Origin of the sequence: Falsiroseomonas sp. HW251 (genome assembly GCF_050563545.1) — a bacterium.
Classification (GTDB): Bacteria; Pseudomonadota; Alphaproteobacteria; order Acetobacterales; family Acetobacteraceae; genus Falsiroseomonas.
Genome location: NZ_JBNXUM010000027.1, coordinates 1 through 91,647 on the forward strand (window position 1 = coordinate 1; position 91,647 = coordinate 91,647).

Below are 91,647 nucleotides of genomic sequence, written 5' to 3' on the forward strand. Positions count from 1 at the left end.
AATCGGAATGCCACCGTCCGCAGACCTTGCTGATCACCTTGGCGGTCGTCCGTTCCAGCACAGGCCGTGCCGACGCCCATCAGCGCTACCTGCCGGTTCTCGCTCATGGCACGCGACAGCCGAGTTCGCGGGGTTGGCATCGCACGGCGTCGGCGCCACGCTCAGCGACGCTGCGTGGCGCCATGCATAGTCGCGTCTGCGTTGCCTCAGGCTCCTCGACATTCGGAAGGAGCATGCAGGGCAGGGCCAGGGGCTTGCGCCAACGCATCATTGCCGCCTCCACCTCAGCGTTGTGGTCTGTAACCAAGATCGTTTATTAATGCTGTCAGCAGGCCCGGCCTTGCCGCAGATCAAGGCGGGGATCATCGGCCCGTTGGATCCTGGTGACATGCGCGCGATGGTCCTGTGTCAGGCGCCTGGGCGTCTCGCTTGCATGGTCGTGCCAGACCCCCGGCCCGGCCCCGGCGAGGTGCTGCTTCGCGTCGCGGCCTGCGCGGTATGCCGTACCGACCTCCATGTCGTGGATGGCGAGTTGCCGGACGCCAAGCCGGACCTAGTCCCTGGGCACGAGATTGTCGGGCACGTGGTGCAGGTCGGCGTCGGGGTGGAGCGCTTCCGGCCCGGCGAGCGGGTCGGCGTCCCCTGGCTCGGCTCGACCTGCGGCGCCTGCCGCTTCTGCCTGGCAGGGCGCGAGAACCTGTGCCCCGCGGCGCGCTTTACCGGCTACGGGCGCGACGGTGGCTATGCCGAGCTCGCCGTGGCGGATGCGCGCTTCTGCTTTCCCATCCCTGCGGCGTTTTCCGACGTGGAAGCCGCTCCGCTGCTTTGCGCCGGGCTGATCGGGCACCGCGCCTTGCGCATGGCGGGCGATGCGCGCCGCATCGGCCTCTACGGCTTCGGCGCGGCGGCGCACATCGTCGCGCAGGTCGCCCGGTACGAGGGGCGGACGGTCTTCGCCTTCACGCGGCCGGGCGACAAGACCGCGCAGGACTTCGCGCGGGCGCTCGGTGCCGCCTGGTCCGGAGGATCGGACGAAGCCCCGCCCGAGCCGCTTGACGCCGCCATCCTCTTTGCCCCCATCGGCGCCCTGGTGCCCGCCGCGCTTCGCGCGGTGGAGCCCGGCGGCACGGTGGTCTGCGCCGGCATCCACATGAGCGACATTCCGGCGTTTCCGTACGCGCTCCTCTGGAGCGAGCGGGTAGTCCGCTCCGTCGCCAACCTCACGCGCGCCGATGGCGACGCCTTCCTGTCGCTGGCCCCGCGCATCCCTGTGCGGACGGAGGTGCATCCGATGCCGCTCGACCGGGCGAACGAGGCGCTCGACCGCTTGCGGGCCGGCGAGGTGACCGGCGCTGTCGTGCTCGTGCCATGACCGGCGGCCGGACGCACCGCGGCGCCCGGCCGCGCGGACACTGACGCCGCGGCGAGGGAGGGCAGGATCATGCCGACCGGTATGGAGTGGGCGCTGGTCGCCGATGCGGGACGCGCCCGGGTCTTCGAACGCCGCCTTCCCGCAGGCCCGTGGCGGGAGCGCACGGAGGACGCGCTGGAGGCTGCCCACCCACCGTCGCGGGACCTCGGCACCGACCGGCCTGGGCGCGTGCGGGAGAGCGCCACCACGGCGCGCCATGCCGTGGAGCCGCGCACCGACCCGCACCGGGCCGCGAAGGCGGCGTTCGCCGCGCGCCTCGCAGGGAGGCTCGAGGATGCGTCGGTGTCGTACGAACGGCTGCTCCTGGCAGCGCCCCCAGCTTTTCTCGGCGACCTGCGCGAGGCCCTCGGAGAGGCTGCGCGCAGGAAGCTGCACGGAACGCTCGCAAAGGACCTGACCCACGTGCCGCTAGCGGAACTGGCCATGCACCTCGACGCGGCCAAAACGGGATCGGGCATCGGCGCATGACCGCATCGTTGCCACACAACCCTCCCTCGCGCGGGCCGCCCGCTCCCTCACACCCGCCGCCTCGCCCCGATCCAGCTGGACGGCAATCCCTCTCGGGTGCGGCGCGGTTCACGCCGCGCCTGAGTTGGCTGTTGGCGGCGGTGGCCCTGGCGGTGCTGCTGCCCGCTCTCGGCTTCGGCGTCCTGGCCACCCTCCGCGCGGCGGACGGGCAGCGCGCGGCTGCCGAGGAACGGCTGCGCGACACCGCGCGCGCCCTGGCCCTCGCCGTGGAGCGCGAGATCGGTCGGACGACGAGTGCTCTGCAGGCCTTCGCCACCTCGCCGGTGTTCAAGGCGGCGCCGGCCCTCGCCGACCGCGAAGCGGCGCTCGCACAGGCGCAGGCGCTCGTGGGACTGGTCGGCAACGTCAGTATCGCCGCCCCGGACGGCACGGTCGAGGTCACGACGATCGAGCCCCTGACGACGCCGCAGACCCTCCGCCTGCGATCCCTGGACCTCGTCGCGCACGTCGTCGCAACCGGCGAACCCGGCGTGGGGAACGTCGTGCGGGGTGCCGTGACCGCCCGCTGGATCATCCCGATCATCGTTCCGGTCCGGGCCGAAGGCGGCTCGGCCGGCCTTGTTATCGCCGGGGCGCTCAATACGGAGCATGTCCGGCAACTGCTCGCGGCCTGGGATCTGGACGTCGCCAATTTCGCCGCCCTGACCGACGCGCGGAACGTCGTCGTCGCGCGTTCGGACGCAGCCCACGGCCAAGTTGTCTGACGGTCCGTTGCCCCCGAGAACGCGCGCTACTTCGTCGGCCAGGTTGAGGGTCTCTACAGGGCGACGACACTCGATGGGGTCCCGCGCGTGATCGGCTTCCACGCCGTGCCCTCGCTGTCGGGCTGGACCGTGATCGTCGCGCAGGACGCGGCCGCGCTCGACGCCGTCTGGCACGGACCGCTCCTGACGCTGCTCCTCGGCGGCGTCCTCGCCCTCCTGATCGGTGCGTCCCTCGCGGCCGCCGCGGCAGGGGCCGTCCTCCGCCCGGCTCGTGCCCTAGCCGAGCAGGCGCATCGTCTGGCCGAAGGGGCGGCTATGCCGCCTTTCCCCGCGCTGCCACCATCGCGTATCGCCGAGTTCGCGGAACTCGAACGCGGGCTGGCCGAGGCGGTCGCGGCGGCGGCTGCCCAGCGGCGCGCCGAGGCCAAGACGGCGGACTTGGCCCTCAGCCTCGGCGAGCGCACGCGCGCTCTCGCCGATGCAGGCGCCGCATTGCAGAGCGAGACCGAGCAGCGCCGGGAGGCGCAGGGCCACCTCACCCAGCTGCAGAAGCTGGAAGCGCTCGGCCAGATGACCAGCAGCGTGGCACACGACTTCAACAACGTCCTCGCCGCGATCACCGCCTGCTTCCGGCTGATCGAACGTCGTGCCGGCCCTAACGAGGCCGTGCGGGATGTGGTGCGGCAAGGCGACCGGGCGGCAGGGCGTGCCGCCGCGCTGGTGCGGCAGCTGCTGGCCTTTGCCCGCCAGGAGGGGCTTCGCCCCGAGGTGGTGGACCTCGGGGCGCTGCTGCCGGAGGCCGGCGAGATGATCCGCCACACGGCAGGGCGGCGGCTGACCGTCTCGGTGGAGGTCCCGGCCGGCCTCTGGCCCGTGCTGACGGACCCGCACCAGCTCGAGGTCGCCCTGCTGAACCTCGCGGTGAACGCGCGCGATGCGATGCCGCAGGGCGGGGAGCTGCATGTCTCCGCGCACAACCTCGACCCGGCCCGGCGCCGGGCGGAGCTGCGCCCGGGCGATTATGTGGCCGTTGCGGTCCGGGACCAGGGCACCGGCATGCCGCCGGAGGTCCTCGCGCGCGCTCCGGAGCCCTTCTTCACCACCAAGCCGCGCGGCCAGGGCACCGGCCTGGGGCTGCCCATGGTGCAGCGCTTCGCGGCGCAATCGAATGGCGCCCTGCTGATCCAGAGCATCCCCGGCCAGGGAACGACGGTCGAGATCTTCCTGCCACGGGCCGCCGTGACGGACCTGCGCGTCGAGGCTACCGCCGGCCACGGCGAGGTGGACCCGCTCGCGCATGGCGACGGGCCATCCTGCTAGTGGAGGAGGACGAGCAGGTGCGCCTGCTCACGGCGGCCTTCCTGCGCGACCTGGGCTACACGGTCGTGGAGGCCGCGAGCGCCGAGACCGCGGAAGCTCTCGTGGCCGGCTTGGGCGAGCGCCTGGATCTCCTGCTCTGCGGCGTCGAACTGCCAGGCGCCGATGGCGCGACGCTCGCCGCGCGCCTCCGCGCGGAGCGCCCCGACCTTCGGGTTGTCTTCGTCGCCGGCGCCCCCGTCGGCCCGGCCCTGACCGGGGAGATCGTGCTCCGCAAGCCCGTCGCCGGCGCGGACCTCGCGGCGGCGGTTCTGGCCGCGCTGGACCGGCGTCGCCCACTCCATCTCACGCCCGCCGCCCGGCTGATGAACCAGCTTCGCACGCCGGCCCTGCGAGCGGCCTACCTCGCCTGGCACGCGGCGCGGCTGTCGGGCGAAAACCTGCCGCGCATCGAGGCCTTCGGGCTGGATGCACTTGGCTTCGAGGATCAGGGGGTTCTCGTGTCGGTCGAGAGAGGCGAGGACAACGAGCCGAGCTTTCGCTTCCTGAGGCTCGGGGCCGCCCTCCAGGGGCGGCTTGGCCGCGCGCTGGAAGCGGAGCGGACCTTATCGGTCGCGGCAGACGAGGAGGCCGTGGGCACGATGGCCGGCGCCTACCGCCGGTGCGCGCGAACCGCCGCGCCGGTCTACGACGCGGCGCGTTTCGATTTTGGCGACGGACACCCACAGACCTGCGAGCGGCTGCTGCTGCCGCTGTCGGCGAATGGCTCATCTGTTACGCACGAAGTCGGTGTGGTGATGTTCGGCGACGGCGTGGCTGCCAGCGCGGCGACGCCAGCGTCTCGCCGCGGAAAGGCCGCGCGCATCTGCGCCGCGAAGTAACGATGGACTCCGCAGCCTGAGCCCCGCGGACGCGCTCGGAAGCCTTGATAGCGGTCCCGTTGGCTTTCCCTGACCGAGGCGGCACGAAGGTCGCCTTGACGAGCGTTCGCGATGACCGCCCGGGGATGGAGTAGCGGCAAGCCGCTCACAGTCGCGCGCTTCAACGCCCTATGTCGACGCAGGTTGATCCAGCGCAAGGGGATGAGCCCTCCGCGGAGCGATGTTGCGCTGCCCTCACGGCTCCAGCTCAGCACCAGCGGGCCGTCCTTCGCCGCCATCGCTGTCAGGCCTGGCTTCGCCCCGGCTTCCTGCACGCCGGCGGTGATCCTGCCGATCGTGATCCTCGCCTCCGTGCCCTTCGCGCTCCACTACACGGCGGCCACACAGGGGAGCGCCACGATCACTCGGGGTAGACCGCAGGCTCCTTCGGTTCCGGCCGGTTGAATAGGATGAAGGCCAGGGGGTTGCCGGGCTCGGACATGGCGTCGCTGCGAAGCCCCGTTATCTCCCCGGCCACGCCGCTCGCATATTCCGCGACCACCTCGCCAAAGCTGTTCCGCTGGATCGCGACCTTCTGCCCGACCTCGACCCGCTCGTTGAGCTTGACGAGGAACTCCACGAGCCCGCCGGCGGTCGCCAGGATCGGGAAGGCGGAATTGCCGATATAGACGCGCACGTCCTTGGCCGTGCGTCCCATCGGTCCGGCCAGGATGCCATGGTGCTTGAGGACGTTCATGGTGCCTTCCACGAACAGCGCGATCATCTCCGGATCGAGGACGCGCGCAGCGCCGATCTCCGGCGTGAAGGACGGGATGCCCGCCTCCATGAGCGCGTTGTGCAGCACACCCGTGTAGACCGGATTATCGTAGACTTGGCCGACGGGATACAGCTCCAGCATTTCCCGGACTGCCGGCACGCCCATCTCCCCGATGTTGAACGCCGTGACCTGGAAGCCGGTCGTCCCCGTATGAAAGTCGATCGCGTAGTCGGCGTTGGGTCGTAGCAGGCGGTTGAACAACAGCCCTGCGTGCCGGCTGGCCGCCGTGAGGCCGTTCTCGTTGCCGGGCCATTCGCGGTTCATGTCGATCAGATCGATGCCGCGGCCTGAGCTGGGCCAGCGGCGCTGCATGCTCTCCAGCGCCGGCCGGGATACATCCGTGACCGCCATCACCGTGCCGGACATCGCGGCCGGGTCGAGCTGGTTCATCACGGTCTGGACGGCATGGACCGAACTCATCTCGTCGCCATGCACGCCGCTGACCAGAATGACGCGCTTGCCTGGCCTGGCACCGCGAGCGACCGTCACGGACACATGCCAGTGCTGCCCGGCGGGCGTTGCCACGCCGCGGAAATACAGGAGGTGCTTCCGACCAGGCTCGAGGTCGTTCACGTCGAGCGCAGTGACGACCCGCTTCCCGTCGATCACATCGCCGGTGTAGGCGGTTCCTGCGGAGGAGGCCGGCAATGGCGTTGCGCCGCCTTGCGCGCTGGCAGGGCTGGCGCCGAGGGCCAGGTCTGCGGAAGTGCCGACCGCCGTCGCCGATGCGATCATGAGATCTCGCCGTGCGACACCGTCCATTTCGAGGTCCTCGTGACGTCCTAGGGCATGCTGCCTCCGCTTATCGCGTTCTGCCACCACCACGCGACGCTCACGGCGAACTCGCTGCGGCAGAGCAGCGTGCAGCACGACATCGATTTGGATACGTGGACTACTGAAGGACCTTGGTATCGGACTGCCCGCCCGGCTTAAGCCGATGATGCGAACACGGCGCTTGAGCTCTATGCCGGATCAGAAAGGCATCCGAAGCGGGATCCAGAATTAGCTTGCCTTCTCACCAGAATACAAAGATACTGACGGGAATCTCCGTTGGCCAGCGGCCAGGGCCTCGCGTCTGCTCGTCATCGACGCTGGCTTTGCAAGGTGGTGCTCGGCCGCAATCATCGGAGTGACACTTGCTGGAAGGCCTCAGAATGCCCAGCGGCACGCAGAAGATGCAGAAAGCAGCGGTCGACCTGGACGCAGTCGTGGTCGGCGCGGGATTTGCGGGCCTGTATATGCTCTACCGGCTCCGGCAGCTCGGACTGTCCGCCGTCGTCTTCGAAACTGGCGATGGCGTCGGGGGAACCTGGTACTGGAATGCCTACCCGGGCGCGCGCTGCGATGTGGAAAGCCTGCAGTACTCCTTCAGCTTCTCGGAGGATCTGCAGCAGGAATGGGAGTGGACGGAGCGTTACGCCAGCCAACCCGAGATCCAGCGCTACCTCGATCATGTCGCTGACCGCTTCGATCTGAGGAAGGACATACGGCTCTCCACGACGGTGACGGCTGCCCGTTACGACGAGAAAGAGAAGCGCTGGATCGTCGAGACGGATCGCGGCGACCGCGTGCGCAGCCGCTTCTGCATCATGGCGACGGGGTGCCTTTCGGCGGCACGCATCCCTGACCTGGAAGGGCTGGAGTCCTTCGCCGGGCGCGTGTTCCACACGGGGCGCTGGCCACGCGGGAAGGTGTCCTTCAGCGGCAGAAGGGTCGGCGTGATCGGCACGGGATCCTCAGGCATCCAGGCGATCGCGGCGATCGCGCCGGAGGCGGCGGCGCTGACGGTGTTCCAGCGCACGCCGAACTTCAGCATCCCGGCCTGGAACGCACGGCTTCCACCCGACAGGCAGGCGGCGTTCAAGGCCGCCTACGGCTCCAACCGCGAGACGGCACGCAACACGCGCTCGGGCATCCTCTACGACTATGCCCAGCGCGGCACCTTCGAGGTGTCGGAGGAGGAGCGCCAAAAGGAATACGAGGCACGCTGGGCGAAGGGCGGCGCCAACTTCACGCATTGCTTCAATGACGTCTTCTTCGACCAGGCCGCCAATGACCTCGCTGCCGACTTCGTGCGCGCCAAGATCGCCGCGATCGTACGCGATCCCGAGATCGCGCGCACGCTGATGCCCACGGACCACGCGATCGGCACCAAGCGCATCTGCGTGGACACCGACTACTACGCCACCTTCAACCGCCCGAATGTGCGGTTGGTGGACCTGCGGACGTCGCCGATCAAGCGGGTCGACGCGACGGGCATCCGGACGTCCGCCGCGCATCACGACCTTGACGACATCGTCTTCGCCACGGGCTACGACGCCGTGACCGGGGCGCTTGCCCGCATCGACATCCGCGGGCGCGGCGGCGAGCGCCTGACCGAGAAGTGGCATGGCGGCCCGCGCGCCTATCTCGGGCTGATGATGGCGGGCTTCCCGAACCTCTTCGTCATCACCGGACCGGGCAGCCCGTCGATCCTGACGAACGTCGTGGTCTCGATCGAGCAGCATGTGGAGTGGATCGGCCGCTGCGTCGAGGAACTTGGCCGGCGCGGCGCGACCGAAATCGAGCCGCTGCCCGACGCCGAGGAAGGCTGGGTCGCCCATGTGGCGGAGGTCGCCGGCCGCACGCTCTTCGTGCAGACCAATTCCTGGTACATGGGCGCGAACATCCCGGGCAAGCCGCGCGTGTTCCTGCCCTATGTCGGCGGCTTCCAGAACTACACCCGCATCTGCGAGGAGGTGGTCGAGCGGGGCTACGAAGGCTTCGCGATTGCCTGACGGCGTCCGCGCCCGGCCGGATCAGCTCATCCAGAGGCCGCCGGTGACGTTGATCGCCTGGCCCGTCATGTAGGCGGCCGCATCCGAGGCGAGGAACAGCACGACGCCGGCGATGTCGTCGGGATAGCCCGGACGCTGCAGCGGAATGCCGCGGACCCGCGTGGCCACGTCGGGAAGGCCCTGCGCCTCGTTCAGCTGCTCCGCCTCCTCCCGCATGCGCGTGTCCACGATGATGCCGGGGCAGACCGCGTTCACGCGGATGCCGTGGGCCGCCATCTCGCCGGCCAGGGCCTGGGTCAGCCCGATCAGGGCGAATTTGCTGGCGCTGTAGGCGGCGTGGTTGGGCACGCCCTTCTTGCCGGTCCAGGAGGCGATGTTCACGACGCAGCCTGCGCCGCCTGCCACCATCTGCGGCAGCACCGCCTGCGAGACATGGAAGGCGCCATCCAGGTTGACCGAGAGAACCTGGCGCCAGACCTGCGGGCTCGTTTCCAGGAACGGCGCGGTCCGGAGGATGCCCGCATTGTTGACGAGAAGGCCAACCGGACCGAGCCGATCCAGCGCCGTGGGCACGACGGCCTTGACGCTGTCCGCGTCGCTCACGTCGCAGCGCGCCGCCACCGCGCCGCGACCCTCGGCGCGCACTGCCGCGGCCGTGCCCTCGGCCGCCGCGGCGTCGATGTCGAGCACGCCGACATCGTAGCCGGCGCGGGCCAGGGCAAGCGCGATCGCACGGCCGATCCCGGCGCCCGCCCCGGTGACGAGCGCCGTCCGCGGGGCCACCGTCATGCCGCGGACTCGCGCAGAAGGGCACGCTCGACTGGTGCGGGGCGTGTGTGCTGCACGCCGTTGCGGTCGTAGTCCTTGGCGAGCAGCTTGCGGTAGCGCACGGGATCGAGTTCCAGCGCGTAGCGCGGTGTGCCGGGGAACATGCTCTCCTGGAAAGCCTTGTCGGCCATGATCGCCTGCTCCATTTCGGCTGGCCCGGGCACCTTGATGGCGCCGGAGACGACCGCTGCGATGTATTCGGCCTGGTCGTCCATCATGCGGATGTTGCTGCCGCCGGTCACGTCGAAGAAGCCGATGAAGTAGACGTTGGGCAGCTTCGGACTGACCACGCGGTTGTAGAGATGCAGGTAGCTGTCCCGCACGGGCGAGGTGCCCTCGGGCAGGAACGGCAGGGCGGTGAGGTAGCCCGTGCAGGCGATGATCGTGTCGATCTCCTCGGAGCTGCCATCGACGAAGTAAACGACTCGGCCATCCACCCGGTCGATGCCGGGCTTCGCGCGCACCCGGTCCCAGGCAAGCATCGAGATCAGCGTGGGATGGCTGATCGGATGCGTGCGGCCCTTCGGCGTCCGGAAGCCCCACTGCTCCATAGGGCCGTGGAAGATGCGGGTGAGTAGCGTGCGGATCCAGACGCGCACGCTCCAGGGCAGGAAGGGACGTTCCAGCTTCACCAGGATGCGCGATTGCGGCACGCCGAACATCAGCCGCGGCATGATGAGCACGGGCGATCGCGCGGAGAGGTAGGTCTGCGCCGTGACCGAACAGACATCGGCCGCGATGTCCACGCCGCTGTTGCCGGGCCCGATCACCAGCACGCGCTGACCGGTGAAGGGCTCCGGCTCGCGATAGGCATGCGCGTGCATGTAGGTGCCGGCGAAGCCCTGCACCTGGGGCGGGTGGCGCGGCACGCTCTGGTGGCCTGACGCCACGACGACGCCGTCGAAGCGATGCGCCGAGCCATCCTCGATCTCGACGCGGTAGCCCGAACCGTCCGGCACGATGGCCGTGACGCGGCTGTTGAAGCGGATGCGGGAGGTCAGCCGGAAATGCTCGGCGTAGTCGCGGAAGTAGCGTTCCATCCGGGCGGCATTGGGATAGAGCGGCGTGCCCGGCTCGAACGGGAAGTCGATGAAGGAGCTGACCTTGGCTTCCGAGTTGATGTGCAGCGAGCGGTAGGCGGGGCTCAGCCCGCTGTCGTTGTTATAGACCCAGAGCCCGCCGATCCGGGTCCCGACCTCGAAGATCGTGACCTCGATCCCGCGCGCGAGCAGGTTCTTGGCGGCGCAGAGCCCGCCCGCGCCTGCCCCGATGACTGCGAAATGGCGTGTCGTCATGGTCGGCCTCGATGGTTCGGGCGGCGTCGGCGCCGCTTTGTCAGACATGTGCCTTCAGCCAGTCGCAGGCGGCCTGCAGCGCCTCGTCCGAGCGGTCGATCAGACCGACCCAGGACATGAAGCCGTGGTTCGCGTCGGCGTAGCGCCGGTGCAGCACGACGTTGCCGGCGGCCTGCAGACGATCGGCGAAGACCTTCCCCTCGTCGCGCAGCGGGTCGTATTCGGCGGTGATGACGTAGGATGACGGCAGCCGCGACAGGTCCTCCGCCCGGTTCGGCGAGGCATGCGGATGCGCGCCGTCGGCCGCGTCCTGGAGGTAGTGATTCCAGAACCACTCCATCCCTTCGCGCGTCAGTCCGCAGCCCGCGCCGCGCTCAGTGTAGGAGGGCATGCCCGCAGAGGGATGGTCCGTCACGGGATACATCAGCAGCATGGCGCGCGGCGCGGGCTCGCCTGCGTCGCGGAGCCTTATCGCCGTCACCGCGGACATGGTGCCGCCGACGCTGTCGCCGGCAAGGACGATGCGCGCGGGATCGCCGCCGAAGTCGCGCGCGTGGGCGAAGACCCAGCGCGTTGCGGCCAGGCAATCCTCGGGCGCGGCGGGGAACTTGTTCTCCGGCGCCAGCGCGTAGTCCACCGAGACGACGATCATCCGGGATCGCCGGCAGAGCTGCCTTACCAGGCCATCATGCGTCTCGACGCTGCAGATGACGAAGCCGCTGCCGTGGAAGAACACGATGACGGGCCGGCCCGGCTCCAGGTCGGGGCGGTAGACGCGGACGGGAATGGGTCCGCGCGGGCCGGGGATCGCACGATCCTCGACATGCGCGACCTCGGGTCGCGGCACCGCCTTGTAGCGCGCGGCGGCACCGGCGCGGACGGCATCCACGGGCAGCGTCTGCATCGCCGGCAGCGCGGCGGCCGCGTCCACCATGGCCTGCAGGGCGGGGTGCAGCGTCATGGCATGAGGATCCTCGCCGTGCCCGTCGGCGTTCCTGATGCCGCCGACAAGCAGCGCCCGCGGCGCTCAGAGGTCACCGATGCGGCACTCGCTGCTGGCCTGGGTGCCGTACAGGTCGTTCAGCCCCTCTGGGCTGGTCGGCGCCTGCTTGACGATCTCCAGCGCATCCCAGGGGTCGGTCACCTGATTGCGGACGCGCACGACGAGGAAACGGCGCATCAGCTGGTGATCCCACTCGCGGAAGTACAGCGGGAAGTCGCCGTCCTGCAGGCGCACGGCCTCCAGCCCGCGCACGATCGCCTCCGGGCTGGTCGCGCCCGCCTGCTGGATCGCCGCTAGCAGCAGCCGCATGGAGAAGGCGGCGAGCAGCGCGTTGGAATGGGGCGGCACGCCGTGCTTGCGGCGATACGCCTCGGTGAAGGCACGGTCCTCCGCCGAGTTGTTGGGGTCGGCATGGTGCCAGACCTTGCCGTAAAGGCCGGATGCCTGGGGGCCGGCGGCAACGATGTCGGTGTCGGTGATGATCGGGCTGACGACCGGTGCGCCGTTGCGCATACCGAACTCGGCATACTGCTTCAGGAAGGTCGGCAGTTCGTTGCCTGACAGCGCGGTGGCAACCACGTCCGGACGCGCCTGCCTGATCTTCAGGATGAATGCGCTGAAGTCGGTCGTGCCCAGCGGCATGCGATCGTAGCCCACCTGCGTGCCGCCTGCCGCGTCCAGCCCCGCCTTGAAGGCGTTGTAGACGTCATGTCCATACGCATAGTCGGTAATGAGGAAGTACCATCGCTTGCCGCGCTCCAGCATCGCCGGCGTGATCGCGCTGACCGCAACCGGGGCCGGCGCATTGGAGCGGAATGTGTAGCGGTTGCAGTCCTTGCCGGTCAGCACCGCGGCCCCGCTGATGGTGATCAGCGGCATCTTCGCCCGGCGGGCGAGGGCCGAGAGCGCGAGCGCCGTGGCGCCGCTCGCGCCGCCGAGCACGGCCGTGACCTTCTCCTCGTCGATCAGCTTCTGCATGTTCTGTTGTGCGGATTGCGGGTTCGGTTCGTCGAGCCAGATCGTCTGCGCCGGCCGCCCGAGGATTCGACCGCCCGCCATGTCCAGCGTCAGCACCGCCGCGTTCGCGGCGCCCTCCCCGAGCTGGGCGAAGGTGCCCGTCTTCGGGAAGACGATGCCGACCTTGATCGGGTCCCCCGACTGCGCCAGCACCGGCCGCGCGAGCCCGGCCGCGGCGGCGGAAGCGAACAGCAGTCCCCGTCGCGTGCTCCCCGCAGGGCGGCTGCCTGTAACGTCCGCGATGGTCATCTCGGTTCCTCCTCGCTTCGCGTGGTGCATCAGGCGGACGCGACGTCCGCTTCCATCATCCCGAGCAGCCGCGCCTGCAGCGCGTGGTCTGCCGCAAGCGCCGCGCTGTTGCCGGCGAAGGCGACGCGGCCATTGACCAGCACGTAGGCGCGGTCCACGAGCGGCAGCAGCTTCTCGGCCTGGTGCTCGACCAGGATCAGCGCGCGTTCGCCACGCAGACGCATGATCGCGGCCGAGAGTTCGGCGACGATGGCCGGGGACAGGCCCTCGAAGGGCTCGTCGAGCAGCACGAGCCGGCTCGGCTGCACCAGGGCGCGCGCCGCTGCGCACATCTGCCGCTCTCCGCCGGAGAGGTTCTCGGCCCGCGACCGCGCGCGCTCCGCCAAACGCGGGAACAGTTCGCAGGCCTGCTCGATCGACATGCCGCCCGGACGCGCCGCGATGCGAAGGTTCTCCAATACCGTGAGGTTCGGGAACAGCCGCCGGCCTTCCGGCACGAGCGAGATGCCGCGCCTGTTGATCGCGAAGGGCGGCAGTCCCGCGAGAGTCGCGCCCTCGAAGGTCACCTCGCCGGCGGTGATCGGCACGCTTCCGGTCAATGCGCGGAGCAGCGTCGTCTTGCCCACGCCGTTGCGGCCGAGCACCGCGACGGCCTCGCCGGGGCGGACCTGAAGGTCGATGCCGTCCAGCACCTTGCTGCCGCCATAGCCGGCGACCAGGCCGCGTACATCGAGCAGGATGACCGGCCCGGCGGACAGGGCCGGCGCGGCGAGCAGCTGCACCGCCGGCGCGCCATGCGCGCCGAGGTAAGCCGCGACCACCGCGGGGTCGCGCACCACCTCGGCGGGTGCACCATCGGCAATCAGCCGGCCCTGGTGCAGCACCGTGATCCGGTCGGAGATGGACACCACGCGGTCCAGGTCGTGCTCGATCAGCAGCACCGCATGGCTGTCGGCCAGACGCCGGATCAGCCGCGCGACGATGACGCGGTCCGCCTCCGCCAGGCCGGCCAGCGGCTCGTCCAGCAGCAGCAGCTCCGCATCGGTCGCGAGCGTCACCGCGATGTCGAGCAAGCGCCTCTCGCCATGCGCAAGGCTCGCGCAGCCGGCCTCCGCACGGTCCTGCAGCCCGACCGCCGCCAGCAGCGACCAGGTCCGCGCATTCACCGCCTCGAGCCGATAGGCATCCCGCCAGGCCGCATGCCGCGCCTCGCTCCGGGCCTGCACGCCGAGGCGCACATTCTCGAACACCGAGAGGTGGGGGAACACGCTGACGATCTGGAAGGAGCGCCCGAGCCCGAGCCGTGCGCGCCGATGCACCGGCAGGTCGGTGATGTCGCCGCCGCAGAACAGGATCGCGCCGGAATCGGGCCGCAACACGCCACTGAGCATGTTGAACAGCGTGGTCTTCCCGGCACCGTTCGGTCCGATGATGCTGTGCAGGCGCCGCGGCATCACCTCGAAGGCAAGGTCCTGTGCGACGGTCAGGGAGCCGAAGGATTTCGTCAGTCCGCGCACGGTCAGCACGGGCGCCTCGTCGCCCTTCGCGCCGCCCTCCGTCGCGAAGGGCGCGATCGTCGCCGGGCGGGGCGGGATGCCGGCGCGTACCAGCGTCCAGCCCGTGTGCCCGGTCAGGCGGCGAAACAGCCCGTGCAGCCCCTCCGGCGCCGCCAGCGCGAACACCATGATCGCCGGCGCGAAGACCAGCCACCAGTTCTCCAGCTTCGCGCTGAGGACGTCTTCCAGCAGGATGAACGTCACGGCGCCCCAGAGCACGCCGAGCACGTGATGCACGCCGCCCAGCACCACCATCAGCAGGGCGTCGGCCGCATGCTGCCAGCTCAGGTTGTTGGCGTAGGCGCCCTGCAGCAGCAGCGCCAGCAGCCCGCCGGCGAGGCCCACGATGGTGCCGGACAGCGCGAAGGCGCCGAGCTTCAGCCGCCAGGTGTCGTAGCCGAGGCTCGCCATCCGCGCCTCGTTGTCGCGAATGCCCTGCAGCGCGCGGCCGAACGGCGCATGCACGAAGCGCCAGATGACGAACACCGACCCCAGCAGCACCGCCAGCGTGAAGAGATGCAGCGACAGCGCATCCGGGAACAGCGGCCGCGGCACGTTCTGCAGGCCGTTCTCGCCGCCGGTGAAGGAGGTCCAGCGGAAAACCACCTCGAAGGCGATCTGGGATGCGGCGAGCGTCAGGAGCGAGAAGTAGAGTCCGCGCCGCCGCAGGACGATGACGCCGAGCACGAGTCCCGCCGCCGCCGACCAGACCAGCGTGAAGACGAGCCCGACCAGTTCGTTGCCGGAGACATGGAGCATGAAAAGCGCCGCGGCATAGGTGCCCGTGCCGAAGAAGACCGAGGCGCCGAACGGCACCAGCCCGGTGTAGGCGATCAGCAGATTCACGCCCGCGCCGTACAGCACGTAGATCGCGATCTGCGTCACGCGGCCGACCGGCGCGCCGGTGGCGAGCATGGCGGCCGTGATCGCCGCCAGCGCGATGCCCATCCAGAGGACGGGGCTGCGCAGCGCCCCGCTCATTCGAAGCGCTCCCAGCGCTCGCCGAGCAGCCCGCGCGGGCGCAGCAGGAGCACCAGCACCATGAGCAGGTACATGGCCGCCGAGGAGGCTTCCGGCCAGAACTGCGCGGAGAGGCCGGTCACCACGCCGACCAGCAGCCCCGCGACGATCGCCCCGGCATAGGAGCCGAGGCCGCCGATGGTGACGATGACGAAGGCCGGCATGATCGCGCCCGCCGCCATGGAAGGCGTCACGCTCCAGAGCGGCGCGGCCAGCACGCCCGCGGCGCCGGCCAGCAGGCAGCCCAGCCCGAAGGCCCAGGTGAGCACGCGGGGAAAGTTGATGCCGAGCAGGCCGACCATCTCCGGGTCGCGGCTGCCGGCGCGCAGGATGCGGCCATAGGGGGTGTAGCGCAGGAAGGCGCCGAGCAGCAGCAGCAGCGCCGTCGTCACGACGACGACGCCCGCGCGGTACTGCGTGACCAGCACGGGGCCGAATTCCAGGATGCCGCGCAGGAAGGGCGGCGCCGAGAAGGGGTGGCTCCCGTTGCCCCAGACCAGGCGGATCGTCGCCTCGATGAAGAGCGCGAGCGCGAAGGTCAGCACGATGACCGTTAGCGGCTCCTTCCCATAGAGCCGGCGGATCAGCGTCACCTCGACCAGCGCGCCGACGAGGCCGACGCCGATCGGCGCCAGCACCACGGCAGGCCAGCCGAATTGCTGATGCAGCGTGACGGCGAAATAGGCGCCTAGGGCGAAGAAGGCGCCATGGGCGAAGTTCACGATGCCAAGCAGGCCGAAGATGACGGACAGGCCGATGGCGATCAGCACGAAGATGAAGCCGAGGACGAGCCCGTTGGCCGCCTGCGCGATGACCAGGTCGATCATGGCCACGCCCCGCCTGGCCGGCCTGGCGCCGCGGCTCGCGGAGCGGCAGTGCGGTGCTGCGGCAAGCGGCTGCCTCCTCCCCGTCGCGCGCGGCATCCAATCGGAAGCGCGTCGTACCGAAGAGTATCGTTAACTTCCGTCTGGCATGTCAAGCATCCTTTGTGGCCGGCTCCGCCTGCGTGCCCACCGGCCGAAAGCGGGGCAGCGTCGCCGTCTCCGTCACGTCGTCGAACACAACCTCGACCGGCAGCCCGACCTTCAGCGCCTCGTTCGGCACGCCGACGACGTTCCCCGTCAGCCGCACGCCCTCGTCGAGTTCGACCTGCACTGCGTTGTAGGGCAGGTCGTTCCTGAAGGCCGGCAGCCATTCCTTGTGGACGACGACCCAGGAGGAGATCCGGCCCCGCCCCGAGGCCCGGCGCCAGCCGACCGGTGATCCGAAGCAGAAGGGGCAGACCGGGCCCGGCGGCCAGTGCGGGCGGTCGCAGGCGGCGCACCAGGGCAGCACCAGCTCGTGCCGCCGGCACGCCTCCCAGAACGGCGTGTTGTCGGGCGTGAGCCGCGGCAGCGGCTTCGAGGTCAGGCTGTTCGGGTCCATCATGGCGGTCGGCTCAGCGCTGCAGGATGACGGAATCGCCCCAGCACGTGCCCCATTGCAGGCAGCGTGCGTCGGGGATCTGGCGCGGCCCGGCCTCGCCGCGGAGCTGGCGGACCATCTCCGCGATCGAGTTCCAGCCGCAGACATGCGCCTCGGAGAGCAGGCCGCCCGAGGTGTTCACCGGCAGTTCGCCGCCGGGCCCGATGCGGCCGCCCTGCACCCAGCCCGCGGCCTCGCCGGGCCCGCAGAAGCCGAAGCGTTCCAGCGCGAAGAGCACGAGGGGCGAGAAGGCGTCGTAGGTGTAGAAGCCCTGGATCGCGCCGCGCTCCAGCCCGGCCATGCGGTAGGCCGCGAGGTCGCGCTCGCGCGGGGTGACGCGGGCCGTGGGCTGCTGGTTGATGCCGAGGTTGGGCGGCGCGAAGATGAACTCGTCCCGGCCGGATCGGATGCCCTGCATCCCGGTGATGCGGATGGGCTTCTGCCGCAGGTCGCGGGCACGGTCCGCGCCGGCGAGCAGCACGACGACCGCGCCATCGGTGACGAGCGAGCAGTCGAACAGGCGCAGCGGGTCCACGATCATGCGCGCGGCCTGATGGTCCTCGGTCGTGAGGGGTTTCTTCATCAGCGCCTGGGGGTTCAACTGCGCGTGCCGGCGGAGCGCGACCGGCACCGCCGCAAGCTCCGCGCTGGTCGCGTCGTAAAGCGCCATGTAGCGCTGCATCGCGAAGGCCGCGCCGGCGGCCGGCGAGGTCAGGCCGAAAACCGGGTTCTCCCCATGCGTCGCACCCTGCTCCCGCATGCCTTCCTGGTCGCCAGGCCCGCCGAGGATGTGGCGTTCGCGGGTGAAGCAGATCGCGGTGATGCAGGCCACCACCGACGCCATGCCCGTCGCGATCGCCATCGCGGCGTGCTGCAGCGCGCTGGTGACGAAGCGCCCATGCGTCCAGGCCTGGTTCACGTAGTCGACCTCGAGGCCGTAGACCTCCGCCATGCGGTCGTAGTCGGCGCCGAGCGGCCAGCCCATGTGCAGCGAGAGCCCGTCGATGTCCGACCGCTGCAGCCCGGCATCGTCCAGCGCCGCGCGCAGTGCCTGCGCGCCAAGGCCGAGCTGGCTGTCGGGCAGGAACCGACCGAAGGCGCTCTGCCCGATCCCGACGATCGCGACCTTCCCGCTGATGCTCCCCGACATGGCCACTGCCGCTCCCGCTCAGCCTTCCGGACCCTGCACAGCGCAAGCGCGCCGCGCGTGGCGGAAAGCCTTGCATTGGTACGCGATCCCGGCTTTACTGGCCAGTAGAAGAATATGCCAGATGGCATCCCGCGAGGAAACCCAGCTTGATCCCCCGCACGCTCTTCAGCCTCGAGCACGACATCTTCCGCGATTCGGTCCGCCGCTTCATCGCGGACGAGATCACGCCGCAGCATGCAGAGTGGGAGAAGGCCGGCATCGTCCCGCGCGACCTGTGGCGGAAGGCCGGCGCCGCCGGCTTCCTTTGCACCGAGGTGCCGGAGGAGTATGGCGGCGCCGGCGGCGACTTCCTGTTCGGCGCGATCATGGTGGAGGAGATGGCGCGTGCTGGCGCCACCGGCCCGACCTTCTACCTCCATTCCGAGATCATTTCCCCCTACCTCGTGCACTACGGCACCGAGGCGCAGAAGCAGCGCTGGCTTCCCGCCATGGCGCGTGGCGAGGTGATCACCGCGCTCGGCATGAGCGAGCCTTCGGGCGGCAGCGACCTCGCCGCCATCAAGACTACCGCGATCCGCGATGGCGACGAATACGTCGTGAACGGCCAGAAGGTGTTCATCACCTCGGGCCACAACGCGGACCTGCTGGTGCTGGCCTGCAAGACCGATCCGAAGGCGGGCGCGCGCGGCATCAGCCTGCTGCTGGTCGAGACCGACCGGCCCGGCTTCACCCGCGGCCGCAAACTCGAGAAGATCGGCTGCAAGGCGCAGGACACCTCGGAGCTGTTCTTCCAGGACATGCGTGTCCCGGCCGCCAACCTACTGGGACAGGAAGGCCGCGGCTTCCACCAGCTCATGCAAGAGCTCGCGCAGGAAAGGCTCGTGCAGGGGATCCGCGCGATCGCCTCGGCGGAAGCCGCGATTGAATGGACGCTCGACTATGCGACGCAGCGCCGCATGTTCGGCCAGACGCTCGCCGACTTCCAGAACACCCGCTTCAGGCTCGCAGAGATGCGGGCCGAGACCCAGGCGCAGCGCGTCTTCCTCGACCGCTGCATCGAGCTGCACCTGGCTCGCCAGCTCTCAGCGACCGACGCGGCGATGCTCAAGCTCACCACGACGGAGCTGCAGGGGCGCGTGATGGATGGATGCCTGCAGCTCTTCGGCGGCTGGGGCTACATGTGGGAGTTCCCGATCGCCCGCGCCTTCGTGGACGCCAGGCTCGGGCGGATCGGTGGCGGCGCCGTGGAGGTGATGAAGGAGATCATCGCCCGCGAGATGCTGCCCGCGAACCGGCGGTCCGAGCGATGACGTCGCACGCCGCGCTTTCCCGCGCCTTCCCCTGGAACAGACGCTCAATCTCTGGTATGAGGTACGACTCCGTACCCTCCGGAATCAAGGCAGACCCGTTTCACGATGTCTACGACAACAACGGCTCCGACGCTGGGCATCCGGGACGAGGTGGCAGCGCTGAAGCGCGAGCGGACCATCACCGCCGCCGTCGAGCTCTTCTACGACCGCGGCTACGAGAACACGACGCTCGATGCGGTTGCCGAGCGGCTCGGCGTCACCAAACCCTTCATCTACGCCCATTTCAGCTCGAAGACCGAACTGCTGGCGGAGATCTGCTCGCGCGGCATCGCCTCGGCGCTGGAGGCCATGGACAGCGTGCTCGCGCTCGACCGGCCGCCGACTGGCAAGCTGGCGGAGCTCGGGCGTCGCTTCGTGACGGCGGTGCTCCGCAGCCAGAAGCACATCGCGATCTTTGCGCGGGAGGAGAAGAACCTCCTGCCCGCGGACTTCGCCCGGATCAGCAAGATGCGGCGCGACTTCGACCACAAGCTCTCGGCCCTGCTGGAGGAAGGCGTGGCGGCCGGGGAGTTCCGGATCGCCGATCCGCGCCTGGCGGCGCTCGCCATCGGCGGCATGGTGAGCTGGGCCTATGTCTGGTACCGCCCGAACGGACGCCTGGCCCTGCCCGACCTGGCGGAGGAGATGTCGCGCCTGCTGCTCGCCATGGCGCAGGCCGAGGCGCCGGCGCCGCGGGCGGCACGCGCTGCCCAGCCGCGCCCGCGTGCCGTCGCGGCGAAACGCCCGACTCGCCGCCGCTAGCCCGCCATCGCGCTGACCGTGATCAGCGCGAGAGCGTCCCGGCTGCTGTTTGCTCCCGCGGTTCACGCCCTGGCGTGCCTACTTTCAGTGCGCGCACTCAGGGCGATCGCGGGCTAGCGGCTCGTCACGGACGGGCGCCATGACCGGCGCCCTGGACGGGATCCGCGTCCTCGACCTCTCTTCCGTTGTCCTAGGCCCGATGACGGCGCAGATGCTCGGCGACCTCGGCGCCGATGTGATCAAGGTGGAGGCGCCGGAAGGCGACATCACGCGCTCCATCGGCCCACGCCGCCACGAGGGCATGGGCGCGCTGTTCATGGCCAACAACCGCAACAAGCGCAGCATCGTGCTGGACCTCAAGCAGCCGGAGGGCCAGGCTCGGCTGTGCGCCCTGGCGGCGCGGAGCGACGTGCTGCTGCATTCGATCCGTACGCCCGCGGCCGAGCGGCTCGGCCTGTCATGGGCGGCGCTGTCGGCGCCCAATCCACGCCTCGTGCTCTGCCACGCCACCGGCTTCGCGGAAGGCGGCCCCTATGCCGGCCGCCCCGCCTATGACGACATCGTGCAGGCCCTGTCGGGCCTGGCGATGCTGCAGCAGGTCGCGGCCGGGGAGCCGCGCTACGTGCCCTCGATCATCGGCGACAAGGTGGCCGCAGTGCATGCCGCGCTCGGCATCGCGGTGGCGCTGTTCCATCGGGAACGCAGCGGGCTCGGGCAGCAGGTGAAGGTGCCGATGCTGGAGACGCTCGTCGCCTTCAACGCCGCCGAGCACCTCGGAGGCTGCATCTTCGAGCCGCCGGCCGGCGAGATGGGCTACACGCCGGTGCGCAAGGCCCTCCGCCGGCCCTTCCGCACCGCGGACGGATGGATCTGCCTGCTGCCCTACACCGATGCGCATTGGAAGCGCTTCCTGGAGATCGCGGGGCGCAGCGAGCTCGCGGCCGATCCGGCCTGGGCGACGCTGGCCGGCCGGCAGTCGCATCTAGACGAGGTCTGGGCGACCGTCGCCGCGCTGCTGATGGAGCGCGGCAATGCAGCCTGGCTCGAGGCGCTGCTCGCGGCCGACATTCCGGTCGCCGCCGTGCAGGACCTCGAGCAGCTGCTGGATGATCCGCACCTTGTCGCGACCGGCTTCTGGGAGATGCACCGCCACCCCACCGAGGGAATGCTGCGCCTGCCCGCAAGCCCGCTCGGCCTGGTGGCGACTCCGCCATCCATCCGCCGCCTGCCGCCGCGCCTCGGCGAGCACACGGAGGAAGTGCTGCGGGAGTTCGGGCTGGAGCCGCACTAGGCGCCGGCCCGTGGCCGGGCGGCGGAGCGGGAGGATTTTCCCGCTTGCGTTCGTTCGGGACATTAGGCTACTGTTCAGTATGTTCAGGAACGCATCAGATACCGCGCTCCTGCCAGAACAGGACCGGAGGGAGGACGCAATGCGAAGCAGGGCCCGGCACGCGCCACCCCCCTGTCCGGCCCGCTGATCGCGCATGCGCCCGCCGCTCGCCCGCACCCTGCACGACCTGCTGGAGGAGCAGGCGGCCGCACGGCCCGACGCGCCGGCTGTGGTCGCCGCCGGACAGTCGGTGACCTACGCCGCCCTTGCCGCGCGTGCCCGAGCCGTTGCCGCCGCGCTGCGCGCGCGCGGCTTTGCCCATGGCGAGCGCGTCGGCCTGCTGATGAACAACCGCGTGGAGTTCCTGGAGGCGCTGTTCGGCGCCTCCGCCACCGGCGCGGTGATCGTGCCCTTCAGCACCTGGTCAACCAGGCAGGAGCTCGACTTCCTGCTGGCCGATTCCGGGGTGCGCACGCTGTTCGCGCTGCCGCACTTCGGCAAGGAGGATTTTTCAGAATCCCTCGGCGCGCTGGTCCCTGAAACAGCGGCGGGCGAGGGCTGGCGCTCCACACGCTTCCCCTCCCTGCGCGAGCTCGTGATGGTCGGCGGCGACGCGCCGCGCGGCTGGCTGGACTACGAGGCGCTGCTGGCCACGCCGCCCGCGATGGCACCGCTCCCTCCGGGCGAGGCGGCAGGCGCGGGCGACGACGGCATCGTGCTCTACACCTCGGGCTCGACCAGCAAGCCGAAGGCGGTACGGCTGATCCAGCACGGCATCGTCGAGAACGGCTTCAACATCGGCGAACGCCAGGGCCTGCTGCCGGAGGACCGCGTCCTCGCCGCGATCCCGCTGTTCTGGGCCTATGGCGCGGTCAACGCGCTGCCCGCCACCTTCGGCCACGGCGCGACGCTGGTCCTGCAGTCCCGCTTCGAGCCTGGCGAGGCGCTTGACCTGATCGAGCGGCACCGCTGCACCTCGATCTACACGCTGCCCGCAATGACGGCGGCACTGATCCGCCACCCCGACTTCCGGCCGGAGCGCACGCGGAGCCTGCAGAAGGGTCTGACGATCGGCGCGCCGCAGGACGTGGTCGCCGCGGCGCAGCATCTCGGCGCCTCGCAGATCAGCAACATCTATGGCGCGAGCGAGACCTACGGGAATTGCTGCGTCACCCCGCATGACTGGCCGCTGGAGCTGCGCAGCACCTGCCAGGGGCCGCCGCTGCCCGGCGTGCGCCTGCGCATCGTGGACCCCGAGACCGGCGAGGAGCTCGGCCGTGGCCGGCCGGGCCTGATCGAAGTGTCGGGCTACCTCATGCGGGGCTATGGCGGCGCGAGCGCCGACTACAACGCTGCCGTCTTCACCGGGGACGGCTGGTTCCGCAGCGGCGACATCGGTCAGCTCGACGCCGAGGGCCGCGTGCAGTTCCTCGGCCGCAGCGGCGAGATGATCAAGCGCTCCGGCATCAACGTCTCTCCGGCCGAGGTCGAGGATGCGCTGATGCAGCATCCCGCGGTCTCGCAGGCCGGCGTGGTCGGCGTGCCGGATGCGGAGAAGGGCGAGCTGATCGTCGCCTTCGTCGTGCCCAAGCCCGATGCGCCGCTCGGCGAGCAGGAGCTGGTCGCGCATTGCCGCGCCATCGCCTCTGCCTACAAGGTGCCGGACCGCATCGAGATCCGCGCCGCGCTGCCGACCACCGTGACGGGCAAGCTGCTGCGGAGGTCCCTGAAGGATGAGGCGGCCGCCCTGCGGCCCGCGAAGGGCTGAGCGGATGGCGCGCGAGGCCTGGGGACGCTGGGGAGAACAGGACGAGGCCGGCGCGCCGAACCTCGCGGGCGCCGCGCAGGTGCGGCGCGCGGCCGGGCTGGTGCGCAGCGGCCGCGTCGTCCCGCTCGCGCAGCCCCTGCATGCGGCGACGCCGATCCCGCATCACCGCGCGCCGATGATGCACTTCATGGGCCGTGACGGCGGCGACTACGCCGCCGGTGCGAAGCGACCGGGCGGCTTCCAGTTCGCCGAGGACACGGTCGTGCTGCCGCTGCATCTGGGTACGCATGTGGACGCGCTGTGCCATGCCTGGTGCGACGACCTTCTCTACAACGGCTTTCCCGGCAATACGCTGCGCAGCACGACGGGTGCGCAGCGCCTGGGCGTCGAGAAGCTGCCGCCGCTGGTCACGCGGGGCATCCTGCTCGACCTCGCGGTGGACGGGCCGCTGCCGGACGGCACGCCGGTCGGGCGCACCGCCTTGCAGGAAGCCGCCGCACGCGCCGGCGTCATGCCCGAGGAGGGCGACGCTGTCCTGCTGCGCACCGGCTGGCTCGAGGCGCAGGACGGGAAGCCGAACCGGCTGATCTCCTTCGACACCGAACCCGGCCTGGACGTGGAAGGAGCGCTCTGGCTGGCGGAGCACGGCATCGCCCTGGTCGGCGCGGACAACTTCGCCATCGAGGTCCTGCCCTTTCCCGCCGGCCAGGTCTTCCCGGTGCACCAGCGCCTGCTGCGCGACCACGGGATCCCGCTGCTCGAAGGCATGCGGCTCAAGGCGCTGGCCGAGGCGGGCGCGACCGCCTTCCTGTTCATGGCCGCAGCGCTGCCGCTCACCGGCGCGACCGGCAGCCCGCTGACCCCCGTGGCCGTGCTGTGAAGGCCGTCGTCGTCCGTGCCACCGGCCCTGCCGAGACCGCGCTCGGGATCGAGACGCTGCCCGATCCGGCGCCCGGGCCCGGCCAGGTCGTGCTACGCGTCGAGGCCTGCGGCGTCTGCTTCCATGACATCGTCACGCGCAACGGCACGCTGAAGACCGGCGTCGAGCTGCCTTTCATCCCGGGCCACGAGATCTGCGGGACGATCGTCGCGGCCGGCCGGGACGTGCGCGACGCGCGCATCGGCCAGCGGGTGGCGACCACGCAGCGCGGCCATGTCTGCGGCATCTGCCGCCACTGCACGCAAGCGCGCGAGCCGCTCTGCGCGGAAGCCGTGTTCCTCGGCGATGCCGGCCTGAACGGCGGCTATGCGGACTACGTCGTGCTCGATGCCGGCATGGTTGTGCCTGTGCCGGAAGGCGTGGCGCCCGAGGCCGCCGCCATCGCCGCCTGCGCGATCGGCACGATGTTCCATGCAACGCGCGAGGTGGGCCGCGTCGCGCCTGGCGATACGGTGCTCGTCACCGGCGCCGGCGGCGGGCTCGGCATGCACGGCGTGCAGCTCGCGCGGCTGGCCGGCGCCCGCGTGCTGGCCCAGACGACGTCGCCCTCCAAGGTCGCGCCGCTGCGCGATGCCGGCGCCGACGACGTTGTGCTGCATGCCCGCGGCGAGGATTTCTCGGGCGCCGTAAGGGATCTGACGGCGGGGGAGGGGGCGGACGTCGTCCTCGACACCGTAGGCACGCCGCTCTTCCAGCCGACCCGGCGCAGCCTCGCCAAGGCTGGGCGTTGGGTGCTGATCGGCCAGCTCAACGGCGACTTCGTGCCCTTCAATCCCGCCCAGCTCTTTCTGCGCGGGATCTCTCTGCTCAGTGCGACCAGCACCACGCGCGCCGAGCTTCGTCAGGTCCTCTCCCTGCTGGCACGTGGCGCGATCCGCGCCGTGCTCGACCGCGCGCTGCCGCTCGCTGCAGCGGCGGAGGCCCACCTGATTGTCGAGGCGGGCAGCGCCGTTGGCCGCGTGACGCTGAGGCCGGCCGCATGAACGCCGCCGCCTTCATGGAGCAGGCCGCCCAGGCGCTGACCGCAGGCATCATGGTCGGCTGCGTCTACGGGCTGCTCTGCGTCGGGCTCGCCTTCATCTTCGGGATCATGCGCGTCATCAACTTCGCGCAGGGCGACTTCATGATGGTCGGGATGTACCTGGCCTTCTTCCTGGCGACGAACGTGCTCGGCACGACGCTGCTCGGCGAGGCCACGCCCTTCGTCGCGGCGGCGCTGACGGTCCCCATCCTCTTCGTCCTAGGCGCGGCGCTGCACCGGCTGCTGATCGCGCGCACTACAGGGCTGCGTGCCGTCGGGCTCTCGGCGGAAGGTCACCAGGCGCAGCTCATCCTGACGCTCGGCATCGCGCTGGTCCTGCAGAACGGCGCACTGATCTTGCTCGGCACCTCGCCCCACACCGTGCTGACGCCGCTCTCCTCCTCCGCCTGGGAAGTGCCGCTGCTCTACGACGATTTCAGCGCCGTCTTCATCAACCAGGCGCGCGCCATCGCCGCGCTGCTTTCCCTCGTCGTCGCCTTCGCCCTGTTCCGCCTGGTGTCGAGTACGCGGCTCGGCAAGTCGCTCCGCGCCGCGGCCGACAACCCGGAAGCCGCGACCTACATGGGCATCGACGTGGACCGCGCGCACCGCACGGCCTTCGCGATCGGCACCGCGGTGGCGGGACTCGCCGGCGGGCTCATCGTTGCCTACTACCCCGTGCAGCCCTTCGTCGGCGTGGACTTCATCATCATCATGTATGCCGGCGTGGTGCTCGGCGGCATGGGCAGCATCAGCGGCGCCTTCTGGGGCGGCATGGTGATCGGCCTGGTGCAGCAGCTTTCCACCCTGGTCATGCCGCTGCAGCTGCAGAACGCCGCGATCTTCGCGGCCTTCGTGCTGATCCTGCTGTTCCGACCGCAGGGGCTGTTCGGCCGCAACGTGGAGCGCGCCTGAGATGGCGCGCCTGCTGCCGCCCCGCACCCTCCTGCTGATCGCGGCCTTCTGCGCCGCCTGGCTCGCGCTCGGCTGGGTCGTGCCGAACCGCTACTACCAGCTGCTGCTGACGCTGGTGCCGATCTGGGCGGTGCTCGGCGTGTCCTGGAACCTGTTCAGCGGCTACAGCGGACTCGTCTCCTTCGGCCATGCGGCGTTCTTCGGCCTCGGCGCCTATGCCGTCACGCTGATGCTGGTGAAGTTTGGCCTGACGCCGTGGTTCGGGATCCCGGTCGCGGCGGGGCTCGGCGCGGTGGCGGGCCTTGCGATCGGCGTGCCGACCTTCCGGCTGCGCGGCATCTACTTCGCGCTCGCCATGCTCGCCTACCCGCTGGTGCTGACCTACCTCTTCGACTGGATGGGGCTGCAGGAGGTTTCCATCCCGCTGAAGCGCGAGCACGCGGCCTGGTTCATGCAGTTTCAGGACCCGCGCGCCTACCTCGCCATCGCGCTGGGCCTGCTGGCGGTCTCCCTCGCGATCTGCTCCGCGGTCGAGAATTCGCGCTTCGGCCTCTCGCTGCTCGCGATCAAGCAGAACGAGCTGGCGGCCGAGGCGGCCGGCGTGGACACCCGCGCCTGGAAGCTGCGCGCCATCGCGCTCAGCGGCGCGATCGCGGCCGCCGCCGGCGGCCTCTACGCGATGGTGCTGCTGGTGGTGACGCCGGGCTCCGTCTTCGGTCTCGTCGTCTCGGCGGAGGCGGTGATCCTGCCGATGTTCGGCGGCGCCGGGACGCTGTGGGGGCCGGTAATCGGCGCCGCCATCCTCGTCCCGCTCGCCGAGACGCTACGCGCGGAGTTCGGCGGGTTCCTGCCCGGCATCCACGGCGTGCTCTATGGCCTGGCGATCATCCTGGTGATCCTGCTGGCGCCCGAGGGCCTCTACTGGAAGATCCGCGACCTGCGCGCGCCGCGCCAGGCGCGGGCGGTGGCCGCGCCGGCCCAGGCACCCCGCCCCGACCCCGCGCCGCGCCCACCGGTCGGCGACGGTGCGCTGCTCGAGGTGCGCGGCCTCGGCCGCAACTTCGGCGGCGTCGCGGCGGTGCAGGACGTCTCCTTCACCGTGCCGCAGGGCGAGATCCTCGGCATCATCGGCCCGAACGGCGCGGGCAAGACGACGCTGTTCAACATGCTGAACGGCATCGTCGTGCCGAGCGCGGGAGAGCTGCGCTTCGAAGGGCGGAGCCTCGTCGGGCTGCGCCCGAACGCGATCTGCCGGCTCGGCGTCGGCCGGACCTTCCAGGTCGCCCGCGCCTTCGCCCGCATGACCATCCTGGAGAACGTGCTGGTCGGCGCCTTCGTCGCCCATGCCACGGATGCCGCGGCGCGGCAGGCGGCGCGCCGCGCCCTCGCCCAGGTCGGGCTCGAGGACAAGGCGGAGGCGATCGCCGGCGACCTCACGACCCGAGACCTCCGCCTGATGGAGCTCGCCCGCGCGCTGGCCGGCGGACCGCGCCTGCTGCTGCTGGACGAGCCGCTCGCTGGCCTTGGCGCCGCGGAGACCGACGAGCTGATCGCCGTCGTCCGCCGCCTGCCCGCCGCCGGCGTCACCGTCGTCATCATCGAGCACACGATGCACGCCATGGTCGGCCTGGTGGACCGCTTCGTCGTGCTCGACCAGGGAAGGCTGCTCGCCGAGGGGCCACCGGCGCAGGTCACCCGCCAGCCGGAAGTCATCGAGGCCTATCTCGGCCGTAAATGGGCGCTGTCTCATGCTGCGGGTTGAGGATCTCTCGGTGGCCTATGGCGGCCTTGCCGCGCTGCGCGATGTCTCCCTCGAGGTGCGCGCCGGGGAGTTCATCGCCGTCGTCGGCCCGAACGGGGCGGGCAAGACGACGCTGTTCAAGGCGATCTCCGGCACCGTCCCGGCGCGCGCCGGCCGCATCCTGCTCGAGGGCCAGGACCTGCTCGCCGGCCCGGCGGCGGAACGCGCGCATCTCGGCATCGCGCATGTGCCGGAGGGCCGGCGAGTCTTCGCCTCGCTCAGCGTGCTCGAGAACCTGGAGATGGGCGCCTGGCCCGCGGCCGGGCGCGCGGTCTTCGCGCAGTCGCTGGAGCGGATCTACGCGCTGTTCCCCATCCTGGCGGAGCGCCGCGCGCAGTATGCGGGGACGCTCTCCGGCGGGCAGCAGCAGATGCTGGCGATCGGCCGCGCGCTGGCGTCGCGGCCGCGCCTGCTGATGCTCGACGAGCCGTCCATGGGCCTCTCGCCCGTCATGGCGGACACGATCTTTGACGCGATCCGCGAACTGCACCGGACCGACGGCATGACCATCCTGCTCGTCGAGCAGCGCGTCGCGGAGGCGCTGGACGCCTGCGACCGCGGCTACGTGCTGGAAACCGGGCGAATCGTGCTGGACGGGCCGGTTGGCGAACTGTCCGCCGACCGGCTGCGCCAGGCCTATCTCGGCGTCTGACCTCAGGAGGAGAACGGCAATGACGCTTTCACGCAGGCAGTTCGGTTCGCTCACCGCCGCGGCGACGCTCGGCCTTGCCGCGCCCGCGGTCCGCGCCCAGGCGCGCGAGGTGGTCTTCGCAATGGCGTCGCCGCTCAGCGGACCCTGGGCGCGCCTCGGCGAGCTGTCGGTGCTTGGCGCCCGCTTCGCGGTGGACGAGATCAACAACGCCGGCGGCATCCGTGCCCTCGGCGGCGCGCGCGTGCGGCTCGCCACGGTGGATGTCGGCGACAGCCCGGAGAAGGCGAAGACCGCGGCCGAGCGCCTGCTCGCGCAGGAGCCGCAGCTCGTCGGCGGGGCCGGCGCCTATGTCTCCTCCTTCACGCTGGCGGTCACCGAGGTGACGGAGCGCGCGGGCGTGCCGTGGCTGACGCTCTCCTATTCCGACCTGATCACCAGCCGCGGCTTCCGCCACGTCTATCAGACCTCGCCGACCGCCGACGACCAGGCGGCGAATGCGCTGCCCACCATCATCGAGCTGGCGAAGGCCGCGACCGGCCGCGCGCCGCAGACCATGGGCATCGTGATGGACAACACGGCCTCGCCGGTTTCCTTCACCCGCGGCCTGCGCGCCGGCGGGGCGGAGCGGCTCGGCGTGCGCATCGTGGTGGACGAGACCTTCACGCCGCCGCTCTCCGATGCCGGCCCGGTGATGCAGCGCGTGCGCGCGGCGCGGCCGGACATCCTGCTGCTGCTGCCCACCGCGATCCCCGACATCAAGCTGACGCTCGAGAAGCTCAACGAGATCGGCCTTGGCCGCGGCCGCCTGCCCATCATCAACAATGGCGGCCCGATGGGCTCGCCCGACCTGCTGCGCCTGCTCGGCCCCAACCTGCTGGAAGGCGCGATGTTCATCACCGCGACCTGGGGCATGAAGGGCCAGGAGGATCTGATCGCCCGGTTCCGCGAGAAGACCGGCGAGCCCTGGATCACGCAGGACAGCCTGTCGAACTACGGCCACATGATGATCCTGCGGGAGGCGGTGGAGCGCGCCGGCACGACCGAGCGCGAGAAGGTCAATGACGCGATCCGCGCGCTCGACCTGACCGAAGGCCCCGCCGCGGGTGCCTACCCCGGCCATCGCGTGAGGTTCGACGAGCGCGGCCGCCGTGTCGGCGCGCCGCTGGTGATCGCGCAATGGCAGAACGGCGTGCCCGTCACCGTCTATCCGAACGACGCCGCCATGGCGCAGCCGATCTGGCCGAGGCGCTGACCGTGATGGACGGCGGGCACCCGGTATCGCGTCTCGGCCGCTTCGCCCAGGGCCTGCGGGTGCTCGACCTCTCCTGGTTCCTGCCGGGGCCGCTGGCCAGCCTGCTGCTGGCCGACATGGGCGCCGAGGTGCTGAAGATCGAGCCGCCATCGGGCGACCCGATGCGCGATCTCGGGCCTCGCGACGCCGCCGGCACGCCCGTCTTCCATGCCGCGGTGAACGCCGGCAAGACCTTGCTGCGCATGGACCTCAAGCGCCCGGACGGCCATGCCGCCTTCCTCGACCTGGTGCGCGGCGCGGACGTGCTGATCGAAGGGTTCCGGCCCGGCGTCATGGCGCGCCTCGGCGCGGACTGGGCGACGCTGCGCGCGGTCAATCCGCGGCTGATCTACTGCTCGGTGAGCGGCTACGGCACCGGGAGTCCGCTGGCGCAGGCGGCGGGGCACGACAACAACTACCTCGCCACCGCCGGCGTGATGCACCGCAACGGGGAGGGCACGCCCGCCTTCCTCGATCCGCCGGTCGCCGACGGCACCGGCGCGCTGTTCGCCGCCCTCGCCATCCTCGGCGCGCTGCTCGCGCGCGGAAGGGACGGGCAGGGCTGCCACATCGACCTCGGGCTGGCCGACGCCCCCATGCCGCTGCAGATCTTCCAGGTTGCCGGCCACGGCGCCACCGGAGAGGTGCCGCAGCCCGCGGAGACCTACCTCAACGGCGGCGCCGCCTATTACCGCACCTATCGCTGCGCCGATGGGCGGCACGTCACGCTAGGCGCCATCGAGCCGAAATTCTGGCGCGCCTTCTGCCTCGCCGCGCAGCGCCCGGACTGGATCGCCCGCCAGGCCGATCCGCTCCCGCAGGCCGCACTGATGGCCGAGGTTCAGGCGGTGATCGGGCGCTTCACGCGCGACGAGGCCGTCGCCCGCTTCGGCCCGGCCGATTGCTGCTTCAGTGCGGTGCTCGATCTCGGCGAGGCCGTCGCCTCGCCGCACCACGAGGCGCGCCGCCTTGTGCGTCGCAGCGCCGATGGCGCGCTGCAGACATTGTTCCCGGCCTGGGTGGATGGCGTGCCGCCTTCCGCCCGCCCGCTGATGCGCGAGACGGATGCGCGACCGGCGGTCCCCCACGCCGGCGCCGCGGACTGAACGAGGGAGAGAGGAACAGATGGCAGCAGGACCAAGGGTCGGGGTGGTGGGCGTGACCATACGCCCCAGCATCCCCGACGACGGACACCACTCCCTGGAGGAGCATCTGCACGACGCCATGAAGGCGACGCTGGCGGATGCCGGGCTGACGACCGACGACCTGGAAGGGATCGCGGTCGGCGCGAACGACCAGTATGACGGCCGTGCGATCACCGTCATGATGGCCTCCGCGCCGCTCGGCGGCGTGGACCGCGACATCCTCTCGACGCCCTCTTCGGGCGAGCATGCCTTCATCCTCGGCGCGCTCCGCATCGCCTCCGGCCAGTTCCGGACGCAGCTCGTCGTCGCATGGAGCCCGACCGAGGCGTCCTCGATCCCCGAGGCGCAGCGGCTGGCGAATGACCCGCTGTTCCATCGGCGCCTACCGCTGGACGAGCTTGCCGCCGCCGCGCTGCAGGCGAACGTGCTGGAGCACGCCGACCCCGGCACTGGCCGTGTCGCCGAGGGTGTGCTCGCCGCGGGCCGGCGCAACGGCGCGCGCGCCTTCCCCGAGTTGGTGAAGGCCAACCCGCCGAAGGGCCGCCCGACCCGCTGGCCGCTGCGGGAGGACACCGTCCCGCAGCCGGCCACCGGCATCGTCGCGCTGATGCTCGCCTCGGAGGATTTCATCCGGGAACGCAGCCTTGGCTCCGTCGCCTGGATCTCCGGCATGGGCTGGGCGACCGAGCCCGCCTTCCTCGGCGACCGCGACCTCGCGAAGGCGCCGGCGCTGGAGGCTGCCGCGAAGCAGGCCTATGGCGAGGCTGGCGTGACGAATGCGGCGACCGCCTTCGACCTCGCCGAGGTCACCGACGTCACGCCGTACCAGGCGCTGATCGCGCTGGACGCGCTCGGCCTCGCGCCGCGGGGGCAATGGCAGGAAAAGCCGCCGGCGTTCGGGCCAGACGAGAAGATGCCGGTGAACCTTTCAGGCGGTGTCGCCTCCCTCAATCCGGTCTTCTGCACCGGCCTGATCCGCATCGCCGAAGTGGCGAACCAGCTCCGCGGTCGAGCCGGCGCGCATCAGAAGCCCGGGGCCAAGCGAGGCCTTGCGCATGCCGCGAGCGGACCCGCCATGCAGTACCAGACAGTCATTGTCCTCGACGCCGGGAGGAACGCGGCATGAGCGGGCGCGTCGGCATCATCGGCATCGGCCAGTCGAACTTCCAGCCGCGGCGCAACGACGCCAGCTATCCCGACCTGGTGCGCGAAGCCGTCGTCATCGCCATGCGCGATGCCGGTCTCGACTTCGACGAAATAGAGGCGGTGGTCTATTCGCTGTCGCCCGACGCCATGGTCGGCATTGGCAATGCCGAGCGGCTCGGCGTGGATGCGGTAGGCGCGCGCAACAAGCGCTTCCTGCGCATCAACACCGGCGGCGCCACCGGGATCTCCTCCGTCGCCACAGCCTGGACGCACGTCGCGTCGGGTGCCTGCGACGTCGTGCTGACCGCGGGCGCCGACAAGGTCGGCGAGTGCGGCGACAGCCAGACCGTGCTGAACAAGATCTGGGACCCGATCTACGAACGCAGCCTGCCGCTCGGCACGATCAACATGCTCGCGATGTCCGCGATCCGCTACGCCCACAAATACGGCATGACGCAGGAGGACATGGCGCGCGTCGTGGTGAAGAACCGGCGGCACGCGTCGAAGAACCCGCACGCGCATCTTCGCACCGAGACCACCATCGAGGAGGTGATGGCCTCCCGTATGATCTCCTGGCCGGTCAAGCTGTTCGACTGCTGCCCGCAATCCTCGGGCGGCTGCGCGATGGTGCTTGCTTCGGAACGCTGGATCAAGGAGCGCGGGCTGGACGCGGTGTGGATCACCGGCCTCGCCCACAGCTCCGAGACCTACTACCTCGGCGACCGCATGGGCCGTGGCTACACGGCCGACCATGCCGACGCACATGCGCTGAAGGCGTCGTTCAAGAAGTCCTATGCGATGGCCGGCATCAAGGACCCGCGCAAGCAGGTGCACGCGGCCGAGCTCTACGCCCCCTTCAGCAACACCGAGTTCCACTCGATCGAGGCCGCTGACCTCGCCGATCTCGGCACGTCGCCGGCGATGCTGAGCGAAGGCGCCTTCGCGCTTGGTGGCAATGCCGGCGCGGTGGTGAACCCTTCGGGTGGTGTGCTCTGCACCAATGCCATCGCGGTCACGGCGATGGTGCGCGTGGCGGAAGCCGCGCTGCAGGTCTGGGGCCGCGCGGGCGAGCGCCAGATCAAGGGCGCGCGCGTCGGCATCGCGAGCGGCAATGGCGGTGACCATCAGTTCTTCGGAACGATGGTCGTGGAAGCTTGAAAGGGATGACGGACATGGAACTGCTGAAGCGCCAGGAAGACTGGAAGATCACCTACACTCATGCTCTCGGCGAGACCGCGAGCTGGTTCTACGTGCAGATCCGCGATCACGCGAAGATCTACGGCAAGCGGGACGCCAAGTCCGGCCGCGTTCTCGTCCCGCCGCGCGCCTTCTCCGACCAGACCCTGGAACCGACGACGGATTGGGTGGAGGTCGGCCCCGGCGGCGTGATCGAGGCCTTCACCATCGTCTACGACAAGTTTAACAACCTGCCCGATCCGCCCTACGCCTTCGGCTACGTCATGCTGGACGGCGCCGACACCGCACTCGGCGGCTTCTTTAAGGGCGTGGAGCTGACGAACGGCGAGGAAGCCGCGAAGCGCCTGGCCATCGGCACGCGCGTCGTCACGCGCTTTGCCGAGAAGCGCATCGGCGACGTGCTCGACTTCTGGTTCGAGCCGGTCTCCTCGTGACAACGTCGCGTCGCGCGACGCTCGGCCGGGTGCTGCTCGGCGCGTTGGGCATGGCCCTGTCGGGCCTGCCCACCCGGGCGCAGGGCGACTTCCCGACGCGCCCCGTCCGTCTCGTCTCGGGATTCGCGCCGGGCGGCGGCACGGACATCCTGGGCCGTCTGGTCGCGCAGCGGTTCGGCGAGATCTGGCGCGGCAGCATGATCGTGGAGAACCGCAGCGGCGCCTCCGGCGTGGTCGGCGCCACCTTCGTCGCGCGTGCACCGACGGATGGCTATACGCTGCTGCTCATGCCGAACTCGCAGACCATCACGCAGCATGTCCAGCGCAACAGCGGCTTCGACGTGCAGCGCGACCTGGCGCCGGTCGGGATGATCGCGACCTCGCCGCTCGTGCTGTCCGTCCATGCCAGCCTGCCGATCCGCAGCGTGGCGGAGCTCGTCGCCTACGACCGCGCCAATCCGGGCAGGCTGCATCACGGCAGCGCCGGGACGGCCACCGCGCCGCATCTAGCGGGCGAGCTGTTCAACATCACGGCGGGCACCGGGATGGAGCATGTGCCTTATCGCGGCTCCGGCCCGGCCGTCACGGCGCATGTCGCCAACGAGGTCGGCGTCGCCTTCGGCCCGCTGAACTCCATCGAAGGATTCGTCAGGGATGGCCAGCTCCGCATCCTCGCCGTGCTCGGCGCGAGCCGCTACGAGGGGCTGCCGGACGTGCCGACCATGGCCGAGAGCGGATACCCCGGCTACGAGGTGGACCTCTGGTACGCGCTGCTCGCGCCGTCGGGCACGCCCGTCCCCATTATACAGCGGCTGAACGCCGACCTGAATCGCGTGCTCACCGATCCGACGATGCGGGCCGCGATGGTCCAGCGCGGCTTCATCCCCGCGCCCGGGACGCCGGAGGCGCTCGGCGCCGTCATCGCCGCCGACCTTGCTCGCTGGAAGACGGTGACCGACCGCGTCGAGATCCGGCTGGACTGACGGCATGGGGACCGAGATCGGGCTTCACGGCATTGGCTTCGTGGGCGAAGGACTTGCCCGCCCGGAATGCGTGCTGGCGACGCGGCGCGGCGACCTCTTTGTCTCCGACAGGCGCGGCGGCGTCACGCATATCGAGCCTGACGGCGCGCAGCGGTTGATCGGTGGCGGCAGCCTGGTGCCGAACGGCATTGCGCTGCTGCGCGACGGCAGCTTCGCGATCGCGAACCTCTCCGACGATGGCGGCGTCTGGCGCCTGTACCGGGACGGACGGATCGAACCCGAGGTGACGGAGATCGCCGGCCGGCGGCTCGGCAGCGTAAACTTCGTGCGCACGGACAGCCAGGGACGCCTCTGGATCTGCGTGAGCACTGTCCGTCCTGGCGAGAACCAGTACCGCACGGATGTTCCTGACGGCTTCATCGCGCTGAAGGATGAGGCCGGGCTGCGCGTCGTCGCCACCGATCTCGTCTGGACGAACGAATGCTTCCCCGACGAGGCGCGAGGCCATCTCTATGTGAACGAGACCTTCGGCCGGCGGCTGACGCGCTTCGACATGGCGCCCGATGGCAGCCTCTCCAACCGCATCACCATCGCCACCTTCGGGCACGGCGACTATCCGGATGGCCTGTCCATGGATGAGGCCGGCGGCGTCTGGGTCGTCAGCGTCGCCAGCAACCGCGTCATCCGCATCGCCCCCGATGGCACGCGCGAGGTGCTGGTCGAGGACAGCGACGAGAGCCATCTCGATGCGCTCGAAGCCGCGCTGCACGCGCGGAAACTGACGCGGCCGATGATCCACGAGGCACGCAGCCGCCTGCTGCGCAACAGCAGCAGCATCGCCTTCGGCGGCGCCGACCGGCGCACTGCCCATCTCGGCTGCCTGGCCGGGGAGCGGCTGGCCACCTTCCGCGCGCCTTTCGCCGGCGTGGCGCCGGTCCACTGGGACGCGAATAGGGACTGAGAGAGGGAACGGCAGGATGATCCATCGCCGCACGTTGCTGGCCGCGACACTCGCCGCACCCGCCGCCCTCGCCCAGGGCCGCGGCCCGGTGAGGCTGGTCGTCGGCTTCCCGCCTGGCGGCTCGGGCGACCTCTTCGCGCGCCTCATCGCGGAGCCCCTGCGCGACGAGCTGGGGCGGCCCGTGATCGTGGAGAACCGCCCCGGCGCAGGCGGCGTCACCGCCGTGGAGTACTTCCTCCGCCAGCCCGCGGACGGCTCCGTGCTGATGATGCACACCGGGTCTTCCGCCGTGGCCGGACCGATCTCGCGGCGCAACCCCCCCTACAATCCGATGACCGATTTCGCCTGGGTCGCGCTGCTCTCCAATGCGCCCTTCGCCGTAGCGCTGAACCCGCGGGTACCGGCCGAGGACCTGCGGGGCTTCGTCGCCTATGCCAAGGCGCAGAACGGCGCGCTGTCCTACAGCAGCGCAGGTATCGGCACGACCGTGCACCTCGCGGCGGAGGCGCTGAATGCCGCGACCGGCATCCAGGTGCAGCACGTGCCCTATCCCGGCAGCGCACCGGCGATCACCGATGCGATCAACGGCACCGTCGCCTACAACATCGAGACCTACGGCACGCTGCTGCCGCACCACCGCGCCGGCGCGCTTCGCATCGTCGCCACGCTGGCCGAGGAGCGCGCCGCCATCGCGCCGGATATCCCGACTGCGAAAGAGCAGGGCTGGGAAGTCTCCGCCGGCACCTACAACCTGCTCGCAGCGCCGGTCGGCACGCCGCGCGACGCCATGGAGCAGGTCTCGGCCGCGATCGGCCGCGTGATGGCGAAGCAGGAGATGCAGGACCGTCTGGCGGCCCTCGGCATCACCGGTTTCGCCCGGTCGAACCCGGACGAGGCGAAGGCATTCGTCGCGGCGGAGATCGCGCGCTGGACGCCCATCGTCCAGCGCCTTGGCATCGCGTTGTAGCGGATGGGCAGTCCGGCACCTCTCGACCTGCTGCGACCGCGCTCCATTGCGGTGCTCGGCGCGTCCGATCGCTCGCGCTGGTCGGAGGCCGTCTTCGCGAACCTCGCCGCGGCGGGCTTCGCGGGCGCGGTGCACGCCATCAACCCGCGCGGCGGCACGGCGCATGGCCGTCCCGCCGCGGCAAGCTGCGCGGCGCTGGGCGAGGCCGTGGACCTCGGCGTGCTGATCGTGCCGGCCCAGGCCGCGGCCGACGCGCTGCGCGACCTCGCGGCATCGGGCGCCAGGCATGCCGCGATCCTGAGCTCGGGCTTCGCCGAGACCGGCGAGGCCGGCGCCGCCGCACAGCGGGACCTCGCGGCGCTGGCGCGTGATCTCGGCATCCGCCTGCTCGGGCCGAACAGTCTCGGCTTCATCAACTTCGTGAACGGGGCCCATGTCTGGACCACGCCCGTCCGGTCGCCCAGCCGGCGCGAGGGCGTGGCGATCGTCTCGCAGAGCGGTGCGACCGCCTACTTCCTCTCGACGCTTGCCGCGCAATGGGATGTCGGGCTGTCCCACGTCGTTGCTACCGGCAACGAGGCCGACCTCGACCTCGCGGCCTTCGGCCAGGCCCTGCTGGAGGATCCCGCGGTCCGGTCCCTCGCGCTGTTCGTCGAGACGGTGCGCGATCCCGCCGGCTTCGTCGCGCTGGCCGAGGCGGCGCTGCATGAGCGCAAGCCGGTCATAGTGCTGAAGGTCGGCGCCAGCGAGGTGACGGCGAAGGCGGCGCTGGCGCATACCGGCGCGCTGGTCGGGGACGACCGCGTCTTCGACGGCGCCTGCCGGCAATACGGCGTCATCCGGGCGCATGCGATCGAGGAGCTGCTGGCCGCCGCCGAGATCGCCGGCCGCACCGGCGTTCTGCGGAAGGGCGGGCTCGGCATCGTCTCCAATTCGGGTGGCATCTGCGAGATCGCGGCCGACACCGCCGCGGCGCGCGGCATCGAACTGCCCGCGCTGACGCCCGACGCCGCGGCGGCGCTGCGCGAGACGATCCCGGGCTTCGCGACGCCGCACAACCCGCTCGACCTGACCGGCGCCATCACGCCTGAGCAGTGCGGCCGCGTCGTCGAGATCGTCGGCAGCCAGCCCGACATCGCCGCGCTGCTCTGCCCCTACTACGAGGTGCCGACGAGCTCCGATGACGTGAACGACCGGCTCTCCGCGCTGCATGCCGCGCTCGCGCGCAGCCTGAATGCCGCGGGGGTGCCGGGCTTTGTCGTCAGCTATACCGCGACGCACCAGTCCCCGCTGTCGCGCGACATCGTGGCCGGCATCGGCCTGCCCTACCTCGCCTGCGGTCTCGACCGTGCCATCGCGGGCGTGGCGGGGGCCATGGCCTGGTCGGCACGGCTGCGCGAGGGCGCGACCCTGCCCGCCGCAGCCGCATTGCCGATCGCCGAACGCCCGCGGTCCGAGCACGCGGCGCTCCGCTGCCTCGCATCGGCCGGCGTGCCCGTCGTGCCGATGACCCTCGCGGCCAACGAGGACGAAGCGGCCCAAGCGGCGCGCCGCATCGGCGGGCGTCTGGTCGTCAAGATCGCCTCGCCCGACATCGCGCACAAGACCGACATCGGCGGCGTCGCCTTGAATGTCGAGGGCGAAGCCGCGGTGCGCGAGGCGTACCGCGCCGTCATGGCCGCTGCGTCGCGCCACGCACCGTCCGCCGGCATCGAAGGCGTGATCGTCGCGCCGATGCGGCCGCGCGGGATCGAGCTGCTCGTCGGCATCTCGCGCGACCCGCAATGGGGGCTGGTGATGGCGCTTGGCCTCGGCGGCGTTTGGGTGGAGGCGCTGAAGGACGTCGCGCTCCGCCTCCTGCCGCTGGACGCGGCCGAGGTGAAGCGGGCCCTGGCAGGTCTCCGCGGCGCGACGCTGCTGCGTGGCGGCCGCGGCGTACCCGCCGCCGACACCGACGCGGTCGCCGAGGCCGTCATGAGCATAGGCCAGGCTGCGCTCGCCTTCGGCCCTGGCCTCGCCACGTTGGAGGTGAACCCGCTCTGGGTCCACGGCGACAGGGTCGAGGCGCTCGATGCGCTCTGCGTTTGGAACGAGGGGAACTGAAAATGTCCCTGCGCGACAAGGTCGCCGTCACCGGAATCGGCGAGACGATCTACCGCCGTGGCGCGACGCGCAGCTCGACGGAGCTGCAGCTGGAAGCCGCGCTTCTCGCCATCGCCGATGCGTGCCTCGCGCCGAGGCAGATCGACGGGATCATTCCCATCGGCATCACCGGCGCGCCGGCCGAGGAGATCGCGACCAATCTCGGCGTCGCGGAGCTGCGCTATTCCGCGCTGACGCCGATGGGCGGGGCGAGCTCCATCGCCGCGATCCAGACGGCGGCGGCAGCCATCACCGCGGGGCTGTGCGAGCATGTCCTGATCGCTGCCGGCCGGAACGTGACCTCCGGCGCGCGGGCGGGCGTGCGCATCCATCAGATGCCGCAGTTCCACCTGGTCACGGAGTTCGAGCTGCCGCTCGGCGCCATCGCACCGGCGCAGCTCTATGCCCCGATGGCCCGGCGGCACATGGAGCTGTTCGGCACGACGTCGGAGCAGCTCGGCGAAATCGCCGTGACGGTCCGGGAACACGCGCTGCTCAACGACAACGCGCTGATGAAGAAGCCGATCACGCTGGGCGACCACCAGGCCAGCCGGATGATCGCCGATCCCTTCCGTCTGCTCGACTGCAGCCTGGAGAGTGACGGCGGCGCGGCCTTCGTGATCTCCGCCGCGGATCGCGCGCGCGACATGCGACAGCCCCGCGTGCTGGTCTCCGGCATCGCGGAGGGCCATCCCGACAGCCCGAGCGCCATCACGCAGCGGCCGGACATGACGCGCCTCGGCATCGCGAAGGCCGCACCGCGGGCCTTCGCCATGGCGGGCGCCACGCCGGCCGACATCCAGGTCGCGGAGATCTACGACTGCTTCACGTGGGTCGTGCTCTGCCAGATCGAGGACATGGGCTTCTGCGCGAAGGGCGAGGGCGGCGCCTTCGTGCAGGGCGGCGCGCTGAAGCTCGGCGGCAGGCTGCCCGTCAACACGCACGGCGGACTGCTGAGCCAGGCGCATATGCTTGGGCTGAACCACGTCGTGGAACTCGTGCGGCAGCTGCGCCATCAGGCGGACAGGCGCCAGGTGCCGGGCGTGCAGCTCGGCCTGGCCACGGGGTATGGCGATCTCGGCGACGGTGCCATCACCATCATGCGGCGGGGGTGAGAGAGATGAGCGAGACGAAGCCGGCCCCGCATCCTTCGCCGCTGACGCAGCCCTACTGGGACGGCACGGCAGTGGGCAAGCTGCGCATCCAGCACTGCGCGTCCTGCGGCAAGCCGCGGCACTATCCCCGCTATATTTGTGACGCCTGCCATTCCTTCGACGTGACCTGGAAGCCCGCCGGCGGCCGCGGCACCGTGCACAGCTGGACCATCGCCCACCACGCCTTCCATCCCGGCTTCAGGGACGAGCTGCCCTATGCGCTCGTCGTCGTGGACCTGCCGGAAGGCGTGCGCGCCCTGGGTCGGTTCAGCGAGGCCACGGGCAAGGGGCTCAGGATCGGCCTGCCCGTGCGGCTGTCCTTCACGAAGGGCGGGGCGGGCTACGCTCTCCCGGTCTTTTCGCCGGAGGGCTGAGCCTTGCGCACCGCAATCGCCCGTCGCCTCGGCTGCGAGATCCCGATCTTCGCCTTTTCCCACTGCCGCGACGTCGTCGTGGAGGTGACGAAGGCCGGCGGCTTCGGCGTGCTCGGCGCGTCGACCTTCTCGCCCGAGCATCTCGAGCAGGAGCTGCGGTGGATCGACGATCATGTCGGGGGCCGGCCCTATGGCGTGGACATCATCATTCCGACCACCTACGACCGCGAGGCCGAGGCGCAGGACGACCCGGAGAAGCTGATCCCGCGCCAGCACCGCGCGTTCATGGAGGATATCCTCGCCAGGGAAGGCGTGCCGGAGCTTCCGCCGGAGGAGCGCGAGCGCGTTCACCGGGAGATCGTCACGGGCCGCGGCGCGATGACGCCGCATGGCGCGCGCCGCCTGCTCGACGTCACGCTGAACCATCCGCAGGTGACGCTCGTCGTCAGCGCGCTCGGCGCCCCGCCGCCGGACGTGGTGGACCGGCTGAAGGCGCGGGGCGTGATGATCGGCGCCCTCTGCGGCAAGGCCGCGCATGCGCTGCGCCAGAAGGCAGCCGGCGTGGAGCTGATCGTGGCCCAGGGCACCGAGGCTGGCGGCCACACCGGCGACATCGCGACGCTCGTCCTGGTCCCGCAGGTGGTCGAGGCCTGCCCGGACATCCCCGTGCTTGCCGCCGGCGGCATCAGCCGCGGCAGCCAGATCGCCGCAGCACTCGCCCTCGGCGCGGAAGGCGTCTGGACCGGCACGATCTGGCTCGGCACGCGGGAGAGCGAGCTGACCCCGTTCGAGAAGGACGCCGTCTTCGCCGCCCGCGCGGAGGACGCGGTGCGCCGCAAGGCGCGCACCGGCAAGACGGTGCGCATGATCCGCAGCAAGCTTTCGGAAGCATGGGAACAGCCGGGCGCGCCGCCCTACCTGCCGACGCCGCTGCAGGGCATCCTCTACAACGAGATGCATGCCCGCGTGGTGCGCGCGCAGCGCCGCGACCTCTATTCCTTCCCGGTCGGGCAGTCCGTGACCTCGGTGGACGAGGAAACGTCCGTGCGGGAGGTCATGCTGCGGCTTCAGAACGAGTACCTGGCGGCGGTGGAACGCTTCATGACGATCGCGGAGGCCGAATGACGGAGGAGGTCCTGGTCCGTCAGGAAGGCGGCATCCAGATCATCACGATCAACCGGCCGGAGCAGCGCAACGCCGTCAACCGCGCCGTCTCCTACGGTGTCTGCGCCGCGGTCGACGAGATGGATGCGCGCGGTGACCTTCACGTCGGCATCCTGACCGGCGCCGGCGGCACATTCTGCGCGGGCATGGACCTCAAGGCTTTCCTGCGCGGCGAGGTCACGCGCGTCGAAGGGCGCGGCATCCTCGGCATCGCCATGACCCCGCCCAGGAAGCCGCTGATCGCGGCGGTGGAAGGCTATGCGCTCGCCGGCGGGTTCGAGGCGGTGCTGGCCTGCGACCTGCTGGTCGCCGCGCGCGATGCGAAGTTCGGACTGCCGGAAGCGAAGCGCGGCCTGGCCGCGGCGGCCGGCGGCCTGATGCGCCTGCCGCGCCTGATCCCGCCTCGGATCGCGATGGAGATCGCGCTGACCGGCGACATGGTCTCCGCCGAGCGGCTGGAGCGCTTTGGCCTGGTGAACGAGCTCGTCGCGCCCGGCCAAGCGCTCGAGGCCGCGATCCGGCTCGCACGCCGCATCGTCGGCAACGCGCCGATGTCCATTGCCGCGAGCAAGCGCGTGATCGTTGAAAGCCGCGACTGGCCGATCGGTGAGATGTTCGCGCGTCAGCAGCCCATCACCGGGCCTGTGCTGGCCTCCGCCGACGCGAAGGAAGGTGCCGCGGCCTTCGCGGAGCGGCGCGCGCCGCGCTGGACGGGACGGTAGCGCTACTCCACCCGGATCGCCGCCGCCCGCACCACCTCGCCCCAGCGCTGGCGCTCCGCCGCGACGAAGCGCGCCGTCTCCTCGGGCGTCGAACTGACGGCGCGGCCGCCCGCGGCCAGGAAGCGCCGCTGCACGGCGGGGTCGGCCGCGATGATCTTCACCTCGCCCGCCAGCTTCGCCACGATCGGCGCCGGCGTGCCGGTCGGGAAGGCGAAGGCGCCCCAGCTTGGCACGACGAAATCGGCCAGGCCGGCTTCCGCCATGGTCGGCACCTCCGGCAGGGTCGGCCAGCGCTCGGCGGACGCGACGGCGATCGCCCGCAGCTTCCCCTCGCGGAGCAGCGCCGTATAGGTCGCGACGTTGTCCACCGAGAAGTCCAGCGCGCCGCTGACAAGGTCGAGCACGCGCTGCGAGCCCTCGCGGTACGGGACGTGCTGTGCCGGGATGCCGATACGTGCCTTGAACATCTCGCCCGCGAGATGCGGGGTGGTGCCGGCCCCGGCGGAGCTGAATGTCAGCTCCCGCCGCTGCGCCCGCGCCCAGGCGATGAACTCCGGCAGCGTGCGCGCCGGGTTCTTCTCGGCCGAGACGAACAGGCAGTTGGCACCTTCCCAGATCAGCGTCGAAGGCACGAAGTCCCGGCCCGGGTCATAGGGAAGGCGCGCATAGAGATGCTCGTTGATCGTCAGCGTGCCGATGGTCGCGGCGTAGATGGAGTAGCCGTCGGGCGCGGACCGCGCCGCCACCTCCGACCCGATGCTGCCGCCCGCGCCCGTGCGGTTCTCCGACACGAAGGGCTGGCCGAGGCGCTGCTGCAGCTGTTCGCCGAGGATGCGCACCAGCACGTCATGCGAGGCGCCGGGTGCGAAGGGGTTGATGATCCGCACCGGGCGCGAGGGCCAGCCCGCATCCTGCGCCGCTGCGTCGTTCCGCAAGCCGGTGACGCCAAGCGCAACCCCGGCGCCAAGCAGGCCGCGTCTGCCGATCATGGCGGAGTCCTTCCCCTTTGCATGCGCCGCTTGCACACCGCTTCTGAGTGGAGCATACCAGCAAGTAGCTTCCTAAGCGAGCCGGAATCTCACATGGCCTACACCGTCGGCGACCTGGTGGCGGAGTTCCTGGCTGCGGCGGGCGTCAACACCGCCTTCGGCATCGTCTCCATCCACAACATCCCGATCCTGGATGCGATCGGGCGGCGCAACGCGATCCGCTTCGTCCCCGCGCGCGGCGAGATGGGCGGCGGCCACATGGCCGATGCCTATGCCCGTGTCTCCGGCGGCCTCGGCGTGCTGGTCACGAGCACCGGGCCGGGCGCCGCCAATGCCGTGCCGGCGCTGGTGGAGGCGCGCTTCGCCGGCGCCCCGCTGCTGCACATCACCGGCCAGACCGCGACGCGCTTCCTCGGCCGCGACACCGGCGCGGTGCACGACATCCCGACGCAGGGCGAGATGCTCGCCGCGGCGTGCAAGTCCGTCCACCGTATCCGCGTGGCGGAGGAAGCCTTTGGCGCGCTGCTCGCCGCCGCGGCCGATGCCCTCTCGGCGCCCACCGGCCCAGTGACGGTCGAGATCCCGACCGATCTCCAGCGCGCCGCCGTCGCGCGGCCCGCGGCGCTCGACCGCCTGGTGCTGCCGCTCCGCCCGGCGCCCGCGCCGGCGGAAGCCGAGCTGGATGCGGCGGCGGAGCTGCTCGCCGGCGCGAAGCGCCCGATGCTCTGGCTGGGCAATGGCGCCAAGGGCGCGGGGCGGGAAGCGCTGGCGCTGCTCGACCTCGGCTTCGGCGCCGTCACGTCCTGGAACGGCCGCGGCACGGTGCCGGAGGACCATCCGCGCAGCTTCGGCGCGCTGCATGGCAACGATGCGCCCGCCATCCAGGCCTTCTACGAGACGGTGGACGCGATGCTCGTCGTCGGCTCCCGGCTGCGCGGGCATGAGACGCTGGACGGTACGCTCAAGCTGCCGCGCACGCTGCTGCAGGTGGACGTTGATCCGCGTGCCAGCGGGCGTACCTATCCTTCCGCGCACTTCATCGCGGGCGATGCTGCCGCGGTGCTCGGTAGCCTGGCGCGGCGGCTCCGCGGCCGCATCGCGGTCGAGGACGGCTTCGGCGCCGACCTTGCCCGCACGCGCGCCGAGGCGGCCGAAGCGTATCGCCGCACCCTCGGGCCCTATGCCGATTTCCCCGCCCAGCTGCGCCGCGCCATGCCGCGCGACGCCGTCTGGGTGCGCGACGCGACCGTCGCCGGCGCGACCTGGGCGCACCGGCTGATGCCGGTGTACGGCCCCCGCGCTTCCGTCCATCCCGTTGGCGCCGGGATCGGCCCGGGCCTGCCCTTCGGCATCGGCGCGGCGCTGGCCGCCGGGCCGCAGAGCCACAAGACCGTGATGCTCGCCGGCGATGGCGGCTTCGCGATGAACATGACGGAGCTCTGGACCGCGGCGCAGGAACGTGCCGAGGTCTGCGTCATCGTGATGAACGACGGCATCTACGCCGCCATCGGCCACATCCAGGACGCGTTCCAGGACGGCCGCCGCTACTTCGGTGAATTGCGCCACCCGGACCTGCTCGGCCTTGCCGCGCTGGCCGGCATGCCCGCCTGGCGCGTGGATCGCGCCGACGCCTTCGGCGAGACCGTCGCGCGCGCGCTCGCCACCGCCGGGCCGACGCTGGTCGAGGTGGACATGCGCGCGATCGGCCCGGTGCCGGCCTACGGCCCCTACGCGAAGAGGCAGGCGACATGAGCTCTGATCCCGCCGCCGAAGGATGGCAGCACTTCGACGATCCCGCGCTGCCGAAGGTCATGCTCGGCCACTGGCACCGCCGGGAAGGCGACGGCTTCGCCTACGGCTTCGAGACCGGCGAGGGCCAGGCCAATGGGAACGGGATGATCCATGGTGGCATCCTCGCGACCTACATGGACCACACCATCGGCCGCGTCGCGCGCGAAGCCGCCGGCGGCCGCGTCGCGACGATCCAGCTCGACCTGCACTACCTCGCGGCCGGACGGCCCGGCCAGTTCATCGAGGCGCGCGCCTTCGTCGTGCGGCGGACACGGTCGGTCATCTTCCTGCGCGGCGAGCTGACGGCGGAAGGCAAGCCGATCCTCTCCGCCAGCGGCATCTGGAAGATCCTCGGCCAGCCCTGAGCGGCCTACAGGCCCAGCGCATGCTCCCGCGCCGGCCGCAATTCTCCCGCCTCGATCCGGCGCATGATGGCGTCCACCCTCGCATGCAGCGAGGCGTCGACGCCGACCTCCGCCCCGCGCCGCGCGACAAGCCCATTGATCGCCTCGGTCTCGGTGCGCCGTCCCTTGCGGATGTCCTGCCCCATCGAGGGGCGTGCGGCGTCGCTGCGCGTCGTATTCACCGCGATGATCTGCGCCTCCACCTCCTTCAGCGCCGCGGGGTCGTCCTCCGCGCGCGCCAGCAGCCCGACGTCGAGCCCGCTCATCGGCTCCAGGGCGAGACCCATGGCCTGCCCCACGCGCACGGCCTGGCTGCCGAGCCGGATGGACAGCCGGCGCACGGGCTCGTCGCGGTCGCGTTCCTTGCTCGACAGGCCGGTCATCGCACAGGTGGCGTTGCGCATCGCGTTGATCACCAGCTTCGACCACTTGTCGCCCCAGAGATTCGTGGTCACCGCCGCGCTGTCGCAGAGCGCCAGCATCGCCGCCACCGCCTGCGCGCGGGGTGTCACGCGGCCATGCGGCTCGCCGACCTTCATGCCGATCCGCGTCGCATCGCCGCGCGCGGAGTTGCGCTGCACCTGGCCTGGCGCCACGAGTTCCGCGGAGTGCAAGCCCACCGAGCAGCCGAGCACGCGCGGCCAGCCCGCCAGCGCGGCGATGCGATCCTCGCAGATGCTGTTCTGCGCCGAGACGAGGCAGCCCTGCGGCGCGAGGTAGGGCAGGATCAGCGCCGTCGCCCATTCCGTGTCGTAGGCCTTCACCGAGATGAAGGCCACGTCGAACGGCTTCTCCCACGCAAGCTGCGGCACGTCGCAGGGATGCAGCGCGCGAGCCGGCACGGTGAAGCAGCCATCGCGCTCCATGGTGGCGATCCCCAGCCCGTCGCGGCGCATCGTCTCCACATGCTCGGGCCAGCCATCCACCAGGACCACGTCCTGCCCCGCGCGCGCCAGATGCGCGCCGATGTAGCCGCCGACCGCGCCGGCGCCGACCACGGCGATGCGCATCGCGTCCTTCCTGCCGGGCTGCGTCAGGTGAGGTCCACCTGCAGCCCCTCGCGTCGGATGACCTCGCCCCATTTCGCGATCTCCTGGCGCAGGAAGGCGCCGAACTCCTCCGGCCTGCCATAGGCAGGCTGCCCGCCGAGTGCGAGGAAGCGCTGCGCCGTATCCGGGGCGGTAAGCAGCTCCTTCATCTCGAGATTGAACGTCCGGATCGCCGCCTCCGGCGTGCCGCGCGGCGCGAGAAGGCCAATCCAGCTGCCGGTCGTGAAGCCCGCGAATTCGGGCATTGTCGTGCGCATCGCCGGCAGCTCCGGCATGAGCGGGCTGCGGTCGGCGCCGGTCACCGCCAGGGCGCGGACGCGGCCGGCGCGGATCGCCTCGACATGGTTGGCGATCAGGTCGAAAACGAAGTGGATGGTGCCGGCATAGAGGTCGGTATTGGCCGGCGCCGTGCCGCGGTAGTGCACGGCGACGCTGCTCGTCCCGGCGAGCTGGTTGAACCACACCGCCGCGAGATGCGGCGACTGCCCGATGCCCGGCGTGCCGTAGCTGTACTTGTCGGGGTTGGCGCGCAGCAGGGCGACGAACTCCGGGACGGTGGTCGCAGGCACCGAGGGATGCACCACCAGCACATGCGGCGTGATGAACATGTTGGTCACCGGCAGCAGATCGTCCGGCGAGTACGGCATATTGCGCGCAAGTGAATAGGCTATGCTCTGCGCACCGATGTTCCCCATCAGCACCGTGTGCCCGTCGGGCGGCGAGCGCACCACGTCCACCGTGCCGATCGTGCCGCCCGCGCCGGCCTTGTTGTCCACCACCACGGGCTGGCCAAGGCGCGATGCGAGGTGCTGCGCGGCGATGCGAGCCATGACGTCATTGGCCCCCGCCGCGGCGGTTGGCACGACCATGCGGATCGGCCGGGTCGGCCGCCATCCCTCAACCTGTGCGAAACCCGGTCGCGTGAGGGCCGAAAGCAGGACGGCCCCGAGGGCGGTGCGCCGACTCACCGTGGTGTTCATGGTTGTCCTCCCTGTGGGCCGCCGGTGGGCGGACATGCTGCGATGCCGTCAGCGACCGCGCGTGCGCCATCCACGGCAAGCATGTCCACTGCCGCATATACTGACTAGTATGATCTCAGCCGGACGGGAAGGCAAGTTCCGATGGACCGGGGCCATGCTCGCGGCGACGACGTCGTCGGCCGTCCAGGTCGGCTGCGTCTCGTGCCACAGCAGCTTGCATGGCCCGAGGCTAGCCGGCCGGATCAGGTCAACATCACGCCATCGCAGGTCAGCAGCAAGCGCGAACGGTGACCTCGATGTCCACCGCGCGAGAGTCATCAATTGCCTTCCTCGGCCGGGAGTCGCACCGTCCGCAGCGCTGCCTCATGGAGGAGGTGCTGCCCGATGCACCTGACAGCCGACGTCCTCGTCGTCGGGGGTGGGATCGCCGGCACCGTTGCGGCGATCGCCGCCGGACGTGCCGGCGCCGACACCCTCCTCGTCGAACGGTGGGGTTTCCTCGGCGGCGCCGCGACCGCCGCGGCTGTGGGCCAGTTCGTGGGGTGGGAGACTGCGTCCGGCCGCCGCGTCGTCGACGGCATCGCGAAGGAAATCGTGGAGCGGCTGGTCGCCCTCGGCGCCAGCGACGGGCACTCGCGCTTCACCATGTCCACGGGGCACGTCATGGACCGGGTGTCCTACGACCCCGAACTGCTGAAGGTCGTCCTCGATCGGCTCGCGACCGAGGCCGGCGTCCGCCTGCTGTTCCATGCCGTGCTACTGGACGTGCAGCGCGCCGGTGACACCATCGCCGGCGTCGATCTGTTGACCAAGGCGGGCACTGTCACCTGCTCGCCCCGCATCGTGGTAGATGCCTCGGGCGACCTCGACCTTCTCGCCCGCGCGGGCTGCGACTTCCTGTCCCTCGGTGAGGGCGAGGCAATGCAGCCCGCCACCGCCATGTTCCGCTTCGGGCCAATCGACTTCGCCGTGTTCAGCGCGATCCCGTCCGACGAGCTGAAGGCGCTCGCAACCCGCGGCGTCGCGGAAGGTGCGCTGGCGCGCGCGGCGCTGCACGCCAGCCGCGTCGAGCGCACCGCGGACGCCTGGTTCAACATCGGCCGCGTCGCGCTCGATGCGACCGATCCGCTGGCGCTCTCCGCCGCGGAAGTTGAAGGCCGACGCCAATCGCTTGCCGCCGCCGGCTTTCTCGCGCGCCAGGTTCCCGGCTGCGCGGCGGGGCGCCTGATCGCCTTCGCACCGCAGATCGGCATCCGCGAGAGCCGGCGCATCCGCGGCCTGCACGTGCTGGACGAGGCCGAGTTGCGCGCCGGCATACCCTTTCCCGACCGCATCGCCTGGGGTGCCTATCCCATTGACGTCCACCCTGCGCAGGGCGCCGGACTGACCTTCGACGAGCTTGGCGAGGACCACGCCTATGCGATCCCACTGCGCAGCCTCATCCCCATTCGGCTCGCCAATGCGATGGTCGCGGGGCGGGGCATCTCGGCAACCCATCGCGCGCACGCCTCCACCCGCGTCATGCCGACCGTGATGGCGATCGGCCAAGCCGCCGGGGTCACGGCGGCGATGGCAGCACGGGCGAATGCACCGCCGGCGAGTTGCGATGTCGCAGCGTTGCAGTCGCATCTGCGTGCCGCGGGGGCTTACCTGCCCTAAGGGAGACGACAACATGTCCCATCCGCTCTCGCGCCGACACCTCCTGCTGATTGCGCCTGTCGCTCTCGCCCGTCCGGCTTCGGCACAGGCGTGGCCGACGCGCCCGGTGCGCATCATCGTGCCCTTTGCGGCCGGCGGTCCCGCCGACCTCCTGGCCCGTCTGCTGGCCGACAGCCTCGCCACGAAGCTCGGCCAGCCGGTCGTCGTCGAGAACCGAGGTGGTGCGGGCGGCATCATCGGCACACAGGCGGCAGCGCAGAGCAACGACGGGCATACCCTGCTGTTCGGCAGCGTCAGCATGACGATCGTGCCGCATCTGCAGGCCCAGCCCGTGGGCTACGATGTGCTGGCCGACTTCATCCCGCTCGGCCTCGTGGCATCGGCGCCTTTCGTGCTGGCGGTCGGCGCAGGGTCGCCGCTGCGCGACGTCGCCGGGCTGGTCGCCGCCGCACGCGCCCAGCCCGGCGCGCTGTCGGCCGGCAACAGCGGCCGGGGCACGCTCTCGCATCTCGCGCTCGAAGTGTTCAACGAGCGCGCCGGCGTGCAGATCGAGCCGGTGTCCTACCGGGGTGAGGGCGTCCTGATGCCCGACCTCATCTCGGGCACGGTGTCGATGGCCTTCGTCAGCCTCTCGACGGCGATGCCCCTGATCCGCGAGGGGCGATTGCGGGCGCTGGCGGCGATCGGCGACACGCGACTGGAGGCATTGCCGGAGGTGTCGACCCTGACTGAGGCAGGCGTGCCGGGCATCGACATCGACGGCTGGCAGGCGCTGTTCGCGACGCGCGCGGTGCCGTCGGCCGGCGCTGATCGGCTGGCGGCGCTGCTGCCCGAGGCGCTCGCCGACCCTGCCGTCGAGGGCCGCATCCGAAGCCTCGGCCTGACACCCGCGTCGAGGGATCGCGCTGCGTTTGCAGCAGCGTTCCGGCGGGAATACCAGCAGTGGGGTGAGGTGGTGCGCGCTCGCGGCATCCGCGCCGAGTAGGCCACACGGGGCGCGACGGGCAGCGTCGGCGGCGGTGCGGCTGCGGCGCGCTGTCCCGAGCGACATGGCCCGGACACGTATCGCCCCCGCTGACCGTCGTTCGGGATCGCACCAGTCGTAACGTTGCGGTGGTCCGTGTAGTGCCCCACGCTTATGGCAGACATCAGCTATCGGCCAGGTGCCCCCGCGGACGCGGAAATACGGCAGTCGCTGTCTGTGTGCGCCAGCGGCGGTATCGGCGGGTCAAGTCTGCGGCGTGCTGGTCCTCACGATGGCTGACAACCAGGTCGTCCGCCTGCTTGATCAGGCACTCGTTCAAAGAGGTCACGGCTTTGGCTAGAACGTTTTCATCGGCCAGCGATTTGACGATGAGCTTTTCCCCTCGCCCTCCACCCGGAACTCGGTCTCGCGCTGGAGGATGGCCCCGACCAACGATGCAGAGGCCGGCGAGCCCATGCAGCACGAGCATGACGACTGGCCTGCCCGTCAAATCCTGAGTCTAGTTCGAGTCGACGGCGGCCGCACTGCGCCCGTTGGCACCGTTCGCTATAGGCCGATGCGGGGTTCTTGGAGTGCTCTGATTACTGCGGGAATTCCAGATGCGGGGACACGCATCGGCTTATGCCGAACGGTGCTCAGGGGGTGACGGGTTTCGCGGTGGTGGAGTCTAGCACTCCGGACTCTCGAGCCCCTGCGGCAGGCCTTGGCCACGCGTTACCAGGCTGCTGACGCCCGGCATTGCGCTGCCCTGCCGGCGGATCGCGGCCAATAGCATCAGCGCCGGGCGCGACAGCGTGCCCTGGCTCGGCACCAGCGCCTGCGCTGTCACCATCGAACGCGGCGCAACGCGCAGCCGGGCGACCCCGTGGTCGCGATCGTCCAGCAGCAGGAACGGGTCGATCCAGGCGATGCCCGCCCCAGCGCGCACCAGCGCCAGCGCGGTCGATGACTGATTGACCTCGAGAGCGATCCGTCTCGGCACTCCGGCTTCCCGGAAATTCTGCTCCACCAGATGGCCGAGCGGCAGGCTGCGGCTGAAGGAGATCAGCGGGTAGGGCGCGATGTCCTGCGGACCGACCGTCGCCAACCTCGTCAATGGATGGTCGATCGGTACGACACAGACCAGTTCGCCCGCGCAGAGCGGCACCAGCCGTGCATCGGTTTCCGCGATGGGCGTCAGCACGAGGCCGAAATCGACGCCGCCCTGGGTGACCGCCTCCACCGCGGAGAGGTTGTCCATGGTCTGCACCGTGATCTGGATGCGCGGCCGCGCACGCCGGAAGGCCGCAACCGCAACCGGCAGCAGGTTGTCCGCCAGCGTCGGCGTCGCCGCAACGACGACGGAGCCGACGCTCGCGTCGCGGATGTCGCCCACCAGGCGATCGATGCGTTCCAGGCCTTTGAACACGCGGTGCATCTCGTCGAGGAAGACGCGCAGCTCCGCTGTCGGCTGCAGCCGGCCCTGGCCGCGGAGGAACAGCGGGAAGCCGGCGCTGGTCGCGCATTCGCGCAGCATCATGCTGACCGCAGGCTGCGACACGCCGAGGTCGGTCGCCGCGGCGGTGACCGACCCATGCAGCGCCACCGCGCGTATCACCTCCAATTGTCGGAAGCTCAGCTTCATCAGCTCAACTTACATCCATGTGGTCAAATGGGGGTTGATCTGATTTTGCCAGAGTTCCAGGGTGTCGTCATCCCGCCCGGACAGAAGGCGGATCCAGGGCAGTGGGCGTCCATGCTGATCACGGCCATCGAAAGCTCCGTCGTATCCGTGCCATTCTCGATGGGTGGCCCGCATCCGCTGTTCGCAGGGCAGCCCTGGGATCGGCTCGAGATCCTGCTCGTCCGGGTGGAAACCGAGGATGGGCTGGTCGGCTGGGGCGAGGCCTTCGGCCACGCGGCGATCCCCGCGACGAAGGCGGCGCTCGACACCATCGTGGCACCGCAGGTGGTCGGCCGCGACGCGCGCGACATCAATGCGATCACGCGCCAGGTGCTGCACGGGGTGCATCTGCTCGGGCGCAACGGGCCCTTCGTCTATGCCTTTTCCGGCATCGAGATCGCCTTGTGGGACTTGCTCGGCAAGCGCTGCGGCCAGCCGCTCTGGCGCCTGCTCGGCGGCAGCGCTCCGCGGGCGGAGGGGTTGAACGCCTATGCCAGCCTGCTCTCCTATGGCGGCGACCTCGAGCTCGTCGCGCGCAACACCGCCGATGCGCGCGCGCAGGGCTATCGCCACATCAAGCTGCACGAGGTGACGCGGGATGCCGTGCTGGCCGCCAAGGCGGCGGCCCCGGACGCGGCGATCATGCTCGACGTCAACTGCGCCTGGACGCCGCCGGTCGCGCGCGACATGGCGGCGAGTCTCGCGCAGGACGGGCTCACCTGGCTCGAGGAGCCGGTCTGGCCACCCGAGGATTCTAACGGCCTCGCCAGCCTTCGCCGGTTCGGCATCCCGCTGACCGCGGGCGAGAACACCGCCGGCGTGTTCGGCTTCCGCGCCCTGATGGAGGCCGGCGCCATCGACATCGCCCAGCCCAGCGTCACCAAGATCGGCGGCATCGGCGAGGTGCTGCAGGTCATCGCGGTCGCCCGGGCGCATGGGGTCGAAGTGGTGCCGCATTGCCCCTATTTCGGCCCCGGTTTCGTCGCCACGGTGCACATCGCCGCGGCGCAGGTGGAGCGCCCGCTGATCGAGGTGCTCTGGCTCGAGATGGAGGCCAATCCCTTCGATCCTTGGGTGCGCGTGCGGGACGGCAAGGTCGCGGTGCCGGCCGCCCCTGGCCTCGGCTGCGACCCCGATCCTGCGATCCTGCGGCGCTACGCGAAGTCAGAGCCCACCCGCATCGAAGCAAGGCGCCCCGCATGAAGGTCACTGCCGTCGAGACCACGCCCGTCGTCGTGCAGCTGCCGCAGCCGATCGGCAGCGCGCTCGGCCAGATCGCGCGCTTCGGCTGCATCCTCGTGACGCTGCGCACCGATGCGGGCATCACCGGGGAGAACCTGATCTTCACCCTCAACGACCGCCGCACCAAGGTGCTGCGCCAGATGGTGGACGACCTGGCGGATGTCGTTATCGGCCGCGACGCCGGGCACATAGCCGGCTTCTGGGCGCGCGCCTGGAAGGACATCAACTTCCTCGGCCACAAGGGCGTGCCGGTGGTCGGCATCTCGGCGATCGACGGCGCGCTGTGGGATGCGCTCGGCAAGGCCGCTGGGCTGCCGCTGTACCGCCTGCTCGGCGGCGCGCAGGACCGCGTGCCGGCCTATCACAGCGGCGGGCTCTGGCTGTCGCGATCGGTCGACGAGCTGGTGGCGGAAGCGCGGAGCTTCCTCGACCAGGGCTTCCTGGCGATGAAGATGCGGCTCGGCAAGCCCGACCCGGCGGAAGATGCCACACGGGTGCGTGCGGTGCGCGATGCCATCGGCCCGCATGTCGCGCTGATGGCCGATGCGAACCAGGGCCAGACGGAGGCGCAGGCGATCCGCCTCGGCCGCATGCTCGAGGAATTCCAGCTCACCTGGTTCGAGGAACCGCTGCCTGCCTGGGACCTGGACGGCCTGGCGCGCGTCGCTTCCGCGCTCGACACGCCAATCGCAAGCGGCGAGACGGAATACACGCGCTACGGCTTCCGCCGCATGCTGGAACTGCGCTCCGCCGATATCCTGATGCCGGATCTGCAGCGCGTCGGCGGCGTGACCGAGTTCATGCGCGTCGGCCACATGGCCGAAAGCCACGATGTCGCGGTCTCAAGCCACCTCTTCCCCGAGACCAGCATCCAGGTCCTCGGCGCGCTCTCGAACGCCAGCTACCTCGAATACATGCCGTGGTTCTCGCTGCTCTACGCCGAAGCGCTGGAGTTCGCGGACGGCCACGCGCTCGTGCCCGAACGTCCCGGCTGGGGCTTCACCTTCGACCGGGATCGTATCCGACACCTGCAGAGCCAATAGCCTGGCACCGGGCACGCGAAAGCACAGGAGGAAGCAGAGATGACCATCACACGCCGCGGTCTCACGCTCGGTGGCGCCGGCCTCGCCGCCGCATCGGGCATTGGTCTGGCAGCGCCGGCGCTTGCGCAGAGCGAGCCGATCCGCATCGGCTGGCTCGCCGCCCTGACCGGGCCGAGCTCCGCCCCCGCGATCGGCTTCGACCGCGGCGTGAAGCACGCCGTCGAGACCCTCAACGGCGCCGGCGGCGTGCGCGGACGGCAACTCGAGCTGGTGGTGCGCGATACCCAGGGCGACCCCACCAAGGCGGTGAACGCCGCGCAGGAGATGATCAGCCGCGCCCGCGTCCACGCCATTTGGGGGCCGACCAATTCCGGCGAATCCCTCGCCGTCACGCCGATCATGGCGCGCCCGCGCATACCGAACATCCACCCGTGCTTCGTCGATACGCTGATTGATCCCGTGCGCTTCCCGAACGCCTTCCGCATGGCGCCCTCCAACAGCCAGATCGACGACGCCGTCAGCGCCTATGGCGTCGATATCCTGAAGCTGAAGCGCTTCGCGGTGATCGGCGACACCACGGGCTACGGCACCACCACCGTCAACAGTTCCTCCGCCAGCTTCCTCCGGCGCGATGCAGAGGTCGTCTATCGCGGCACCATCGACGCGACGCAGCCGGACCTGACGCCCGACATGCTGCGGATGCGCAACGCCGGCGCGCAGTCGATCGCGATCTGGACCGTCTCGCCCGGGCTGATCTCCCGCATCATGAACACGCGCGCCAACCTGGGCTGGGACGTGCCGTTGATCGGCCACCCCGCGATGGGCTCCGGCGAGGTCGGCCAGCTCATCGCGAAGCCGGAGAACTGGCAGAAGACCTACATTCTCGGCTTCAAGAACTGCAGCTACGGCGCCGACGGCAAGCTGCCCGCGCATGTGCAGGCCTTCGTCGATGGCGTGCGCGGCAGGATCAACCTGGAGGACACCACGCTCTGGTGGGTGGCCGCGGGCGTCGATGCCATCAACATCATCGCCAAGGCCGTGCAGGAATCGGGCGGCACCGATCCGGCCGCGATCATCGGCTTCTGGAACAGTGTGCGAAGCTACCCGGGTCTCTATGCCAGCTACACCTGGTCCGTGGAGAACCACAACGGGCTGCCGCAGGGTGACCTGGTGATGTCGGAAGCGAATTCGCTGCGCCAGGGCGCCTATCGCCTGGCGCCCGGCTACACCTGAACGAAGGGCGGCGCGCGGCCATGTTGCCTGCCATCCTGATGTCCGGGCTCGCGGTCGGCGCCGTCTATGCGATGATCGGCGTGACCTACAACGTCATGTTCTCGGCCTCGCGCGTCATGAGCTTCACCGCCGGGCAGCTTGGCATGCTCGGTGGGGTGATCGGCGCCGCGCTGATCGGCGTACTCGGGCTGCCGGCGATCCTCGGCTTCCCGCTGACGCTCGCGGCATGCGCGGCGGTGGGCGTGCTGACCGAGATCATCGCGGTGCGTCCGGTGCTGAAAAGCCTCGAGCAGCACCTCTATGTGCTGTCCACGTTGGCGCTTGCGCTGATGATCCAGCAATTCACCGCCATCGAATGGAGCACCGAACCACAGCCCTTCCCGACCCTGTTCGGCTTCCAGGGCGGCGGCGCGACGGACGAGAAGTTCTGGCTGCCGATCCTGGCCTGCGCGGCGACAGTGGTGGGGCTCGAATTCCTCTATCGCCGGACCCTGATCGGCCGTGCCTTCCTCGCCATCGCGGAGGACAATTTCGCCGCCCGGGCGCTGGGTCTGCCAGAGCGCAACCTGCGGATGGCGAGCTACGCGCTGGCCGGGGTCATCGGCGGCCTCGCCGGCTTCGCCTCCGGCCAGCTGTTCCTGGCCTTCTTCGCGAATGGCGCGATGCTCAACTTCTACGGCTTCGTGCCGGTGGCGCTCGGCGGGCTCGGCAACAACCGCGGTGCGATCATCGGCGGGCTGGCGCTCGGCGTGTTCCAGCAGGCGGCCAACTTCACCTTCGGCGGCGTCTTCGCCTCCGTCGCCGTCTTCAGCGTCTTCATCGTCGTGCTGCTCATCGCACCGCAGGGGCTGTTCGGCGCCCCGGCCCAGCGCCGCGTATGAGCGCGTCCTCGAGCATGGCCGCGCGGGCCCCGGCTTCCGACGCGACGCCCGGCCTGTGGCGGCACGTGCTGCCCTTCGTCGCGATCTTCGCCATGGCGCTGGTCCTGCCCATGGTGAGCAACGACTACTGGACGCTGATCGCGACGCGCGCGGCGATCTACTGGGTGCTGGTCTCGGCGCTGAACCTCGTGGTTGGCTTCGCCGGGCAGCTGGCGATCGGCTGGGTCGCGATGCTCACGCTTGGCGCCTACACCACCAGCGTGCTGGTGGCCGGCGAGGTGCTGCCGCCCGTGCCCGTGTTCCCGGCGCTCTGCGTGGCAGCGCTGGTCGGCGGCGTCTTCGGCTTCATCGTCGGCCTTCCGGCGCTGCGGCTGCGGACCTTCTATTTCGCCATGACCACGCTCGGCTTCGCCACCATCGTGACGCAGGTGGCACTGGCCTGGCAGAGCGTGACGGGCGGGGGCATCGGCATCAGCGGGCCGGTGCTGCCCGCGCCGTTCGACGACATCCTGGGCCTCTATCTGTTCTGTCTCGGGCTTGCGGCCTTCTGCACCTGGATCACGGCCAATGTGGCGCATAGCCGCTTCGGCCGTTCCCTGGTGGCGATCCGCGACGCCGAGGTGGCAGCGGAAGCGGCCGGCATCTCCAAGCCGCTGCTGCTGGGTTCCGTCTTCCTGTTCGCCGGCGCCATGGCGGGGATCGCCGGTGGGCTGTTCGCCACTCTGCAATCCTACATTAGCCCCGAAGCCTTCACCTTCGACCTCTCGGTGCTGTTCTTCATCGCCATCCTGATCGGTGGCCGCGGGTCCATCCTCGGCCCGCTGATCGCCACCATCGTGCTGACCTGGCTGCCGGAATTCGCGGCCCCGCTCGTCGCCTGGTCCACCTTCCTCTACGCGGCCCTGCTGCTGGTGATCGTGCTGGCGGTGCCGGGCGGCATCGCGGCGCTGCTGGATTTCCGCAGCCGCCGCCGCATCGAGGCCGACCGCACCATCCTCCCGCGGCCCGAATTGCTGCCCGAGATCCTCGGCGAACGCCCGGCGCCGGAGCCGATCAGGCTCAAGGACGTGGTGCTGAGCTTCGGCGGCGTCCGCGCCGTCGACGGCCTCGACCTGACGATCGAGCCCGGCGCGGTGCATGGCCTGATCGGCCCGAACGGATCGGGCAAGACTACCACGCTCAATGTGATCTGCGGCTTCTACCGGCCGGAGACGGGCAGCGTGACGCTGGACGGCGCACCATTGCCCGCCGGCGCGCCGCAGACGCGCGCCGCATCGGGCATCGCACGCACCTTCCAGACCCCGCGCATGATCGGGGAGGCATCGGTGCTGCAGAACGCTATGGTGGGCGGCGCCATCCGCGGCCGCGGGAGCTTCGTGGAATCGCTGCTTGCGCTGCCGCGTCATCGCCAGGACGAGGCGATGCTGCGGCGAGACGGGCTGCTCGCGCTGCGGTGCGTCGGCCTCGGTGGGCTTGCCGATGTGCGCGCCGACCGCCTGCAGCACAGCGAGTTGCGCTTCCTCGAGATCGCGCGGGCGCTAATGCTGCGGCCGCGTTTCCTGCTGCTCGATGAACCTGCCGCCGGCCTGTCGGCGGAGGAGATCCGCAGCCTCGGCGCCCTGATCCGCGCGATCAGCCGCCAGGGCACCGGCGTGCTGCTGGTGGAGCACCACGCCGAGCTGATCTTCGAGATCTGCGACCAGGTCACCGTGCTGAATCTGGGCCGCGAGCTGGCCGCCGGGACGCCGGCCGAGATCCGCGCGCATCCGGAGGTGGTCAGTGCATATCTCGGCTCCTGAAGCGCTGCTCGATGTGCGGGGGATCGAGGCCGGCTACGGCAAGATCGCCGTGCTGCACGGCGTGGACCTGCGGATCGAGGCCGGCGAGGTGGTGTCGCTGCTCGGCCCGAACGGCGCTGGCAAGACGACGCTGCTGCGCGCCATCACCGGCCTGCTGCCCTGGACGGGCGGCAGCGTCCGCTTCGATGGCCGGGACATGCAGGGGGCAGGCCCTCGGGGTTCGGCGCGCGCGGGCCTCGTGCATGTGGTGGAAGGCCACCGCGTCTTCACGCAGCTCAGCGTCACCGACAACCTGCTGCTGGCCGCCTACGACCTGCCGCGCGCTGAACGCGCCGCGCGCATTGAGGAAGCGCTCGCCGTCTTCCCCGAGATCGCCGCCAAGCGGCACGACCGCGGCGGCGCGCTGAGCGGCGGGCAGCAGCAGATGCTGGCCGTCGCGCAGGGGCTCGTCCGGCGCCCGCGGCTGCTGCTACTCGACGAGCCGTCCGCGGGCTTGTCGCCGGTGCTGGTCGGCCGCGTGCTCGGCGTCGTTTCAGAGTTGCGCACGGCCGGCACTGCCGTACTGCTCGTGGAGCAGTTGATCGACAAGGCACTGGCCGTTTCGGACCGGGTCTATGCCATGGCACAGGGGCGCGTGGTGCTGGAGGCCAGGGCCGACGAGCCTAGCCTGCACCACCGGCTGGAGCGGGCCTATTTTGGCGAGGCGGTTGCAGCTTGACCGTCCTGTCGTCCGCTCCCGCATCCAGTCTCCAGCTCGGCAGCGAATGGCGCCGCGATCCCGCCCTGCGAAGGTGGGCGCGTCTGTGGAGCACGCACCGGTGCAAGCACCCATCCAGCCGCCTCGGTTCCGATCGGCGGTCAGCGAAGCTCGTCCCTGCGTCCCGCTGGGAGCCCGTCGCCAAGCGGTGGTGGAGGCTGCGGGGCCAGCTACGTGGCGATCGGGCGCGACTACCTCGCCTGCCGGGGCCCCTGCAGCAACCGCGCACGGGTCCGCCGCGGGCCGCTCGAGGTGCGGGTGCTGGTGGCGCTCGGCAGCGAGCTGATGCGGCCCGAGCTGATGGCCGCGTTCGTCGCCGAGTTCACGGCCGAGTGGAACCGGCTTCAGGCGCAGGCGCGCGCCGGGCGGGCGGGGAAGCGAGTTGAGCCAGCGACGCACTAAGGGCGCCCCGCCATCTCTGGCGGAGCGCCCTTTGTTGCGTTGCCCATCTCCCAATCGGCCTTAATCGTCCCTGCCCGGCGGTGCCGGCTCGCACATGCCCTCCGTCCCAACCCTGGCGCGCTCAGCGCACCACGCGGGATCCTCGACACCCCACACCGCAACGCCTCGGCGGATGACGGCCGGCCATTGACGTGCCCCCCCCATTTTCCTACCGCGGATGACTTGGATCCGTTCTCCTCTTGACCTGTTCAGGACCGCGGAGGCATCACGCTTTCTTCGTCACATCCCAGAAAACCGGCATGGGCGCCGTGACCAGCCCCCATCGAGTGGACCTTGTGGAGTTTTAGTGGGCCATCGCAGCCGAGCCTGCTCCTGAGCTGATCTGCGACCTGGCCAGTGGCACCGTCTCCGGGGCGGGCGGGCGGTACCCGAGTGACAAGTGCGGCCGGATCCGGTTGTAGTGTCGCCGCCAGCCCTCGATGAGCACCTGCGCCTCGCGGAGCGTGTTGACCACCTCCCCGTTCAGCAGTTCGTCCCGCAGCTTGCCGTTGAAGCTCTCGACGTACCCGTTCTCCCACGGGCTCGCCTTCTCGATGTAGGCCGTCTTCGCCCCGACGCCGGCGATCCAGCACTTCACCGCCTCGGCCACGAACTCGGGCCCCTGGTCCGAGCGAATGTGCGCCGGCGTACCGCGCGTCAGGAACAGGTCGGCCAGGGTGTCGATCACGTCCGACGAGGTGAGCTTCCGCGCGACGCGGATCGCCAGCGCCTCGCGCGTGTACTCGTCCACCACGCACAGCATCCTGAACTTCAGACCCTCCCGCGTCCGGTCCTCGACGAAGTCGTAAGCCCAAACATGGTTGGCGTGCTCCGGCCGCAGCCTCACACACGAGCCGTCCGCGAGCCAGAGCCTGCCCCGCTTCGGCTGCCGCCGCGGCACCTTCAGCCCCTCGCGCCGCCAGATCCGCTTCCGCGAGGACGCACTTGCCGTCTGAGAGCGGGGCTACATCCGGGCAGCACGTCGCCTAAGCGGTCTCAACGACGCGTGCGCCTATGTCGCGGAAGGGCGGACAGCAGACTCTCGCCCGTCTGGAGCGCGGCCGACATGCGTCTCGTCGCAGAGCGCGGTGCGCTTGTGCCGGCGCGCAATTGGGGACGAAGCCAATGAGAGCGAGCGCGCCAACGTCCTGCGCTGTCAGGCCCTCCTTGCTGTCGAAGCTGCTCAGCCGCGACGGTGGTTCAAGACCGCTGTCCGCAGCACCGGCGTGGGGGTCACGAGGGTCGCGCCTCGGCGGCACGCGTGATGAACATCCGCGCGAAATCCGTCAGCTCGGCGGCGTTGAGGTCGGACACGGCCCAAAAGACCATGCTCCCTTCCCGCCAGCGCACCACCACATGGCCGCCGTCGCGCGCGCTGTCCGGTCCCACCGCCTGTGGCACGGTCGGGCCGGCGCCGGCGCGGTCGGGCCAGACGAAGACATTGATGACATGTGCGCGTCGCCGATAGACCAGCGCGGCGACGCTGCGGCCCTCGAAATAGTCGAGCCTGCCGCCGGTGAGCGGGAAGCCGGCATCGGCGATGTCGGGCACCGGCGGCGAGAAATCGAGCCGGCCCGCGAACCAGGGCTTGACGGTGTGCCGGTCGGAGGAGTCGACATCCGTCAGCCGCCCCGCGATGAGTAGCGAGCGGACATGCCCGTCCACCACATCGCGCCGGATGTCGGTGGTCATGCCGTCGGGCTGGCGCAGCGCCGGCGCAACGAGGAGCGCCGCGGCGGCAAGTCCGGTCCCGAGCGTGAGAGCCGGCAGGCGCCATGCGTTCCACCATCCGCGCCAGGTGGCCAAGCCCGGCGCGATGCCGGCGCGGCCGCGCGGGCCCTGGCCCACGGCTGCCGTCCCCGCCGCGGCGGCGTCCACCGCATCGAGGATGCGCGCGCGCAGCGCCGCCGGCGCGGCATGCCGCACGCCCTCCTGCCGGAGCGCGTCGCGTGTCGCCAGCGCGCCCGCGAAGGCGGCGGCGCAGTGCGGGCAGTTGCGCAGATGCGCCTCGCACCGCAGCACATTCGCTGCGTCCAACTCGCCATCGGCCAGCGCGTGCAGCAGCGGCTCCATCGCGGCGCAGCGGGGCGCTTCCCGTGTGTCGCTCATGCTTGCCTCCCCAGGCCGGCCGTGCGTCGCCAAGCCGCGCCGAAAAGCTCGCGCGCCCGCGCCAGGCGGGACATGACGGTGCCGATCGGCGCGCCGGTTATCTCGGCGATCTCGCGATAGGACATCTCCTCGAGCTCCCGCAGGACGAGGGCCTCCCGGAAGGGCTGCGGCAGCCCCGCGACGACGGCCTGCACGGCCGCGGCCTCGTCGGCATCAGCCAGCGCCTGCTCGGGTGACGGTGCCTCGGGGTCGGCGAAGTCGGGCTCAGCCTTTTTGCCATCCGCGCCCTCGATCGGCGCGATCGGCACAGTGCGGTCGCGGCGGCGCTCTTCGGCCCAGTCGCGGCAGCGGTTGCGCACGATCTGCAGGACCCAGGCGCGCGCATCGCCGCCGCGGAAGGTCGCGAAGCCGCGGAGTGCGCGGACGCAGGCGTCCTGGACGACATCCTCCGCCGCGAAGGGATCGCGGAGCAGGTAGCGCGCGAGGTTGTAGGCCGCGTCGAGCTGCGGCATCGCGACCGCGCGAAAGCGCTCGGCCTGCGCGGCGTCGAGGCCGCCGCTCACCGCGTCGCGCTCTGGGTCATCATGCATCGGAGGCGCGCCGCGCAATCGCGCATCCCGCCGTGTCGGCGCTGTGCCCGCCATGATGGTCCCCACGATCCTTCCTCGTCGCCACGACCCTCCGCGGCCACGCGTTATTCCCGCCAGCGCGCACAGAAAGGCTGCCCGCGCCGGGTGCGCGAGGCGGCCCGATGGTCAACCCCGCGTGAACACCCCGACCATGCGGGCCAGCAGGGTGCCCTGCTCCGCGGCGGGCGCCGAATAAAGCGCCGCTCCGTGCCGTCTCCTTGCCTGCGGACAGGACCGCGGAGGACGACATGGACAACCCCGATCACCCCAACCGTCGCGAGGCACTGACATGCATGCTCTGGGCAGGCTCCGGCATGCTCTGGACATTCGTGGGCGGCGTGCCGCGCTCATCGATGCTCGGCAGCGCGCAGGCGGAGGAGGCGCGCGCGACGGGCGACTTCTCCTTCGTTCAGATCAGTGACAGCCATATCGGCTTCGCCAACCCGCCGAACACCGATCCCGCCACGACGCTGGAGGAAGCCACCGCGCAGGTGCGCGCGCGGCACGGCTCGGCCGAGCTGCTGATTCACACCGGCGACGTCAGCCATCTCTCCCGCCCCGCCGAGTTCGACGTGGCGGAGATGCTGGTGCGCGGCACGGGCCTCGATGCGCACTACGTTCCCGGCGAGCACGACGTGCTGGTGGAGAACGGCAGGCCCTTCTTCGAGCGCTTCACGCGCGGCGCACGCGAGGGTGGCTGGTACAGCTTCGACCAGCACGGCGTGCACTTCATCGGCCTCAACAACGTGAGCGACCTGCGCGCCGGCGGCCTCGGGCGGCTCGGCGAGACGCAGCTCGAATGGCTGGAGGACGACCTGCAGGGCCGCCCGGCGAGCCAGCCGATCGTCGTCTTCGCGCATATCCCGCTCTGGACCGTCTATCGCGACTGGGGCTGGGGCACCGAGGACTCCGAGCAGGCGCTTTCCTATCTCCGCCGCTTCGGATCGGTGACCGTGCTGAACGGTCACATCCACCAGGTTATGCAGAAGGTCGAGGGAAACGTCGCCTTCCATACCGCGATGTCCACTGCCTTCCCGCAGCATCCGCCTGGTGGCCCGAGCCCGGGCCCCATCCGCGATCTGCCGCCCGGCCGGCTGCGCTCGACACTCGGCGTGACGTCGGTGCGTGCGGTGCAGGGGCAGCAGCGCCTCGCAACCGTCGACACCCCGCTCGGCGCCTGAGCGCCCCTGCCAAGGAGATCATCCTATGTCCTTTTCGGCGTCGCGGCGCGGCCTTGCCGTGCTGCTGGGCTGCGCGCTCGCGCTGCCCGCTCTCGCGCATCGCGGCCCGCACAAGGAGCATGCGGCGGCGGCTTCGGCTGCGGCGGCCGTCGCAGCCGGCGACGCGACGGTCGCCATCGACAACTTCACCTTCGATCCGCCGATGCTGACGGTGGCGGCCGGCACGCGCGTCGTCTGGACCAACCGCGACGACATCCCGCACACCATTCATGGCGACCAGGATTCGCGAGAGTTGCGGTCGGAGGTGCTCGACACCGAGGACCATTTCGCCTTCACCTTCGCGCGGCCCGGCACCTACCGCTACTTCTGCTCGCTGCACCCGCACATGCAGGGCACGGTTGTGGTGCAGTAGGTCAGCCCTTCTCCTCGGGGTCGGGCGGCTGCTCGCGGGGATGACGTTCGCCCGACAGCCAGCGACCGATTTCGACGCGCTGGCACAGCGCAGTCGGGGAGCAGCGTCACCTGCTGACGGTCTGACGCCCCAACAAGGCGCTTCATCCCGATCCACCCCGATCAGTAGCACCTCACCGTACCATCTGCCGCGTCTTCACACGGGCTCGCTCGGACTTTGCTGTAGCCCTCTGGCGGATCCGGCTACCGCAGTAGTGGGCGGGGAGCAGACCCTCAGCACCCATGCCAATGTCGCCTGGCTGCGTGGGCATGCAGCTTCGCAGCATCCCCTGAGGACCCTTCAAGCCAGCCAAATCGCCAGTCCGGGCACCGTTTGCGCAGACGCTAGCGGTCGAGCGGCCGCGCGCAGCGCGGCGCGTAACGTGCTGCTGGGCGGTCGACCAGTCAGCGCTTCCGTTCTGGTCCCCAGCCGCGCAGCAGCTCATCCCGGAAGAGCCGCGCCGCGGGTGCGAGGTGCCCGCCGCGCCGCTGGAGCAGGCCGATGGTGCGCGTGATCTCCGGAGAGACGATCGGAACCAGCCTCAAGCGGGGATGGCTCTCCTCGGGCATGGCCAGGGCCGGCAGGACCGAGGCGCCTAGCCCTGCCTCGATCAGACCAATCGCCGTAGAGACGTGGTTCACCTCGTAGAACCAACGCAGGCTGATCTTGTGGTGGGCCAGCGCATTCTCCAGCACGACGCGGTTTCCGCTCTCCCGGCTGATGCCGATCAGGCGCAGCTCGTCGAGCTCATGCCACTTCACCGAGGTCTGCTGCGCCAGGCGGTGATCGTCCCGGCAGGCCAGCATAAAGGGATCGTCGAGAAGCGGCGTGTTCAGGATGTCCGGATGCGCGCTGCCAATGATGTTGATGCCGAAATCGACCTCGCACCGGACGATGCTCTCTAGTCCTTCGTTCGAGGAGAGGTCGAGGATGCGGAAGCGGATGTTCGGATAATGCGCGCTGAACTGCTCGATGATACAAGGCAGGAAGCGGATCGCGGCGGTCGGGATCGAGGCGATCTTGATCTGCCCGTGCTGCTTCGCGCCGAGATCGCTGCTTGCAAGAATCGACGATTCCAGTTCGGTGATCGTCCGCCGCAGCACGGGCTCTAGCTCGCGCCCGACCGTGGTCGGCGCGACGCTGCGCTTCGACCGCTCAAGCAGCGGCGCGCCCAGCATCTCCTCAAGCGCCTGGATGCGGCGCGAGAGCGCGGATTGGGAGAGCCCGACAGCCTCTGCGGCGACGTGGAAGTTGCGCAGATCGTAGACGGCGAGGAAGGCGCGGATGTCCAGGATCTCGAAGTTGATGCGCATCGAGCATCGTTAGCCCGATTCTTTGCATTGGACAATTCAAGACGCCCGAAATAGCGTTCACCCTAGAAATCCAGCCGAGTGCCGCCCGAGCGTAAACGCTCGGCGAGGAGGATTCGTGTCCGATCTTGTAAGCATCCCTTGTGTATTGATGCGCGGCGGCACGTCGAAGGGCCCCTATTTTCTTGCCTCTGATTTGCCGCGTGACTTGGCGTACCGCGACCGGGTGCTGTTGACCGCGATGGGGTCTGGCCATCCGCTGGAGATCGACGGCATCGGCGGCGGTCATCCCGTGACCAGCAAGGTCGCCATCGTCGGGCCGTCCTCGCGTCCCGACGCCGACGTGGACTACCTCTTCGCCCAGGTGAAGGTCGAGGAGCGGATCGTCGACACCTCGCCGAATTGCGGCAACATGCTGGCTGGGGTCGGCCCCTTCGCGATCGAGGCGGGGCTCATCAAGGCCACGCCCGAAGTCACCACGCTGCGCATCTTCAACGTCAACACGAACCGTGTGATCGAGGCGAAGATCTGCACGCCCGGCGGCGTCGTCAGCTATGAGGGCGACGCCGCGATCGATGGCGTCCCCGGGACGGCCGCGCCGATCCACCTCGCCTTCATCGGCGCCGCCGGGTCGAAGACCGGCAGCCTGCTGCCGACCGGCCGGCCGGTGGACATCGTGCAGGGTGTCGAGGTGTCATGCGTCGACGCCGCGATGCCTGTCGTGCTGATCCGTGCTGCCGACCTCGGCAAGACCGGTCTTGAACGACCGGCCGATTACGCCGCGGACCGGGCCTTCATGGCGCGGCTCGAAGCCATCCGCATCGAGGCTGGCGTGATGATGGGCATCCTCGATGCGGCAGACCGCGTGATTCCGAAGCCGGTGCTGCTGGCGCCGGCCGCCGCGGGCGGCGATCTCGCGACACGCTACTTCATGCCGCATCAATGCCACACCGCGCTCGCGATCACTGGCTCGGTCGCGGTGGCGACCGCGGCCGTCACGCCAGGCACGCTCGCCAACGGCATGGTGCAGCCCGGGGCGCTGCCCGTCGACCTGGCGCTAGAGCATCCTTCGGGCAAGCTCCAGGTCCGCCTGGCCCGGCGGCCGGACAGCCCGGAGCCCGCGGCCTACATCCTGCGCACGGCCCGCCGCCTCTTCGAAGGGAGCGTGCTCGTCCGCCGTTCCGACCTGCAGCCCGCCGGCTCCTTGCGCGACGCGGCCTGAGCAGGGACGCTGCCATCCGCGGCTGTGGGAAGCCGCGTCGCACGACATCGGCGCAAAACGCCGGGACACGGGGAGTGGAGAATGCACGCGATCAGCAGCGGCGGTGGCCATGCCGTCCATCATGGACCGAAAAAGCCATTCTATGCGCAGCTGTATTTTCAGGTGCTGTTCGGAGTGATCGTCGGCGCCGCGCTGGGCCACTTCGCGCCCGACCTTGCGATCCACTTCAAGCCGCTCGGCGACGCCTTCATCAAGATCGTCAAGATGATGATCGTGCCCGTCGTGTTCTGCACGATCGTCATCGGGATCGCCACGGTCGGCGCCAACCAGAGCATCGGCCGCACCCTGCTGAAGGCGATGATCCTGTTCTACATCCTGACCATCATCGCCCTGGTCGTCGGGCTGGTCGCAGTAGAAAGCATCCGCCCCGGCACCGGCATGCATATCGCGCCGTCCTCGATCGACCCGCGCGAGGCCGCGCGCTACGCCGCGAGCGCGCGGCCGCTCGACTTCATCGATGTGCTCCTGCACATCATCCCGACGAGCTTCTTCACGCCCTTCGCCGAGGGCGAGGTGCTGCCCGTGCTGTTCATCGCGATCATCACGGGTTTCGGGCTTCGCAAGGCCGGCGCCGCAGGCGCGTCCTTCCTGAACGGGCTGCAGTCCTTCTCGACCGCGCTCTTCGCGGCCTTCGGCTTCCTCATGAAGCTCGCGCCGCTAGGCGCTTTCGGCGCGATCGCCTTCATCATCGCGCGCAATGGCTTGGCTTCCATCGGCAATCTCGGCCTGCTGATCGTCACGTTCTACCTAGCGAGCATGTTCTTCGTCTTCGTCGTGCTCGCCGTCCTGGCCGCGTTGCACGGCATCAACATCCTGAAGCTGCTACGGTACTTCCGGGAGGAATTGCTGGTCGTGCTCGGCACCTCCTCGACGGAGCCGGTGCTGCCGGCCGTGCTGTTCAAGCTCGAGAAGCTCGGCTGCGCGCCGAGCAGCGTCGGGCTCACACTGCCGCTCGGCTACTCCTTCAACCTGGACGGCACGGCGATCTACCTGACGCTCGCCTCGGTCTTCCTGGCGCAGGCGCTTGATATCGAACTGACCCAGTGGCAGATCATCTCGATGATCTTCGTCATGCTGCTGACCTCGAAGGGTGCGGCGGGCGTGACGGGCAGCGGCTTCGCGGCGCTGGTCGCGACGCTTGCGGCCATGCCGAACACGGTGCCGGTCGCCGCCGTGGTGCTGATCGCCGGTATAGACCGCTTCATGTCGGAAGCGCGCGCGCTGACGAGCCTCTGCAGCAACTGCGTGGCCTGCGTGGTCGTCGCGATCTGGGAAGGCGCCTGCGACCGGGTGACGCTGCAGCGCGAGCTCAACGAGGGCTACATGTCCGAGCCCGAGCTCGCACCCGCCAGCACACCGGCGGAGTGAGGCACCCATGCGCAGCTGGGACAGCTTCCGGGCCATGCGTAGGCTGCGGATCGGCGAGCGCGACTTCCGAATCGCCTCGCTCGCCGAGGCGGAGCGCAACGGGCTGGCCGGCGTCTCGCGCTTGCCCGTCTCACTCAAGGTACTGCTCGAGAACCTCATCCGTCACGAGGACGGCCGCAGCGTCACCCGCGCCGACATCATGGCGGTGGCGGACTGGCAGCTGGACCGCGGGAAGGCAGGGCGGGAGATCGCCTTCCGTCCGGCGCGGGTGCTGATGCAGGACTTCACCGGCGTGCCGGCGCTGGTGGACCTGGCCGCGATGCGGGACGCGATGCTCCGTCTCGGCGGCGATCCCGCGCGCATCAATCCGCTCGTCCCGGTGGACCTGGTCTGCGACCATTCGCTGGTCGTGGACCACTACGGCACGCCCCGCGCCCTGGCCGACAATGTCGCACTGGAATACGCGCGGAACGGGGAGCGGTACGAGCTGCTCAAATGGGGCCAACAGGCCTTCCGCAACCTGAGCGTCGTGCCGCCGGGCGCGGGCATCTGCCATCAGGTCAACCTTGAATACCTGTCTCAGACCGTCTGGATCGGCGATGTCGGCGACGGCGCCCCTTGGGCCTATCCCGACACCGTCGTCGGCACGGACAGCCATACCACCATGGTGAATGCCCTCGCGGTGCTGGGCTGGGGCGTCGGCGGCATCGAGGCCGAGGCCGCAATGCTTGGGCAGCCTATGTCGATGCTGGTGCCGGAGGTCGTGGGCGTGCGCCTGCAGGGGCGTCTTCGGCCAGGGGTGACGGCGACGGACCTCGTGCTGACCATCACCCAAATGCTCCGCAAGCTCGGCGTCGTCGGGAAGTTCGTGGAATTCTTCGGCGCCGGGCTCGACGATCTGCCGGTCGCCGACCGCGCGACGATCGCCAACATGGCGCCGGAATACGGCGCGACCTGCGGCTTCTTCCCGGTCGATGCGATGGCGCTCGACTATCTCCGCACCACCGGTCGGTCGCCGGAGCGCGTCGCGCTGGTCGAAGCCTATTGCCGAGAGCAGGGGATGTTCCGCGACGCAGCGACGGCGGATCCGGTCTTCACCGAGGCTGTGACGCTCGATCTCGCCACGGTCTCGCCCTCCCTGGCCGGGCCCAGGCGGCCGCAGGACCGCGTGCTGCTCGGCGCCGTGAAAGCGGGCTTCGAGGCGATGCTGACGCTGGAGGTGCCGGAAGCCGCGGCACGTGCGCGGCGCCATGCCGTCGCCGGCCGTACATTCGATATCGGCCATGGCGACGTGGTCATCGCCGCCATCGCCTCCTGCACCAATACCTCGAACCCCGGCGTGATGCTGGCGGCCGGGCTGCTGGCGCGCAACGCCGTGGCGCGCGGGCTGCAGACGAAGCCCTGGGTGAAGACGTCGCTGTCGCCGGGGTCCCAGGTCGTTGCGGGCTATCTCCAAGCTTCGGGCCTGCAGGGAGCGCTCGACACGCTCGGCTTCAACCTCGTCGGCTTCGCCTGCGCGACCTGCATCGGCAATTCCGGTCCGCTCGATCCCGAGATCTCCGACGTGATCGATGCCGCGAAGCTGGTCGCGGCGGCCATTCTGTCGGGCAACCGCAACTTCGAAGGCCGGGTGAACCCGGACGTCCGGGCCAACTACCTCGCTTCCCCGCCGCTCGTCGTGGCCTACGCCCTCGCCGGCTCGATGCGGGTGGACCTCGAGACCGAACCGCTAGGCAGCGGGACCGACGGCGAGCCCGTCTGGCTGCGCGACATCTGGCCGAGCCAGGCGGAGGTCGAAGAACTGATGCGCCGGCACGTTACGAGCGATCTCTACCGCGCGCGCTATGCCGACGTCGCGACCGGGGACGCCAACTGGAAGGCGGTGGAGGCGAGCGCGATGCCGACCTATCGCTGGAACGGCGGCTCTACCTATGTCCGCAATCCCCCTTACTTCGACGGGATCACGTTCGACCCGCCGCCGACAGAGGACATTGTCTCGGCACGCATCCTCGCGCTGTTCGGCGATTCAATCACGACCGACCACATCTCCCCCGCCGGTTCGATCCGCGCGACGTCGCCGGCGGGAAGCTATCTGCAGGATCATCAGGTCCGCGTCGCCGACTTCAACCAGTACGGCACCCGCCGCGGCAACCATGAAGTCATGATGCGCGGCACCTTCGCCAATATCCGCATCAGGAACCAGATGGTGCAGGACGAGGCGGGCGCCGTGGTCGAAGGCGGCCTGACCATGAAGTATCCCGAGAGCCGTCGCGCCTTCATCTACGACGCCGCGATGGCCTACCGCGCGGAGGGCACGCCGCTCGTCATCCTAGCCGGCAAGGAATACGGCACCGGCTCCTCTCGCGATTGGGCAGCGAAGGGAACGCGGCTGCTCGGCGTGCGGGCCGTGATCGCGGAGAGCTTCGAACGGATCCACCGGTCAAACCTGGTGGGCATGGGCGTGCTGCCGCTGGTCTTCTCGCCGGGCGTCAGCTGGCGCTCGCTTGGATTGACCGGGGCGGAGCGCGTGACGATCCGCGGCCTGGACGGCGCCCTGGTGCCGCGCCAGCAGATGACCGCTGAGGTTGCGTTCCCGGACGGACGGACGATGACCGTCGCCCTGGCCTCGCGCATCGATACGGCCGATGAGCTCGACTACTTCCGCCATGGCGGGATTCTCAACTACGTCCTTCGGCAACTGGCCGCCTGAGCGGGTTCGGAGCACGAGATATGACCAGGATCTCCGCCACGCTAATCCCCGGCGACGGCATCGGCCCCGAGATCACGGAAGCCGTGACGACCATCCTTGAGGCCGTCGACGCCCCCTTTGTCTGGGACCGCCAGCATGGGGGGCTGGACGGCGTCGCGCATGGCGGCGACCCGATGCCCCAGGCCACGATCGACAGCATCGGCCGCACGCGATTGGCACTGAAGGGACCGCTGACCACGCCAGTCGGCGGCGGCTTCCGAAGCGTCAACGTCCGTATGCGCGAAGCCTTCGGCCTGTACGCCAATGTCCGCCCTGTGCGGACAATGGTGAAGGGCGGCCGCTACGAGGACATCGACATCGTCCTCGTCCGCGAGAACCTGGAGGGCCTCTACGTCGCCTTCGAGCACTTCATCGCGGTCGGCGACGACCCGCGCGCGGTCGCGATCAGCCAGGGCGTGAACACCCGAGTGGAATGCGAGCGGATCGTGAAGTTCGCCTTCGACTACGCCGTGCGGAACGGGCGGAAGAAGGTCACGCTCGTCCACAAGGCGAACGTCCTGAAGGCGCTGACGGGTCTTTTCCTCGAGGCCGGGCGGAAGATCGCGAAGGAGTATGAGGGGCGCATCGCCTGCGATGACCGCATCGTCGATGCCTGCGCGATGCAGCTCGTCCTCAAGCCCGAGCAGTTCGACGTGATCGTCACGACGAATCTTTTCGGCGACATCCTCTCCGACCAGCTTGCCGGTCTCGTCGGCGGGCTTGGCATGGCGCCTGGGGCCAATATCGGCCCGGATGCCGCGATCTTCGAGGCGGTGCACGGCTCGGCGCCCGACATCGCGGGCAAGGGTGTGGCCAACCCGCTCGCGTTGCTGCTCGCCGCATGCCTGATGCTCGAGCATGTGGACGAGGCCGCGAAAGCCCGGCGCATCAGGGAGGCTGTCGCGCTCGTGCTGGAGACCGACCGCGTGCGCACGCCCGACCTCGGCGGGACCGCCACAACGACGGACTTCGCCCGCGCGGTCACGCGCAGGCTAGGGACCTGACCGCCTCCCCGGAACGACAGGAAGCAGAACGACCATGACAAAAGGCTCCGACCTGCTCGTCAGGGCGCTCGAGAATGAGGGGGTGGACCGCATCTTCGGCGTCCCTGGCGAAGAGAATCTCGATGTGGTGGAATCGCTGCGCCACTCCAGGATCGAGCTGGTGCTGACGCGCCACGAACAGGCCGCCGGCTTCATGGCCGCGACTCATGGCCGGCTCACCGGCCGGCCGGGGGTTTGCATCTCGACGCTCGGGCCGGGTGCGCTGAACTTCTCGACATCCGCCGCCTACGCGCATCTCGGCGCGATGCCGATGATCATGCTCACCGGACAGAAGCCGATCATGACGCCGAAGCAGGCGCGCTTCCAGATCGTGGACGTGATCGGCAGCATGCGGCCCTTAACCAAGATGACGCGGCAAATCGTCAACGCCACCAGCATCCCGACGCTGGTGCGCGATGCGTTCCGCGTGGCCATGGAGGAGCGGCCCGGACCCGTCCATCTCGAACTGCCGGAGGACATCGCCGGCGAGGAGTGCGACGACGTTCCGCCAATCCCGCCGCACCCAATCGAGATACCGGTTGCGCACCGAGAGGCGCTGGACCGCGCGGCGGAGATCATCGTCAAGGCGAAGCGACCGCTTATCATGCTCGGTGCCGCGGCGAGCCGCCCGCGCTCCACGGTCGGGCTGAACGGCTTCGTCCGTCGCACCGGAATTCCCTTCTTTACCACCCAGATGGGCAAGGGCACGGTCGCCGGCGGCTCCAGCCTCTATGTCGGCACGGCGGCGCTGTCGGAGCGTGACTACGTGCATGACGCGATCGATGCGGCCGACCTGATCATCGCCATCGGCCACGATACGATCGAGAAACCGCCCTTCCTGATGGGGCCTGGCGGCCCGACGGTCATCCATGTCGGCTACCAGCCGGCCAATGTCGAACAGGTCTACTTCCCGCACGCGGAAGTCGTGGGCGACCTCGGCCCGAGCCTGGAGCTGCTCGCCGACCGCGTTGAGGGCAAGCTGCCGCATGCCGGTGCCCTGCTCTCGCTGCGGGAGGAGATCCTGAACCGCATCTCCGACCGCGCCACCGAGGATCGTTGGCCGCCGACGCCGCAGCGGCTGGTGCACGACGTTCGCCAGGTCATGCCGCCCGACGGCATCCTCGCCCTCGACAATGGCATGTACAAGATCTGGTTCGCGCGGAACTACCGCACCTACGTTGCGAACACCGTGCTGCTGGACAATGCGCTGGCCACCATGGGCGCGGGCCTGCCCTCTGGCATGATGGCGTCCATGCTCCATCCCGAGCGGCGCGTGATGGCTGTCTGCGGCGATGGCGGCTTCATGATGAACAGCCAGGAGCTGGAGACCGCCGTCCGGCTGGGGCTCAACCTCGTCGTGCTGATCCTGGAAGACAACGCCTACGGCATGATCCGCTGGAAGCAGGCCGCCCAGAGCATGGCGGATTGGGGTCTCACCTTCGGGAACCCCGATTTTGTCCGGTACGCCGAATCCTATGGTGCGCGCGGCTCCCGCGTGGAGTCGATGGGAGCACTGATTCCGACGCTCGAGACTGCGTTCCGCGGCGGCGGCGTGCACCTCGTGGTCTGCCCGATCGACTACAGCGAGAACGTCCGCGTCCTGAACGAGGAGCTGCGCGCCCATGACGTCGCGCGCAAGAAGCGCGGCCAGCTGCTGCGAGGTGGCGCGCCATGAGGATACGTGCTGCCATCCTCGACCGCATGGGCGTACCCGGACCCTATGCCGAGACGAAGCCGCTGGCCATCCGCGAGATCGAACTGCTTCCGCCCGGTCGCGGCGAGGTGCTCGTGCGGATCGGGGCGGCGGGGCTGTGCCATTCCGACCTCTCCGTTATCAACGGCGACCGTCCGCGCCCGATGCCGATGGCGCTCGGCCACGAGGCGGCTGGCGTCGTCGAGGAACTGGGCGAGGACGTCACGGATCTCGCCGTCGGCGACCATGTCGTCATGGTCTTCATGCCGAGCTGCGGCCATTGCATGCCCTGTGCCGAAGGCCGGCCTGCCCTCTGCGAACCGGGTGCCGCAGCGAACGGAGCGGGCACGCTGCTGTCGGGCCGGCGGCGCCTTCGGTGCGACGGGGCGGAGGTGAACCATCACCTCGGTGTCTCCGCCTTCGCCGAATACGCCGTCATGTCACGCCGATCCGTCGTCAAGGTGGATCCGGCCCTGCCGCTCGATGAAGCTGCGCTGTTCGGTTGCGCCGTGCTGACCGGCGTTGGCGCCGTGGTGAACACCGCCCAGTTGCGACCGGGCCAGACGGCCGCGGTCATCGGCCTTGGCGGCGTCGGGCTCGCTTCCCTCCTCGGGGCCGTGGCGGCGGGGGCACGACAGGTCGTGGCGATCGACTTGGCCGACGACAAGCTAGCGCTGGCGCGCGAGCTCGGCGCGACCGATGCCGTCAATGCCCGCGCGGGGGACGCGGCGGAGCAGGTGCGCGCGGCAACCGGCGGCGGCGTGGATGTCGCCTTCGAGATGGCCGGCTCCGCCCGCGCGATGGAGCTCGCCTACCGCATCACCCGCCGTGGCGGCATGACGGTGACCGCGGGCCTGCCGCCGCCGGCCGCGACGCTGCCGCTTCCGCTGGTGAACCTCGTGGCGGAGGAGCGGACAGTGAAGGGCAGCTACATCGGCTCCTGCGTGCCGACGCGCGACATCCCGCGCTTCATCGGCCTGTACCAGCGCGGCCGGCTGCCGGTGAACCGGCTGATGAGCGGAAAGCTCGCGCTTGAGGAGATCAATGAGGGCTTCGACCGCCTGCACGAAGGCAAGGCGGTGCGCCAGGTCGTGGTGCTCTGATGGACCCGTTCGGCAATGCGAAGGCCTTCGCCGAGCTTTGGGCCGCGGGCAGCAAGGCCGCCTGGTCAGCCGCGGATGCGGCCGCCAAGGGCTCGGCCGCCGCGATGGCGGCGAGCTTCGGGGCAGGCCAGGCCGAACCCGCGCAAGGGGCCGAGATCGCCGCCGGCATCGCGGAGCTGACCGCGGCGGGCCAGGCCGCGACGCAGCTCTGGCAGGCCGCGGTAGCGCTGGCGCAGTCGCTGCCGCAGCGCCAGGGGAAGGGCGGCGAGGCGGAGAGGGCGGTCAGCGCGCTATTCGCCCGCATGACCGATCCGCGGGCGTGGTTCGACGTCACGGCTGACATGGACCAGGTCCTGACCTGGATGACGGAGGGACCGCAGCTCTCCGACCTCTGGGGTACCGAGCGGCAATATGCGCGGCTCGCCCGCGCCTGGCTCGCGGTGCGGCAGCGCGGCCTCGAGCACAGCACCGTGGTGCTCGGCGCCTGGCAGGACGCTGCGCGCGCCTTCATGCAGAAGCTGGCCGCCGTCGACAAACCGATCCCGCAGGACGCGACGCTGCGCCTCTGGATCGAGACGGCGAACGAGGTGCTGGTCGAGATGCAGCGCTCCGAGCGCTTCCTCGAAGCGCAGGCGCGTCTGATCGGCGCGAGCACCGAGCTGCGCCTCGCGCAGCAGGAGCTCGCCGAGGATCTCGGCGCGCGCTTCGGCCTGCCGACACGGCGGGAGCTGGACGACGTCCACCGCACCGTCACCGAGCTGCGACGGGAGCTGCGCGCGATGCGTCGTGCACAGCGGGATTCGCCGCGCGAGGCGTCCGCGCCGCGTGCGCTGCCCGCACCTGAGACGGCGCCGCCGCAAGGCGCGAGGCCCGCGCGCGCCACGTCCCGCAGGGCGAGGAGCTAAGCGATGGCCACGCCCTCCCCGACCGCCGGCCTCGGCGCCATGGCGACATTCGGCACGAAGCTCGCGACCGGCGCACGCCTGCTCGGCAAGCTGCGCGACGAGCAGGTGCGCATCGCGGCCACGGAGAAGGACCTTGTCTGGCAGGAAGACAAGGTGACGCTGCACCGCTTCCGCCCCCTGGCGGAGCAGCGGATCCGCACGCCCGTGCTGATCTGCTACGGGCTGATCGGCCGCTGGACCATGGCCGACCTTCAGCCCGACCGTTCGTTGGTCCAGAACCTTCTGAAGCTCGGCGTCGACCTGTACGTCGTGGATTGGGGCGACCCCTCCCGCGCCGATCGCTGGCTGAAGCTGGACGACTACATCGACGGCTATCTGCACGACGCCGTCGAGCAGGTCGCGCGGGCCGCAGGCACGGCGCAGGTCAATCTCCTCGGCATCTGCGAAGGCGGCGTCTTCACTACCTGCTTCGCCTCGCTGCATCCCGGGCTCGTGCGCACGATGACGCTGACAATCACGCCGATCGATTTCCACGCGGACACGGTGGAGAGCCGGGCAGGGCATGGCTTCATCAACATCTGGACCCGGAGCCTGGCGCCGGAGGACATCGACCGGCTGATCGACGCGAATGGCTGCCTGCCCGGCACCTTCATGGGCGCGGTCTTCAACCAGATGACGCCGATGCGCACGCTGACGAAGTACAACCTCGACTTGCTCGATGTCGTGGACGACGAGCAGAAGCTGCTGAACTTCCTGCGCATGGAGAAATGGATCGCCGACCGCCCCGACCATCCCGGCGAGGCGGCGAAGCAGTGGCTGAAGCATCTCTACCAGGAAAATCGCCTGATCCGGAACGAGCTCGAGATCGCCGGGCGCCGCGTCGACCTCGGCAACGTCACCATGCCCGTGCTCAACGTCTACGCGAAGGATGATCACATCATCCCGCCCGCGACGTCGCGCGCGATCGGGCCGAAGCTCGGCACCGCCGACTACTCGGAACTGGCGCTGCCGGGCGGGCATGTCGGCGTCTTCGTCGGCGGGCGGTCGCAGGCACTCTTCGCGCCGGGCGTAGCCCAGTTCCTGGCAGCGCGGGACTGAGGCGATGCGCAACAAGATCGTCTCGGCGGCAGAAGCCGCGGCCATCATCCGCGCCGGCGACACCGTGTCCATCTCCGGCTTCGTCGGCATCGGCACGCCCGACGAATTGCTGCTGACGCTGGAGCGCCGCTTCCTCGACAGCGGCGAGCCGGAGGGCCTGACCCTCGTCTTCGCCGCCGCACCCGGGGACGGCAAGGAACGCGGGCTGAACCGGCTTGCCCATGACGGGCTGGTGAAGCGCGCCATCGGCGGCCACTGGTCGCTGGTGCCCAAGCTCGGCCGGATGGCGATCGAGAACCGGATCGAGGCGTACAACCTGCCGCTCGGCTGCATCTCGCAACTCTACCGCGACATCGCGGGGCGCCGCGCCGGCCTGCTATCCCGCGTCGGGCTGCGCACCTTCGTCGATCCCCGGCAGGATGGCGGCCGGCTGAACAGCCGCACGACTGAGGACCTGGTGGAGTTGCTGACGATCGGCGGGCAGGAATGGCTGTTCTACCGGGCCTTCCCGATCAACGTCGCGCTGATCCGCGGCACCACGGCCGACATCGCCGGCAATATCACGATGGAGCGCGAGGCGCTCACGCTGGACAACCTTTCGGCCGCGATGGCGGCGAAGAATTCCGGCGGTTTCGTCATCGCCCAGGTGGAGCGGATCGCAGCCGCCGGCTCGCTCGACCCGCGTCTCGTGCAGGTGCCCGGCGTTCTGGTGGATTGCGTCGTGCTGGCCGGGCCCGAGAACCACCATCAGACCTATGCGACGCCGCACAGCGCCGCCTTCTCCGGCCAGCTCCGCGTGCCGATGGACCGGCTGGAGCCGATGGCGCTCGACGAGCGCAAGATCGTCGCCCGCCGCGCCGCGATGGAACTGCCGCCGGGGGGCGTCGTCAACCTCGGAATCGGCATGCCGGAAGGCGTGGCGGCGGTCGCGGCCGAGGAACGCGTGCTGCAATACCTCACGCTGACCGCCGAGCCCGGCATCATCGGCGGGATGCCGCAGAGCGGGCTCAATTTCGGCGCCGCGCTGAACCCCGAGGCGGTGATCCAGCAGAACCAGCAATTCGATTTCTATGACGGCGGCGGCCTCGACCTGGCCTGCCTTGGCATGGCCCAGGCGGATGCCGAGGGCAACGTGAATGTCAGCCGCTTCGGCCCGAAGCTCGCCGGCGCCGGCGGCTTCATCAATATCAGCCAGAACGCCCGGAAGCTGGTCTTCGCCGGCACCTTCACGGCGGGCGGGCTCGCGGTCGCGGTCGAGGACGGGGTGCTGCGCATCGTAACGGAGGGAAAGTCGCGGAAGTTCGTCTCCGCCGTGGAGCAGGTGACCTTTAGCGGCAGCTACGCGGCGGAGGCGGGCCAGCCGGTCTTCTACGTCACCGAGCGCTGCGTCTTCCGTCGCACGCCGGAGGGGATGGAGCTGACGGAGGTAGCCCCCGGCATCGATATCGAGCGCGACATCCTCGCCCACATGGACTTCGTGCCGGTCATCCGCACGCCGCGCCCGATGGACCCTCGGCTGTTCCGGGACGAGCCGATGGCCCTGGAGCAGACGCTGCTCGGACGCGCGCTCGCCGACCGGATCAGCTACGACGCGGAGCGCAACACGCTCTTCATCAACTACGAGGGCTTCCAGATCCGCAGCACCGACGACGTCGAGCTGGTCCGGCGGGAGGTGGAGAACCGCTGCCGGGCGATCGGCCGGCGCGTCGCGGTGATCGTCTGCTACGACAGCTTCCATCTGGAGCCGCGCGTCAGCGACGCCTTCTTCTCCATGATTACCTACCTGCAGGGCCGCTACTACAGCTCCGCCTCCCGCTACACGACGAGCGCCTTCATGCGCCTCAAGCTCGGCGCCGGCCTCGCCGAGCGCGCCCTTGCACCGCATGTGTTCGAGACCTTGAACGAGGCGCAGGTCTTCGCCGAGCGTGAAGCAGCCGAACCCTGACGAGATACCGAGGAGCCGATCATGACCGAGATGTCGCAGACGCCTTTCAACGCCGAGCAGATCAAGAAGGTGATGGAGCGCTTCCAGATGCCCGGCATCGACGTCCAGGCGCTGGTTGCCGGCCAGCGGAAGAACATCGAGGCCTTCGCCACTGCCAACCGGATCGCGGCTGATGGCGCCGCCGCTGTCTCTCGCCACCAGCTGGAGTTGTTCGAGGCCGCCGTCGAGCGGATTGCCGCGATGGCACAGGACCAGAAGATGACGGCGGAGCAGCAACGACAGATGGTCGCCAAGGCGTTCGAGCTCGCCGTGGATAAGGCACGGGAACTCGCGGAACTGAGCCGCAAGGCGTCGGTGGATGTCTACGAGGTGATGCGCACGCGGATGCTGGAGAGTATTGAGGAGATGCGCCAAGCTGCGCAACGCAAGCCCGGCTGAGACCGGGCCTCAGCCGTGCTTCCAGACCGTCACGCGGCAACGAGACCCATTTGCAGCGCTATCGGTCAGCCCGTGCCCGGCAAGGGTGATTGACATGAAGCTCGTCATCATCGGCCCAGCGGGTGCGGGCAAGGGCACGCATGCCAAGCGACCCGAAGCCGGAAACGTGCTGTATGGGGCGCGGCGCACGGCGTCACGAACCGTATGAGTTCGGCCGCGAACCGTCTTGATGCTTCGTCGCAGGCGCGTGCTGCCGAAGCGATCCTGCCCCGGCACCGCCATGTCCTTGGTGTCTCGCGCCACGCGTTCCACCGTATCGCATACACCGAATGGGGTGCGCCGGATGCGGCCCATGTCGCTGTCTGCGTCCATGGGCTGAGCCGGCAGGGCCGCGACTTCGACTTTCTGGCGCGGGCCCTCGCGCGACGTGGCTACCGGGTCATCTGCCCCGACCTGCCGGGGCGCGGCCGCAGTGACTGGCTTGCCAACGCTGACGATTATGGCCTGCCGCAATACTGCTCCGACATGGCGACAGTGCTCGCCGCCACCGGCGCGGCCTCCGTAGATTGGATCGGCACCTCGCTCGGAGGATTGATCGGGCTGGTGGTGGCAGGCATGCCCGGCAACATCGTCCGGCGGCTGGTGATCAACGACATCGGCCCCTATGTCGCCTGGTCGGCCTTGAGCCGCATCGGCAGCTATCTTCGCGTCATGCCTTCGCGGTTTCGCGACCTGGTCGAGGCAGAGGCGCATTTCCGCACGACTCTCGCGCCCTTCGGAAACCTGGGGCAGGCCGAATGGGACCACTTGGTCCAGCATAGCATCACGGCAGAGCCGGATGGGCGCTATCGCCTGCTTTGTGATCCGGGCATCGCGCGGTCCTTCCGCCCAGGGCTGCTCTACAACCTGAGCCTTTGGCGGTATTGGGACGCGATACGCTGTCGCGTGCTGCTGCTGCGCGGCGTGGATTCGGACTTGCTCATGCCGGAAACGGCGCGCGAGATGACCCAACGCGGCCCTCGAGCAATGCTGGTCGAGGTGCCGGGCTGCGGCCACGCTCCGCCTCTGCTTGCCGGCGACCAGATCGCGACGGTCGTGGAATGGGTGACCGCGGAGAACGGGCCGGACTGATCGGTCTGGACCGTCGCGGCGAGCATGCCGGCCGTCGCACTTGCTCGACGGCCCGCTCCGCGCAGCTCCGGCTTCTCGCCGGCCGGCGATCGCGGCCATCCGTCGTTTGACCGCTTCCGGTCGGGATACCGAACCCGCGACATCCAGGCGGAGCTGTGAGGTCGAGAGAATCTTCTGGTCGTTCTGGCCTCCGGGTTCCGAGGCGCGAACGAACGGAAGCTCGATTTCGTAGTCCCGGAATGATGATGCGGGACGTGGCAGAAAGGCTTGAACTGCTGACCAACAGGACGCTGGCCACTGCGCCTGCTTGTCGCCTACGAGGCCGCCTCTGAATGGCGTCGGAATGTCTCAAAAGGGCGCAGGGCGTGTGAAAACGCCGGACCGCAACAGCGACTTGCAACTTGGCTTCGCCGCGGCGCGCTGTTTTGAATCGGTATTGCGAGGTATTTGCGGCCCCTGGCGGCTCGCCGGACACGGGGGTCGACGCAGGTGACCTCCTGAACGGCGATGCCGGCAACAATATCATCTATGACAACCAGGACGCCGATACGCTGTATGGCGACGCGGGCGACGGCTGGCTGGCCGGCGGCGACAGCGGCGCGGGCACGACCGGAAGCGGACCCAGGATCGACGGCGCCGACCTCGTCTTCGGGGAAGCCGGCCTGGACACGCTCATTGGTGACGATGGCGCTGACACGCTGGATGGCGGCAGCGAGGGCGATTCGCTCCTCGGCGGGACGGGCGGGGATTTCCTGGCGGGCGGCGGGCGCCGACACGCTGGAAGGCGGCGACGAGACCGACCAGCTCGACGGCGGCACCGATCCTGCGCTTCCTCAGCGAATGGGACAGCCTGCTGTGGCCGTTGGTGGCGACCGACAGCAACCACATGCGCACGCTCTCGCTTGGCCTGACCATGATGCAGGGCGATCGCTACGGCACCGACGTGCCGCAACTCATCGCGGCGGCGACGCTGGCGTCGCGCCCGTCATCCTGGTCTACGCCGTGCTGCAGCGCCTCTTCATCACGAGCATGGCGTCCGCCGGCCTCAAACAATAGGCGCAGCTCGCAACGCGGGGCGTCGGCGCTTCCTCTTGCTGCGGCCCGGCGAAGGCGGGGGGCAGCGCGGATCGCCCGCCCGCGGCAAGAGGAGGCGTACACAGCGGCTGCGCCCGCAGCCTGGCCCGTCATTCCGGCTGCACGCCCGCGGCACGCAGGAGGCGCGTGTTGGTCTCGATGCCATCCCGGACCAGCGCCATCACCTGCGCGCTGCTCTCGAAGCCTGCGCGCGGGGCGACGCCGGTCATCTCGTTCACGCGTGCGGCCGACTGCTGGATGGCCAGGCGGAAGGCATCGCCCAGCGCTGCCAGCGCCGCAGACGGCGTGCGCTTCGGCGCCACGATCGGGAAGAACTCCTCATGGATCACGCCGGGCATGCCCGCCTGCGGGGCGCTGGGCACGTCGGGCAGGGCCGGGCTCCGCTCTTCCGCCAGCACGGCGAGGGCACGCAGCGCGCCGCCGCGCACCTGTCCGATCGCGGAGGCCATGGTGGGCGTGCCGAACTGCGCCTCGCCCGAGACCAGCGCGGCGACGCTGGGTCCGCCGCCGCGATAGTGCACCGTCTCGGCCTCCACGTTCATGCGGGCCATCAGCACCAGGCCACCGATATGCGGGCCGCTGCCGGGACCGGCCGAGGAATAGTTGAGCCGACCGGGATTGGCGCGCAGCAGCGCCAGCAGTTCCTGCGCCGTGCGCACCTGGACGGCGGGATTGACCACGAGCAGGTGCGGCGAGAAGCCGGCCACCGCCACGCCGTCGAAATCGCCGAGCGTGTCATAGGGCACGTTCGCGACGACCGCCGGCACCGTGGCGAGCGAGCTGTTGATCAGCAGCGTGTACCCGTCGGCCGGCGCGCGCGCCGCCGCCTCGCTGCCGATGACGCTGCCCGCGCCGGCGCGGTTCTCGATGACGACGGGCTGCCCCAGGATCTGGCTGGCGGGCTCGGCGATGATGCGGGCGAGGATATCGTTGGAGCCGCCGGGAGCGGCGGCCACGATCAGGCGCACCGGCCGGGTAGGCCGCCAGCCGGCGGTACCCTGGGCCTGCGCGAGCGTTGGCATCGCCAGACCGCCGAGGGCCAGGGCAAGGGTTGAGCGGCGATCGAGCTTCATGGACGTCTCCCCGGTCATGCTCTTCGGCAGGACCACTTCACCTTGTCGTTGACGAGAACGCCAGCCTTGCCCGCGCCTCGCTGCCAGCACCGCTCTCACGCGGCGGTCCTGCTTCTCGTGTTGTGCCTGGCGGCCCGGCCGATGCGGTCGAGGTGCAGGCGCATCGCCTCCGCGGCCGCCTCCGGGTCGCGCGCGTCGACGGCGGCGGCGATCCGCCGGTGGTCGAGCCAGGACCGGCGCATGGCCCCCGGCGCGGCGAGAGCCTGGTGGCTGAGGTCCGAGGACTGGCCATGGACCTCGGCTAGCAGCGCGGCGAGCAGCCGGTTGCCACCGGCGCGCTGCAACGTCGCGTGGAACTCCGAGCCGGCGATGTGAAAGGCGGCGGCGTCGTCCAGCGCGCGGCCCTGCGCCTCGACGAGGGCCAGCAGGCGCGCGCGGATCTGCGCGCCCGCATGGCGCGCCGCCTCCCGCGCCGCTTCGACCTCGAGCACCATGCGCGCGCCATGCACCTCCTCCGGCGTGTAGCGCGCGGCGACGGCCGGCCGGGCGAACCAGCTCGCCGCGGGCAACACGCGTGACCGCGCACCTTGCGCGACCTCGACGAGGCCGCGCGCCGCCAGCGCCTGAATCGCCCCGCGCACCGTCTCGCGGCTGACATCGAGCTGCGCGGCAAGGTCGCGTTCGCCCGGCAGCACGTCGTCCGGGCGCAGCAGGCCGGACAGGATCATGCCGGCAAGCCGGTCCGTGATCTGTTCGCGCATGGTGCGCTTCGAGACGGCGGACTGCAGCAGGGCGAGGCTGTCGCGCATGGCGGGCAGCCTAACAGCGCGGCGTGGCCCAGGTCTACTGGTCCGGTGACCGGGCCTGTTGACAAGTCTGGCGACCCTCGTGCAGCGTTCTGCGACACCCCTTCGCCGCCCTCGACCGCCCGGCCCGTCGTGACTGGGCCGCTGCGAGGCGGCGAGCAACCCGGCCGGAGAACCGCCCGCATGACGCCCCGCCTCGCCCTCGTCCTCGGCGATCCCGCCGGGATCGGGCCGGAGATCATGGCCAGGCTGCTGGCCAACGAGGCGAACCGCGCTAAGGCCGCGCTGCTGCTGGTGGCCGACCCGGAGGAACTGGCGGATGGCATGCGGATCGCGGGCGTGGACGTGCCGGTCACCCGCGGGAACGATCCCGCTGCCCTCGCGCCGGGCCGCATCGTCCTTCACGAGGTGCGACGCCGCGCGCCGGTCCCGCGCGGCAGGTCCAGCGCGGAGGGCGGCGCGCATGCGATGGACGTGCTGCACGAATGCCTGGCCCTCGCCCAGGCCGGCACGGTGGACGGCATCTGCTTCGCACCGCTCAACAAGGCGTCGCTCCATATGGCGGGGATAGGCCATCCGGACGAGCTTCATTGGTTCGCGGAGGTGCTGAACCACAAGGGCGCGCACAGCGAGTTCAACGTGCTCGACGGTCTCTGGACCTGCCGCGTCACGAGCCACGTCGCGCTGCGCGCGGTGGCGGACCTTATCACCCCGGAGAAGGTGATCGGCGCCGTCGCGCTGATCCGCGATGCGCTGGTCCAGGCGGGGATCGAGCGGCCGCGCATCGCGGTCTGCGGGCTCAATCCCCACAACGGCGACAACGGCGCCTTCGGCCGCGAGGAGATCGATGTGATCGGCCCCGCGCTCGAGGAAGCGCGGCGCCGTGGCCTGCCCTGCGAGGGGCCTTATCCCGCCGACACCATCTTTCTGCGCGCGCAGCCCAGGGCCGATGGCACGCGCGACGTGGACGCGATCGTCACGATGTACCACGACCAGGGGCAGATCGCGATGAAGCTCATGGGCTTCTGGCGCGGCGTCACGGTCGCTGGCGGCCTGCCCGTGCCGATCGCGACCTGCGCCCACGGCACGGGTTTCGACATTCAGGGCAAGGGCATCGCCCGCGTCGGCGCGCTGCAGGCCGCCTTCGACCTGGCCTGCGCGATGGGCGCACGGCGCCGCCGGGTTGCCTGACGACGCGGGCGGCGTGAACCCATGGCGGATCTGTCGAATGCAGCGATCGGGGCAGCGGACGCAATGAGGGCGCCCCGCCATCGCTGGCGGAGCGCCCTCTGTCACGTTGCCTATTTCCCGATCGGCCTGGACCTGCCTGACCGCCGGTGCCGGCTCGCACTGCCCTCCATTCCATCCCTGGCGCGCTCAGCTCACCACGCGGGATCCTCGACACCTCGCTCCGCAACGTCTCGGCGGATGACGGTCGGCCATGGCTGCCCCGACATGCGGCGGCACCACGTCCGGCTTCATAATCGTCAGCGCCAATTCTAACGCCAATTGCCCCTGCATCTGCAGCGGGCGTGCGGTGTGAGGCTCTTCGGCGGACCCCGGCGATGCCGGCCGCCAACTTATGCGGTGCCGCACCGGCTCGTGGCGGGCTCGTCCGGCCCTGATCGGGAGATCTAGGCGGGACAGGTCGTGCGGGCGCGCCCGCCGGCCATCCGCGTGCTGTTCAGGAAGATCTGGTGGGAGCACATGCGGCATGCCGAGCGGCGGCGCCGCGACTGTCACGTCACCATGGATTGGTGCGCGACCTTAACATTCAAGCCGGAGCTGATGATGCCGATGTAGTGGCGGCAGGCCGCAGGTCTCCTTCGGCGTCCGTCGAGATTGGAGATGACGCCCTCATCCGGCCAAGGGACGTCGCGAACTGGCTGAGCGCGGCGCGGTGCTCTGGGCTGAGTGCCGTGATGTCGGGAGCCCGTGCGCGGCTGGGCTCCCGATGCCGGTCCGCCCCGTCCACACAAGCAACCCATGCCTCGTCCTGCGTGCTCTTGCATGAAGTTCTCGATCGAGATGGTGATGGCGCGAACGTCAGGCTGCTCGGCCGCGGCGGCAGCGTTGCAAGCGCCGTCCCGGCGGTGGCGCAGCTGGGGCTGGCCATCCAGACGATCGAGCGGAAGGCCCTCGGCAGGGAAAAACGCGGCTCGGTCGAAGCCCGCCGCGCTGACGCAGATCGCCGGCGCGGCGCGCGCCAGGGCTGCGGAGCACGGGGCCATGAAGTCGAAATGGCCCGCGCGTTCGACGATATGCACCTCGGGTGGGCGCGGCAGCATGATGTTCCGCTGTAGCCGTCGCCAACGCCAATGCGCCGGCTCCATCGCGACCAACCAAGCGTCATCGCGCCGCGATGCCACAACCGCCGTGTCGAACGCCCAGGTCCAGCTAGGAATCAGGTGGGGTTAGCGTGCGTGCCGGGAGCGGTGATCGGATCCGAGACAGCTCACGGTAAAGGCGGGACAGTGCCTCGCCCCGTATGCCGTAATGCCGCCCAGTCGTTTCCGAGCGTGACCGAGGATTGCATCGCGCACATCTTCAGACACCTCGGCCGCCCGCAGTTCGTCTTCCATTCGGTGACGCCACGAATGGTTCGGCGCCTTGCGGGCATCGGTGATGCCGACGCTCCTCCGCACCCAGCTGCTGACCGCGTTCCAGCCCCGCCCGCCGCGGCGGCCGTACTTATCTACCTCCTTGTCGGGAAAGAGCGGAGCGCCGGCTTCGACGGTCAGGGCATAAGCGACGAAGCCCTCTGCGACCAGGGCGGGGTGGACCGGCACGTTGCGCGGCATCCCGGTCTTCACGCTGTTGCCCTTGGTGTGCTCGTGGATCGCGAGCGTCCAGATACCGCTGTCCGGGTCCTCGCGCAGATCGTCACGCCCGAGCTGCAACACCTCGCCCACCCGCATGCCGGTGAACGCCATGACCCAATGCGCCCAACGCAGCGTCGGCAGTGTCTCCGACCGGGCGCGCAGCAGGATCGCGGCCGCATCGTCGTCTGAGTACGGAAGCGGGCTGTGCGGCTTGCTCTTGGGCAAGCGCAACCCGTCGGTCGGATCCATTGGCAGTCGCTCATCCGCAACCGCGCGCTTGAAGACTTGGCCGACGAGCGACAACCGGTTGTTCCAGGTGTTGTTGGTCAACCCGTGCGCCGTCTTGAGGTGATCCCGCCAGGACCGCAAGTCGTCGCGGGTCACACGGCCCGCATCGTCGTGGCCAAGGAAGTCGGCCAGCATCCGCAACATGCTGCGGGTCTCGTCCACCGTGCGTGCGTTCGTCGCGGTCACAGCCTTCCAGGCCGACCAGATCGCGTCGAACGACGGCCCATCGGTTGAGTGAACGGCAACACACGCGGGCGGCGGCGGAACCGCCGGCAGCTGCTGGCGAACCGCCGCGAGCGGGTTCAGAGGGTGCGCGGCGGCGAGGGCGGTCAGGTCCTCGCGGAGATAGGTCGCATTGACCACCGGCACCATCGCGTTGAGGAGCAGCGGGAACGTGTCCGCCGTCGCCGTGATGCCCGCCAGCTCGAGCGCCTCGATCGCGTGCACCTCGACGCGGCCCCACATGCGCGCAAGCCGCTCGGGTGTGTGGCATTCCGGTATGACGAGCGGCTCGAAGACGTCGCTGTCCTCTCCACCCGTATGGAGGGGCGCGCCGTGGTCGATGCTGGCCGCCCATGCCGCAGCGAGACCAAGAGCGCGTTCAGCGGTCACGCTCTCGCGCTTCATCTCCCGCTCCCAGGCCCCGATCTGGGTGTCCCAGCGCGCGAGTTCGGCAGGCCACTTCGCCCGCGCCTCGCGAGGGCAGCGCGTGCCGAGGCTGCGCTTGACGTGGGTGCGGCCGGCCACCGCTTTGAGCCGGTTCGGCACCTGCGCGTAGAAGTAGAAAATCCCGCTATTGGGATGCTTCCAAGGGGGTCAGCATGCGGAGTGGGGGCACCGGTCTGTATACCCGGGCTGTATACCTGCCAGCCGCCTCCAACCGCTGATTTGCTGCGATATTCCACAAAAACCGACACTTAGGCCGGTTGTGGTGCCGGGTGAGGGATACGACTGCCCGGTGACCTACATCAGCAAAAACAGGGACCTCGGCGAAGTCCAGGGACCACCGGTGTACCAAGTGGTGGTCCAGAAAGGCAAGCAGTTTGGTCAAAGAAGTCGGGCGCGGATGCGCGTCTGTACTGCGCCTTGACCTGTTGACTTCAGGCGGCGTCTGATCGCGACGGCGAAACGACGCTTGGCGCTGACCAGCGCTGCCTGAGATGCGCATAGAGAGGGACGGTGCTTTGACCGTGGACTACTGGGGAAAGCCCCAGGTCGCCGACGGGGTCCTGAAGATCCTTCCTGAGGACGACAGCGACGGCCGGTATGCTGATGCGAAGGCAAAGGCTCTCGCTGAAGAACTCGGCGAGAAGGCCCAGAGCGCGTCGCGGGACGCCAAGGTCTGTGGCTTTGCCGTCGCTCTGACAGCGCTTTCCTACCCTCTCTGGAACGGCCCGTGGTTCGACTGGCACCACGGCAACACGGAGGTCATCGTCACCGTCTCCTGTCGGCTGCTTCTGTTCGCCGTTGCACGCGCAATGCTTGCTTGTCGGAAGGCCTCTGACGCGCAGTTCCGGGTCATCCTGCGCTACTTGGAGAGGCCACTCGAAGGCCGCATCGTCCCGGAGCGGCGGCGATGACCAAGTGCGCCATCTGCGGCAAGCGGAAGTGCGTGTACTCCAGCACCAAGCATCTCCTGGCTTCCTTCGACCTCACTTTCGACGGTCAGGGTTTGCACGGTGCAGGGCTGGGCGGTGGCGCAATGTACGGCATTTCCGAGATCGGACGGCTGCTCGGCGGCATCCAGCTTGCTCGGGTTCTGGCCTGGAAGCGAGGCGGTGCAAGGGGGACGCACCGGGGTGGATCGCTGACCGTGCCGACCTCAAGGCGCGCCAGCTGCTCTGGGAGAACGGGCGAGCGCGAACCTTGTGCGCGGAAAACCGCCCTCAGGATGCCGACGGGCTCCGGAGATCTTCAGGAAGCGGTCGCCGTCTGACCAACGCAGTTCGCGTACATCGTGGATCAAATGAGATGTCGGGGACAGTCATTCTGCCGGATGGCCTCGTTCCTCGTTTCCGAGTGGCCCGGACGACCGCGATGCGTTCGGACAGCGAGAACTGCGACCGCCCTCGATGGAGTGCTTGCACGTTTTCTCTTCACGCATTCAGCGCGAGACGAGTTGCTCGCACGCCTGACGGTCACCAGTAAAGCAGTATCCGCCAGCAGCGTAAGATGAGAACGGGTTGAAGTTCCCAGTAAACCCTAATCTCCGACAGTATTCGCCTTTATGTCCACTCCGCCATCCCAAACTTCTCATATCAACGACGCGTTGACACTGAGGCGCTGGAGGCCGCATGGCGCCCGGGTTCGTGGGCGTCGTGGAAGGCGTGGGCGTCGCGGAAGGCGTGGGCGTCGCGGAAGGCGTGGGCGTCGCGGAAGGCGTTGGCGTCGCGGAAGGCGCAGGAGATGGACTATTTGGCGCGCCGGGAGGAACAGGCGAGGTGGCAGCGTTAGAAGGTGAAACCGTAGCAACGCGGCGCAGACTGTAGCGAGGCCTGTTTGTATCGGCGACCAAGTCACGCGGAACTACTCGGGTTTGATAATCTGGATGACTGATCTGTAATCTCGCGTGCCCCCCGGACGCTGTCGGCGGGAGATCGATGGAGAAAAAACCTCCTGCAGTCGTTATTGGCTCATACGTGGTGTGAAGATCGGGTGTCTCTAAAATGACGTGCAACTTCGCACCAACAATCCCTTGTTCTGTCTGCTCGTCAAAGACGAGGCCTGACCAACGAAAAAAAGAGCTGCTAGGGCTAAATACAGCTATGGCTACACATCCAACAATACCAGCCAGAAGACTGTACCGCAATCTACTTATTGGTTTTCTTGTAGATCTTCCGAGAGACAAATACATGACTACTAAAAGCAAAGATAACGCGACCATGAACTCGAAAGTTGAACCAATGCTTGGAAATAGACCCAGTATCTGCTCGTAGAGCGACTGCACCGGTCAACCTCCCGAAGCCAACGGCGCAACGTTATCAGAAAGCGAGCCGTGCTGTCAGTTGGAGAATGTCCGTGTCGTGCCACCGCGCGGTCGTGGACGACAGAAAAGGGGCCCACCAGTGCGCGAACCCCTGTGGGCGTTGAGTTCACCAACGTCTGCGACACTGTCAGCGGTGGTCAGGTACTGGTCGGTGCTTCCCGGCCCTCCTTGCCCACCACGCCCCACAGCCGTTTGCCGGGGAAAACACCGGCCACCTCTGTGCTTCGGCCCCACAATGCACAAAGGAAAATGGCTTGGTGTCACTCAGCATAGTTAGCGCCATGGAACAGTCAGGCAGGCTTCTCGAAGTTTGATGTTGGCCCGCGCGCGGTATCTCTACAAAAATCATTGCACGACAGATGTTGTCGCCGCAGGAGGCTCAGCTTGATCCACCGAACATCAACTCGACAGTACGGCAAACACGGGAAGGCGACGTTCGCATGACCCGGCGTACTCCTGCCCGCCCCGTCCCGGCCCCGGAGAGCATGGACGTGTTCGAGGCCGCCAGCGCCATCATCACGCAGGCTGCGAAGGCTCGGCTCACGCTGCGCAAGGCCAAGGACCCGAAGAAGCGCCAGGCCGCCACTGACAGGCTCGCCGCCCTCTCGGAGGAGTACGCGAAGTTGCGACCCGCCGCACTGCCGCTGATGCAGTACATGGAGCAGGTGTACGATGATGTGGCGCCGTCCCAGCGGTGATGGCCAATCGTAGTCGATGCATGCGTCGCGCTCCCCAATCTGCGTCGAAAATCGGATGCGCTGCCCCCGCTGCTACTCCCATGCCTTGAGACTGGGCGGTCCACGAAATCGCTTCAGACTGCGGGAGTTTTCAGTCTTCGCGACGATGGATCTCATGAGGTCGCCAAGACGACGAAAAAGGCCCACCCGGATGTCTCCAGGTGGGCCAGTGATCTTCGGTGAAGCGCCGATGCTCGGCTCTCTTCATCGCGGCGCGTTAGAGCGTCACAGAGTGGAAGATCCGCTATCCTCCGCTGAGGTACGATCCGTGTCTGCGCTGGCGCCGTAGAACGGGTTCACCCCCATCCGGTATGGCCAGAGAGGGCAGCTGACAAGCGCACAGCGACGCACCTCGGAAGGCACGTTTCCCGCGCAGTCCAGGCAGTTTCTACGGATCACCTTCACCAGTGGCATCTTCGCATGTCCGAGGGCCTCCATCTCGGAAATGCTCAAAGTTCGCGGGTCTTTTCCGATGGGCTGGCCGAGTTCGTCCCGGCTCTTGTGGTGGGGCTTCAGCGGTGCGTCGAGCATCAGGCGCCCTCCACGCCCCGCTTCACACGGATGACCGGCGTGATCCCGGCCTCTGCGCGATACCCGGCCACCAGGGCTTCCCTGGCGCGCTTCTGGTGCCGCTCCTGGACGATGATCCCGTCGTGGAGCGGAAGAGCGAGGATGCCCTCTCCCTGGAGGCGGAAGGCGGCTCCAAGGACCGCCCTGGCCTCGATGGCGGCGAAGGCGTGCCACGTCAGTTCCATGCGCGTCGGAACACCGAGTAGCGCGGAGGGGTCATCGAGGAACGGGTAGGCTTCCAGCAGGGCCGTCCTGGCGTGTGTGGGCTTCAGACCGTTGAACTGCTCAGGGTCCTCGTCCCTTGCCCACCTGACCGGCGTCTGCCCCCCGCTGCCGAGGTACTGCTTCAGCCAGGTCTTCCCGGTCTCGCGGTTGATCCCAGGCAGCGCGTAGAGGTCCTCGCGATCCGGCAGAGGCATCCCTGCCATCCCGTGGAGGATCGTCAGCGAGGACGCATGGACATCGAGTTCGATCACCGGCTCGCCGTTGATGGTCATGGACGCCCTGGTCTCGGCCCACGGATACCGCGTGCTGTCGGGCTTCGGCAGGTGCTGGTAGCTGGGTGACCGGTCGTAGAGGCGACCATGGTAGTCGAGGCTCTCCGTGAAGACGCGCTGGAACACCGGGCGATGGACGTCACGGCATCCAGGCGCACCACTCTCGATCTGGAAGCCAGCGACGAACGCGTTGAAGCCCGCGACCTGCGCCGAGGTCAGTCGAGCAGCTTGGGTGTCCGGGACAGGCATGACCTCGTCACCGAAGCGGCTGCGGATCTCCACGGTGGGCCTTGCCTTCTGACCAGCGTCCTCGGTGCGGGAGAAGTGTTTCCTCGCTTGCCGCCAGGACACGCCATGCTCCAGTGCCATGCGGAACAGGGTGGCGGTGGGGCGGTACTTCGTGGATACCGTGAGGCCGTCGGGTAGACGGTACCCCGGCTTCTCCTCGATGAACTCAGCGCGTCGCAGCGCCCCACGGACGGCCTGGAAGATGTCGGAGCCGAGCGGGGCACCTGTGAAGAAGACCGGAGAGGTCGGGTGCATGGACCACTCTCCGTGCCGCGCATGGAGCAACAGGTCGCCCACGAAGGCCTCTAGGACCTGCCCCTCGGTCATCTTCGGGGGACGTCCACGCTTCCGTGGCTTGGTCGCGGTGTCGGCGCCGGGTTCTGGGTAGTCCAGGCCGAGTTCTGCACTGAGTGCCCAGCAGAGAGCCTTCGCCTCAGGGGAGGTGGGCCTGGCTGCCCAGGTGACGGGTCGGTGGTTCCAGAGGCCCGGGTAGACGGGGAGTTCGACGGAGGCCTCGGAGGTCGCAGGGAGACGCAGGACATCCTCGGGGAGGTCCTGGAGATTTTCGTTCATGTATTGGGCTTTGAGTTGTCCTGGAGACATCAAGGAGATCCATGGACGAGCATGGACATCCTGGTGATCCAGGCGGTCATGGTGAGCAGTGTTGCCACTGCCGACTTCTGATGAGATCAGACCTGGAGCCGAGCCTTGGTCCTAGGTGAGCCAAGGCGTCACTGAGCAGGCCTTCGCCAGCGTCTCTGAACGACTACCCGGGAGACAGTGCCAGGGACGCCGAGGGGCTCATGGCTGATCTCATGAACAACCGGACGCCCTTGCCCCGGCCACATGGCGGGGGCCTGGGAGCGCGTGTTGTTCTT

The 91,647-nt window shown here is 69.6% G+C and carries 78 protein-coding genes and 2 pseudogenes; 59 read left to right on the forward strand and 21 right to left on the reverse strand.

Annotated elements, in window-relative coordinates; all coding sequences use genetic code 11:
* Nucleotides 1-388 precede the first annotated feature (388 nt).
* The 5 genes from ACLF3M_RS26110 (at nucleotide 389) to ACLF3M_RS26130 (ending at nucleotide 4,862) form a co-directional block, all read left to right on the forward strand.
* Nucleotides 389-1,372 carry a zinc-dependent alcohol dehydrogenase family protein gene (locus ACLF3M_RS26110; protein WP_430659928.1) on the forward strand — a complete coding sequence of 328 codons (984 nt, stop codon included), beginning with the start codon at nucleotides 389-391 and terminating at the stop codon, nucleotides 1,370-1,372.
* Between the two features lie 69 nt (nucleotides 1,373-1,441).
* A complete protein-coding gene (locus tag ACLF3M_RS26115; protein WP_430659929.1) occupies nucleotides 1,442-1,900 on the forward strand; it encodes a host attachment protein in 459 nt (152 codons plus the stop codon).
* A gap of 131 nt (nucleotides 1,901-2,031) precedes the next feature.
* Nucleotides 2,032-2,664 carry a cache domain-containing protein gene (locus ACLF3M_RS26120; protein WP_430659930.1) on the forward strand — a complete coding sequence of 211 codons (633 nt, stop codon included), beginning with the start codon at nucleotides 2,032-2,034 and terminating at the stop codon, nucleotides 2,662-2,664.
* A gap of 87 nt (nucleotides 2,665-2,751) precedes the next feature.
* Entirely contained in the window at nucleotides 2,752-3,984 is a 1,233-nt protein-coding gene (locus tag ACLF3M_RS26125; protein WP_430659931.1) for a sensor histidine kinase, read from the forward strand.
* 17 nt (nucleotides 3,985-4,001) lie between these two features.
* Nucleotides 4,002-4,862, forward strand: a complete 861-nt coding sequence (locus ACLF3M_RS26130; RefSeq protein ID WP_430659932.1) for a response regulator — start codon at nucleotides 4,002-4,004, stop codon at nucleotides 4,860-4,862.
* A gap of 400 nt (nucleotides 4,863-5,262) precedes the next feature.
* On the opposite strand, the gene ACLF3M_RS26135 is transcribed toward ACLF3M_RS26130, so the two are convergent.
* The gene (locus ACLF3M_RS26135) at nucleotides 5,263-6,414 is read right to left on the reverse strand and encodes a M14 family metallopeptidase (protein WP_430659933.1); all 1,152 of its coding nucleotides are present in this window, start codon (nucleotides 6,412-6,414) and stop codon (nucleotides 5,263-5,265) included.
* A 419-nt stretch (nucleotides 6,415-6,833) separates the two neighbouring features.
* Between ACLF3M_RS26135 and ACLF3M_RS26140 the strand changes: the two genes are divergently transcribed.
* Nucleotides 6,834-8,456 carry a flavin-containing monooxygenase gene (locus tag ACLF3M_RS26140; protein ID WP_430659934.1) on the forward strand — a complete coding sequence of 541 codons (1,623 nt, stop codon included), beginning with the start codon at nucleotides 6,834-6,836 and terminating at the stop codon, nucleotides 8,454-8,456.
* 21 nt (nucleotides 8,457-8,477) lie between these two features.
* On the opposite strand, the gene ACLF3M_RS26145 is transcribed toward ACLF3M_RS26140, so the two are convergent.
* The 8 genes from ACLF3M_RS26145 to ACLF3M_RS26180 form a co-directional block, all read right to left on the reverse strand.
* Nucleotides 8,478-9,245: an SDR family NAD(P)-dependent oxidoreductase gene (locus ACLF3M_RS26145; RefSeq protein ID WP_430659935.1), complete on the reverse strand. Its 768-nt coding sequence runs from the start codon at nucleotides 9,243-9,245 to the stop codon at nucleotides 8,478-8,480.
* The gene (locus ACLF3M_RS26150; RefSeq protein ID WP_430659936.1) at nucleotides 9,242-10,579 is read right to left on the reverse strand and encodes a flavin-containing monooxygenase; all 1,338 of its coding nucleotides are present in this window, start codon (nucleotides 10,577-10,579) and stop codon (nucleotides 9,242-9,244) included. The genes ACLF3M_RS26145 and ACLF3M_RS26150 overlap by 4 nt, the downstream gene beginning before the upstream one ends.
* Before the next feature lie 40 nt (nucleotides 10,580-10,619).
* On the reverse strand, nucleotides 10,620-11,540 hold the full coding sequence (locus ACLF3M_RS26155; RefSeq protein WP_430659937.1) for an alpha/beta hydrolase: 921 nt from the start codon (nucleotides 11,538-11,540) through the stop codon (nucleotides 10,620-10,622).
* A 66-nt stretch (nucleotides 11,541-11,606) separates the two neighbouring features.
* Nucleotides 11,607-12,848, reverse strand: coding sequence for an ABC transporter substrate-binding protein (locus ACLF3M_RS26160; RefSeq protein ID WP_430659938.1), 1,242 nt, complete (start codon nucleotides 12,846-12,848; stop codon nucleotides 11,607-11,609).
* A 29-nt stretch (nucleotides 12,849-12,877) separates the two neighbouring features.
* The gene (locus ACLF3M_RS26165) at nucleotides 12,878-15,385 is read right to left on the reverse strand and encodes an ATP-binding cassette domain-containing protein (RefSeq protein ID WP_430659939.1); all 2,508 of its coding nucleotides are present in this window, start codon (nucleotides 15,383-15,385) and stop codon (nucleotides 12,878-12,880) included.
* Nucleotides 15,382-16,251 (reverse strand): branched-chain amino acid ABC transporter permease, encoded by an 870-nt coding sequence (locus ACLF3M_RS26170; RefSeq protein ID WP_430659940.1) that lies wholly within the window; start codon nucleotides 16,249-16,251, stop codon nucleotides 15,382-15,384. The genes ACLF3M_RS26165 and ACLF3M_RS26170 overlap by 4 nt, the downstream gene beginning before the upstream one ends.
* 148 nt (nucleotides 16,252-16,399) lie before the next feature.
* Complete coding sequence (locus ACLF3M_RS26175; protein WP_430659941.1) at nucleotides 16,400-16,852, reverse strand: Zn-ribbon domain-containing OB-fold protein; 453 nt, start codon at nucleotides 16,850-16,852, stop codon at nucleotides 16,400-16,402.
* A 10-nt stretch (nucleotides 16,853-16,862) separates the two neighbouring features.
* Entirely contained in the window at nucleotides 16,863-18,038 is a 1,176-nt protein-coding gene (locus tag ACLF3M_RS26180; RefSeq protein WP_430659942.1) for a thiolase C-terminal domain-containing protein, read from the reverse strand.
* Nucleotides 18,039-18,184: 146 nt separating this feature from the next.
* On the opposite strand from ACLF3M_RS26180, the gene ACLF3M_RS26185 reads away from it, so the two are divergent.
* The 22 genes from ACLF3M_RS26185 to ACLF3M_RS26290 all read left to right on the forward strand — a co-directional run bounded on the left by ACLF3M_RS26185 (nucleotide 18,185) and on the right by ACLF3M_RS26290 (nucleotide 42,256).
* A complete protein-coding gene (locus ACLF3M_RS26185; protein ID WP_430659943.1) occupies nucleotides 18,185-19,348 on the forward strand; it encodes an acyl-CoA dehydrogenase family protein in 1,164 nt (387 codons plus the stop codon).
* Between the two features lie 105 nt (nucleotides 19,349-19,453).
* On the forward strand, nucleotides 19,454-20,149 hold the full coding sequence (locus tag ACLF3M_RS26190; RefSeq protein ID WP_430659944.1) for a TetR/AcrR family transcriptional regulator: 696 nt from the start codon (nucleotides 19,454-19,456) through the stop codon (nucleotides 20,147-20,149).
* A 139-nt stretch (nucleotides 20,150-20,288) separates the two neighbouring features.
* Entirely contained in the window at nucleotides 20,289-21,440 is a 1,152-nt protein-coding gene (locus ACLF3M_RS26195) for a CaiB/BaiF CoA transferase family protein (RefSeq protein WP_430659945.1), read from the forward strand.
* A gap of 193 nt (nucleotides 21,441-21,633) precedes the next feature.
* A complete protein-coding gene (locus ACLF3M_RS26200; RefSeq protein WP_430659946.1) occupies nucleotides 21,634-23,247 on the forward strand; it encodes a class I adenylate-forming enzyme family protein in 1,614 nt (537 codons plus the stop codon).
* A 4-nt stretch (nucleotides 23,248-23,251) separates the two neighbouring features.
* Nucleotides 23,252-24,127 (forward strand): cyclase family protein, encoded by an 876-nt coding sequence (locus ACLF3M_RS26205; RefSeq protein ID WP_430659947.1) that lies wholly within the window; start codon nucleotides 23,252-23,254, stop codon nucleotides 24,125-24,127.
* On the forward strand, nucleotides 24,124-25,170 hold the full coding sequence (locus ACLF3M_RS26210; protein ID WP_430659948.1) for an alcohol dehydrogenase catalytic domain-containing protein: 1,047 nt from the start codon (nucleotides 24,124-24,126) through the stop codon (nucleotides 25,168-25,170). The genes ACLF3M_RS26205 and ACLF3M_RS26210 overlap by 4 nt, the downstream gene beginning before the upstream one ends.
* Nucleotides 25,167-26,123, forward strand: coding sequence for a branched-chain amino acid ABC transporter permease (locus tag ACLF3M_RS26215; protein ID WP_430659949.1), 957 nt, complete (start codon nucleotides 25,167-25,169; stop codon nucleotides 26,121-26,123). Before ACLF3M_RS26210 ends, ACLF3M_RS26215 begins: the two co-directional genes overlap by 4 nt.
* Before the next feature lies 1 nt (nucleotide 26,124).
* The gene (locus tag ACLF3M_RS26220; RefSeq protein ID WP_430659950.1) at nucleotides 26,125-27,885 is read left to right on the forward strand and encodes an ABC transporter permease subunit; all 1,761 of its coding nucleotides are present in this window, start codon (nucleotides 26,125-26,127) and stop codon (nucleotides 27,883-27,885) included.
* A complete protein-coding gene (locus ACLF3M_RS26225) occupies nucleotides 27,872-28,576 on the forward strand; it encodes an ABC transporter ATP-binding protein (RefSeq protein ID WP_430659951.1) in 705 nt (234 codons plus the stop codon). The genes ACLF3M_RS26220 and ACLF3M_RS26225 overlap by 14 nt, the downstream gene beginning before the upstream one ends.
* A gap of 19 nt (nucleotides 28,577-28,595) precedes the next feature.
* Nucleotides 28,596-29,828, forward strand: coding sequence for an ABC transporter substrate-binding protein (locus ACLF3M_RS26230; protein ID WP_430659952.1), 1,233 nt, complete (start codon nucleotides 28,596-28,598; stop codon nucleotides 29,826-29,828).
* Nucleotides 29,829-29,833: 5 nt separating this feature from the next.
* The gene (locus ACLF3M_RS26235; RefSeq protein WP_430659953.1) at nucleotides 29,834-30,973 is read left to right on the forward strand and encodes a CaiB/BaiF CoA transferase family protein; all 1,140 of its coding nucleotides are present in this window, start codon (nucleotides 29,834-29,836) and stop codon (nucleotides 30,971-30,973) included.
* Between the two features lie 52 nt (nucleotides 30,974-31,025).
* The gene (locus ACLF3M_RS26240) at nucleotides 31,026-32,138 is read left to right on the forward strand and encodes a thiolase C-terminal domain-containing protein (RefSeq protein WP_430659954.1); all 1,113 of its coding nucleotides are present in this window, start codon (nucleotides 31,026-31,028) and stop codon (nucleotides 32,136-32,138) included.
* Nucleotides 32,135-33,316, forward strand: coding sequence for a thiolase family protein (locus ACLF3M_RS26245; protein ID WP_430659955.1), 1,182 nt, complete (start codon nucleotides 32,135-32,137; stop codon nucleotides 33,314-33,316). Before ACLF3M_RS26240 ends, ACLF3M_RS26245 begins: the two co-directional genes overlap by 4 nt.
* A gap of 14 nt (nucleotides 33,317-33,330) precedes the next feature.
* A complete protein-coding gene (locus tag ACLF3M_RS26250) occupies nucleotides 33,331-33,789 on the forward strand; it encodes a Zn-ribbon domain-containing OB-fold protein (RefSeq protein WP_430659956.1) in 459 nt (152 codons plus the stop codon).
* Nucleotides 33,786-34,772, forward strand: coding sequence for a Bug family tripartite tricarboxylate transporter substrate binding protein (locus ACLF3M_RS26255; RefSeq protein ID WP_430659957.1), 987 nt, complete (start codon nucleotides 33,786-33,788; stop codon nucleotides 34,770-34,772). Before ACLF3M_RS26250 ends, ACLF3M_RS26255 begins: the two co-directional genes overlap by 4 nt.
* A gap of 4 nt (nucleotides 34,773-34,776) precedes the next feature.
* Nucleotides 34,777-35,733 (forward strand): SMP-30/gluconolactonase/LRE family protein, encoded by a 957-nt coding sequence (locus tag ACLF3M_RS26260; RefSeq protein WP_430659958.1) that lies wholly within the window; start codon nucleotides 34,777-34,779, stop codon nucleotides 35,731-35,733.
* A 16-nt stretch (nucleotides 35,734-35,749) separates the two neighbouring features.
* A complete protein-coding gene (locus tag ACLF3M_RS26265) occupies nucleotides 35,750-36,700 on the forward strand; it encodes a Bug family tripartite tricarboxylate transporter substrate binding protein (protein WP_430659959.1) in 951 nt (316 codons plus the stop codon).
* A 3-nt stretch (nucleotides 36,701-36,703) separates the two neighbouring features.
* A complete protein-coding gene (locus tag ACLF3M_RS26270; RefSeq protein ID WP_430659960.1) occupies nucleotides 36,704-38,803 on the forward strand; it encodes an acetate--CoA ligase family protein in 2,100 nt (699 codons plus the stop codon).
* 2 nt (nucleotides 38,804-38,805) lie between these two features.
* The gene (locus ACLF3M_RS26275) at nucleotides 38,806-39,957 is read left to right on the forward strand and encodes a thiolase family protein (protein ID WP_430659961.1); all 1,152 of its coding nucleotides are present in this window, start codon (nucleotides 38,806-38,808) and stop codon (nucleotides 39,955-39,957) included.
* 5 nt (nucleotides 39,958-39,962) lie between these two features.
* Nucleotides 39,963-40,370, forward strand: a complete 408-nt coding sequence (locus ACLF3M_RS26280; protein ID WP_430659962.1) for a Zn-ribbon domain-containing OB-fold protein — start codon at nucleotides 39,963-39,965, stop codon at nucleotides 40,368-40,370.
* A gap of 3 nt (nucleotides 40,371-40,373) precedes the next feature.
* Nucleotides 40,374-41,495 carry a nitronate monooxygenase gene (locus ACLF3M_RS26285; protein ID WP_430659963.1) on the forward strand — a complete coding sequence of 374 codons (1,122 nt, stop codon included), beginning with the start codon at nucleotides 40,374-40,376 and terminating at the stop codon, nucleotides 41,493-41,495.
* Nucleotides 41,492-42,256: a crotonase/enoyl-CoA hydratase family protein gene (locus ACLF3M_RS26290; protein ID WP_430659964.1), complete on the forward strand. Its 765-nt coding sequence runs from the start codon at nucleotides 41,492-41,494 to the stop codon at nucleotides 42,254-42,256. The genes ACLF3M_RS26285 and ACLF3M_RS26290 overlap by 4 nt, the downstream gene beginning before the upstream one ends.
* A 2-nt stretch (nucleotides 42,257-42,258) precedes the next feature.
* On the opposite strand, the gene ACLF3M_RS26295 is transcribed toward ACLF3M_RS26290, so the two are convergent.
* A complete protein-coding gene (locus ACLF3M_RS26295; RefSeq protein WP_430659965.1) occupies nucleotides 42,259-43,245 on the reverse strand; it encodes a Bug family tripartite tricarboxylate transporter substrate binding protein in 987 nt (328 codons plus the stop codon).
* Between the two features lie 93 nt (nucleotides 43,246-43,338).
* Between ACLF3M_RS26295 and ACLF3M_RS26300 the strand changes: the two genes are divergently transcribed.
* Together ACLF3M_RS26300 and ACLF3M_RS26305 are read left to right on the forward strand one after the other, a co-directional pair.
* Entirely contained in the window at nucleotides 43,339-44,997 is a 1,659-nt protein-coding gene (locus ACLF3M_RS26300; protein WP_430659966.1) for a thiamine pyrophosphate-binding protein, read from the forward strand.
* Nucleotides 44,994-45,401 carry a PaaI family thioesterase gene (locus ACLF3M_RS26305; protein ID WP_430659967.1) on the forward strand — a complete coding sequence of 136 codons (408 nt, stop codon included), beginning with the start codon at nucleotides 44,994-44,996 and terminating at the stop codon, nucleotides 45,399-45,401. The genes ACLF3M_RS26300 and ACLF3M_RS26305 overlap by 4 nt, the downstream gene beginning before the upstream one ends.
* Nucleotides 45,402-45,406: 5 nt before the next feature.
* On the opposite strand, the gene ACLF3M_RS26310 is transcribed toward ACLF3M_RS26305, so the two are convergent.
* Nucleotides 45,407-46,450: a ketopantoate reductase family protein gene (locus ACLF3M_RS26310; protein ID WP_430659968.1), complete on the reverse strand. Its 1,044-nt coding sequence runs from the start codon at nucleotides 46,448-46,450 to the stop codon at nucleotides 45,407-45,409.
* 23 nt (nucleotides 46,451-46,473) lie between these two features.
* Nucleotides 46,474-47,469 (reverse strand): Bug family tripartite tricarboxylate transporter substrate binding protein, encoded by a 996-nt coding sequence (locus tag ACLF3M_RS26315; protein WP_430659969.1) that lies wholly within the window; start codon nucleotides 47,467-47,469, stop codon nucleotides 46,474-46,476.
* Nucleotides 47,470-47,853: 384 nt separating this feature from the next.
* On the opposite strand from ACLF3M_RS26315, the gene ACLF3M_RS26320 reads away from it, so the two are divergent.
* Both ACLF3M_RS26320 and ACLF3M_RS26325 read left to right on the forward strand, forming a co-directional pair.
* Nucleotides 47,854-49,128 (forward strand): FAD-dependent oxidoreductase, encoded by a 1,275-nt coding sequence (locus ACLF3M_RS26320; protein WP_430659970.1) that lies wholly within the window; start codon nucleotides 47,854-47,856, stop codon nucleotides 49,126-49,128.
* A 106-nt stretch (nucleotides 49,129-49,234) separates the two neighbouring features.
* Nucleotides 49,235-50,113, forward strand: coding sequence for a Bug family tripartite tricarboxylate transporter substrate binding protein (locus ACLF3M_RS26325; RefSeq protein ID WP_430659971.1), 879 nt, complete (start codon nucleotides 49,235-49,237; stop codon nucleotides 50,111-50,113).
* A 667-nt stretch (nucleotides 50,114-50,780) separates the two neighbouring features.
* Here the strand turns inward: ACLF3M_RS26325 and ACLF3M_RS26330 are convergent.
* The gene (locus ACLF3M_RS26330) at nucleotides 50,781-51,737 is read right to left on the reverse strand and encodes a LysR family transcriptional regulator (protein WP_430659972.1); all 957 of its coding nucleotides are present in this window, start codon (nucleotides 51,735-51,737) and stop codon (nucleotides 50,781-50,783) included.
* Between the two features lie 111 nt (nucleotides 51,738-51,848).
* Here ACLF3M_RS26330 and ACLF3M_RS26335 point away from each other — a divergent pair, with 111 nt between their 5' ends.
* The 7 genes from ACLF3M_RS26335 to ACLF3M_RS26365 all read left to right on the forward strand — a co-directional run bounded on the left by ACLF3M_RS26335 (nucleotide 51,849) and on the right by ACLF3M_RS26365 (nucleotide 59,133).
* Nucleotides 51,849-52,979, forward strand: coding sequence for a mandelate racemase/muconate lactonizing enzyme family protein (locus tag ACLF3M_RS26335; RefSeq protein ID WP_430659973.1), 1,131 nt, complete (start codon nucleotides 51,849-51,851; stop codon nucleotides 52,977-52,979).
* Nucleotides 52,976-54,061, forward strand: coding sequence for a mandelate racemase/muconate lactonizing enzyme family protein (locus ACLF3M_RS26340; protein WP_430659974.1), 1,086 nt, complete (start codon nucleotides 52,976-52,978; stop codon nucleotides 54,059-54,061). Before ACLF3M_RS26335 ends, ACLF3M_RS26340 begins: the two co-directional genes overlap by 4 nt.
* A 39-nt stretch (nucleotides 54,062-54,100) precedes the next feature.
* Nucleotides 54,101-55,294, forward strand: a complete 1,194-nt coding sequence (locus ACLF3M_RS26345; protein ID WP_430659975.1) for an ABC transporter substrate-binding protein — start codon at nucleotides 54,101-54,103, stop codon at nucleotides 55,292-55,294.
* A 38-nt stretch (nucleotides 55,295-55,332) separates the two neighbouring features.
* The gene (locus ACLF3M_RS26350) at nucleotides 55,333-56,175 is read left to right on the forward strand and encodes a branched-chain amino acid ABC transporter permease (protein WP_430659976.1); all 843 of its coding nucleotides are present in this window, start codon (nucleotides 55,333-55,335) and stop codon (nucleotides 56,173-56,175) included.
* Nucleotides 56,176-56,189: 14 nt separating this feature from the next.
* Nucleotides 56,190-57,974 carry an ABC transporter permease subunit gene (locus ACLF3M_RS26355; RefSeq protein ID WP_430659977.1) on the forward strand — a complete coding sequence of 595 codons (1,785 nt, stop codon included), beginning with the start codon at nucleotides 56,190-56,192 and terminating at the stop codon, nucleotides 57,972-57,974.
* On the forward strand, nucleotides 57,955-58,692 hold the full coding sequence (locus ACLF3M_RS26360) for an ABC transporter ATP-binding protein (RefSeq protein WP_430659978.1): 738 nt from the start codon (nucleotides 57,955-57,957) through the stop codon (nucleotides 58,690-58,692). Before ACLF3M_RS26355 ends, ACLF3M_RS26360 begins: the two co-directional genes overlap by 20 nt.
* Nucleotides 58,693-58,905: 213 nt before the next feature.
* Complete coding sequence (locus ACLF3M_RS26365) at nucleotides 58,906-59,133, forward strand: hypothetical protein (RefSeq protein ID WP_430659979.1); 228 nt, start codon at nucleotides 58,906-58,908, stop codon at nucleotides 59,131-59,133.
* A gap of 343 nt (nucleotides 59,134-59,476) precedes the next feature.
* Here the strand turns inward: ACLF3M_RS26365 and ACLF3M_RS26370 are convergent.
* The 3 genes and pseudogenes from ACLF3M_RS26370 to ACLF3M_RS26380 all read right to left on the reverse strand — a co-directional run.
* A pseudogene (locus ACLF3M_RS26370) lies at nucleotides 59,477-60,103 on the reverse strand (IS3 family transposase); the annotation flags it as partial.
* Between the two features lie 302 nt (nucleotides 60,104-60,405).
* A complete protein-coding gene (locus tag ACLF3M_RS26375) occupies nucleotides 60,406-61,281 on the reverse strand; it encodes an anti-sigma factor family protein (protein WP_430659980.1) in 876 nt (291 codons plus the stop codon).
* A complete protein-coding gene (locus ACLF3M_RS26380) occupies nucleotides 61,278-61,871 on the reverse strand; it encodes a sigma-70 family RNA polymerase sigma factor (RefSeq protein ID WP_430659981.1) in 594 nt (197 codons plus the stop codon). The genes ACLF3M_RS26375 and ACLF3M_RS26380 overlap by 4 nt, the downstream gene beginning before the upstream one ends.
* Nucleotides 61,872-62,158: 287 nt before the next feature.
* Between ACLF3M_RS26380 and ACLF3M_RS26385 the strand changes: the two genes are divergently transcribed.
* Together ACLF3M_RS26385 and ACLF3M_RS26390 are read left to right on the forward strand one after the other, a co-directional pair.
* On the forward strand, nucleotides 62,159-63,091 hold the full coding sequence (locus ACLF3M_RS26385; RefSeq protein ID WP_430659982.1) for a metallophosphoesterase family protein: 933 nt from the start codon (nucleotides 62,159-62,161) through the stop codon (nucleotides 63,089-63,091).
* A 25-nt stretch (nucleotides 63,092-63,116) separates the two neighbouring features.
* The gene (locus ACLF3M_RS26390) at nucleotides 63,117-63,503 is read left to right on the forward strand and encodes a cupredoxin domain-containing protein (protein ID WP_430659983.1); all 387 of its coding nucleotides are present in this window, start codon (nucleotides 63,117-63,119) and stop codon (nucleotides 63,501-63,503) included.
* Nucleotides 63,504-63,946: 443 nt separating this feature from the next.
* Here the strand turns inward: ACLF3M_RS26390 and ACLF3M_RS26395 are convergent, their stop codons facing one another.
* Nucleotides 63,947-64,855, reverse strand: a complete 909-nt coding sequence (locus tag ACLF3M_RS26395) for a LysR family transcriptional regulator (protein WP_430659984.1) — start codon at nucleotides 64,853-64,855, stop codon at nucleotides 63,947-63,949.
* A 115-nt stretch (nucleotides 64,856-64,970) separates the two neighbouring features.
* On the opposite strand from ACLF3M_RS26395, the gene ACLF3M_RS26400 reads away from it, so the two are divergent.
* The 13 genes and pseudogenes from ACLF3M_RS26400 to ACLF3M_RS26460 all read left to right on the forward strand — a co-directional run bounded on the left by ACLF3M_RS26400 (nucleotide 64,971) and on the right by ACLF3M_RS26460 (nucleotide 80,663).
* The gene (locus ACLF3M_RS26400) at nucleotides 64,971-66,074 is read left to right on the forward strand and encodes a 4-oxalomesaconate tautomerase (protein ID WP_430659985.1); all 1,104 of its coding nucleotides are present in this window, start codon (nucleotides 64,971-64,973) and stop codon (nucleotides 66,072-66,074) included.
* Nucleotides 66,075-66,155: 81 nt separating this feature from the next.
* Nucleotides 66,156-67,502: a cation:dicarboxylate symporter family transporter gene (locus ACLF3M_RS26405; protein WP_430659986.1), complete on the forward strand. Its 1,347-nt coding sequence runs from the start codon at nucleotides 66,156-66,158 to the stop codon at nucleotides 67,500-67,502.
* 7 nt (nucleotides 67,503-67,509) lie between these two features.
* Entirely contained in the window at nucleotides 67,510-70,212 is a 2,703-nt protein-coding gene (gene acnA, locus ACLF3M_RS26410) for an aconitate hydratase AcnA (protein WP_430659987.1), read from the forward strand.
* Nucleotides 70,213-70,232: 20 nt separating this feature from the next.
* Entirely contained in the window at nucleotides 70,233-71,255 is a 1,023-nt protein-coding gene (locus ACLF3M_RS26415) for an isocitrate/isopropylmalate dehydrogenase family protein (protein WP_430659988.1), read from the forward strand.
* A gap of 34 nt (nucleotides 71,256-71,289) precedes the next feature.
* A complete protein-coding gene (locus ACLF3M_RS26420; protein ID WP_430659989.1) occupies nucleotides 71,290-72,969 on the forward strand; it encodes an acetolactate synthase large subunit in 1,680 nt (559 codons plus the stop codon).
* The gene (locus tag ACLF3M_RS26425; protein ID WP_430659990.1) at nucleotides 72,966-74,090 is read left to right on the forward strand and encodes a zinc-dependent alcohol dehydrogenase family protein; all 1,125 of its coding nucleotides are present in this window, start codon (nucleotides 72,966-72,968) and stop codon (nucleotides 74,088-74,090) included. Before ACLF3M_RS26420 ends, ACLF3M_RS26425 begins: the two co-directional genes overlap by 4 nt.
* Nucleotides 74,090-74,995 (forward strand): poly(R)-hydroxyalkanoic acid synthase subunit PhaE, encoded by a 906-nt coding sequence (locus ACLF3M_RS26430; protein WP_430659991.1) that lies wholly within the window; start codon nucleotides 74,090-74,092, stop codon nucleotides 74,993-74,995. The genes ACLF3M_RS26425 and ACLF3M_RS26430 overlap by 1 nt, the downstream gene beginning before the upstream one ends.
* Nucleotides 74,996-74,998: 3 nt before the next feature.
* Nucleotides 74,999-76,093, forward strand: coding sequence for an alpha/beta fold hydrolase (locus ACLF3M_RS26435; protein WP_430659992.1), 1,095 nt, complete (start codon nucleotides 74,999-75,001; stop codon nucleotides 76,091-76,093).
* Nucleotides 76,094-76,097: 4 nt separating this feature from the next.
* Entirely contained in the window at nucleotides 76,098-78,038 is a 1,941-nt protein-coding gene (locus tag ACLF3M_RS26440) for an acyl CoA:acetate/3-ketoacid CoA transferase (RefSeq protein WP_430659993.1), read from the forward strand.
* A 21-nt stretch (nucleotides 78,039-78,059) separates the two neighbouring features.
* A complete protein-coding gene (locus ACLF3M_RS26445) occupies nucleotides 78,060-78,476 on the forward strand; it encodes a phasin family protein (RefSeq protein WP_430659994.1) in 417 nt (138 codons plus the stop codon).
* 204 nt (nucleotides 78,477-78,680) lie between these two features.
* Complete coding sequence (locus ACLF3M_RS26450) at nucleotides 78,681-79,607, forward strand: alpha/beta fold hydrolase (protein WP_430659995.1); 927 nt, start codon at nucleotides 78,681-78,683, stop codon at nucleotides 79,605-79,607.
* A 425-nt stretch (nucleotides 79,608-80,032) separates the two neighbouring features.
* Nucleotides 80,033-80,290: pseudogene (locus tag ACLF3M_RS26455) on the forward strand (hypothetical protein); the annotation flags it as partial.
* A 1-nt stretch (nucleotide 80,291) separates the two neighbouring features.
* Nucleotides 80,292-80,663, forward strand: coding sequence for a hypothetical protein (locus ACLF3M_RS26460; RefSeq protein WP_430660005.1), 372 nt, complete (start codon nucleotides 80,292-80,294; stop codon nucleotides 80,661-80,663).
* 128 nt (nucleotides 80,664-80,791) lie between these two features.
* Here ACLF3M_RS26460 and ACLF3M_RS26465 read toward each other — a convergent pair whose 3' ends face one another.
* Both ACLF3M_RS26465 and ACLF3M_RS26470 read right to left on the reverse strand, forming a co-directional pair.
* Entirely contained in the window at nucleotides 80,792-81,775 is a 984-nt protein-coding gene (locus ACLF3M_RS26465; protein ID WP_430659996.1) for a Bug family tripartite tricarboxylate transporter substrate binding protein, read from the reverse strand.
* Nucleotides 81,776-81,870: 95 nt separating this feature from the next.
* Nucleotides 81,871-82,584, reverse strand: a complete 714-nt coding sequence (locus tag ACLF3M_RS26470) for a FadR/GntR family transcriptional regulator (protein WP_430659997.1) — start codon at nucleotides 82,582-82,584, stop codon at nucleotides 81,871-81,873.
* Between the two features lie 180 nt (nucleotides 82,585-82,764).
* On the opposite strand from ACLF3M_RS26470, the gene ACLF3M_RS26475 reads away from it, so the two are divergent.
* From ACLF3M_RS26475 to ACLF3M_RS26485, 3 genes are all read left to right on the forward strand, one after another.
* Nucleotides 82,765-83,772, forward strand: coding sequence for a 4-hydroxythreonine-4-phosphate dehydrogenase PdxA (locus ACLF3M_RS26475; RefSeq protein ID WP_430659998.1), 1,008 nt, complete (start codon nucleotides 82,765-82,767; stop codon nucleotides 83,770-83,772).
* Between the two features lie 459 nt (nucleotides 83,773-84,231).
* Nucleotides 84,232-84,384: a hypothetical protein gene (locus ACLF3M_RS26480; protein ID WP_430659999.1), complete on the forward strand. Its 153-nt coding sequence runs from the start codon at nucleotides 84,232-84,234 to the stop codon at nucleotides 84,382-84,384.
* Between the two features lie 197 nt (nucleotides 84,385-84,581).
* Nucleotides 84,582-84,884 carry a hypothetical protein gene (locus ACLF3M_RS26485; RefSeq protein ID WP_430660000.1) on the forward strand — a complete coding sequence of 101 codons (303 nt, stop codon included), beginning with the start codon at nucleotides 84,582-84,584 and terminating at the stop codon, nucleotides 84,882-84,884.
* Between the two features lie 111 nt (nucleotides 84,885-84,995).
* On the opposite strand, the gene ACLF3M_RS26490 is transcribed toward ACLF3M_RS26485, so the two are convergent.
* The gene (locus ACLF3M_RS26490; protein ID WP_430660004.1) at nucleotides 84,996-86,480 is read right to left on the reverse strand and encodes a DUF6538 domain-containing protein; all 1,485 of its coding nucleotides are present in this window, start codon (nucleotides 86,478-86,480) and stop codon (nucleotides 84,996-84,998) included.
* 395 nt (nucleotides 86,481-86,875) lie between these two features.
* Between ACLF3M_RS26490 and ACLF3M_RS26495 the strand changes: the two genes are divergently transcribed.
* Both ACLF3M_RS26495 and ACLF3M_RS26500 read left to right on the forward strand, forming a co-directional pair.
* The gene (locus ACLF3M_RS26495) at nucleotides 86,876-87,271 is read left to right on the forward strand and encodes a hypothetical protein (RefSeq protein WP_430660001.1); all 396 of its coding nucleotides are present in this window, start codon (nucleotides 86,876-86,878) and stop codon (nucleotides 87,269-87,271) included.
* A 1,891-nt stretch (nucleotides 87,272-89,162) separates the two neighbouring features.
* Nucleotides 89,163-89,375: a hypothetical protein gene (locus tag ACLF3M_RS26500; protein WP_430660002.1), complete on the forward strand. Its 213-nt coding sequence runs from the start codon at nucleotides 89,163-89,165 to the stop codon at nucleotides 89,373-89,375.
* A 569-nt stretch (nucleotides 89,376-89,944) separates the two neighbouring features.
* On the opposite strand, the gene ACLF3M_RS26505 is transcribed toward ACLF3M_RS26500, so the two are convergent.
* The gene (locus ACLF3M_RS26505; protein ID WP_430660003.1) at nucleotides 89,945-91,342 is read right to left on the reverse strand and encodes a hypothetical protein; all 1,398 of its coding nucleotides are present in this window, start codon (nucleotides 91,340-91,342) and stop codon (nucleotides 89,945-89,947) included.
* Nucleotides 91,343-91,647 lie beyond the last annotated feature (305 nt).

Bases quoted from the DNA above. Each gene is read 5' to 3' on its own strand.
- ACLF3M_RS26110 (WP_430659928.1), top strand. From the start codon at position 389: ATGCGCGCGATGGTCCTGTGTCAGGCGCCTGGGCGTCTCGCTTGCATG.
- ACLF3M_RS26115 (WP_430659929.1), top strand. From the start codon at position 1,442: ATGCCGACCGGTATGGAGTGGGCGCTGGTCGCCGATGCGGGACGCGCC.
- ACLF3M_RS26135 (WP_430659933.1), bottom strand. From the start codon at position 6,414: ATGATCGCATCGGCGACGGCGGTCGGCACTTCCGCAGACCTGGCCCTC.
- ACLF3M_RS26140 (WP_430659934.1), top strand. From the start codon at position 6,834: ATGCCCAGCGGCACGCAGAAGATGCAGAAAGCAGCGGTCGACCTGGAC.
- ACLF3M_RS26145 (WP_430659935.1), bottom strand. From the start codon at position 9,245: ATGACGGTGGCCCCGCGGACGGCGCTCGTCACCGGGGCGGGCGCCGGG.
- ACLF3M_RS26150 (WP_430659936.1), bottom strand. From the start codon at position 10,579: ATGACGACACGCCATTTCGCAGTCATCGGGGCAGGCGCGGGCGGGCTC.
- ACLF3M_RS26155 (WP_430659937.1), bottom strand. From the start codon at position 11,540: ATGACGCTGCACCCCGCCCTGCAGGCCATGGTGGACGCGGCCGCCGCG.
- ACLF3M_RS26160 (WP_430659938.1), bottom strand. From the start codon at position 12,848: ATGACCATCGCGGACGTTACAGGCAGCCGCCCTGCGGGGAGCACGCGA.
- ACLF3M_RS26165 (WP_430659939.1), bottom strand. From the start codon at position 15,385: ATGAGCGGGGCGCTGCGCAGCCCCGTCCTCTGGATGGGCATCGCGCTG.
- ACLF3M_RS26170 (WP_430659940.1), bottom strand. From the start codon at position 16,251: ATGATCGACCTGGTCATCGCGCAGGCGGCCAACGGGCTCGTCCTCGGC.
- ACLF3M_RS26175 (WP_430659941.1), bottom strand. From the start codon at position 16,852: ATGATGGACCCGAACAGCCTGACCTCGAAGCCGCTGCCGCGGCTCACG.
- ACLF3M_RS26180 (WP_430659942.1), bottom strand. From the start codon at position 18,038: ATGTCGGGGAGCATCAGCGGGAAGGTCGCGATCGTCGGGATCGGGCAG.
- ACLF3M_RS26190 (WP_430659944.1), top strand. From the start codon at position 19,454: ATGTCTACGACAACAACGGCTCCGACGCTGGGCATCCGGGACGAGGTG.
- ACLF3M_RS26195 (WP_430659945.1), top strand. From the start codon at position 20,289: ATGACCGGCGCCCTGGACGGGATCCGCGTCCTCGACCTCTCTTCCGTT.
- ACLF3M_RS26200 (WP_430659946.1), top strand. From the start codon at position 21,634: ATGCGCCCGCCGCTCGCCCGCACCCTGCACGACCTGCTGGAGGAGCAG.
- ACLF3M_RS26205 (WP_430659947.1), top strand. From the start codon at position 23,252: ATGGCGCGCGAGGCCTGGGGACGCTGGGGAGAACAGGACGAGGCCGGC.
- ACLF3M_RS26215 (WP_430659949.1), top strand. From the start codon at position 25,167: ATGAACGCCGCCGCCTTCATGGAGCAGGCCGCCCAGGCGCTGACCGCA.
- ACLF3M_RS26220 (WP_430659950.1), top strand. From the start codon at position 26,125: ATGGCGCGCCTGCTGCCGCCCCGCACCCTCCTGCTGATCGCGGCCTTC.
- ACLF3M_RS26225 (WP_430659951.1), top strand. From the start codon at position 27,872: ATGCTGCGGGTTGAGGATCTCTCGGTGGCCTATGGCGGCCTTGCCGCG.
- ACLF3M_RS26230 (WP_430659952.1), top strand. From the start codon at position 28,596: ATGACGCTTTCACGCAGGCAGTTCGGTTCGCTCACCGCCGCGGCGACG.
- ACLF3M_RS26235 (WP_430659953.1), top strand. From the start codon at position 29,834: ATGGACGGCGGGCACCCGGTATCGCGTCTCGGCCGCTTCGCCCAGGGC.
- ACLF3M_RS26245 (WP_430659955.1), top strand. From the start codon at position 32,135: ATGAGCGGGCGCGTCGGCATCATCGGCATCGGCCAGTCGAACTTCCAG.
- ACLF3M_RS26250 (WP_430659956.1), top strand. From the start codon at position 33,331: ATGGAACTGCTGAAGCGCCAGGAAGACTGGAAGATCACCTACACTCAT.
- ACLF3M_RS26260 (WP_430659958.1), top strand. From the start codon at position 34,777: ATGGGGACCGAGATCGGGCTTCACGGCATTGGCTTCGTGGGCGAAGGA.
- ACLF3M_RS26265 (WP_430659959.1), top strand. From the start codon at position 35,750: ATGATCCATCGCCGCACGTTGCTGGCCGCGACACTCGCCGCACCCGCC.
- ACLF3M_RS26270 (WP_430659960.1), top strand. From the start codon at position 36,704: ATGGGCAGTCCGGCACCTCTCGACCTGCTGCGACCGCGCTCCATTGCG.
- ACLF3M_RS26275 (WP_430659961.1), top strand. From the start codon at position 38,806: ATGTCCCTGCGCGACAAGGTCGCCGTCACCGGAATCGGCGAGACGATC.
- ACLF3M_RS26280 (WP_430659962.1), top strand. From the start codon at position 39,963: ATGAGCGAGACGAAGCCGGCCCCGCATCCTTCGCCGCTGACGCAGCCC.
- ACLF3M_RS26290 (WP_430659964.1), top strand. From the start codon at position 41,492: ATGACGGAGGAGGTCCTGGTCCGTCAGGAAGGCGGCATCCAGATCATC.
- ACLF3M_RS26295 (WP_430659965.1), bottom strand. From the start codon at position 43,245: ATGATCGGCAGACGCGGCCTGCTTGGCGCCGGGGTTGCGCTTGGCGTC.
- ACLF3M_RS26300 (WP_430659966.1), top strand. From the start codon at position 43,339: ATGGCCTACACCGTCGGCGACCTGGTGGCGGAGTTCCTGGCTGCGGCG.
- ACLF3M_RS26305 (WP_430659967.1), top strand. From the start codon at position 44,994: ATGAGCTCTGATCCCGCCGCCGAAGGATGGCAGCACTTCGACGATCCC.
- ACLF3M_RS26310 (WP_430659968.1), bottom strand. From the start codon at position 46,450: ATGCGCATCGCCGTGGTCGGCGCCGGCGCGGTCGGCGGCTACATCGGC.
- ACLF3M_RS26315 (WP_430659969.1), bottom strand. From the start codon at position 47,469: ATGAACACCACGGTGAGTCGGCGCACCGCCCTCGGGGCCGTCCTGCTT.
- ACLF3M_RS26320 (WP_430659970.1), top strand. From the start codon at position 47,854: ATGCACCTGACAGCCGACGTCCTCGTCGTCGGGGGTGGGATCGCCGGC.
- ACLF3M_RS26330 (WP_430659972.1), bottom strand. From the start codon at position 51,737: ATGAAGCTGAGCTTCCGACAATTGGAGGTGATACGCGCGGTGGCGCTG.
- ACLF3M_RS26335 (WP_430659973.1), top strand. From the start codon at position 51,849: ATGCTGATCACGGCCATCGAAAGCTCCGTCGTATCCGTGCCATTCTCG.
- ACLF3M_RS26340 (WP_430659974.1), top strand. From the start codon at position 52,976: ATGAAGGTCACTGCCGTCGAGACCACGCCCGTCGTCGTGCAGCTGCCG.
- ACLF3M_RS26345 (WP_430659975.1), top strand. From the start codon at position 54,101: ATGACCATCACACGCCGCGGTCTCACGCTCGGTGGCGCCGGCCTCGCC.
- ACLF3M_RS26350 (WP_430659976.1), top strand. From the start codon at position 55,333: ATGTCCGGGCTCGCGGTCGGCGCCGTCTATGCGATGATCGGCGTGACC.
- ACLF3M_RS26355 (WP_430659977.1), top strand. From the start codon at position 56,190: ATGGCCGCGCGGGCCCCGGCTTCCGACGCGACGCCCGGCCTGTGGCGG.
- ACLF3M_RS26375 (WP_430659980.1), bottom strand. From the start codon at position 61,281: ATGAGCGACACACGGGAAGCGCCCCGCTGCGCCGCGATGGAGCCGCTG.
- ACLF3M_RS26380 (WP_430659981.1), bottom strand. From the start codon at position 61,871: ATGCATGATGACCCAGAGCGCGACGCGGTGAGCGGCGGCCTCGACGCC.
- ACLF3M_RS26385 (WP_430659982.1), top strand. From the start codon at position 62,159: ATGGACAACCCCGATCACCCCAACCGTCGCGAGGCACTGACATGCATG.
- ACLF3M_RS26390 (WP_430659983.1), top strand. From the start codon at position 63,117: ATGTCCTTTTCGGCGTCGCGGCGCGGCCTTGCCGTGCTGCTGGGCTGC.
- ACLF3M_RS26395 (WP_430659984.1), bottom strand. From the start codon at position 64,855: ATGCGCATCAACTTCGAGATCCTGGACATCCGCGCCTTCCTCGCCGTC.
- ACLF3M_RS26405 (WP_430659986.1), top strand. From the start codon at position 66,156: ATGCACGCGATCAGCAGCGGCGGTGGCCATGCCGTCCATCATGGACCG.
- acnA (WP_430659987.1), top strand. From the start codon at position 67,510: ATGCGCAGCTGGGACAGCTTCCGGGCCATGCGTAGGCTGCGGATCGGC.
- ACLF3M_RS26415 (WP_430659988.1), top strand. From the start codon at position 70,233: ATGACCAGGATCTCCGCCACGCTAATCCCCGGCGACGGCATCGGCCCC.
- ACLF3M_RS26420 (WP_430659989.1), top strand. From the start codon at position 71,290: ATGACAAAAGGCTCCGACCTGCTCGTCAGGGCGCTCGAGAATGAGGGG.
- ACLF3M_RS26425 (WP_430659990.1), top strand. From the start codon at position 72,966: ATGAGGATACGTGCTGCCATCCTCGACCGCATGGGCGTACCCGGACCC.
- ACLF3M_RS26430 (WP_430659991.1), top strand. From the start codon at position 74,090: ATGGACCCGTTCGGCAATGCGAAGGCCTTCGCCGAGCTTTGGGCCGCG.
- ACLF3M_RS26435 (WP_430659992.1), top strand. From the start codon at position 74,999: ATGGCCACGCCCTCCCCGACCGCCGGCCTCGGCGCCATGGCGACATTC.
- ACLF3M_RS26440 (WP_430659993.1), top strand. From the start codon at position 76,098: ATGCGCAACAAGATCGTCTCGGCGGCAGAAGCCGCGGCCATCATCCGC.
- ACLF3M_RS26445 (WP_430659994.1), top strand. From the start codon at position 78,060: ATGACCGAGATGTCGCAGACGCCTTTCAACGCCGAGCAGATCAAGAAG.
- ACLF3M_RS26450 (WP_430659995.1), top strand. From the start codon at position 78,681: ATGAGTTCGGCCGCGAACCGTCTTGATGCTTCGTCGCAGGCGCGTGCT.
- ACLF3M_RS26460 (WP_430660005.1), top strand. From the start codon at position 80,292: ATGGCGCTGACACGCTGGATGGCGGCAGCGAGGGCGATTCGCTCCTCG.
- ACLF3M_RS26465 (WP_430659996.1), bottom strand. From the start codon at position 81,775: ATGAAGCTCGATCGCCGCTCAACCCTTGCCCTGGCCCTCGGCGGTCTG.
- ACLF3M_RS26470 (WP_430659997.1), bottom strand. From the start codon at position 82,584: ATGCGCGACAGCCTCGCCCTGCTGCAGTCCGCCGTCTCGAAGCGCACC.
- ACLF3M_RS26475 (WP_430659998.1), top strand. From the start codon at position 82,765: ATGACGCCCCGCCTCGCCCTCGTCCTCGGCGATCCCGCCGGGATCGGG.
- ACLF3M_RS26500 (WP_430660002.1), top strand. From the start codon at position 89,163: ATGGACGTGTTCGAGGCCGCCAGCGCCATCATCACGCAGGCTGCGAAG.
- ACLF3M_RS26505 (WP_430660003.1), bottom strand. From the start codon at position 91,342: ATGAACGAAAATCTCCAGGACCTCCCCGAGGATGTCCTGCGTCTCCCT.